This window comes from Curtobacterium sp. 458 (assembly GCF_030406605.1).
Taxonomy (GTDB): Bacteria; Actinomycetota; Actinomycetes; order Actinomycetales; family Microbacteriaceae; genus Curtobacterium.
Genome location: NZ_CP129104.1, coordinates 2,773,529 through 2,888,162, shown reverse-complemented (window position 1 = coordinate 2,888,162; position 114,634 = coordinate 2,773,529). Strand labels below are relative to the sequence as shown.

Genomic DNA, 114,634 nt, shown 5'->3' with positions numbered 1-114,634 from the left:
TCCGGACCGGCGACCCGACGAGCGCCCGGGCGTCGTCGCGGTGGGCGATCGGACTGGCGACGGACGACTGGGCGGCGCGCCTCGAGACGACCTCGGAGCTCAGCGCGTCCGAGGACACGTTCCGCGTCGAGAACACCGTGCGGGCGTGGGCGCGGGACGGCGCGGCGGGCACGCCGGAGGTGCTCGTCGCGGAGCACACGTTCGTCGACGACGTGCCGCGGACGTCCGCGTGAGCGCGGCGTCGGGTGCTCCGGCGGCGGGCGGTTCCCGGACCCGTGCCCGGCAGCGCCCCGAGGTCCGCCGGGCGATGATCGTCGCGGCCGCCCGCGAGGTCATCGTCCGCCGCGGGGTCGGCGCCACCGGCCTCCGCGACATCGCTGCCGAGGCGGGGGTGTCGGTCGGGACGGTCACCTACCACTTCGACAGCGTCGCCGAGATCCTCAACGAGGTCGTGGTGCTCGAGACCGAGCGCTTCTACGGCGCGATCGTCGAGGCCGTCGACGCCGAACCCGACCCGGTGCGGGCCGTCCGGATGCTCGTCGAACCGCTGTTCGCCGAGCGGCAGGAGGTCCGTGAGCACTGGCGGGTCTGGTCGGACTACTGGACCGCCGTCGTCCGCCGGCCGGAGGTCGCGGCCGAGTACGCCGAACGCATCCGCGTCTGGGAGGCCTGCCTCGTGCGGGTCCTGCGCCGCGGCGTCGAGACCGGCGTGTTCGCGGCGTCGGCGCACCCCGAGACCGTCGCCCTCCAGCTCGCGGCGTACAGCGACGGCGTCGCGACGCAGATCCAGCAGGGCGTGCCGGGCCTGACCAACTCCGTCGCGCTCGAGTGGATGTGGTCGTTCCTCGCCCACGAGCTCGGTCCCGCGCTGGTGCGGGTCCCGACGGAACCCTTGTCGTGAGCGCGCACGGGCCCTACGGTGTCCGGATGACCAGGAACCGGCAGGAGCCCGCCCCGCGCGTGCTCGTCGCGGGCTGCGCCGACGACCTGCCGGAGATCCACCGCCAGCTCCTGGAGTTGCCCGACACCGCGTACGGGCAGGTGTTCGTCGAGGTCGCCCTCGCGGACGAGGTCCGCATCCTGCCCGCCCCGCCCCGCGTCGGCGTCACCTGGCTCGTCCGGAGCACCAGGGGGTCACGGATCGCGTCGCTCGTCTTCGCGGATCGCGGTGAGGCCCTCGCCGAGGCCGTCATCGGCTGGGCGGCGGAGTGGTGCGTCGCGGGCAGCGAGCCGTGCACCGTGCTCTGGATCGGGTGCACCGAGAGCCCCTGGGTCGAGCGGGCCCGGTCGGTCGTGCAGCTCGACCTCGACGACGCCGGCCAGCAGGTCGAGATCGGCGGCTGACCACGGCGGACTGTCCGCTGCACGTCGTCGTTCACCTGCCGGTCGTGGCGCGTTCACGAGCCTGTACCGCTGCACAGGCATCCTCTGACGGCACCCGTTCGGGGCACGTCCAGAGGGGATCCACCACATGCAGCACACGACCAAGCGACGCCGCGCGGCGCTCGCGTTCGGCGCCGCCGTCATCGTCGGCGCCGTCGCACTGCCGGGCACGGCCGAGGCCGTCGCCCAGCTCGCGCTGAACCAGCACGGCGGTGCCGCCCGCCACCAGGGCGACCAGACCCGGAACGTCCGCCAGGCGATCCAGAACGCCGGCGCGAAGAACGTCATCCTGCTCATCGGCGACGGGATGGGCGACTCCGAGATCACCGTGGCGCGCAACTACCAGTACGGCGCAGCAGGCCGGCTCCCCGGGCTCGACGCCCTGCCGATGACCGGCTCGTACACCACGTACTCGCTCGTGAAGAGCGGGGAGAACAAGGGCAAGCCCGACTACGTCACCGACTCGGCGGCGTCCGGCAGCGCGTGGGCGACCGGCACGAAGACCTACGACGGCGCCATCTCGGTCGACGTCGACGGGAAGCCCCAGCAGTCGCTCCTCGAACTCGCGAAGGCGAACGGCTACAAGACCGGCGACGTCTCCACCGCCGAGATCCAGGACGCCACCCCCGCCGTGCAGGTCGCGCACGTCGGCTCGCGCTCCTGCTACGGCCCCGACACCGCGGCCTGCGGCACCGACGCCCTGCAGGCCGGCGGCCTCGGCTCGATCAGCGAGCAGTTGCTGAACGCCCGCCCGGACGTCACCCTCGGCGGCGGCTCCGCGAGCTTCGAGCAGACCGCGAAGGCCGGCCAGTGGGAGGGCAAGACCCTGTTCGAGCAGGCCGACGAGCGCGGCTACCAGCTCGTCGACGACGCCGCCGGGCTCGCTGCGGTCCGCAAGGCCGACCAGCGCCAGCCGCTCCTCGGGCTCTTCACGCCGGGCAACTTCCCGACGCGCTACGCCCCGACCACCGCGACCGTCGGTGGAGCGGACGCCGCACCGACCCGCTGCACGCCGAACCCGGCACGTCTCGACACCGGGCTCTCGCTCGCGTCGCTGACGAACAAGTCGATCGGTCTCCTGCAGCAGAAGCACGGGAAGAAGGGCTTCTTCCTCCAGGTCGAGGGCGCCAGCATCGACAAGCAGGACCACGCCGCCGACGCCTGCGGTCAGATCGGCGAGACGATCGACTTCGACGAGGCCGTCCAGGCCGCGCTCGCGTTCGCGAAGAAGGACGGCAACACGCTCGTCATCGCGACCGCCGACCACGCCCACTCGAGCCAGATCGTCGACAACACGCCGCCGGCGGCGCTCTCCACCGCGCTCGTGACGGCCGACGGCACCACGATGAAGGTCTCGTACGGCACCGCGGCGGCCGGCGGCTCGCAGCAGCACACCGGCACGCAGGTCCGCATCGCCGCGTACGGCCCCGGCGCCGCGAACGTCGTCGGACTCTCCGACCAGACCGACACGTTCTTCACGATCCGCGACGGGCTCGGCCTGTCGGAGGACGTCGCCGCGCTCAGCCGTGGCGCACGGGTCGACGTGTCCGACCGGTCGCCGCGTCGTGGTGAGCGCGTCACGGTCACGGGCAGCCGGTTCGCCGGCGACCGCCAGGTCCGGGTGCAGCTCGGCGAGACCGACCTCGGCACGCTCGACCTGGTCGACGGCACCGCGGCGACGACGTGGCGCGCCGAGCGCGGCACCACGACGCTCACCTTCACCGGCGTGCAGACCGGCAAGGTCGCGACCGCGCAGGTGCGCGTGCGCTGACGCGCGTGATGCGGACGGGAGGCCCGTGGCGGGATCGCCACGGGCCTCCCGTCCGTCACGCGGCGCGTCGCACCGTCCTCAGCGGAAGACGACGTCCGGTGCGTCCACCCGTCGGTCCGTGACCGTGGTGGGCGACTCCAGGTGCACCGCACCCGACGGCACGATCCCCGCGCCGCCGAAGCGCTCCATCACGCGCCACTGGGCGACGACGTCCTCGCCGGCGTGTTCCGGCGGCAGGTCCGGCCAGAAGCGGAAGCCGCCGACGGACTCGAGCCGCTCCCGGTCGTAGAGCACGCAGGCACCGACCCAGGCCACCCGGTAGGGCACCCAACCGCCGTGCTCGACGTCGAGGTCCGAGGCGACGTGGGCGAGGTTCGCGGCGTTGTGGAGCGACCAGCGGTCGTGGGCCGGGGTCCCGCGGCGGACCACCTCCGGCTCGACACCGTCCGACCACGGTTTGAAAACCGCGGTCTCGTGCGGGCGCCGGTCGGCGAGGTACGACAACCCCTGCACCGCCGACCCCACGAAACCGCAGTCGAGCGTCCGGAGGGCGTCGAGCATCCGCCGCACCGTGCCCGGTTCGAGCCAGACGTCGTCGTCGAGGAACAGCACGGTCGGCGCCGTGGCGTGGTCGAGCAGGAACTGCCGGTGCTCCGCGAGACCCAGCCGCTCACGGTGGGTGCGGAGCGTGACGGGCCGGCCCTGTGCCTCCAGGACGCGGAGCATGGCGGCGACCGCCGGCCGGGAGGCGGCGTCCCCGTCCGTGGACTGGTCGCTCAGGACGAGTCGCAGGTCAACGTCCACCTGCGCCGCGAGCCCGGCGAGCGTCGTCGCGAGTTCGGCGTACCTGCCGACCGTCGGTACCAGGACGTCGACCGCGGGCGCTGCTCCGTCGACCCGGGGCCGAGCCCAGTCGCCGGACCAGCGTGCGGTCACGAGGATTCGCGGATGCGTCGCACGACCGCGGTCGTGGAGTGCTCCGCGACGTAGTCGACCATGACGACCTCGCCGCCGTACTCCCGCACCACCGCGGTCTCGCGGAGCATCTCGGGGGAGTAGTCTCCGCCCTTCACGTAGACGTCCGGACGGATGCGACGGAGCAGCGGGATGGGCGTGTCGGTCGCGAACACCGTGACGAGGTCGACGCACGCGAGCGCTGCGAGGACTCCGGCGCGGTCCTCCGCCGTGTTGATCGGGCGCTCCGGCCCCTTCAACCGGCGCACGGAGTCGTCGTCGTTCAGCGCCACGACGAGCAGGTCGCCGAGCTCGCTCGCCTGTCGCAGGTACGTGGTGTGCCCGCGGTGGACGACGTCGAAGCAGCCGTTCGTGAACACGATGCGGCGACCGGCTGCGCGGGCTGCGGCGACGGCGTCGGCGAGTTCGTCGTGGTCCACGACGGTCTCCGCCGGGGCGGTCACCGAGTCGACCAGGGCACGCGCCGAGCACACCGAGGTGCCGGCCTCGCGGACGACGACGTCGGCGGCGGCCTGCGCGAAGGACACGGCCTGCCGACGGTCGGCGCCGACGGCGAGGGCCACGGTGGCTCCGGCGCAGAAGGTGTCTCCGGCACCGGACGCCTGTTGCTCGGCAGCCGGCGTCGCCCGGGAGCGGAAGGCCTCGTCGGTGTCGGGGTCGAGCAGCACGGTGCCGTCGCGGTCGAGCGTCACGACGGCGGCTCGGGCACCCGTCGCTGCGAGGAGCGCGTCGCGGGCGTCGACGACCGCGGCCGCACGGGCGGCGCCCTGGCCGAGGTCGACACGGGCTCCGTCCGCGCCCGCGCGCGCCAGGAGTGCGGTGGTCTCGCCGGCGTTCGGCGTCACCAGGTCCGGGTGCAGTCCCGCCCAGCGGGTCAGGTCGTGCGCGTCCACGACGACGGCGTCCGGACGGTCGCGGTCGAGCACCGGCACGACGGTCTCCGGGTCGACGCCGAGGCCGTAGTCGCAGACCACCGCGGCGTCGGCGCAGCGGACGGCACGGGCGACGGCCTCGCCGAAGCGTGCCCGGGCGGCGTCGTCCGGCGGTGCGGCGATGTCGTCGACACGGACCACGACGCGGTCCCCGCCGACGACCCGGTCCTTGGTGGTGGTGCGGGCGCCGGGGACCTCCACGAGGAAGGTCGTGTCGACGCCGGCCGCGGCCAACCGGTCGCGCAGGGTCCGGCCGGACTCGTCGTCGCCCACGTACCCGACCATCCGGACCCGGGCGCCGAGCGCGCGGGCGTTCACGGCGGTGTTGGCCGCGCCGCCGGGCACGGCGATGCTCTCGGTCACGCGGACGATCGGGGCCGGGGCCTCGCGCGAGACCCGCTCGGCCTCGCCGACGGTCCAGCGGTCGAGGATGCCGTCGCCGATGACGACGACGAGCGGCTCGCGGTCGTCGATGCGACCCACGAGTTCGCGGACGAGCCGCACGTCGGCGGTCACCGGACACCACCCGCGGGCTCGAGGTGGACGACGGTCGTTGTGGTGAGCTCGTCGAGGAGGTGCGGCCCGTACCCGAACCCGGAGCCGGACGCACCACGGGGTTCGGCGCTGCCTCCGGGCGCGCCGCCGAAGACGGCGTTCACCTTGACGGTGCCGACCGGCAGCTCCGCCGCGGCGCGGAGCGCATTGCCGGTGTCGTTCGTGAGGACCGTCGCCGCGAGGCCGTAGCGGTCGGCTGCGGCGAGCCGGATGCCCTCGTCGAACGAGTCGACGACGCGGACCGGGGCGACCGGGCCGAAGGTCTCCTCGGTCATCACGGTCAGCTCGTCGGTCACCTCGGTGAGCACGGTGGCCGGGTACGCCGACCCCGGTCCGTCCGGGACGACCCCGCCCGTGCGGAGGACGGCCCCGCGGTCGACGGCGTCACGGACCTGCGCGTGCACGGCGTCCCGCATCCGACCGTCGACCAGCGGGCCGTACTCGGCGGAGGGTGCGGCCGTCCGGCGGTCGGCCTCGGCGACGAGCGCGGCGACGAAGGCGTCGGCGACGGCACGGTGGACGTACACCCGTTCGACGCTCGTGCAGATCTGGCCGGTGTTCGCGAAGGCTCCGAGCGCCACCTGCGCCGCGGCCCACGCGGGGTCGACGTCGGCGTCGACGACGACGGCGTCGTTCCCGCCGTTCTCCCGCACGACGTGGGCGCGGGTGCGGGTGGCGACCTCGGACAGCCGGTCACCGGTCGCGGTCGAGCCGACGTGCGCGTACACGTCGATGCCGTCCTGTTCGAGCAACAGTTCCCCCGTGGCCGCGTCACCGTCGACCCCGACGAGGACGCCGTCGGGCAGGACCTCGGCGAGGAGGGCGTTCAGGCGGGCGATCGTGGCCGGGCTGCGCTCGGAGCCCTTGTGCACCACGGTGTTGCCGGTGACGATCGCCGCGCCGAGGATCCCGCACGCCACCGCGACCGGGTCGTTCCAGGGCGTCAGGGCGAGCACGACGCCGCGGGGGTGCGGCACGGTCCAGTCGGCGGCGCCGTGCTGACCACGGAGCGACTCGCCGCGGTGGACGGGCCCGAGCTCCGCGTACTGCACGAGCGTGCCGATCCCCGCCTCGACCCCGCCGAGCGCGTCCCCGGGGACCTTCCCGGTCTCGCGCGTGTTCAGTGCAGCGAGCTCGTCCGCGTACCCGCGGAGGTGCTCGGCCGCGGCCCGGAGCAGCGCCCCGCGTTCCGCAGGAGCCGTCCGACGCCAGGCCGGGGCGGCCGCACGGGCTCGTGCGACGGCGTGCCGCACGTCCGCGGCGGTGGCACGCGGCGTGGTCGAGGCGACGGAGCCGTCCACCGGGTCGGTCACGACGAGGTCGGACGAGCCGGAGTCGGTGGCGGCGGTGCGAGGGGCGGCGAGGGTCATGCGGGTCCTTCCGTGCGGGACTCGCACGTTCCTCGGACGGCCCTGGACACGGTCACGGATCCGCGCTTCTCGTCCATCCCCCGACGGACGGTCGGCCCCGGGTCGGTAGACCTGGACCGGTGCAACTGATCGGCAACGGTGGTCCCCGGTTCGACGACGTCCACGAGATCGCGGTGCTGCGGGGCGGGGGACTCGGTGACCTGCTGTTCGCCGTACCCGCGATCGACGCCCTCGCCGCCGCGTACCCGGACGCCCGCATCACCTTGCTCGGCACCCCCGTCGCCCCCGCGGTGCTCGCCGGACGCACCGCCTCCGTGCACGCCTTCGAGGAACTGCCGATCGCGACGGGCGTCCGGGACTCCGGTGCCGGCGCGCCCAGCCGGGAGGACTTCGACGCCCGGACGCGCGGACGCTTCGACCTCGCCGTGCAGCTCCACGGCGGTGGTCGGAACTCGAACCCGTTCCTGCTCGCGCTCGGCGCTCGGCGCACCGTCGGCACCGCCACCGAGGACGCCGAGGTCCCGGAGCGCTGGGTCCGGTACGTCTACTACCAGCACGAGGTGGTCCGCGCGCTGGAGGTCGTCTCGCTCGCCGGGGCCGCTCCGGTGACGCTCGACCCGCGCGTCCTCGTGACGGAGCCGGAGCGGGCCGCGGTCCGCGAGCGGCTGGGGGTCGCGGACCGGCTCGTCGCCCTGCACCCGGGAGCGACGGACCCGCGGCGGCGCTGGAGCCCGGAGCGCTTCGCTGCGGTCGCCCGGGAACGGCTGGCGGCCGGGGACGACGTCGTCCTGGTCGGTGACGCCTCGGACCGGGCGGCGGCGGACGCGATCCGCGCCGAGCTCGGGGACCCCGCACGCCTGCACGACCTCGTGGGCACGCTGCCCCTGACCGAGCTGCCCGTGGTGCTCGCCGCTGCCGACGTCATGGTCGGCGACGACTCCGGGCCGCGACACCTGGCGGTCGCGGTCGGCACGCCCACGGTCGGCGTGTTCTGGTTCGGCAACGTAGTCAACGCGGGTCCGTTCGACCGTGGCCGCCACCGCGTCCACATGTCCTTCGTGACCCGGTGCCCGGTGTGCGGGATCGACGTCACGCAGGTCGGGTGGACGGCCGAACGTTGCGAGCACGACCCGTCGTTCGTCGACGAGGTCACGCCCGACGTCGTCCTGACGGACGTCGCCGACCTGCTCGCGACGGTCGCGCCGCGACGCTGACGGTCGCGCTGGGTCGCGACGCGACCACGTGACCGACTGGCGCGCCCCGCTCAGCGGCGACGCGAAGCGTTGCGCGGGGCGCGCCGACCGAGCCTGCGAGGGAGGACGGTGCCAGCTGGCACCGCGCCTCCCGTCCGTCGCGAGGTCGCGACCACGACGCCTGGTGACGCCTACGGCCAGCTCGGCTCGGTCGCCGGCATGATCGACAGCTCGCGGATCTCGCAGCCCGCGGGCTGCGCGAGGGCGAAGACGATCGCGTTCGCGACGTACTCCGGCTCGATGAGCTGCGCGTCCGGACCCGGCTTGTACTGCTCCGTGCGGTCGGCGAAGAAGTTCGTGCGCATGCCGGCGGGGATCACGTTGGTGACGCCGATCCGACCGCCGGTCTCCGCGGCGAGTGCCTGCGAGAACCCGCGGACGCCGAACTTCGACGCCGAGTAGGCGGTGCCGTCGCCGACGCCGCGCAGGGCGAGCGACGAGGAGATCGTGACGACCCGGCCGTGCGTGGCCTCGAGGGCGGGCAGCGCGGCACGGACGACCGCAGCGGTGCCGAGGAGGTTCACGGCGACGATGCGCTCCCAGTCGCCGGACGAGATGCCGCCGATCGGGGCCGGCTTGTCGATCCCGGCGGCGGTGACGACCGCGTCGAGACCGCCGTGGCGCTCCGCGGCGTCCCGGACCGCCTGCTCGGTCGCGGCGGTGTCCGTGACGTCGACCGCGACGGCGTCGACGCCCTCGGGTACGGCGTCGACGGCGAGGTCGAGCACGACGGGGGTGCCGCCGGCCTCGGTGACGGCGGCGACGACCGCTGCGCCGAGCCCGGAGGCGCCGCCGGTGACGAGGACGCGACCGATGGGGGTGGTGGGGACGGGCATGGACTTCCTTTCGTGGGGGTGGGGCACGGTCCCGGTCCCGCGTGCTGCGGGCAGGGCGTGCCGCTCAGCCGACGTGCGCGAGCGCCGCGGCGAGACGGGTGGTGGAGCGGCCGGGGTGGAAGGGCACGGTGACGACGCGTCCGCCCCACTCGGCGAGGGTGGCCGCCTCGGGGAGGTCCGCGGCGTCGTAGTCGCCGCCCTTCGCCCAGACGTCCGGACGGAACCGCCGGAGCGCCTCGTCCGGCGTGTGCTCGTCGAAGACCACGACGGCGTCGACGCAGTCCAGCGCGAGCAGGAGCTCCACGCGGTCGTCCTGCGTCATGATCGGCCGCTCGGGACCCTTGAGCGCCCGGACGGAGTCGTCCGAGTTGAGGCACACGACCAGGCAGTCACCGAGCGCCCGGGCCGCCGACAGGGTCCGGGCGTGCCCGGCGTGCAGCAGGTCGAAGCAGCCGCCGGTGGCGACGACGGTGCCGCCCTCGGCGCGGACCCGGTGGACCAGGCGCATCGCGTCGCGGTCGACGCCCGGCACGGCCACGGGCTCGGCACCGTGGTCGGCGAACAGCGCGGTCACGCCACCCGCCGCGAGGTAGGCGGAGGCGTCCGCGACCCCGGCGGCCACGGCGTCGGCGACGTCGGTTCCGTCGGCGAGCGCGACCGCGACCCCGGCGGCGAGTCGGTCGCCCGCGCCGCACGGGTCGCCGACCGTGGCGGAGGGGGCCGGGACGAAGCGGCTGCCCGACGGGGAGGCGACGAGCGCGCCGCGGTCGCCCATCGTGACGGCCACGGCGTGCGTGCCCCAGCGCTCGCGGAGGGCTGCGGCGGCGTCGGTCGCGAACGGGACGCCGTCGCCGCCGATGCCGCTGGCGGCCCGGGCCTCCGCGGTGTTCGGGGTCGCGATCGTGGTCCCCGGGACCGGCTCGGCGCCCTTCGGGTGCGGGTCCCAGACGACGGGCGTGTGCGCGGCCACGGCGGACAGTGCCTCGCGGAGAGCGGGCGCGGCGGCGACGCCCCGGCCGTAGTCGGCGACGACGATCGCGTCGGCCCCGGCGAGGGCGGCGGTCATCTCGGCGGTGACGTCCGGGACGGGCGGGGTCGCGCAGCCCTCGTCGATGCGGACGAGTGCGTGGTCGACGACGCGGACGCGGGTCTTCACCGGCGTCGGTGCACCGGACGGCCCGGCGACGACGCGCACACCGGGGAGGAGCGCACGGACCTCCTCGCCGCGGCCGTCGTCCGAGAGCACGGTGACGAGGGTCACGTCGTGGCCGTCCTTCGCGAGCATGGTCGCGACGAGTCCGGCGCCGCCGGCGCGGCGGTCGTCGGTGCGGACGTCGACGACGGGCACCGGGGCGTCGGGGCTCAGGCGTTCGCTCGTGCCGGAGACGTCGACGTCGAGCAGGGTGTCCCCGACGACGACGATCCTCCGCGCGGCGCCGGTCACCGGCGGGCTCCGCGGCGCAGGGCCGGCTCCATCGCGCGGCACAGGGCGTGCACGAGGACGAGCTGCGCCTCCTGCACGTTCGCGGAGGGGCCGTCGATGCAGATCGCGTCGTCGACGATCGACGCGAGGGGGTTCGGCCGGGGCCCGGTCATGGCGATCGCGAGCGCGCCGACGGCCCGTGCGGCCTCGGCGGCGCGGAGCAGGTTCGGGCTCTTGCCGCTCGTGCTGAGCAGCACGACCACGTCCCCGGCGCGGGCGTGGGCCCGGACCTGGCGGGCGAACACCTCGTCGTACCCGTAGTCGTTGCCGATCGCGGTGACGGCGGAGGTCTCGGCGTGCAGCGAGATCGCCGAGTACGCCGGACGGTCGCCGTCGAACCGGCCGGTCAGCTCGGACGTGAGGTGCTGCGCCTCGGCCGCCGATCCGCCGTTGCCCGCGGCGAGGAGCCGCCGGCCCGCGACGAGTCGCGTCGCGATGTCGTCGGCCCAGGCCGCGATGTGGTCGCCGTGGTCGACGAGCGAGGCGATGACGGGGACGGACGCGGCGACGTGGTCGCGGACGAGCCGGACGCTGTCCACGCCGGTCCCGGTCGCGGGCTGGGTCGGGGAGATGGTCATCGTGCGGTCCTCTCGGTGGTCGCGGTGCGACGGGGGGCGCGACGTGCGCCGGAGCGGGTGTCCGCGACCGCGCCGCCGCCGGCGATGAGCCGGTCGTAGACGCGCTCGCTCTCGGCGGCGACCTTCTGCCACGTGTACCGGGCGACCGCGCGTTCGCGGCCGGCGGCGCCGAACGCCTCACGGCGCTCGGGGTCCTCGAGGAGCGTGCCGATCGCGGTCGCGACGGCGTCCTCGTCGCGCGGCGGGACGTGCAGGCCGGTGGCGTCCTCCACGACGGTGTCGATGAGGCCGCCGACGCTCGACGCGACGACCGGTCGGCCGCACGCCATCGCCTCGAGGGGCACGATCCCGAACGGCTCGTACCAGGGGGCGCACACCACGACGTCGGCGCTCCGGTACACGGCGGGCATGTCGTGCTGGCCGAGCTGCCCGCGGAAGTGCACGTGGTCCCGGATGCCGAGCGACCGGGCGAGTGCGTCGAGGCGCTGGTACTCCGGGTCGTCGGGCAGGTCGGCTCCCGCGACACCGGCACCGCCGACGACGACGAGTTCGACGTCGCGGCCCTCGTGCACGAGCTCGGCGACGGCCGCGATGGTCGTGCCGACGCCCTTGCGCTGCACGAGTCGGGACGCGGTGAGCACCCGCTGCGTCCGGCCCCGAGCCTCGACGGGTCCGTCCGGCCGGAAGGTCTCGACGTCGACACCGCACGGCACGACGGAGATGCGGTGCAGCGGGACACCGAGGGCCTTGAGCTCGAACGCCTCGTCCGAGCAGGTCGCGACGACCTGGTCGACGCTCCTCCCGACGGCGGGCTCGACCCACTCGCGCTCGACCGGGCTCGTGTCCGCGGCTCCCTGGTGACGGCGCTTGACGACCCCGAGCGCGTGGAACGTCTGCGCGACGGGGATGCGCACCCCGCCGGTGCGGGCCTGCACCTGCGCGACGGCCTCGAGTGCGGCGTGCCCGGACATCCAGAAGTGCGCGTGCACGACGTCGGGCCGGTCGACGAACCACTCGGCGGCCAGGACCGAGGCGAACGTGCCCATGTACGGGAACAGCTCGTCCTTCGGCACCGCGCGGGCGGGTCCGGCGTCGACGTGGACGACCTCGACGCCGGGACGCAGGAGCACCCGCACGGGCAGGTCGGACGCGTCGCGTCGGGTGTAGACGGTCACCTGGTGGCCGCGGTCGGCGAGCGCGCCGGACAACTCGGCGACGTGCACGTTCTGGCCGCCGGCGTCGACGCCGCCGAGGGTCGCGAGCGGACTCGCGTGCTCGGAGACCATCGCGATCTTCATCGGGCACTCCCTTCGAGCACGACCTCGGTCGTGCCGTTCCGCCGCGCGGTGCGCGCGGTCCGGTGGTCGGTGACGACCCGGTCGAGCAGGTCGTCCCAGTCGGCGGTGAACCGCGCGAGCGCGTGGCGCTCCAGCGCGGCCTCCCGGGCGACGGCACCGCGTCGGCGCGCCTCGTCCGGGTCCTCCAGCAGCAGCCGGGAGGCACGGACCAGCTCGTCGACGTCCGTCGCGATCGCGCCGGCGTCGGCGGGCACGGTCCGTGGTGCGTCCGTCGTCGCGAGGACGAGGACGGGCATCGCCATGTGCATCGCCTCGATGAGCGACAGCCCGAGGGACGTCCACCGGTTCGGGTGCACGTACGCACGACGCTCCGCGAGCGCGCGGTGCATCGGGTCGGCGGGCACGTCGCCCAGCGCGACGACGCGGTCGCCGAAGCCGAGTTCGCCGATCCGCTCGGTGCCGATGCCCCAGAGGTCGACGGGCGCCACCGAGGCGAAGCGGGGGAGCAGGTCGGTGCCGACGACCCGGCCGCGGCGGACCGGCTCGTTGATGACGACACCGAAGCGTCCGAGGGACCCGGTGTACAGCGGCCCGGGGTCGACGACGCCGTGCTCGACCACGGTGGTCGGTGTCGTGCCGCAGTCCCACATGAGGGCGTTCCAGTGCGTGACGTGGGCGATGACGAGGTCGTCGCGGTCCCGCAGCGGGTGGCGGCTGTTCGGGACGTCGACGCGTGGTGCGTTGTGCTCGACGAACACGGTCGGTACCGAGCGGCCCCCCAGCAGCCGCTCGGCCGCCTCGAGCTCCTCCGTGCGCTGCAGCACGACCACGTCGACGTCGGCGTCGGCGACGTCCTCCGGCGCGATCTCGACGACCGAGTCCGGCCAGTCCCGGCCCCCGCGTCCGAGGCCGTCGGCGTCGCGCGCCGCGGTCGTCGGGACGAGGTACTGGTGCTGGCCGCGGACGAAGGCGTCCATCCAGCCGCCGTGGACGTGCCACACGAGGATGCGCATGCAGGCCTTCCGGGTCGAGGAGCAGGAGGAGAAGGAGAAGCAGTGGCGCACGCTACGCAGCGCTCGCCCGGCTACGGCGCAGGAAGGTGCTCGGTGATCCGCGAAGCGCGGTCCTGCAGTCGGCGGTGCGCATCCAGCACATCCTGGACGGACACACGGGCCAGGCAGGGGTGGCCCGGGACCGGGCACGCACGGGCACGGCTGAGTCGGCACGGTGCGCTCTGGTCGCCGAGCACCTCGACGAGCGGCGCGTACGGCGCCCACTTCACCGCCGGGACGACGGGGGAGAACAGGCTGACGATCGGCACGCCCACGGCGGCCGCGAGGTGCGCCGGACCGGTGTTGCCGACGACGACCACCTCCGCTCCCGCGAGGACTGCGGCGAGCTCCGCCGGGGTCGTCGAGCCGCCGAGGTCGATCCCGGTGGACCCGGCGACCTCGGCCGTCAGTGCCCGCTCACCAGGCGATCCCGTGACCACCACGGGGACCCCGGCGGCGGCGTAGGCGGCGACGAGCGCTCGGTGCTGCTCGGCCGGCCACGCCCGGGCCGGGACGCTCGCACCGGGGTGGACGACCACGTACCTGCCCAGACCGGCCACGGCCGCGGGTGGGGCGGCGTCGAGGCGCACCGCGAGCCTCCCGGCATCGTCGTCGGGGAGCGCGAAGCCCGCGGCCTGCGCGATGCGCAGCGCACGCTCGGGCTCGGGGAGGTCCTCGGGCAGGTCCTCGCCCGGTCGGAGGCGCACGTCGAGGAGCGACCCGGGGTGGTCGACCGACGCGCCGCTCACCCGCGGGACGCCGGCGAGCCGGAGCAGCAGCGCGAGCGGCAGCGGGGACTGGTGGAAGGACGTCAGGACGACGGCCTCGTCCGGGCGCTCCTCGGCGACCAGTGCGCGGAACTCGTCGACGACGGCGTCGTCGATGGGTCGGGCGGTCTCGGTCACCCACGGTGCCGCCCACGTCCGGAGGCTGTCGACGCCGGGGAGCAACCGGCCCGCGGGGGCACCCTGCGGGCCGCAGAGGAGCGTGACGTGTGAGGCGCCGGCGGCGACCGCACGCACTGCCGGACCGGCGACGAGGACGTCGCCGAAGGAGTCGAGCCGCGCGACGAGGACGCGCGGGCCGCGGGTCCCGCTCACGCGACCGGCGTCGGACGCTGTGCGAGGACGAGCGTCACCGCGTCGTCGAGGGTCGCGGCGACGGTGTCCGCCGCGTCGACCTCGGCCGGCCGGGTCCGCGCGGTGGGGACGAGGATGCCCTGCGCCCCTGCCGACCGGGCCGCCTCGACGTCGGCGCCGATGTCTCCGATCACGACGAGTTCGGTGGCGGGCACCCCGAGCACCTCGGCGGCGCGCAGGACCATGCCGGGCCGGGGCTTCCGGCAGTCGCAGCCGTCGTCGGCGTCGTGCGGGCAGACGCACCACACGTCGAACGGTCCGATCAGCTCGTCCACCCGCGCGTTCGTCGCGTCGACCTGCGCACGGGAGGCCATGCCCTTCGCGATCACGGACTGGTTCGTGACGACCCCGGTCCGCAGGCCCGCGGCGCGGACGCGCTCGACCGCCCGGTGCGCCCCCGGCACCGGGACGACCAGGTGCGGGTCGGCGTTGTAGGGCACGTCGATGACGAGGGTGTCGTCACGATCGAAGAGGACGCCGCCGACGGGGCGGTCCGGTGCGAGGGCCATGCACCGAGCAGTACCGGTCCGGCACCCCGCGTCGGCCCAGGAAGAGCCGTTCCGCGCGGTGCTGACCGCGCCCGCAGGGACGCCCGCCTAGCGTCCGCGACCGTGACCGCCCTGCCGACCATGCCCCCGTCCGACGGCCGACCGGAGCTCCTCGTGCTCCGCGCCATCAAGCTCGGGGACCTGCTCGTCGCCGTGCCTGCTCTGACGGCGCTGCGTCGTGCGTTCCCCGGCCACCGCATCACCCTCGCGACGACGGCCTGGCTCGCCCCCGTCGTCGAGCTCGTCCCGGCGGTCGACGTGCACCTCGCCCAGCACGGGCTCGACCACCCGATCGCCGCCCCGACCGGCTCCGTCGACGTCGCGGTGAACCTGCACGGGGTGGGACCCGAGTCGAACGACCTGCTCGAGGCCCTCCGACCCGGCCGGGTCGTCGGCCACCGGGACCCGGACCGCGGACACGACGGTCCGGAGTGGCCCGAGGGCCTGAACGAACGCGAGCGGTGGGCACGCCTGCTCACCTGGCACGGCATCCCCGCCGACCCGGACGAGGTCGCGATCGACCGGCCGGTGACGCCGTCCGTCGCGCCCGGCGCCGCGGTCGTGCACGTCGGGGCCTTCCACGGCGCACGGCACTGGCCGACCAACCGCTTCGCCGAGGTGGTGCGCGGGCTCAGGGCGCGCGGACACGACGTGGTCCTGACGGGAGGCGCGGACGACGTCGACCGCGCCCGTGCGGTCGCGGACGCGGCCGGCCTGCCGCCGGGGGCGGTCCTCGCGGGAGTCCTCGACCTGCAGCCGTTCGCGGCGGTCGTGGCCGACGCCGCGGTGGTCGTGACCGTCGACACCGGCGCGGCGCACCTGGCCTCCGCCTACGGGGTGCCGTCGGTCGTCCTGTTCGGCCCGGCCCCGCCCGAGGCGTGGGGTCCGCCGGCGTCCGGTCCGCACGTCGTGCTCACCGACGCAGCGCAGCGACGCGGCGACGTGTTCTCCGAGGAGCCGGACCCGGCGCTGCTCGCGGTGGGGCCGGACGACGTGCTGGCGGCGGTGGACGGACTCGGGGTCGTGCCGGTGCGGTCGGGTCCAGCCGTTCGTCAGTAGGTTCGGGAGCGGCAGCCGGAGGGTCCGGCCGCCGGGAGGGAACGACCGTGTTCGAAGCCGCGAACATCCGGGACTGGATCGGCCTGCCGGTCGTGGACCAGTCCGACGAGAAGATCGGGACGCTCGAGAGCATCTACTACGACACGGCGACGTCCGACCCGGCGTTCGGTGCCGTGACCACGGGGCTCGTCGGCTTCCAGAAGCTCGTGTTCGTCCCGCTCACCGGTGCGCTCGTCGCCCCGAAGCACCTCGTCGTCGCGTTCCCGAAGAAGCTCGTGAAGGACGCGCCGTCGATCGCGACGGACGGTGAGCTCGACGCCGCGGTCGAGCCGGGCCTGTACGAGCACTACGGGCTGACCTACCAGACGGGCAGCAACGGCGAGCGACGACTCGGGCGGCGCTGAGGGGCACACTGCGGGTGACGCCGAGGACGAGCCGCTAGCCTGGGCGCTCCGTCCGCCCGTCCTCGTCCGTCCCGTCCGCCGGAGGTCCCCCTGTCCCGCTCGGTCCGCCCGGTGTCCGCCGCCGTCCTGGCCCTGGTCGCTGCGGTCTGCGTCCTCGTGACGACCGGCGTGGTGCCGGGAGCGCCGGGGCCGTCGGCCGCCGAGGCCGCGCCCTCGTGGCCGCAGCCGCAGCCGTTCCCGGTGTCGTCGGACCCGCCCGAGCGACTCGCCGACGTCCCGCCGGGGAGCGAGTACGTGGCACTGGGGGACTCGTACTCGGCCGGGTACGGGCTCGACGACCCGAGTCACCTGCCGACGAACGCCTGCGGGCAGTCCGCCCGCGACTACCCGCACCGCATCGCGCAGCGCTTCGGGCTGCAGCTCACCGACGTCACGTGCGGCGGCGCGACGAGCGACGACGTCACGTCGGGCTTCCAGTTCAAGGGTGTCCCGCCGCAGATCCGTGCACTGTCCGCGTCGACGCGGCTCGTCACACTGACGATCGGCGGCAACGACGCCGACCTCTTCGGCACGGCCGCGTCGTGCCTGGCGCTCAGCGCGAAGGGGCCGGTGTTCTCCGGACGCGATGCCCCGTCGTGCGAGAGCACCCTCGTCCGGGACGGCGAGGACCAGCTCGGCACGAAGATCGCCTCCCGGGTCGCGCTCGGCGTCGCGGACACGCTCGCCCGCGTGCAGGAGGCTGCGCCGAACGCCGTCATCGTGTTCCTGGGCTACCCGGCGATCTTCCCCGACGCGGAGCACACGCCGGCGAAGGGCTGCTTCCGTGCGGCGGTGGACCTCGGGACGCTCGCGGGCTCGTTCCCGACCGACACGTACCCGTTCACCGACACCGACGTCGTGTACCTGCACGGCGTCCAGGAGCAACTCGACGACGTGTCCGCCGAGGCCGCCCGTGCCGCCGGGGTCCGGTTCGTCGACGTGTTCGCGGACACCCAGGCGCGGTCCGCCTGCGCGACGAAGCGGCCCTACGTCTCCGGGGTGTCGCTCGACGGCGCGAGCAACCTGCAGCGCATCGACCTCGAGCCGGGAGCCCTGCACCCGAACGAGCGCGGCGTCGCCTACCTGACGGACCGGGTCGCGTCGGCCGTGCAGGACCTCGCCGGCTGACCGACGGCCCGGCCCGGGTCACGCGGTCGCTTCGCGCTCCTCGGCGGCGGCGTGCGCGGTCGGTGGGACGACGCACACCGGCGACACCGCCTCGCGGAGCACGTCGTGCAGGACCGAACCCGACAGGGCGTGGACGTGGCCCTGCCCGAGCACGACGAGCGACGCCGTGCGCGAGTGCGCCGCGATCGCGTGACCGGGGTGTCCCTCGACCAGCAGCGGGTGGATCCGCAGGTGCGGGTGCCGCCGCCGCAGCTCGGCCGTCACCCGGTCGAGCAGTTCGGCGTTCCGCGCGCGCCAGCGCATCGGGTCCTCGGCGAAGTCGGTGAGGCCGGTCCGGGTGAGGACGGGCATCTCCCACGCCCGGAGCACGGTCAGCCGCCGGTGCCGCCGCTCCGCTTCGTCGACCGCGATCGACACCGCCCGTTCGTCGAGCGGCTCCTCGACCGCGAGGACGACGTCGCCGTCGATCGGGTGCGGCCCGTCCGGCACGACGACCGTCGGTACCGGGGCGCGCTCCGCCACCCGGGCTGGCCCTGATCCCACCGTCGTCCCGCGGCGGCTCCGCCACGACCCGACCACCAGGAGGTCACCCTCGTCGGACGCCGTCACGAGCGCGTTCACGAACGACCCCGCGTGCCGGTCGACCACGACCTCGACGCCGGGCAGAGCCGTTCGCGCGGCGTCGGCGAGCGCATCGGCGACCCGCTTGCCGTCCGCGCCGACACGGCCCTCCTGCGCCGGGTCGACGCCGATCACCCGGACCCGTTCGATACCGGTCCCCGACCTGCCGGCGACCCACCGCAGCGCCTGCTCGTGGGGCTTCGCCGCGTCCGCTGCCAACGTCACCGTCGACCACCGTTCGTCCATCCCGATCGACCTCCTCGTGCCGGTGTCGGGGCGTCTGTCGGCGCTCCTTGGCCGCGGAGCGTACTCCCGCGTGTGCAGCGCCGGCTGCACGCTCCCTGCGGTTCCTCCGAGGTGCCGCGCCACCGGTCGCGGGCGCACACCGGGCCGGACGGGAGGGACGAGGCGGGCCGGCACCGTGCCTCCCGGGCGGATCGCCGCACACTGCGTGACCGCACCGACACGTGTGCCGCGCGCTGCGTAGCCTCGGGGCGTGCGTACGAGTGCCGGACTCCTCCTCCACCGCGCCGGGCCGACCGGCACGGAGGTCTTCGTCGCGCACATGGGCGGGCCGTTCTGGCAGCGTCGCCCGCGGTCCTGGTCCATCCCGAAGGGCGAGGTCGAGCCGGGCGAGGACCCGCTCGCGACGGCGCGGCGGGAGTTCGCCGAGGAGATCGGGTCCGCCGCTCCCGACGGCGACGTCGTCGACCTCGGGGAGCACCGGCAGTCCGCCAAGGTCGTGCGGGTGTTCGCCCTGCACGCGCCGCACTTCGAGGTCGCCGAGGTCGTGAGCAACACGGTGCGGCTCGAGCTCCCGCGCGGGTCCGGTCGGTTCGTGGAGGTGCCGGAGGTCGACGCCGCGCGCTGGGTGCCCGTCGACGAGGCCCGGGATCTGCTCGTCCTCGGACAGGTGGCGGCCCTCGACGCCCTCGTCCGTGCGGTCCGACCCGCGTAACGGGCACGTTGCGATTCGGACGGAGTCCGCGCTCGCTGGATAGCCTCAGCGAACGTCGAGATCGCGACGTCTGGTGCAGGGACCAGGACAGCACGAGCAGGGGAGCACGATGCGGCGCTTGCGCACCGTCACGGCGGCACTGACCGCCCTCGCACTCGGAGGGGGACTCGCGCTCGTCGGCGCGTCGTCGGCCTCCGCTGACCCGGCCGGGCACTGGGGGACGTTCACCCTCGCCGGCCAGGCCCGGGACTACTCCGGCACCATGACCCTGCCGGGGTTCCCGGCGACCACCTTCGAGTCGAACGCCCGTCAGGCGACCGTGATCAGCGGCAACTCGACCTGGCAGGGGCCGAACACCGGTCCCGGTGCGGCCTACGGCTCGAGCCGTGGGAACACCTACCTGAACCAGCGGCCGCTCGCCGATGCCGCCGGCCAGCCGTCGGTCACGACGTACACCTTCGCGACGCCGACGCCCGGAGCCAGCAGTTGGTCGTTCGTCCTCGGTGACGTCGACGCCGACCGGGTGACGATCGCAGCGACGACCCAGGGCGGGGGAACCGCGACCGCGGCCGACCTCGGCTTCTCCGGCGTGTACAACTCCTGCTCGGCCTCCACCGCCGGTGGCTGGTCCTGCCCGGCCGACCCGGACGGCACCACCGGACGGGACGTCCCGAGCTGGGACGTGGCGTCGCTGACGCTCACCGGCAACGCTGGCTCCGTCGACACCTCGGGCGCCACCGCGTGGTTCACGCCCACCGTCCCGCTCACGAGCCTCACGCTCACGTTCGAGCGTCGCAGCGGCTTCCCCGTCTACCAGACGTGGTTCGCGAACCGCACCGCGGCGATCACCGGCACCGCCACGCTCGACGGCTCGCCGATCCCCGGTGCGACCGTGACGGTGACCGCGCCGCGCGGCACGGTCTACACGACGACGACCGCAGCCGACGGCACGTACTCGTTCCCGGAGCTGCCGGTCATCAACGACTACGAGGTGGCGATCACGCCGCCTCCGGGTGCCGACGGAGCAGCCACCGTGACAGGGGTCTCGCTGAACGGGGTCCCCGGGGGCGAGGACCGGGTCGTGCCCTTCGCGTTCACGTCGCCCGCGGGCACGACGTCGATCATCGGCCAGGTCGTCGACACGAACGGCGACCCCGCGGCCGACGTCCCGGTGGTGATCACCGACCCCACCGCGAACACGACGACCACGACCGTCACCAACGACGAGGGCTACTACACCGCTTCCGGCCTGACGCCGAACACGGCGGTCACCGTCGCTGTGGACGGCGCCGACCCGGTGCAGGTCACGACGCGCGGGGCAGCTCCGGCGGCACCGACCCGGCCCCGGCCGATCGAGACCGACGCGGTGAGCACGGTCAGCGGTGTGGTCCGGCTCGACGGCACTCCCCAGGCGGGCGTCACGGTCGACCTCCTCGACGGTGCCGGCACGGTGGTCGCCACGACGGTCACCGATGCCGACGGCGGGTACTCGTTCACGACCGTGGACGGCACGTACACGGTGCGCTCGGCGCTCCCGGCACCGGGTGCGACGGGCACGACGACGAGCACCGCGGTGACACTGGTGGGCGGTGGCCCGGCCCAGACCCGCGACTTCGCGTTCGTCACGCCGCCTGCTCCGGAGGCCGTCGTCACCACCGCCAACGGCCGCGTGGTCGACACGAACGACGAGCCCGTCGCCGGCCGCACCGTCACGGCCACGCCGGTCGAGCCCGACTCCGGTGCACCGGTGACCGCGACCACGGGCACCGACGGCCGGTACACCCTCCAGGGGCTGAACCCCGCGACCGACTACACGGTCACGGTCTCCGGGAGCACCGCCACGGTGGACTTCACCTCCGCCCCCGACGCGGGCGCCGTGGTGACCGTCGACGACCTCGTCGTCGCTGCCGCCGCGACCCCGAGCCCCACCCCGACGGCGACGCCCACCGCGAGTGCCGCCCCGACGACCGCACCGGTCGCCGCGACGGGCTCCGGTCCGACGTCGGGCGCCCTCGCCTACACGGGTGCGGACCTCGGCCCCGGGCTGGTCGCCGCCGGCGTGCTCGTGCTCCTCGGTGCGGGCCTGTTGACGTACCGCTCCGTGCGGCACCGTCGCCGGACGCACCTGCACGACTGACACCTGTCGCGCAACGAGGTGGGACCGCTCGGTCCCACCCCGTTCGTCGTCCCGGGAACAAACCCCGGACCGACGCCGTTGGAGCGCTCCGAGGAAGTTCTCAGCGGTAGCCCTCGCGCACCTCGAGTGCATCGTGCAACACTGGAGGAGCGCACTCGCCGTGGAGTCGTACCCACAACACCATCCACAGCTCGAGCGCGCAGCTCCTCGTCGTCCCGGACGTCGTTCGCCGTGCGCTCGGACATCCCCAGCGAGGAGGTCAGCCCCGTGTCCACCACCACCACCCGAACCTCGGCCGTGCCGGCACACACGCGGCCGATCACCGTCACGACGGGCTCGATCGTCGGCATCGCCGTGCTCGGGCTCGCGACGTTCTTCGCCATCACCACCGAACTCATGCCGGTCGGTCTGCTCGGCACCATGAGCCGTGACCTCGGCGTCTCCGAGTCCACGATGGGTGTGGTCGTCACCGTCTACGCCGCAGCCGTGGCCCTGCTCGCGCTGCCGCTGACGTCCTTCACCGCCCGGCTGCCCCGGAAGACCGTGCTCGTCGCGACGCTCGTTGGCTACGCGGTGTCGAACCTCATGGTGGCGCTCGCGCCGTCCTTCGCCGTGGTGTGCGCCGGCCGGGTCGTCGGCGGCGTCGCCCACGCGCTGTTCTTCTCGGTGGCGTCGGCGTACGCCACCCGCATCGTGCCGCCGCGCCTCGCGGGCCGCGCGATCGCGTTCGTGTACTCGGGCAGCTCGCTCGGCTTCGTGCTGGGCGTGCCGATCGCCACGTGGGTCGCGCAGACCATCGGCTGGCGTCCGGCCGTCGGTTCGGTCGCCGTGGCGTCGGCCGTGCTCGCCGGTGTCGCGCTGGCGTTCCTCCCGGCCGTCCGCGGTGCGTCGTCGCCGCACATCGGCTCGCCGCGTGCCTGGGCGCGCACCGGTCTGCTCTCGGTCGTCGTCGCGGACCTGCTGCTGTTCGCAGGGCACTACGTCGTCTACACGTACATCGGCCCGTACGCGATCGACGCCGGGCTCGACGCGCACCTCGTCTCCGGTGCCCTGCTCGTCCTCGGGGCCACCGGGGTCGTCGGGCTCTGGGTCGCCGGGCTCTTCGTCGACCGTGCGCCCCGCCAGACCCTCATCGTCGCGGTCGCCGTGATGGCCGCCGCGTTCGCCGTGCTGCCGTTCGTGCACGGGTCGCTCGTCGGCACCATGGCGGTCGCCGGTGTCTGGATGGCGGCGAACGGCACGACCGGCACCCTGTTCATGGCGGCCGCGATCCGGACCGGGGGTGTGTCGCCCGACATCGCCGGCGCCCTCGTCAACGGCGCGTCGAACATCGGCATCGCCGGGGGAGCGGCGCTCGGTGGCCAGGCCCTCGGCGTGGTCGGACTGCAGTGGATGCCGTTCGCCGGCGGTGCGGTCCTGCTCGCCTCGCTCGGGGTCGTCGTCGCGGCACGCAAGGGCTTCCCGGTGCACTCGCACGCGCAGGAGCACCTGTCGACCTCCTCGATCGAGGCCATCACGTCGTCCCTCGCCGTCGTCACGACGTCGGTCCCGACGATCAGCCGGGCGATCCAGACCCTCACGGGGTCGGTCGCCGTCGTCACCGGCGCGGTCCGCACCCACCGCTCCGGCGAGCCGACCGCGTAGCGCGAGCGGCGCTCAGCGGGCGGTGCTCAGTACGAGTCGGTGACCGTGCCCTGCACCCCGCCACCGCGCAGCCAGAGGGTCAGCGTCCCGCTCCTGGACTGCGCGGACAGGGACACCGAGCCGTGCAGCGCGTCCTCCCGCGGGTAGCAGGCCGTCGACGACTCGATCCGGTCCGCCGTCGCGACGAGGCAGATGGTCGAACGGTCGGTTCCGACCCCCGCCCAGACGTTCCACGGTGTCTCCAGGTCGCCGCCGTCGAGGGCCCGGTTCGTGAAGATCAGCCGGGTGCTGTGCAGGCTCACCGGCGCGTCGACGGGACCCGGGAGCTGGTCCGCGTAGGTCTGCGGCACGTCGAGCAACTGCTCCAGCGTCACGGTGCCCGCCGTCGGCGTGATGCTCGGCGCCGCGGGCATCGACGGCCGCGCCGTCCCGACGACCGTTCCGGCCGCGAACGCCACCCCGACGGCGGCGGCCGCGCCGAGCGCGATCCACACGCGGGGGCGGCGGGTCCACAGCAGGTCGTGGACGCGTCGGCGCCACCCTGCCTGGAGGCTCGCCCCGCCTCCGTCATCCGTCGTCGCCGCCGCCTCGGGGTCGGCCGACGCCACGGTCGCCGGCACTCCGGTCACTCCCGAGGCGGTCGCTCCCGAGGCGGTCGCTCCAGAGGCGGTCGCTCCAGGGGCGGTCGCTCCGAGGGTGGTCGATCCTGGGTCAGCGTCGGGCGCTGCAGGAGCCGCCGGCGCGGGGCCGGCGTCGTCATGTCGGTCGTCGGCGAGCACGTCGCCGACCGGGGCGGCAGGTGCAGTCGGGACGCCGCCGGCGCCGTGCCCCGCAGGCGCTCCCGCCTCGGCGAGGCGCCCGCCCCCGCGCTCCGCGGGCGTTTCGGCGGACGACGGCCGCCGTGGCCGCCGGCCCGCGGCGAGGTCCTGGAGCGCGATGCGTGCGCGGGCGGCCTCCACGAGTGTCGAGTCGGCACCCCATGCCACGGCTTCGAGTCGCGCTCGCTCCTTCGCCAGGTCGTCGTCGGCCATGCGTACTCCCGTTCCGGGTCCTGCTGCCCGCCCCATGGTCGCACTCGGACGGCGACCGTGTTCACCCAGTGCGCGAGGAGTACCCAGGAGCGATGACCAGCTCCGCGAACGACCAGCCCCGCCCGGCCGACGACGAGACCCTCGAGCCGCTCAGCCACGACACCCAGTCCGGCGAGGCCGACTACGTCGCGACGAGCCCGGGCGGGACCGGCACCGAACGCCACGTGCCGACCGCCGACGAGGAACAGGGCCGCGGCACCGAGTACGACCCCGTCGACCAGGGCCCGCAGCAGGAGGGCCAGGGCGGCTAGCCGGCGGCGCGCTCCAGCGCCCGTCGGAGCACCGCGCGCTCTCCGAGTGCCCACGCGGCACTCGTGACGACGTACAGCGCCGCGGCGAGGGGCGCGACCGCGGCGAACACCACCGTGACGAACGGCGCCACCCGCCCGACGGACGCCGCGACGGCGGCACCGGGGACGCTGGGGTCCGTGGGCTCCACGGGGTTCCACCGGCGGTTCGCGCGCCGGGTCGCCTCCACCACGAGCGCGAGGACGGCGAGCAGGGCGAGCACGACCCAGGCGTGTGCCCAGAGCGGTGAGGCGAGCGTGACCACGAGCGAGTGCGCCAGCGGCACGCCGACGAACGTCGCCTCGAGCAGCGTGTTCGCCACGCCCCCGATCGTCGCGTGTGTGAACAGGGTGTACAGGAGCGACACCACCGGGGCCTGCGCGAGCACCGGCAGGCACCCGGCGAGCGGCGACACCCGTTCGGCGGTGTAGAGCTCCTGGACGGCGCGCTGGAGTCGCTCGCGGTCCCGTCCGTACCGGCGACGGAGTCCGGCGAGCTGCGGCGCGAGGCGGCGTCGATCCCGCTCGGCTCGCACCTGGAGGACGGACAACGGCACGAGCAGCACGCGGACGGCGAGGGTGAGGGCGACCACCGCGAGCGCCGCGGCGAACGACCCGGCGAAGGGTTGGAAGCAGCCCGTGAGGGCGGCGAGCAGGTCGGCGCCGGCGTGCAGGAGCGTGCCGACGACGGGCAGGGTGGAGAGGTCCATGGGGGTCCGATCGGTCGAGGTGGCGGGGTCGCGGAGCGGTCCGACCACCGACGCGGTCAGACCGGTGCGACGACGCCGGGTGCCCTCGGTCGCGCGTGACCGTCCGCGTCCGGGTGCGACGACGCGATGTCCGTCCTGAGCACGGCCCACGCGGCGTGGTCGACCACAGTGCTGGGCGGGAGCGTGGCGAGCACGCCGGCGACGACCGCGGTGAGGACCACGACTGCGACGACCGCGGCACTGCCGAGTGCCGTGACGACGACCGCGGGGAGCAGGTCGCCCGCCCCCGTCGCCACCGGTGCCCCCGCGCCGAGCACGGCGACGAGGCGCAGCAGGAACTCGACGACGACCATGGTGCGTTCAGCGTAGCGTCCGCGCGCCGCCCCGGTCCGGCGTCCGGGGAGCGGCATGATCGCGGCATGACCGCTGCATCGCCGAGCACCCCCGCGACGGTCGCACTGGACCGCGCGGGCGTGCCGTACACGCCGCACGTGTACGAGCACCACGAGACCGCCACGAACTTCGGGGAAGAGGCGGCCGCCGCCCTCGGGCTCCGGGAGGAGCAGGTGTTCAAGACCCTGGTGGTGTCGGTGGACGGCGCCCTCGCCGTGGCCATCGTGCCGGTCGCGAACCGCCTCGACCTCAAGGCGATCGCCGCGGCCGTCGGCGGCAAGAAGGCCACGCTGGCCGACCCGGCACTCGCCGAGAAGCGCACCGGCTACGTGGTCGGCGGCATCAGCCCCGTCGGGCAGAAGACCGCACTCCGGACCGTGCTCGACGAGTCGGCGCTGGCGTACGACAGCATCTTCGTGTCCGGTGGACGCCGGGGCTTCGACATCGAGCTCACCCCCGCCGACCTCGTGCGGGTCACGGACGCGATCGCGAAGCCCATCGCCCGGACCTGAGTCGGCAGCGACCCGAATCGGCACCGACCTGGGTCGACATCGACTTGAGCCGAGTCGCCGCAAGTTCCTCCCCGGACCGGGAATGGCCCGCCCGCCGCTGCGTTGCATTGAGTCGAAGGCACTCAAGTCCAACCAGGAGGCACCCTTGCCAGAGACGTTCGGTCCCGCCGGCAGCGACTCGTTTGACGAGTTCCTCGCGCGGCTCATCGCGGCGCAGCAGGCCGGTCAGCAGCGGCCGGTCCCGTTCGGACGCCCCGTCGACATCACGCGACTGCTCAGCCGTCGCACCCACCAGCTGCTCCAGCGCACCGCCGAGTACGCGACCGAGCAGGGCCAGCACGAGATCGACGCACTGCACCTGCTGCACGTCCTCGTCCGGACCGATCCGTTCACTGCGGTCGTCCGCCGGGCCGGCGCCGACCCGGAGCGCCTCGCCGACGAGGTCGAGCAGCGGCTGCCCGCACCGTCCGACGACGACGCACTGACCGAGGGTCGCCCGGCACTGACCGGCACCGCTCAGCGCATCCTGCTCGAGGCGACCCAGGCCGCCAAGGGCTTCGGCAGCACCTACACGGATCCGGAGCACGTCTTCTTCGCGCTCGTCATGGACCAGGACACCGTGACCGGACAGCTCCTCGCGAGCGCCGGCGTCACCCCGCAGGTGATGCAGGAGTACGCGGCGGAGGCGTCGGCTGCGGCACGGGCGGGACGCACGGTGCCCGGCACGACGACGGACAGCGGAAGCACCGAGCAGAGCTCCACGCCGACCCTCGACCAGTACGGCACCGACCTCACGGCCCGTGCCCGTGACGGACGCATCGACCCGGTCATCGGTCGGGCGGACGAGATCGAGCAGACGGTCGAGATCCTGCTCCGCCGCACGAAGAACAACCCCGTCCTGATCGGCGAACCCGGCGTCGGCAAGACCGCGATCGTCGAGGGGCTCGCGCAGCGCATCGTGGACGGTGACGTCCCGGCGCTCCTGCAGGGCAAGCGCGTCGTCGCGATCGACCTGCCCGGCATGCTCGCCGGTGCCCGGTACCGCGGCGACTTCGAGGAGCGCCTCACGAAGGTCGTGGACGAGATCGCCGAGCACGCGGACGAGCTCATCGTCTTCGTCGACGAGCTGCACACGCTCGTGGGCGCCGGCGGTGGCGGCGAGGGCGGTTCGATGGACGCCGGCAACATCCTCAAGCCGCGCCTCGCGCGCGGCGACCTGCACATGGTCGGCGCGACGACCCTGAACGAGTACCGCCGCATCGAGAAGGACGCCGCGCTCGAGCGTCGCTTCCAGCCGGTGACCGTGGGGGAGCCGAGCGTCGAGGACGCCGTCGCGATCCTCACGGGCCTCGCGCCCCGCTACGAGGAGCACCACGACGTGACCTACACGCCCGAGGCGCTCCGCGCGGCCGTCGAGCTCTCGCACCGCTACGTGACGGACCGCCACCTGCCCGACAAGGCCATCGACCTCGTCGACCAGGCCGGTGCCCGCCGTCGGCTCGCGCTGTCCGGCGACGTGGACGTGGAGACGCTGCGCGTCGAGATCGCCGCGCTCAGCGCGTCCAAGGACGCTGCCGTGGCGGAGGAGCACTACGAGGAGGCGTCGCGCCTGCGCGACCAGATCGACGGCCTGGAGGCCCGGATCTCCGCCGCCTCGGAGGCGGGCGCGAGCCGCGCTCCCCACCGGCACGGCCGCGACGCCGCTGACGCGTCGCCGCGGGACCGGCGGCCTGGGCCCACCAGTCCGGAATCGGGTGACCGGCAGATCACGGAGGCCGACATCGCGAGCGTGGTCTCCCGCGCCACCGGCATCCCGGCGACACGCCTGAGCCAGGGCGACCGCTCCCGCCTGGCCGTCCTCGAGGACGAGCTGCACGAGCGCGTCGTCGGTCAGGACGACGCCGTGCAGGCGATCGCCCGCGCAGTGCGGCGCAGTCGGACCGGCATGGGCGACCCCCGCCGACCGGTGGGCAGCTTCCTGTTCCTCGGACCGACCGGCGTCGGCAAGACCGAACTCGCGAAGGCGCTCGCGTCCTCGTTGTTCGGCGACGAGTCGGCCATGCTCCGCTTCGACATGAGCGAGTTCGGCGAGCGGCACACGGTCTCGCGGTTGGTCGGTGCCCCTCCCGGGTACGTCGGCTACGACGAGGCCGGGCAGCTCACCGAGCGCGTCCGTCGGAACCCGTACTCGGTGATCCTGCTCGACGAGGTCGAGAAGGCCCACCCGGACGTCTTCAACCTGCTGCTGCAGGTGCTCGACGACGGCCGACTGACCGACGGCCAGGGTCGCACGGTCGACTTCCGGAACACGGTCGTGATCATGACGTCGAACATCGGGTCCGAGTTCCTCGCGTCGCGCTCCGGCGCCCTCGGGTTCTCGGCGGTCGGGGCCGCGGAGGGCTTCGCGGAGGACGACCTGCGTGCCCGGGTGATGGGCAAGCTCCGTGAAGCGATGCGGCCGGAGTTCATCAACCGTATCGACGAGATCGTGCTGTTCCGGAAGCTGACGTCGTCACAGATCTCGTCGATCGTGGCGCTCCTGCTGGAGGACACCGCGCTCCGGCTGCTCGGCCAGGGCATGACCCTGTCGGTCTCCGACGAGGCCGTCGCCTGGCTCGCCGAGCACGGCTACGAGCCCGAGTACGGCGCCCGCCCGCTCCGTCGGCTGATCCAGCGCGAGGTCGACGACCGGATCGCGACCCTCGTGGTGGCCGAGACGGTCCGGAGCGGGGACACGGTCCGCGTGGACGTGGCGGACGGTGTGCTCACCGTGACCGCGGCCCAGCCCGCCGCGGTCTGATCCCGCTCTCCCGGTCGCCTGAACGGCCCGGTGTCTGCACGACACCGGGCCGTTCTGTCGTTGTCGGCGAACAATTCCGGAGCATTTTGATGGAAATGCTTGCGCGGACATTCCCGGTGTGGATAGTGTTCACGAGCACCGTTCAGCACGAGACCGAGAGGGGGCGAGACCATGATGATCATCACCATCACGACGCACCGCGCGAAGCCGTTCACCGGCACCGTGCCGTTCACCGGCACCGCGCCGTTCCGTGGCATCACCGGACTCTTCGGCACCCCTGTCCGGGTCCGCTGACCGGAAGCGTCCGCCTCTCCGCACGCCCGCGCTGACAGCGCTGCCGAGCCTCCCGCTCGCGGTCGCTGCCCGTGACGCCCGTCACCCGTACCGCTGTGAGCGGTCCGGGTGGGGCGGCCCGGGGGACGCGTCGGTCGACGACGGTGGTCGACCGGACGCTCTCGCCATCGCCACGCATTCCTGAATGCATTCCGACGCATTCTTCCGACATCGCGCCCGGCGCCGATGCGGTGGTTCGTCGCGCATTCATCCGTCATTTTGTCCGGCCCGCACACCGGGTCGTTCCGTCGCGCCCGGAAGACGTCCGGGCGACCATCCAGTAGGGGATCCACCACCATGTCCACGAAGACCTCCACCCGTCCTCCCGATACCCGTGCGGTGCGCCGTCGGGTCTCGCTGCCCGACCGCATCGCCCTCCGGGTCGGCCTCTGGCTGATCCTGTGGAGTCGGCGCACCACGCCCGTCCGGGTGTCGGTCGACTTCGAGACCCGCCAGCGGATCGAGCGTGAGCAGCGCGACAGCCAGCTGCGGTTGCTGCTGCAGAGCGGTGCCATGCAGCTCTGGCGCTGAGCGACGTGCTGACCTTCCAGCGCCCCGGCCTCCCGGGCGGGGCGCTGGGAGGTCCGGCCGACCGCCGCCACTGCCGTACCGTTGTGCGGTGACCGAAACCGCAGCTGCCCTCGTCGACCGACTCACCGCGATCGTGCCGGACTTCCCGAAGCCGGGGATCCTGTTCCGCGACGTCACACCCGTGTTCTCGGACCCGGTGGCGTTCGGCCGGGTGTGCGAGGCCCTCGCGGCACCGTTCGCCGTGGGCGAGGGCTTCCAGGCCGTCGCCGGCATCGAGGCCCGTGGCTTCGCCCTCGCCGGGGGCATCGCCGCGCAGCACCAGGTCGGCGTCCTGACCGTCCGCAAGGCCGGGAAGCTCCCGGGCGAGGTGCTCAGCGAGCAGTACGCACTCGAGTACGGCGAGGCCGAGCTCGAGCTGCGCCCCGGTCAGCTGCCGCAGGGCACCCGCGTGCTCGTCGTCGACGACGTCCTCGCGACCGGCGGCACCGCGGCCGCGACGATCACGCTCCTGGAGCGCGCCGGCTACGAGGCCATCGGCTTCGCCGCGCTGCTGGAGCTCGACGGCCTCGCGGGCCGCGAGCGCGTCGAGGCTCGTGTCGCGGTGACCACGCTCGGCACCGTCCCGGCCTGACGGAACCGCACCGCGCCTCCAGGCCGTTCCTGCACACCCGCACGCGCCCCGGGCACGCCCCACAGGCGGGCCGCGCCGCGGTCGCGGCGCACTAGTCTTGACGCACCCCTGAACCAATCGAGGAGCACCACGATCGTGACCGAGTCAGTCGCAGCGCCCGCCGACGGCGCCGAGCCCGCAGACCTTCCCCAGGCACCCGAGCCCCGCACCGCGACGACGACCACGACCGGCACAGAGCTGTTCGACGGAGTCCGCGGCGTGGTCGCGATCCGTGTCGCCGGGGTGCTGAAGGACCTCGACGCCGAGGTGCACGAGGGTGACCTCGTCGAGCCCGTCACCCTCGACGAGCAGGACGGCCTCGACATCCTCCGCCACTCCGCCGCGCACGTGCTCGCGCAGGCCGTGCAGCAGATCAACCCCGACGCGAAGCTCGGCATCGGACCGCCCGTCACGGACGGCTACTACTACGACTTCGACGTCGCCGACCCCTTCACGCCGGAGGACCTCAAGGCGATCGAGAAGGGCATGGACCGGATCATCCGGCAGGCCCAGCGCTTCCGTCGCGTCGTCGTGACCGACGAGGAAGCCCGTGAGCGCATGGCGGGGGAGCCCTACAAGCAGGAGCTCATCGGCCTCAAGGGCGCCGCGGACACCGGTGACTCGGGCGAGAGCGTCGAGGTCGGTGCCGGCGAGCTCACGGTGTACGAGAACGTCGACCCGAAGACCGGCGAGGTCGTGTGGCAGGACCTCTGCCGCGGTCCGCACGTGCCGCACACCCGGTGGATCGGCAACGCGTCCAAGCTCATGCGCGTCGCGGCGGCGTACTGGCGCGGCTCGGAGAAGAACCCGCAGCTGCAGCGTGTGTACGGCACCGCGTGGCCCGACAAGGACCAGCTGAAGGCGTACCTGGTCCGGCTCGAGGAAGCCGCCAAGCGCGACCACCGCAAGCTCGGTGCCGAGCTCGACCTCTTCTCGTTCCCGGACGAGATCGGTTCCGGCCTCGCGATCTTCCACCCGAAGGGCGGCATCATCCGCCGCGAGATGGAGGACTACTCGCGTCGCCGGCACGAGCAGGAGGGCTACTCGTTCGTCTACACGCCGCACATCACCAAGGGCGACCTGTTCGAGCAGTCGGGTCACCTCGGCTGGTACAAGGACGGCATGTTCCCGGCCATGCACATGGACGAGGCACGCGACGAGGACGGCAACGTCACCCGTCAGGGCGCGGACTACTACCTCAAGCCGATGAACTGCCCGATGCACATCCTCGCGTACCGCTCGCAGGCCCGCTCCTACCGCGACCTGCCGCTCCGGATGTTCGAGTTCGGCACCGTGTACCGCAACGAGAAGTCCGGCGTGATCCACGGCCTCACCCGCGTCCGGGGCATGACCCAGGACGACGCCCACATCTTCACCACGCAGGAGAAGATGAAGGAGGAGCTCACCACGACCCTCGAGTTCGTGCTCTCGCTCCTGCGCGACTACGGCCTCGACGACTTCTACCTCGAACTCTCCACGAAGGACCCGGAGAAGTACGTCGGTGAGGACGAGGTGTGGGAGGTCGCGACGAACACCCTGCGCGAGGTCGCCGAGGAGTCCGGGCTCGAGCTCGTCCCCGACCCCGCCGGCGCGGCGTTCTACGGCCCGAAGATCTCCGTGCAGGCGCGGGACGCCATCGGCCGCACCTGGCAGATGTCGACCGTCCAGCTCGACTTCAACCTGCCGGAACGGTTCGAGCTCGAGTACACCGCGCCCGACGGATCCCGCCAGCGCCCGGTGATGATCCACCGTGCCCTCTTCGGTTCGATCGAGCGGTTCTTCGGCGTCCTCACCGAGCACTACGCCGGCGCGTTCCCGGCGTGGCTGTCCCCGGTGCAGGTCGTCGGGATCCCGGTCGCGGCGGAGTACGGCGACTACCTCGACGAGGTCATCTCGAAGCTCCGCTCGCACGGCGTCCGCGCCGAGGTCGACCACTCCGACGACCGCATGCAGAAGAAGATCCGCACGCACACCAAGGCGAAGGTGCCGTTCCAGCTGATCGCGGGCGGCGACGACCGCGACGCCGGAGCCGTGTCGTTCCGCTTCCGCGATGGTCGGCAGGACAACGCCGTGCCGGTCGACGAGGCGGTCGACCGCATCCTGACCGCGATCCGCGACCGCGCGCAGGTCTGATGGACCAGGAGCGGCCGGGAGGCACCGAGCACGTCCCCGGGACCGGTCACGTCGCCGACGTGGCCGGGTCCGGGGCCCCCGGCACGGGTTCCGGAGACGACCCGCTGGTGATCCGCGACGCCGCGACCGGCGCCGCGGTGCGGGATGCCTTCCAGCGCCTCTGGAACCCGCACCGGATGGCGTACATCGATGCCGGGCGCGAGGGTCGGGGCCGCGGCCACGAGGACGACTGCCCGTTCTGCGAGGCACCCCGCAAGTCCGACGAGGACGCCCTCATCGTCGCCCGCGGGGAGCACGCCTACGTGCTGCTCAACCTGTTCCCGTACAACAACGGCCACCTGCTCGTGTGCCCCTACCGGCACGTGCCGCTGTACGACGAGGCCACAGCGGACGAGCTCCGCGAGATGGGGGAGCTGACGCAGACGGCCATGCGTGTCCTGCGTGCGGTCTCGCACTGCGACGGCTTCAACATCGGCATGAACCAGGGCGAGGTCGCGGGGGCCGGTGTGGCCGGGCACCTCCACCAGCACATCGTCCCGCGGTGGCAGTCCGACTCGAACTTCTTCCCGATCATCGCGCGCACGAAGTCGATGTCGCAGCTGCTCGGCGAGACCCGCCGACTCGTCGCGGAAGGGTGGTCCGCGGAGCACTAGACTGTCGGCATCATGAGCGACAGCAGCAGCACCCCGAGCACCCCCGGCACCTCGATCACCGGCTCCGACCGCGTCAAGCGCGGCCTCGCGGAGATGCTCAAGGGCGGCGTCATCATGGACGTCGTCGACGCCGAGCAGGCCCGCATCGCCGAGGAAGCCGGCGCCACCGCCGTCATGGCGCTCGAGCGCGTCCCCGCCGACATCCGGGCACAGGGCGGCGTCGCCCGCATGTCCGACCCGTCCATGATCGAGGAGATCATCGCCGCGGTGTCGATCCCCGTCATGGCGAAGGCCCGCATCGGACACTTCGTCGAGGCGCAGGTGCTGCAGGAGCTCGGCGTCGACTACATCGACGAGTCCGAGGTGCTCTCGCCCGCCGACTACGTCAACCACATCGACAAGTGGAACTTCACCACGCCCTTCGTCTGCGGCGCGACCAACCTCGGTGAGGCCCTCCGTCGCATCACCGAGGGCGCGGCCATGATCCGCTCCAAGGGCGAGGCCGGCACCGGCGACGTGTCCGAGGCCACCAAGCACATCCGCACGATCAACAAGGAGATCGCTGCCCTCCGTCACCTCAAGGAGGACGAGCTCTACGTCGCCGCGAAGGAGCTCCAGGCGCCGTTCGACGTCGTCAAGGAGGTCGCGCAGACCGGCAAGCTCCCCGTGGTGCTCTTCACCGCGGGTGGCGTGGCCACCCCGGCCGACGCCGCGATGATGATGCAGCTCGGCGCGGACGGCGTCTTCGTCGGCTCCGGCATCTTCAAATCGGGCGACCCGGCCAAGCGCGCGGCCGCGATCGTCAAGGCCACGACCTTCCACGACGACCCGAAGGTCATCGCCGAGGTCTCCCGCGGGCTCGGTGAGGCCATGGTGGGCATCAACGTCGCCGACGTCCCCGCGCCGCACCGCCTGGCCGAGCGTGGCTGGTAGTCCGACCGCGCACCCGCGCATCGGCGTCCTCGCGCTCCAGGGCGACTTCCGCGAGCACATCGCGTCGCTGACCGAACTCGGCGCCGACGTCGTGCCGCTCCGCCGTCCGGAGGAGATCGCGTCGCTCGACGGCGTGGTCGTCCCCGGCGGCGAGTCGAGCGTCATGGACAAGCTCTCGCGTGCGTTCGGTGTCGCGGAGCCGCTGGCCGACGCCATCCGCGGTGGTCTCCCCACGTACGGGACCTGCGCGGGCATGATCATGCTCTCGTCGCGCATCGCCGCGGGCATCCCGGGGCAGCAGACCCTCGACGTGCTCGACACGACCGTGCGGCGGAACGCCTTCGGGAGCCAGAACGACTCGTTCGAGATCGACATCCCGATGCCGGAGCTCGGTGAGGCCCCGGTGCACGCCGTGTTCATCCGCGCACCCGTGGTCGAGGAGCACGGCCCGGGGGTCGAGGTCCTCGGGGCGCTCCCGGACGGCCAGGTCGTCGCCGTGCAGCAGGGCAACGTGATCGCCAGCGCGTTCCACCCCGAGGTCGCGGGGGAGGACCGGTTCCACCGGCGCTTCCTCGACCTCGTCCACAGTGTTTGATGCAACCAGTGCCTGACCCGACCAGTGCCTGACCCGACCACCCTGGTGGTTCCCTCGACCGGCCACGCGCTGTCCACAGGACCAGCGCGCCGGACCGACACCGTGCCTCCCGGCTCGGTAGACTGATCAGGATCTTCCGCAAGACGCAAGGAGCACCGTGTCCGGGCATTCCAAGTGGGCAACGACCAAGCACAAGAAGGCGGTCATCGACCAGCGCCGTGCCAAGTCGTTCGCCAAGCTCATCAAGAACATCGAGGTCGCCGCGAAGATGGGCGGCGCCGACCTGTCGGGGAACCCGACCCTGGTCGACGCCGTGCAGAAGGCGAAGAAGACCTCGGTGCCGAACGACAACATCGACCGCGCCATCAAGCGCGGTGCCGGTCTCACCGGTGAGTCGATCGAGTACACGACGATCATGTACGAGGGTTACGGCCCGAACGGCGTCGCGATGCTGATCGAGTGCCTCACGGACAACAAGAACCGTGCCGCGGCCGAGGTCCGGACGGCGATGTCGCGCAACGGTGGCACCATGGCCGACCCGGGCAGCGTCGCGTACAACTTCTCCCGCAAGGGCGTCATCTCGGTCACGAAGACCGACGGCCTCGACGAGGACACCGTGATGGGTGCCGTGCTCGACGCCGGTGTCGAGGACGTCATCGACCAGGGCGGCGGCTTCGAGGTCATCACCGAGGCGACCGACCTCGTCGCGGCCCGCACGGCCCTGCAGGACGCCGGCATCGACTACGACTCGGCCGACGCCGAGTTCGTCCCGGGGCTCAAGGTCCCGGTCGACGCCGAGACCGCCCGCAAGGTGTTCCGGCTGATCGACGCGCTCGAGGACTCGGACGACGTGCAGAACGTCTACTCGAACTTCGACATCCCCGCGGACGTCCAGGCCGAGCTCGACGAGGACGAGGGCGAGTAGCCGTGCTCCGGGTGCTCGGGGTCGACCCCGGGCTCACCCGGTGCGGCGTCGGCGTGGTCGAGGTCGCACCGAACCGGCGCGCCCGGCTCGTGCACGTGACCGTCGTCCGGACACCGGCGGACATGGCCCTCGAGCAGCGCCTCCTCCGGATCGCGGACGGCATCGCCGCCGAGATCGACGAGCACCGTCCACAAGCGGTCGCCGTCGAGCGGGTCTTCGCGCAGGCGAACGTCCGCACCGTGATGGGCACCGCGCAGGCGGCGGGCCTGGCACTGCACGCGGCGGCGGCACGCGGCCTGCCGGTCGGGCTGCACACCCCGTCCGAGGTCAAGGCGGCGATCACCGGGTACGGCAACGCCGACAAGCGACAGGTGCAGACGATGGTCGCCGCCGTGCTCGGCCTCGCCGAGGCGCCGAAGCCCGCGGACGCCGCGGACGCCCTCGCCCTCGCGGTGTGCCACGCCTGGAGGCTCGGATCGCCAGACCAGGCCGGGTCCGGTCCGTCGTCGCTCACCCCGGCGCAGCGTGCCTGGCGGGACGCGCAGCAGGGCACCGGCGCCGACTCGCCCCTGGCCCGAGCGGCGGCCGCCGCGGCGCGTGGCGGCTCGCGCGGCGTCGCGCGTGGTGCGGGGGCAACGTCGGTGGGCGGCCCTAGGCTCGGAGCATGATCGCGAGTCTCCGGGGCACCTGCATCGACGTCGCCGGATCGAGCGTGGTGATCGAGGTCGGGGGAGTCGGCTACGCCGTCACCGTCACGCCCGCGCACGCCCTGACGATGCGCCACGGGGCCGAGGTCTTCGTGCGCACCGCGATGATCGTGCGTGAGGACGAACACCTCCTGTTCGGTTTCGAGACGACCGACGCACTCCGCGTGTTCGACCTCCTCCGCAGCGTGTCCGGTGTGGGGCCGAAGTCCGCTCTCGGGGTGCTCGCCCACCTGGACCCGGGGCAGATCGCCACCGCCGTCGCGAACGAGGACGACGCTGCGTTCCGCAAGGTGTCCGGCATCGGGCCGAAGACCGCGAAGCTCATCACCGTCGCCCTGGCCGGCAAGCTCGCCGCGTTCGAGCAGCCCACCGCGGCGGCGGCAGGTTCGACGCCCGGTGCGCACCCCGCGTCGGAGGACGTCGTCGTCGCCCTCGTCGGCCTCGGTTGGCGTGAGGACGCGGCGCGCGCTGCGGTCGACGCCGTCGTCACCGAGGACCCGGCCGCCGCGACGTTCGGCACCCAGGCGCTCCTCCGCGCCGCCCTCGGGGCCCTCCGACCGGCCGGAGCGGGCCGATGAGCGGCATCACGGCCGCCGGGGCGGAGTCGCAGGAGGAACTCGCCTTCGAAGGCGCCCTCCGCCCCCGTTCCCTCGACGAGTTCGTGGGACAGCGCAAGGTCCGCGGTCAGCTCGACCTGCTGCTCAAGGCGGCGGCGATGCAGGAGCGCACACCCGACCACATCCTGATGGCGGGGCCGCCCGGACTCGGCAAGACCACCCTCGCGATGATCGTCGCGCACGAGTCCGGCCGGCCACTGCGGATGTCGAGCGGTCCGGCGATCCAGCACGCCGGCGACCTCGCAGCCGTGCTCTCGTCACTGGTGCCGGGTGAAGTCCTGTTCATCGACGAGATCCACCGCATGGCACGGTCGGCGGAAGAGATGCTCTACCTCGCGATGGAGGACTTCCGGATCGACGTCATGGTCGGCAAGGGAGCCGGCGCGACGAGCATCCCGCTCGACCTCGCACCGTTCACGCTGGTCGGCGCGACGACCCGGGCCGGCCTGTTGCCGAACCCGCTGCGGGACCGGTTCGGCTTCACCGCACACCTCGAGTTCTACGAGAAGGACGAGCTGGAGCAGGTGCTCATCCGTGCGGCGCACCTGCTCGAGCTCGACATCGACCGCTCCGCCCTCCGCGAGATCGCCGGACGCTCCCGTGGCACCCCGCGCATCGCGAACCGGTTGCTCCGACGCGTCCGCGACTTCACGCTGGTCCACCGTCCCCGCGACGGCATGGCCGCGGTGCAGGGCGCCCTCGAGCTGTACGACGTCGACGAACTCGGCCTTGACCGACTCGACCGGGCCGTGGTCGAGACGATGCTGACCCGGTTCGACGGCGGGCCCGTGGGGTTGAACACGCTCGCGGTGTCCGTCGGCGAAGAATCCGAGACGATCGAGTCGGTCGTCGAGCCGTTCCTCGTCCGGCTCGGTCTCGTCACCCGCACCCCCCGCGGTCGGATCGCGACGCCGCAGGCATGGCGGCACTTCGGCATGACGCCGGGGCAGTCGAGCGCCGGTCCCGCACTCTTCGGCGACGACGACTGAACCCCCACCGACCGAGCAGTCCCCGAGCGCACACGTCGCCCAGCGAGGAGTGCCCTAGACTGCTACGGCCCGAAACCGAGCAACCAGAGAAGGCATCGCATCATGGGTCAAGAAGTCATCCTCATCGTCATCGTCGTGGCGTTCGCGGCCTTCATGTTCTACAACAGCCGGAAGCGCAAGAAGCAGCAGGCGGAGCTCGCCACCAAGATGGTCCCGGGCGCGCAGGTCATGTTGTCCTTCGGCCTCTACGGCAAGCTCCTCTCGGTCGATGACGAGAAGGTCACCGCCGAGGTCGAGGTCGCCCCGGGCACGATCGTGACCGTGCACCGCCAGACGCTCTCCCGCGTCGTGGACGCGACCGCCGACGACGTCGACACCGCCGTCACGCCGGAGGACGAGCCGAAGCACGTCACCGAGCTCAACGGCCAGCCGGTCGTCGACGACCAGGCCCCGGCCTACGGTGAGCGCACCGACGAGCCGAACCGCAAGAACGACAACTGATGTTCTTGGCTGTCGGGTCGTGAGGCCCGGCAGCATCACTCCTGCCGTCGGCTCGCGTCGTCGGTCCTGACAGAAAGACGAGACGACCGGTGGCACGATCGACACCCGTCAAGAAGGCGCTCCGCTCGCTCACCTGGTTGGTGATCCTGATGGCGGTCCTCGCAGGACTCAACACCGCCGCATCGATCCTCGCCAGCACGACGAAGGACGACACCGACAAGTGGTTCGCGGGCGCCAGCTGGGTCCCGGAGCTCGCGCTCGACCTGCAGGGCGGCACGCAGCTGACCCTCGCGGCGCAGAACACCGAGGGTGGCTCGGTCACGAGCCAGCAGCTCAACCAGGCCGTGAACATCATCCGCCAGCGCATCAACGCGACGGGTGTGTCGGAGTCGCAGATCAACACGCAGGGGACGAACAACATCGTCGTCTCGATCCCCGGCAAGCCCGATCAGGCGACCATCGACCGGATCGAAGCAGCGGCGAAGCTGACCTTCCGTCCGGTGCTGTACACCGAGGCCGCCACGAACACCGCCGTCGGTGGCAGCGACGGCGCCTCGGCCTCGCCGACGCCCTACACGCCGCCGGCATCGCTGCAGGCCACGCCGAGCACGAAGCCGACGAACGGCAGCGATCTCTCGCAGGTCACGCCGGCGCTCCAGGCGCTCTACACGAACTACAACTGCAAGGCACCGGACGACGTCACCGCCGCACCGGACGACGAACCGCTCGTGACGTGCGACCAGGACGGCGCCGCGAAGTACATCCTCGGTCCGGTCGAGGTCTCGGGCTCCGGCATCAGCAACGCCACCTCGGGTCTCGCCACCGACTCGCAGGGTGCGTCCACCGGCCAGTGGGCCGTCAACCTGACGTTCTCGGGCAAGAGCTCGGACGACTTCCGCGACGTCACCAGCCGGCTCGTGAAGCTGCAGGCGCCGCAGAACCAGTTCGCGATCGTCCTCGACGGCACGGTCATCACCGCTCCGGCGTCGAACGCGGCCATCACCAACGGCAAGGCGCAGATCACCGGCAACTTCACGGCCGACTCCGCGAAGACCCTCGCGGACCAGCTCAAGTACGGCGCGCTGCCGATCAACTTCCAGGTCCAGTCGAACGAGAACATCTCGGCGACGCTCGGGACCGCACAGCTCGTCGGCGGTCTCGTCGCCGGCCTGATCGGCCTCATCCTGGTGATCATCTACTCGGTCATCCAGTACCGGGCGCTCGCGTTCGTGACGGTCCTGTCGCTCGGGGTCGCAGCAGCCCTGACCTACCTCGTCATCGCGATCATGTCCTGGCGCGTCGACTACCGCCTGTCGTTGGCGGGTGTGGCAGGTCTGATCGTGGCGATCGGCATCACCGCGGACTCGTTCATCGTGTACTTCGAACGCATCCGCGACGAGCTGCGGGACGGCCGCGGTCTCGAGGGTGCCGTCGAGTCCGGATGGCGTCGAGCCCTGCGCACGATCCTCGCGTCGGACTCGATCAACTTCCTCGCCGCCGTGGTCCTGTACATCCTCGCCGTCAGTGACGTGAAGGGCTTCGCGTTCACGCTGCTCCTCACGACCCTGATCGACGTCGTCGTCGTGGTGCTGTTCACGCACCCGATGATGCAGCTCATCGCACGCAGCCGGTTCTTCGGCGAGGGCCACAAGTTCAGCGGGCTCGATCCGAGCGCCCTGGGGGCCGTCTACCGGGGCCGCGCGCAGTTCCGGGCACCGGTCGTGGACGGCAAGCGTCAGCAGCGGAGCGCCGGTGAGGCGCAGCGCCGCCAGACGATCGCCGAGCGGAAGGCCCGCGAAGCCGCGGGCGACAACGGCACGACGCCGGACGGGAAGGACGACTGATGGCCAGCTTCAGCCAGTTCGGCAGCGACCTCTACACGGGCAAGCGCTCCTACGACATCGTCGGACGCCGTCGCACGTGGTACCTCATCGCGATCGTGATGATCGTGCTCTCCCTCGGCATCCCGTGGCTCCGCGGCGGGTACCAGCTCGGGATCGAGTTCACGGGCGGGTCGGAGTTCACCATCTCCGACGTCAAGACCACGAACCAGGCGATCGCGACCGACACCGTCGAGTCGATCGTCCCCGAGGGTGTGCCGCGCGTGTCGCAGCTCGGGCAGCACGGCATCCGCGTGCAGACCGGTCAGCTGACCGACCGGCAGACGACCGAGGTGCAGGACGCCCTCGCGAAGGCGTACGACGTCCCGGACAGTCAGGTCGCGGCGACGTTCATCGGTGCGACCTGGGGTGCGGACGTCCTCGCGCAGGCCATCCGCGGCCTCGTGATCTTCCTCGCCCTCGCGGCCGTGGTCATGGCGCTGTACTTCCGCACGTGGAAGATGTCGGTGGCCGCCATGACGGCGCTGCTGCACGACCTCCTCATCACGGCGGGCGTGTACGGCATCGTGGGCCTCGAGGTCACCCCGGCGGCCGTGATCGGCTTCCTGACGATCCTCGGGTACTCGCTGTACGACACCGTCGTGGTCTTCGACAAGGTGCGTGAGAACACCAGCCAGGAGAGCGTCCGAACGTTCAAGCAGTCGGTGAACCTCGCCGTGAACCAGACCCTCGTGCGCTCGATCAACACCTCCGTGGTCGCCCTGCTGCCGGTCGCGGCGATCCTCTTCATCGGGTCGTACGTCCTGGGCGCCGGGACGCTGCGCGACATCTCGCTCGCGCTGTTCATCGGCATCATCGTCGGCACGTACTCGACCATCTTCATCGCGTCACCGATGTACGCGCACCTCCGGGAGAACGAGCCGAAGATCAAGCAGGCCGACGCCAAGAAGGAACAGGCCGCGGCGAAGCGGCAGCAGCAGGTCGACGCGACGGCGAACGTCTGATGGCCGTGGACATCACCGACATCGACGTCGCGGAGGCCCGGCGCCGGCTCGCCGAGGGCGCGAAGCTGTTCGACGTCCGCGAGCAGGGGGAGTGGGACGAGGTCCACGCTCCCGAGGCGACGCTCGTCCCGATGTCCGAGCTGGTGTCGCGGTGGCAGGAGATCGACGGCGGCGACACCCCCGCGATGGTCATCTGCCACTCCGGCGGTCGCTCGGCGCGCGTGGTCGCTGCCCTCGAACAATCGGGGGTCTCCGCCGTGAACGTGCTCGGCGGGATGACCGCGTGGGAGCAGTCGGGTGCCGCAGTCGTCCGCGGTGCCCAGAGCGAACCGCGTCACGAGCACTGACCGGACGCGCGTAGTCTTGTCGGATCGAGCGCGGAGGAACTCCGCACCGGACGAGGTCTCGGGAGGCGCATCATGACCGACACGCGCGAATCGTCGCCGTCGGACGCCGCGAGCCGCCCGGCCTCGCCCGCCCGTCCGACGAGTCCGATCGGCCCGAACACCACGGGCAACCTCGGCTCGCTCCGCTCCCTGCTCCCGCGCCTGTTCTCCCGTGCGCAGCCAGCCGGAGCGGTCGACACGCTCATCCGCACGGTGCGTTCGCACCACCCGAAGGCCGACGTCACCCTCATCGAACGGGCGTACTCGGTCGCCGAGCAGGCGCACGACGGGCAGAAGCGCAAGTCCGGCGAGCCCTACATCACCCACCCGGTCGCGGTCGCGCAGATCCTCGCCGACCTCGGCATCGGCACGATCACGATCGCCGCGGCGCTCCTGCACGACACCGTCGAGGACACGGACTACCAGCTCGACCAGCTCCGCGCCGACTTCGGTGACGAGATCGCGATGCTGGTCGACGGCGTCACGAAGCTCGACAAGGTCAAGTACGGCGACAGCGCACAGGCCGAAACCGTCCGCAAGATGGTCATCGCGATGTCGAAGGACATCCGAGTGCTCGTCATCAAGCTCGCGGACCGCCTGCACAACGCCCGCACGTGGGGCTTCGTGGAGTCCGCCTCCGCGACGCGCAAGGCCAAGGAGACGCTCGAGATCTACGCGCCCCTGGCGCACCGGCTCGGCATCCAGATGATCAAGCTGGAGCTCGAGGACCTCTCGTTCGCGGTGCTGCACCCGAAGCTCTACGTCGAGATCGACAGCCTCGTGAAGGAACGGCAGCCGAAGCGCGAGCAGTTCGTGCAGAACGTCATCGGCACGCTGAAGAAGGACCTCAAGGCCGCGAAGATCCGCGGTGACGTGATGGGCCGACCGAAGCAGTACTACTCGATCTACCAGAAGATGATCGTGCGGGGGCGCGAGTTCGACGAGATCTACGACCTCGTCGGGATCCGCGTGCTCGTCCCGACCGTGCGGGACTGCTACGCGATGCTCGGCTCCGTGCACGCTCGGTGGACGCCGCTGCCCGGCCGGTTCAAGGACTACATCGCGACGCCGAAGTTCAACCTGTACCAGTCGCTGCACACCACCGTCCTCGGGCCGCAGGGCCGCGCGGTCGAGATCCAGATCCGCACCCACGAGATGCACCAGCGCGCCGAGTTCGGTGTCGCTGCCCACTGGAAGTACAAGCAGCGCGTCACCGGCCGCGACGTCGACTCGTCGAGCCAGAACGACCAGGACATGGCGTGGCTCGCCCACATCACCGACTGGCAGGCGGAGACGAGCGATCCCGGCGAGTTCCTCGACTCGCTGCGCTACGAGATCGGCGCGAAGGAGACCTACGTCTTCACGCCGCAGGGCAAGGTCATCGGCCTGCCGTCGGGCGCCACCCCGGTCGACTTCGCGTACGCCGTGCACACCGAGATCGGCCACCGCACGATGGGGGCGAAGGTCAACGGGCGGCTCGTCCCGCTCGAGAGCACCCTGTCGAGCGGCGACGTCGTCGAGATCTTCACGTCGAAGAACCCCGACTCCGGCCCGAGCCAGGACTGGCTGACCTTCGTCCGGAGCCCACGCGCCCGGAACAAGATCAAGCAGTGGTTCACCAAGGAGCGTCGCGAAGAGGCCATCGAGCAGGGCCGTGACGCCATCGCCCGTGCGATGCGGAAGCAGAACCTGCCGCTGCAGCGCATCCTCAGCCAGGACACCATCGCCGAGGTCGCGTCCTCGATGCGCTACGAGGACGTCTCTGCCCTCTACGCGGCGATCGGGGAGGGGCACGTCTCGACGCAGTCCGTCATCGAGAAGGTGCTGGGCAGCGTCCAGACCGAGACCGAGACGGACGAGCCGGAGCTGGCGTTCCCGCGGCAGATCACGAGCCGCCAGCTGCGCAACAGCGACTCGGGCGTCCTCGTCCGTGGTGCGCCGGACATCCTCGTGAAGCTCGCGAAGTGCTGCACCCCGGTGCCCGGCGACCAGATCGTCGGGTTCATCACCCGCGGCCAGGGTGTCTCCGTGCACCAGGCGTCGTGCTCGAACGTGAAGTCCCTCATGAACGAGCCGGACCGCATGATCGAGGTCGAGTGGGCACCGTCGTCGAAGTCGGTGTTCCTCGTGCAGATCCAGATCGAGGCGCTGGACCGCTCGGGCCTCCTGAGCGACGTCACGCGTGTGCTGACCGACCACCACGTGAACATCCTGTCGGCGACGGTCTCGACCTCGTCCGACCGACTGGCGCTGAGCCGGTTCGTGTTCGAGATGGGCGACACCACCCACCTGGACCGGGTCCTCAACGCGGTGCGGCGCATCGACGCCGTGTACGACGTGTACCGCGTCAGCGCCGGCTGACGCTCGCCGTCCACAGGGAGGCGCGCCGCGTCGCAGCGAGGCGAGCCCCGGCCGAGCCCGGTCAGGACGGCTCGGAGCCGAACAGCGCGGTGAGACGCCGCTCGGCCTGGCGGACCATCGGCACGACACCGAGCGCACCGAGGGCTCGCCGCAGCTCGTCCGTGCCGACGACGCCGGCCCCGACGAGACCCTGCACGGCGTCCTCGTCGGCAGGGTGCATGCGGCCGGCGGTCGGCCCGGGTGCCCGGAGCAGATCGATCGCGGTCCGCGGTGGTGTCGTCACCCGGAGCCCCGCGAGGGCCCGGACGTCCTCGTGCGGCAGCGCGACCTCGCGCACCCGGACGGTCGCGGGATCGACCCGGAGCCGCACGTGCGAGGGCACGACGCACTCGTGGGGGAGCGGTGGACGCGACAGCCCGCCCCACACCCAGGCCGCGGTGCGGTGGGCGGCGACGAGGCGGACGTCCGGCAGGGCCCACGCAGCCGCTGCGGCACGCAACGCCGGGTCCTGCGGTTCGGCCGGTGATGCCCAGCACGGACCGACGGGCACGAGCTCCCCGGCGAGCACCGCGGCCCGGAGTTCGGCCTCCGGCCAGTCGTCGGTCGTCAGCAGGCGCGAGCGGGGCACCCCGACATCCTGCCGGACCGACCTGCCCGACCGGGCCGGGCTGTGGACAGGGCCACGGAGCGACCGGAGGGGCGGGGCGAGGACGACCCGTGCCTCCCGGCCGACACGCGTCAGCGCACCGCGGGGACGCATGCCGCAGCGCGCCGCAGCGCACCGCGGCACGGCGCACCGCGGCACGGCGCACCGCGGCACGGCGCGCGTCAGCGACGGTCGGTCAGCGCAGCACGTCCGCCCGGTGCACGAGCGCAGCGGCGCCGATGAGCGGCCCGTCCTGCGAGAGCCCGGTGGGGACGATCCGCACCTTCGTCACGAACGGGAACTCGACGCGCTCCGCCACGGCCTGCCGCGCGAACTCGAAGAGATCAGGGGTGACGTGGGAGAAGCCGCCGCCGATCGCCACGACCTCGAGGTCGACCAGGCTCGTCGCCGCGGCGATCGCCTGTCCGAGCGCGCGACCGCTACGCCGCACCGCTGCGACGGCGATCTCGTCGCCGGCCGCGTACGCGGCGGCGAGGTCCTCGCCCGTCGTGCCGGCGAAGCCCTGACGCTGCGCCCAGGCGACGGTCTTCGGACCGGACGCGACGGCCTCCAGGCAGCCCGTGCCGCCGCACGCGCACGGGTCGTCGAACCCGCCGCACTCGACGTGTCCGATGTGGCCCGCGTTGCCGGTCGGGCCACTGACCGTGCGGCCGTGCAGGATGAGCCCGCCGCCGACGCCCGTGGAGACGATCATGCCCATCACGTGGTCGGACCCCTGCGCTGCGCCGACCCAGTGCTCGGCCAGGGTGATCGCGAGGCCGTCCATGCGGAGTGTCACGGGGACCCCGGCGGGCACGTGCTGCGCGACGCGGTCCCGCAGCGGGTAGCCGCGCCAGACGGGCATGTTCAGCGGGGACACGAGGCCGTGGACCTCGTCGACGGGGCCGGCCGAACCGATGCCGACGCCGACGAGGACCGCGTCCGCGGGCAGGGTCGCGAGCGTGGCGGTGACGACCTCGTCGACCGCGGCCTGCAGCTCGTCGGACGTCCGGCCGGGGCCGGTCGGGCTGCGGTGCCGCGTGGCCGGCAGGACGACGCCCTGGTCGGTGACCAGGGCGGCCTCGACCTTGGTGCCGCCGAGGTCGACGGCGAGGGCGAGGGCCTGCCCCGGGAGGTGGGCCTGGGTGGTGCTGTCGGTCATGATCGCTCCGGTGCGACGGCCTGGAGGCTCGGTGCACGTCCGGTCCGCCGGCTGGCGTCCCGCAGGTGCTCGGCCCCGGCGGGGGGGGGTGGGGTCAGTAGGACGAGGCGTCGTCGCCGAGCGACGACGCGGCGCCGGTCTCGCTACGGTGCGCGAGTTCGTCGAGGATGCGCGCCGAGGCGCTCGTGCCGATGCGGTCAGCGCCCGCGTCGACCATCTCGAGCAGGGTGTCGAGGCCACGGACGCCGCCGGAGGCCTTCACGCCGGTGTCGGCACCGACGGTGTCGCGCATGAGGCGGATGTGCTCGGCGGTCGCGCCACCGCCGGCGAACCCGGTCGAGGTCTTCACGAACGCGGCACCGGCGCGCTGTGCGGCGCGCGATGCGGCGACGATCTCGTCGTCGGTGAGGAACGCGGTCTCGAGGATGACCTTCACCACGGTGTCGCCGGCGGCGTCGACGACGGCACGGACGTCCTGCTCGACGCGGTCCCAGTCGCCGGACCTCGCCGCGCCGATGTTCTGCACCATGTCGAGCTCGAACGCGCCGTCGGCGAGGGCCTGCAGCGACTCGGCGACCTTGGCGGCGGTGGAGGTGGTGCCGTGCGGGAAGCCGATCACGGTGCCGACGCCGACCCCGGTGCCGGTCAGGCGCTCGACGGCGTGCGCGACGTCGCTCGGCCGGACGCACACGCTGAACACGCGGTACGCGGCGGCCTCGTCGAGCTGGGCGTCGACGTCGGAGCGGGTGAGCTCGGGCTTCAGGATCGCGTGGTCGATGAGGGCCCGGACCGCGTCCGCGTCGAGGTGGCCGGGGGTGGGGATGGCTGCGTTGTCCACCCGGCAAGCCTACCCGGAGGCGACGCGCGTACCGTGCCCTGCATGCACGTCCTCGTCACCGGCGCCACCGGGTACATCGGCGGTCGCCTCGTCCCCAGACTCCTCGAAGCCGGTCACACCGTGCGGGTCTTCGTGCGGACGCCCCGGAAGCTGCAGGACGTCCCCTGGCACGACGACGTCGAGATCGTGGAGGGTGACCTCGCGGACGCCCGTGCCGTCCGGTCCGCCGTCGAGGGCATCGAGGCGGTCTACTACCTCGCACACGCGATGGGAGCGGACGGCGACTTCGAGCGCGCCGAGACGCAGGCGGCCGGCACGATGGCGCACGAGGCCCGGGTGGCCGGGGTCCGGCGCTTCGTCTACCTCGGCGGCCTGCACCCCGACGGTGAGCTGTCGAAGCACCTCCGGAGCCGGAAGGAGGTCGGCGACGTCCTGCTCCGTTCGGGCGTCCCGACGATCGCCTACCAGGCGGGCGTCGTGATCGGTTCGGGGAGCACGTCGTTCGAGATGATCCGCCACGTGACCGACGTGCTGCCGTGGATGCCCGCGCCGAAGTGGGTCCGGAACCACATCCAGCCGATCGCGATCCGCGACGTCCTCTACTACCTCGTCAAGGCGCTCGAGATCCCCGCCGACGTCAACCGCACGTTCGACATCGGCGGCCCGGACGTGCTCCGCTACGGCCAGATGCTCAACGGGTACGCGGTGGAGGCCAAGCTGCCACAGCGCGCGATCGCCTCGCTGCCGGTGCTCACCCCCGGGCTCGCCGCGCACTGGTTCAACATCGTGACGCCGATCCCGCGGAAGCTCGCGCGTCCGATCATCGAGTCGCTGCAGTTCGAGTGCGTGCAACGCGAGCACGACATCGACGAGTACGTCCCGCACCCCTCCGGCGGACTGACCCCCTACCGGCGGGCGGTCCGGCTGGCCCTGACCCGCATGCGCACCGGCGAGGTCGAGACGAGCTGGCGGAACGCGACACTCGCCGCGACCCCGGCCGACCCACTGCCGAGCGACCCGGACTGGGCCGGGCACACCGTGTACGTCGACGACCGGGAGCGGCACACCGACGCGTCGGCCGCCGACGTCTGGCGCGTGGTCGAGTCGATCGGCGGGGAGAACGGCTGGTACTCGTTCCCGCTCGCCTGGGTCGCCCGGGGGTGGATGGACAAGATCGCCGGCGGGGTCGGACTGAGCCGCGGTCGACGTGACCCGCAGCGGCTCGAGCAGGGCGACGCGCTGGACTGGTGGCGCGTCGAACGCCTCGACCGCGGGCGCTACCTCCGCCTCCGCGCCGAGTTCAAGTCGCCCGGCCGGGCCTGGTTGGAGATGACCGTGACGCCGTCGCCCTCCGGCGGCAGCGACTACCGACAACGTGCGATCTACTTCCCCCAGGGACTGTCCGGACGCCTGTACTGGTACTCGATCCTGCCGTTCCACGGGGTGATCTTCCCCGGCATGGTCGAGCGGATCACCGCCGCAGCCGAGCGGGAGTCGCACAACACCGACTCGACCTCCCGCAACCGCACCCACCAGAATGGCAGTGCTGACACGTCGCACGAGGAGGCAGCATGACCGAGGACCGACCCACCGTCCTGTTCCTGGGGGACAGCATCACCGAGGCAGGGGACTGGGAGAACCGGCTGCCGTCGGAGCGCACGCTGAACCTCGGCGTCGGCGGCGACACCACCGACGGGGTGCTCGCGCGGCTCGACGAAGTGGTGGCCGCCGAGCCCGAGGTCATCGTCCTGCTCATCGGCACGAACGACTTCGGCAACCACCGCGCGAGCGTCGAGCACGTCGTCCGGAACGTCGAGACGATCCTCGTCACCCTGCGCCGCGAGCTGCCCGGTGTCCGGCTGCTCCTCGTGTCGGTGCTGCCCCGGCAGGCCGAGTACCGCGCCAAGATCGAGGAGGCCAACCGGCACCTCCGCCAGTTCGTCGCGACCTGCCACGCGCAGTACCTGGACGCCTGGCCCGCGCTGGCCGACGGCGACCACCTCGCCGACCGCTACTCCGACGACGGCCTGCACCTCAACGACGAGGGCTACCGGGCGTACCTCGACGAGCTCGAACCGGCGCTCGAGCGCGTCCGGGACCTCCCGCCGATGTCCCGTCCGTTCCGGGCGATCGACCTCGACGGCGCGTCCGCCTGATGGCCTCGCGGAGGGGGCGACCCGCGATCGGGTCGTCCCAGCAGGGCGTGCCCGCGAGGCCGACGCCGCGAGCACCGCAGCGCGCCGCTGAGGGAGGTCGCCAGCTGCCGCCCTACACCCGTCCCGCACTCGCGCCGTCGTTGCTCGCCGCCGTCGTGCTGCTCGCGTGCGTCGCGATCATCGACGCCTCGGCGTTCGTGTTCGCCCGGTGGGGCGCCACGGTCCTCGCCCTGATCATCCTCGTGTTCGCCGTGCGCGGGCGCTCCTGGTGGGCAGCGGCCCTCATGGCCGCGGTCGCGGTGTGCTGGAACCCGCTGGTCGTCGTGACGATCCCCGGGCAGGTGTGGGCCGCGCTCCAGATCGTCGCCGCGGCGCTCTTCGTCGTGGTCGGGCTCGCAGTGAAGGTGCCCCGCGAGACGGACGCGGCCGGGAGCTGACCCGACCGCGCCGCGCGTGCCGTGCGCGACGTGGCGGGCGTGCGTCGTGCCTCCCGGCCGGTCTCGACGCCAGCCGGTGTCGGGGGTGACGCGCGAACCCCGTGCCCGCGTGGACGGTAGGATCAGTCAGTCGGGTGCAGGACCCGACCGATCGACCCGAAGGGCATGGATGAGCGACGAGACCGAGCCGGTGACCGAGAGTCCACTGCTGACCCCTCGCCCGTCGTCCGGCGGTCTCGACCGGCCCGACGTCGTCGTGCGGAAGGGTCGTCTGACGCTCGTCAACGGCCACCTGACGCCCCAGCAGTCCATGATCGAGGACCTGCTGTTCCTCGACGACGCCCTCACCGCCGGTGACGTCGACCACCTGCTCATCCGCGGCAACGACCAGCGGCCGGTGATCGCCGTCGACGAACGCGACCGGCAGCGTGCCGAGAGCGCGGTCATGGCGGCCGCCGCGAACGAGCCGTTCTACGCGAAGCCGCCGAAGCGCCCCGCCGTGCTCGTCATCGACGACGGCCTCGGGGCACCGGACGAACCCGTCCTGCGCCTGTTCCGCCCGCGGGTCGAGCCGATCGGGCGGCTGCGCTACGGCGCCGAGACGAGCGTGCAGCTCGAGTTCTGGCGCGTCACCGACACCGAGGTCCTCGCCCCCGTCGAGAACGCCCTGATGCGTCGCAGCCTGCCGGTCGAGGAGTTCGTGCTCGTCGACATCGACCGGTACGGCCGCACGTGGCGCACCGTCGAGCACATGTTCGACGACCACGTGTCGGACATCCGCTTCCCGATCGACATCGTGTTCTCGTGGGTCGACGGGAACGCGGTCGAGTACCAGCGCGCACGGCAGGCCGCACAGGCGAACGCGGTCCTGGGGGAGGGCGACGACGCTCCCGCCCGGTTCCGGCAGATCGACGAGCTGAAGTACGCGCTCCGATCGGTGCACACGTTCGCGCCGTGGATCCGGCAGATCTACATCGCGACGGACTCGCCGGCGCCGAAGTGGCTCGCCGACCACCCGAAGGTCCGGATCGTCCGCAGCGAGGAGTTCTTCGCCGACCCGTCGGTGCTGCCCACGCACAACTCCCAGGCCGTCGAGTCGCAGCTGCACCACATCCCCGGCATCAGCGAGCACTTCATCTACTCGAACGACGACATGTTCTTCGGGCGCCTCGCGGACCCGTCGGTGTTCTTCAGCCCGGGCTCCGTGACGAAGTTCATCGTCGCGGACACCCGCATCGGCCTCGGCTCCAACAACCCTGCTCGGAGCGGGTTCGAGAACTCCGCCCGGGTCAACCGACGCCTGCTGCAGCAACGGTTCGGCGCGGTGACGACCCGGCACCTCGAGCACGCGCCGACCCCTCTCCGGTCGTCGATCATGACCGAGATGGAGCACGAGTTCGCGGACGAGTTCCGGGCCACTGCGGCGTCGCGGTTCCGTGCGGCGGACAACATCTCCGTGACGAACTCGTTGTACCACTACTACGCGCTGCTCACGGGGCGGGCGATCATCCAGGAGAACGCGTCGGTGCGCTACGTCGACACGACGATGCAGTCCGGGTTGAAGATGCTGGACGACCTGCTCAAGAAGCGGAACGTCGACTTCTTCTGCCTCAACGACGGGAGCTTCCCGGAGGTCAGCGACGAGGAGCGGACCGAGCGCGTCACGGACTTCCTCGAGAAGTACTTCCCGTTCCCGGCGCCGTGGGAGCGCGCCGGCGCTTAGGACGCGCCAGCGTCCTGCCGGTGCGCTCCGGGGGAGCCTGCGAGCCCGGCGCCGAAAACCAGCCACGCGCTCCGGGCGAGCCTGCGAGCCCGGCGCCCAGAGCCGGCCACGTGCGCTCCGGGCGTCGCGCTCCCGGGCGTCGCGCTCCGGGCCTGCCTCACGAAACGCGCCCGTTCCGACGCCACACGTGTCGATCGACATGCGGAACGTCGGGACGTGCGCGTTTCGTGTCTCTACGGGTGGACGGGGGAAATCTCTACGGGTGGACGGGGGAGAGCGGCACCGAGTCGAGCGTGAAGACGGGGATGCTCGACGTCACCGGTGCCGGCTCGACCGCAGGAGCGATGCGGACACCCGCGGCGGCGAGTCGGGCCTCCGTCTCGACCGCGGACACCGGCTCGCCGACGGTCGAGTAGTGCCCGATCGGCACGACCGAGTGCACGACGTTCCGGCCGTACACGTGGACGAGGTTGAACGACTGTGCGCCGTCGCGACCCCGGGTGCCGGCCTGGTACTCCATGAGGTCCTGCGTGTAGCAGGTCGCGCTCGCCACCGAGACGGGGATCCCCGCGAAGACCGCACTGGTGGAGTAGTGCAGGTGCCCGGCGATGATGCCGATCACGTCACTGCCCTCGACGACCTCGGCGAGTGACGCCTGGTCGCGGAGTTCCACGAGCACGGCGAGGTCTTGGACGCTCGGGACGGGCGGGTGGTGCATGGCGAGGACGGTGCCGTGCGGTGCGGCCTCGGAGAGGACCTCGGCGAGCCAGTCGAGCTGCTCGGGGGAGACCTCGCCGTGGTGGTGTCCGGGCACGCTCGTGTCGAGGGTGATGACGCGCAGACCGTTGACGTCGTAGACGAAGTCGACGGGACGGTCGGTCGGCTGGATGCCGAAGAGTTCCTGGCGGAAGGCGCCGCGCTCGTCGTGGTTGCCCATCGCCCAGATGAGCTGCGCGCCGATGCGGGCGGCGGCGGGCTCGAGGAGTTCGCGCACGCGGGCGTAGGCACCGGGCTCGCCCTTGTCCGCGACGTCGCCGGTCACGACGATCGCCTCGGGCTGAGCACCCGAGGCTTCGATGTCGGCGATGATCTCGGCCAGCCGTGCGGCGGGGTCGACATCCCCGTAGAGCGGGCCGTCGCCGCCGACGAGGTGTGTGTCACTGAGGTGGAGGAGGAAGTGGTTCGGCCTGGGGTGTTCGGCCGTCCGGCTGTCCATCGGTTTCTCGTTCCGTTGACGGGTGCGTGGTGCAACACGCTGCCACACCATTCTGAACCGTCGGTGAACCCGAGACGGTGTTTTCGAATCCAGAGGAACGAACGAGCCCCCCGACCACGAAGTGGACGAGGGGCTCGTTCGTTCTTGCCGAGGAGTGTTCTTGCTCCTGCTAGTGGTTCCCGGCACCGACGGCAGCAGCGGGGTGCTCGCCCTCGGTCAGCTCCGGGCCATGGTGCGCGGCGTGCGCAGCCTCGAGCTCGGCCTTCGACACCGGGGCGATGCGGTCCTCGAAGAAGAACCGCGACACGCTCGCGCGGGCCTTCTGCAGCCCCGTGATGCGACCCCGGGCGTCCGGGCGGACCATGAGCGGCTTGTACTCGTTGAACTGCAGCAGGCGCCAGCGCTCGTACTCGTCGAGGGGCTCGTGCACCTCGATGTACTCGCCGTGGGGGAGACGGACGATGCGTCCGGACTCGTACCCGTGGAGGACGATCTCGCGGTCCTTCTTCTGGAGGGCGAGGCACACGCGCTTCGTGATCCAGAAGGCGACGAACGGGCCGAGGACCGTCATGGCCTGGATCACGTGGATCACGTGGTCGATCGACACCAGGAAGTGGGTCGCGATGATGTCCGACGACGCAGCGGCCCAGAGGCTCGCGTAGAGCGTGATGCCGGCCGCACCGAGACCCGTGCGGGTCGGGGCGTTGCGCGGACGGTCGAGGATGTGGTGCTCGCGCTTGTCGCCCGTGACCCACGCCTCGACGAACGGGTAGATGAACATCGCCACGATGAGCGCCATGAGCACGGCGATCGGCACGAGGATGTTGAACGACACCGTGTAGCCGAACCAGACGACCTCCCAGTGCGGCGGAACCAGACGGAGCGCACCGTCGGCGAAGCCGATGTACCAGTCGGGCTGGGTACCGGCGGACACCGGGGACGGGTCGTACGGGCCGTAGTTCCAGATCGGGTTGATCGTGAACAGCGACGCGATGAGGGCGAGGATGCCCGCGACGATGAAGAAGAACCCACCGGCCTTCGCGGCGAACGCCGGGAGGATCGGGACGCCCACGACGTTGTCGTTGGTCTTGCCCGGGCCGGCGAACTGCGTGTGCTTGTTGATGACGACGAGCACGAGGTGGACACCGAGCACCGCGACGAGGATCGCGGGGAGCAGCAGGATGTGCAGCGTGTACAGACGACCAACGATGTCGGTGCCGGGGAACTCGCCACCGAACAGCAGGTAGGCGATCCAGACGCCGATCACCGGGACGCCCTCGATCATGCCGACGATGATGCGGAGACCGTTGCCGGAGAGCAGGTCGTCGGGGAGCGAGTAGCCGGTGAAGCCCTCGGCCATGGCGAGCACCCAGAGGACGAAGCCGAAGACCCAGTTGAGCTCACGCGGCTTGCGGAACGCGCCGGTGAAGAAGACGCGGGCCATGTGCAGCATCACCGAGGCGATGAACAGCAGGGCAGCCCAGTGGTGGATCTGTCGGACGAACAGACCACCGCGGATGTCGAACGAGATGTTCAGCGTCGACTGCAGCGCGGTCGACATCTCGACGCCCTTCAGCGGGACGTACGCGCCGTGGTACACGACCTCGGCCATCGATGCCTGGAAGAAGAACGTCAGGAACGTCCCCGAGAGCAGGATGACGACGAAGCTGTACAGCGCGACCTCGCCGAGCATGAAGCTCCAGTGGTCGGGGAAGATCTTGCGACCGACCTCCTTCACCAGGCCCGAGATGCTCGTGCGCTCGTCGATGTAGTTGGCAGCGGCCCCGATGATGCGGGAACCGCGCTCCGGCGCCGGCTTGGTGGCCGACGTCGTCGCGGGACGGGTGGTTGTGCTCATCAGCGCTCACGCTCCCAGAAGGACGGTCCGACGGGCTCGTGGAAGTCGCTCTGCGCCACCAGGTAGCCGTCGTCGTCGATCGCGATCGGAAGTTGGGGGAGGGGACGTGCAGCCGGTCCGAAGATGACCTCGCAGTTGTTCGCGACGTCGAAGGTCGACTGGTGGCACGGGCAGAGCAGGTGGTGCGTCTGCTGTTCGTACAGGGCGACCGGGCATCCGACGTGGGTGCAGATCTTCGAGTACGCGACGATGCCGTCGTAGCCCCAGTTCTCCTGGCCCTTGGCGGGGTTGAGGTCGTTGGGGTCGAGGCGCATGAGGAGGACGGCGGCCTTGGCCTTCTCCTCCAGCATGTCCTCCTTGTCGAGCATGCCGTCCGGGATGACGTGGAACACCGAACCGATGGTCACGTCGGACGCCTTGATCGGGAGACCCGTGGGGTCCTTCGTCAGGCGCGTGCCCTTCGCCCACATGGTGTGGCGGAGGAGTTCGTTGGGGTCGGCCGCGGGCGCGAGGTCACGCACGAGGACGATGCCCGGGAGCGGGAACGCGGCCAGCGCGCCGATCATCGAGTTGCGGATCAGCTTGCGACGGCTGAACCCGGACTCCTTGTCGGCGAGCTGGAAGGCCTCGACCGCCTTGGCACGGGTCGCGTCGGTACCGCGGGTGCTGTGGCGCATCTCGGTGATCTCGCGGTCGACCACGAGGGACTTCGACCAGTACACGGCACCGAGGCCGAGTGCGAGGAGCGCGAGGGTGATCGACAGACCGAGCCAGAGGTTGGCCAGCCGGACCGTGCTGAAGTCGTCTTCCTTGATCGGGAAGGCGACGTACGCCGCGATCGCGAGGACACTGCCCACGATCGAGAGGTAGAAGAACGTCGCGACCTGGCGCTCGGCCAGCCGCTGCTTCTTCGGGTCGACGTCGGTGCGACGCGCGCGGTGCGGCGGCTCGCCCGGGTTCTCGAACGGGTCCGCGGGCACGACCGCGGTGCCGGCCGAGGCGGTGGTGCCGTGTGTCGTGCCGTGCTTCTCGACAGCCGAGGACGAGTTCAGTGCCTCGTCGTCGTGCTCTGCCATGGTGTTCCCTTCAGTGTCGTTCGACACGGACGATCAGTTGGACTTCGCGGTCAGCCAGACCGTCATCGCGACGACGGCGCCGAGTCCGAAGATCCAGATGAACAGACCCTCTGCCACCGGCCCGATGGAGCCGAGCGCGAAACCGCCGGGCGACTTGTTGTCCTGCACGTACTTGAGGTACGAGATGACGTCGGCCTTCTGCTGCGGGGTCAGGTTCAGGTCGTTGAAGACCGGCATGTTCTGCGGGCCGGTGAGCATGGCCTCGTAGATGTGCTTGCCGGAGACGTCCTGGAGGTTCGGGGCGTACTTGCCCTCGGTCAGCGCACCGCCGGCACCGGCCACGTTGTGGCACATGGCGCAGTTGATGCGGAAGAGCTCGGCACCCTCGGCGGCGTCGCCCTTGCCGTCCGTGAGGTCGCTCGACGGGACGGCGGGGCCGGGGGCGAGGGACGCGACGTACTGCGCGAGCGCATCGACCTGCTCGTCGGTGAACTGCGCCGGCTTCTCCTCGGCCTGCGGGCCGGAGGCGGCCATCGGCATGCGGCCGGTGCCGACCTGGAAGTCGACGGAGGCAGCACCGACACCGATGAGGGACGGACCCTCGCCGGTGCCCTGGGCGTTCAGACCGTGGCAGGTGGCACAGTTCGAGGCGAAGAGCTTCTCGCCCTCGTTGACCTTCGACTGAGTGGACGCGGCCGAGACGGTGCTCGTGCTGTCGTCAGCGTTCGCCGTGGAGCTGAACAGCGCGTACGCACCGCCGGTCGTCATCAGGCCGACGACGATGAGCGAGACGGTCGCCAGGGGAGACCGGCGGCCCTTCTTGGATTTGGTTCTGTTGAACATGCTGTGGGGGCTATCCAGTTCCTACTTGAGAAGGTAGATGACGGCGAAGAGGCCGATCCAGACGACGTCGACGAAGTGCCAGTAGTACGACACGACGATCGCGGTGGTCGCTTCCTTGTGACCGAAGTTCTTGGCGGCGAACCCGCGACCGAGGGTCAGCAGGAACGCGATGAGGCCACCCGTGACGTGGAGGCCGTGGAAGCCGGTCGTCATGTAGAAGGCCGAGCCGTAGGCGCTGGAGGAGAGCGTGACGCCCTCGTGCCAGAGGTTGGCGTACTCGAAGATCTGACCGCAGACGAAGATCGCGCCCATGCAGTAGGTGACGAAGAACCACTCGGTCATGCCCCAGTGGCGCGGGTTCCAGCTCGTGCGGTGCACCTGGAAACGCTCGGCGGCGAAGACCGCGAACTGGCAGGCGAAGCTCGACAGCACCAGGATGATCGTGTTCACCGACGCGAACGGCACCTCGAGCTTGGCGGTCTCGGTGGCCCAGAGCTCGGGCGAGGTGCTGCGGAGCGTGAAGTAGATCGCGAACAGGCCGGCGAAGAACATGACCTCGCTGCCCAGCCACACGATCGTCCCCACGGCCACGGCGTTCGGCCTGTTGAGGACCGGTGCGGTGGCAGATCTGGAGAGAGGGGTGCTAGTCACAGACTCCATTATGGCCGAAACCACCGACAGTGTTTTCGCAGCCAACTGGTGGGTCGCTCGAATTCACTACGATCGGACCATGCACGACCAACTCACGTGGCCCTCGGTGATCAGCGCGCTCATGGCGCGCCAGGACCTCTCGATCAGGCAGTCCACATGGGCCATGGAGGAGATCGTGCAGGGACGTGCGACGTCCGCCCAGATCGCGGCGTTCGCCGTGGCACTCCGTGCCAAGGGCGAGACCGTGGACGAGGTGGTCGGCTTCCGTGACGCGATCCTCGACGCCGCTGTCCCGCTGGACGTCGACCCGATGGCGCTCGACATCGTCGGGACCGGCGGGGACGTCGTCGGGACGGTCAACGTCTCCACGATGGCCGCGATCGTGATCGCCGCGGCCGGCGTGCCCGTGGTCAAGCACGGCAACCGCGCGAGCTCCTCGAAGTCGGGGTCGAGCGACGTGCTCGCCGCGCTCGGACTCGACCTCACGATGGACGCCGCGCGTGTTGCGGACACCTTCCAGCGTGTCGGGCTCACCTTCGCCTTCGCGAGCGCCTTCCACCCCGGGTTCGCGCACGCCGGTCCGGTCCGCCGTGAGATCGGCGTGCCGACCGTCTTCAACTTCCTCGGGCCGCTCGTCAACCCGGCACGCTGCGAGGCCAACGCGGTGGGCGTGGCGCAGCTCGAACTCGTCCCGATCATCACGGGCGTGTTCCAGACCCGCGGCGCGACGGCGCTCGTGTTCCGCGGCGACGACGGACTCGACGAGCTCACCACAACCGGGCACAGCCACATCTGGGAGGTCACCGGCGGCCGGATCATCGAGCACGACCTCGACCCGCGCGACCTCGGCATCGCCCGCGCCCGGACCGAGGACCTGCTCGGCGGCGACCCGGAGCACAACGCGGCGGTGGTGCACCGTGTCCTCGCAGGGGAGACCGGACCCGTCCGCGACATCGTGCTGCTCAACGCGGCGGCGGGACTCGTGTCCTTCCGGCTCGCGGAGGACCCGGCGCAGGCCGACCGTGCGATCCTCCAGCGCTTCCGCGAGCAACTCGCCGTCGCGGCCGAGGCGATCGACTCGGGCGCCGCGGCCCGCAAGCTCGCCGACTGGGTCGGCGCCGCACCCGCCGCCTGACGGCGACGAACCACGCCGACGCTCGCTCGGCGGAACCAGGTTCCGGCAGGTCGACACCAGGTTCCGGACACAGCACCGTGGAATCACGTGGTGCTGTGTCCGGAACCTGGTTCTCCCGACCGCCGCGACCCGCGATGCCGGGCCGGACACCCGGGGGAGCGCTCCGCGCCCACCGCAACGGCCTGGAGGCGCGGTGCCGGTCCGTCGGACCCGCACCGCGCCTCCAGGCGGTCACGTCAGCAGCGGACTACTGGACGTCCTCGTCGACCCAGTCGAAGGTCTTCGTGACGGCCTTCTTCCAGAGGCGGAGCTGGCGGTCGCGCTCGGCGTCGTCGAGCTGCGGCTCCCAGCGCTGGTCCTCCTGCCAGTTGGCGCGGAGCTCGTCGAGGTTCGCCCAGAAGCCGACGGCGAGACCGGCGGCGTAGGCCGCGCCGAGCGCCGTGGTCTCCGCGACGACCGGTCGGACGACCGGAACGTTGAGGATGTCGGCCTGGAACTGCATGAGCTCGTTGTTCGCGGTCATGCCGCCGTCGACCTTGAGCTCGGTGAGGTCCACACCGGAGTCGGCGTTCACCGCGTCGAGGACCTCGCGGGTCTGCAGCGCCGTCGCCTCGAGTGCGGCACGGGCGATGTGGCCCTTGTTGACGTAGCGCGTGAGGCCGACGATGGCGCCGCGGGCGTCCGGACGCCAGTACGGCGCGAAGAGGCCGGAGAACGCCGGGACGAAGTAGACGCCGCCGTTGTCCTCGACGGTCTTGGCGAGGGCCTCGACCTCCGGGGCGCTGCCGATGAGTCCGAGGTTGTCGCGGAGCCACTGGATGAGCGATCCGGTGACGGCGATCGAACCCTCGAGGGCGTAGTGGGTCTCCTGGTCGCCGAGCTTGTAGCCGACGGTGGTGAGGAGGCCGTTCTCGGACCGGACGATCTCGGTACCGGTGTTGAAGATGAGGAAGTTGCCGGTGCCGTAGGTGTTCTTCGACTCGCCCTGGTCGAACGCCGCCTGGCCGAAGGTCGCGGCCTGCTGGTCGCCGAGGATGCCGGCGATCGGGACCTCGCGGAGGAGGTTCGACGACTCGACGTGGCCGTAGACCTCGGACGAGCTGACGATCTCGGGGAGCATCGACTTCGGCACGCCGAAGTCGGCGAGGATGTCGTCGCGCCACTCGAGCGTCTCGAGGTCCATGAACAGGGTGCGCGACGCGTTCGTGACGTCCGTCTTGTGGACGCCGCCGTCGACGCCACCGGTGAGGTTCCAGAGGACCCAGGTGTCGGTCGTGCCGAAGAGGAGGTCGCCCGCCTCGGCCTTCTCGCGGGCACCCTCGACGTTCTCGAGGATCCACGCGATCTTCGTGCCGGAGAAGTAGGTCGCGAGGGGGAGCCCGACGATCGACTTGTACCGGTCGGTGTCGCCGTCGGCGAGCTTGTCGACGATCGACTGCGTGCGGGTGTCCTGCCACACGATCGCGTTGTAGACGGCCTTGCCGGTGGTCTTGTCCCACACGACCGCGGTCTCGCGCTGGTTCGTGATGCCGACCGCGGCGACGTCGTGCCGCGTGATGTCGGCGCGGGAGAGCGCCTGGCCGATGACCTCGCGGGTGTTGTCCCAGATCTCGGCCGGGTCGTGCTCGACCCATCCGGCGCGCGGGAAGATCTGCTCGTGCTCCTTCTGTCCGACGGACACGATGGAACCGGAGTGGTCGAACACGATCGCTCGGGTCGAGGTGGTGCCCTGGTCGATGGCGACGATGTAGTCGGCCATTGGTGCTCCTTACGGGTGTCGGTGTCACGGTCGGCTGCGGTGCCGACCGGGCTTCGGGCGCCGGACCGGCTGCTGTGCCGGTCGGGCGGGGTGCCCGGCCGGCTGCTGCGCCGGTCGGACGGGGTGCCCGGGTCAGCAGTGCGCTGGCGGGCGAGGGCCGTCGGCGGCTGGGCCGGCAGGCGGGGTGCCGCGGTCGACGACGGTGTCGGCGTCGACCGCGGCCGAGGGGTCTAGGAGACGATCGGGAGCAGGAACGTCGATGCGCCGGCAGCGAGAGCGCCACCGATGAGCGGGCCGACGACCGGCACCCACGCGTAGGACCAGTCGGACGAGCCCTTGCCCTTGATCGGGAGGAAGGCGTGCGCGATGCGCGGGCCGAGGTCACGGGCCGGGTTGATGGCGTAGCCGGTCGGGCCACCGAGCGAGACACCGATCGCGATCACCAGGAAGGCGACGGGGACCGCGCCGAGCTCCTTGGGGGTGCCACCGTTGGTGAACGCGAGGACGACGAACACGAGGACGAACGTGCCGATGATCTCGGTGACGACGTTCCAGGCGTAGCTGCGGATCGCCGGGCCGGTCGAGAAGACGCCGAGCTTGGCGGCCGGGTCCGGCTCCTCGTCGAAGTGCTGCTTGTAGGCGAGCCAGACGATGACCGCACCGATGATGGCGCCGATGAGCTGCGCGAGCCAGTAGAGGAACATCTCGCCGACGGTGATCTTGCCGAGCAGGGCGAGACCGAGGCTCACCGCGGGGTTGAGCTGGCCGCCCGAGCTGTACGACACGGTGACGCCGGCGAAGACCGCGAAGCCCCAACCGATCGTGACCATGAGGAAGCCCGCGCCGAAGCCCTTGGACTTCGTGAGGGACACGGCGGCGACGACACCGCCACCGAGGATGATGAGCATCGCCGTGCCGACGAGCTCGGAGAGGAAATTGACGCCGATGCCGTCCATCGGTGACCTCCAGTGCGTGAGGGTTGGGGGTCCGGTGGTGCGGGTCCGGCACTCCCCGTTGAGTGATTGGGGCGAGCATACTGACGCGGATCGCGGCTCCGCGACGGAATCGCGAGCGATCCGCGAGAAAGTGCACGAACGTGCATCGGCGGTGCGAGATCGCGCGTTCGGAGCGGCTTTCCCGCCGCGATCCTGGTGCACGAACGTGCACGGAGCGCGAACGGGCGGCCGCTGTAGGGTGAACCCGTCACCGTCCAGGTGCGCCCGTCACCGTCGACGAAGGAGTTCCGCGCATGAAGAAGCTCATCAACGACCCGCACGCCGTGGTCGACGAGACCGTCCGCGGGTTCGCCCGTGCGCACGCCGGGCACGTGGTCCTGGTCGAGGACCCGATCCACCTGCACCGAGCCGATGCTCCGGTGTCGGGCAAGGTCGGGATCGTCAGCGGCGGCGGCAGCGGTCACGAACCGCTGCACGCCGGCTTCGTCGGCTACGGCATGCTCGATGCCGCCGTCCCGGGGCCCGTGTTCACGAGCCCGACACCGGACCCGATCGTCGCGGCGACGAAGGCCGTCGACGGGGGAGCGGGCGTGCTCCACATCGTGAAGAACTACACCGGGGACGTCCTCAACTTCGAGACCGCAGCCGAACTCGCGGCGATGGACGACGTCCGCGTCGAGTCGGTCGTGGTCGACGACGACGTCGCGGTCCAGGACTCGCTGTACACCGCCGGCCGTCGGGGCGTCGCGGGCACGGTGGTCGTCGAGAAGTGCGCGGGCGCCGCGGCCGAGCGCGGGGACGACCTCGACGCCGTCGCCGCGGTGGCCCGGCACGTGAACGAGGTCACCCGGTCGATGGGCCTCGCGCTCTCGTCCGGCACGGTGCCGCACGCCGGCGAGCCCTCCTTCACCCTGGCCGACGACGAGGTCGAACTCGGCATCGGCATCCACGGCGAGCCCGGGCGGGAGCGGATCGCGATGGCCCCGGCCGACGAGCTCGTCGACCGTGTCCTCGAACCGATCCTCACCGACCTCGAGGCTCCTTCGGGGTCGAAGCTGCTCCTCCTCGTGAACGGCATGGGCGGCACGCCGCAGTCGGAGCTCTACATCGCCTACCGACGCGCCGAGGAGGTCCTCTCCGACCGCGGCTACGAGGTCACGCGTAGTTTGGTCGGCAACTACGTCACGTCCCTCGAGATGCAGGGCTTCTCGTTGACCGTCACCGTGCTCGACGACGAACTCACCGCGCTCTGGGACGCCCCGGTGGAGACCCCGGCCCTGCGCTGGGGTCGCTGACCCACCGGACCACGATCCCGGCCCGGACCACGGGCCGGCCGCAGAAGGGACACCGCATTGGCGCTCGACACCGCATGGGCCATCGACTGGGTGCGTCGCTCGGCAGCGACGATCGACGACCACCGCGCCGAGCTCGTGACGCTCGACCGCGAGATCGGCGACGGGGACCACGGCGAGAACCTCGACCGCGGGTTCCGCGCCGTCGTCGAGGCGATCGACGCCGGGTCGTTCGACACCCCGGGTTCGGTCTTCAAGACGGTCGCGACCAAGCTCATCTCCACCGTCGGCGGGGCCGCCGGTCCCCTGTTCGGCACGGCGTACCTCAAGGCCGCGCAGGCCGCCGGTGACGTGGAGGTGCTCGACGCGTCGGCGCTCGTGGCCGTGCTGACCGCGGCGCGTGACGGTGTCGTCTCGCGGGGCAAGGCCGAGGTGGGCGACAAGACGATGGTGGACGCGTGGACGCCGGCAGTGGACGCCGCCGCATCGGCCGCCGAGGCCGGAGCGGCCCCGGAGCAGGTGCTCGCCGCCGCTGCGGACGCCGCCGCGACCGGTGCCGAGTCGACGGACGCCCTCGTCGCCCGCAAGGGACGCGCGAGCTACCTCGGTGAGCGCGCCGTGGGTCACCGCGACCCCGGCGCGCAGTCGACGGTCTACCTCCTGCGCGCCGCGGTGGACGCCGCGTGACCGTCGGCATCCTCGTCGTCTCGCACAGCGCGGCCGTGGCCTCCGGGACCGTCGAGCTGGCCCGGCAGATGGCGGCGGACGTCCGGCTCGTGGCCGCAGGCGGCACCGACGACGGCGGCATCGGCACCTCGTTCGAGGCCATCACCGCGGGGCTCGAGGAGCTCCGGGACACCGACGGGGTCGTCGTGCTGTGCGACCTCGGCTCGGCCTACCTGACGACCGACACGGCGCTCGACTTCCTCGACGACGACGACCGAGCACGGGTCCACGTCTCGCAGGCGCCGCTCGTCGAGGGCACGGTCGCAGCGGCCGTCGCCGCGCAGACCGGCGGCGACGTCGCGGCGGTCCTCGCCGCAGCCGCCAGCGCCGCCGGACCGAGCACGGCGGAGCTGCCTGGAGGCACGACACCCGACAGCGCGTCGGCCCCCGTCGACGGGTCGGTCGGCTCCAGCCCCGAGGACGCCGCCGTCGCGTCGGCCTCGGTCGAGCTCCGCAACGAGAGCGGACTCCACGCCCGCCCGGCGGCGGAGTTCGTGAAGACCGCCGCGCGGTTCGACGCACGGGTGCGTGTGAACGGCGTCGACGCGAAGAGCCTCCTCGCGATCATGGCGCTCGCGCTGCCGAAGGGCGCGACGATCGGCATCGAGGCCTCGGGGGACGACGCGCAGGACGCCGTCGACGCACTGGTCGGGCTCGTGCAGTCCGGCTTCGGGGAGTGACGGGTCTCAGGGAGCGTCGGCCGGCCCCGCGCTGATCGACAGCGTCGCGGCGAGGTCGACGTCCTCGGGGCCACCCGTCCCACCGGCCGCACGGAGGAGGGCCGCTCCGAACGCCGCGCTCCAGAACGTCCTGACGTCGCGGTGGAGCGAGCGGCTGGCCCACCCGCGGTCGGCGGCGACCCGTGCGAGGTAGCGCTCGGACTGTCGGAAGAGCAGACCGAGCAGGTGCGCGCTGCGCTCCCGCCCGCCGACCCCGAGTGCGGCCACGACGAGGGGGAGCGACGGCATCGCCAGCGTCGTGCGCGCCAGGAGGGTCCGGAACGCACCGGGGGAGCCGACCCGCCGTCCCGCTGCCTGCATCCGGCTCGTGTCGCGGAGGAAGAGCGTGAACGCGGCGTCGAGGACGAGGCGGTCCTTCGAGCCGAAGTGGTGCGTGATCTGGTTGGGGTAGACGCCCGCTGCCCGGGCGATGCCGCTCACCGTCACGTCGGTCGACCCTCCCGCGGTGAGGAGCCCCGCCGTCGCAGCGATGATCCGTGCACGGGTCGCCGACCCCCGCGCGGTCGTGCCGTCACCCTCGGTTGCCATGCCGGAATTGTACGTGGTACAACTCAACTTGTTCAACGTACAAGCAGGAGGTTCCGCGTGGACATCGTCATCACCGGGTACGGCAGCGTCACCCCGTTCGGCCACGGCGTCGACGTGCTCTGGGACGCGCTCGTCGCTGGTCGCTCCGGGGTGCACGTCCTCGGACGCAGCGGCGACCTGTGGGACCGGGTGCCGATCCGGGTCGGGGCGGACGCCGCACTCGACGCCGACACCGCCCTCGGTCGCGTGCGAGCCGCCCGCCTCGACCGCAGCCAGCAGCTCGCACTCGTCGCAGCGCACGAGGCGTGGGCGGACGCCGGAGCGCCCGGCGTCGAAGGCGACCGGCTCGCGGTGGTCGTCGGGACGGGCATCGGGGGAGTGGAGACACTCCTCGACGCCCACGACGTGCTCGGGGACGCCGGCGCCCGACGGGTGTCGCCGCGCGCGGTCCCGATGCTCATGGCGAACGGAGCTGCCGCGCAGATCAGCATCGAACTCGGCGCGCGAGCCGGCGCGTACACGACGGTGTCCGCGTGCGCCTCCGGGGCCGAGGCGCTCGTCACCGCGGCGCGGCTCATCGCCACCGGAGAAGCCGACGTCGTCGTGGCCGGCGGTACCGAAGCTGCGGTCACCCCGGTGACGATGGCGTCGTTCGCGCAGTCGCAGGCCCTCGCGAAGCCGGGCGAGGACGACCCGGCGACGCTCTCCCGCCCGTTCGACGCGGACCGTCGCGGCTTCGTGCTCGGCGAGGGAGCGGGCATCGTCGTGCTCGAACGTGCCGACCACGCCCGGGCACGAGCCGCGCACGTACGGGGACGCCTGGCCGGATGGGCGATCACCTCGGACGCGCACCACATCACGGCGCCGCTCGCCGACGGCAGCGAGCAGGAGCGTGCCATGCGTTCGGCGATCCGGATGGCCGGTGTCGCGCCGCGTGACATCGACCACGTCAACGCCCACGCGACGAGCACGCCGGTCGGGGATGTGGGGGAGGCCGCTGCCATCGCCCGGGCGGTCGGCACGGGCGCGGCGGTGTCGGCCCCGAAGAGTGCGATCGGGCACCTCTTCGGCGCTGCTGGAGCCGTCGAGTCGATCCTCGCCCTCCGCGCCGTCGAGACCGGGGTCGTCCCGCCGACCCTGAACCTCGACCGGCTCGACCCAGCGATCGACCTCGACGTGGTGTCGGGCGCGGCGCGGCGCACTCCGGTGCGCGCGGCGCTCAACAACTCGTTCGGGTTCGGCGGTCAGAACGCGTCACTTGTGTTCACGGCTGCGTGACCGCCCGCGCGACCGACGAGGCGGCGGTGATCCGTGCCTCCAGGCCGGGTGGGGAGCCGGCGTGCCGGCGACCGCTGGTACCCGCTCAGGCCGCCGCGCCGCCGGCCGGGGTGTCGTCGTCCCGCGCGGCCGGGCGAGCGGGACATCGCCGGACGACGGCGGCGACCACCGCAGCTGCTGCCGCCAGGAGCGCGACCGCACCGATCACCCAGACGGCGACCGGCGAGTGGCCGGCGTGGGTCGTCGCACTGGCGGGTCCGGCCGTGGCCGTCGCGATCGGTCCGGCAGTCGCGGACGTGGACGGTGCGGGCGACCCGGTCGGGGCGGCGCTCGGGGTCGTCCCGGCGACGCCCGAGGCAGTGAACCCGTACTCGCCCGTGATCGGGTGACCATCGGGTGACAGGTACCGCCAGACGACCCGGTAGGGCCCGTCGGCCAGCGTCACGGCCTTCGACATCGCGGTGCCGGCCACCTCGACGGAGCCCGAGGACACGTCTCGGTCCGATCCGTCGCGGACCTCGATCCGCAGACCGGCGTCGAGGCCGGCAAGCGGCGCCTCGGAGAAGGTCAGGGTGACGCGGTCGAGCGGAACGCTCACCGTGGAGTCGGCCGCGGGGTCGCTCGAGACAAGGGCGGAGTGCGCCGACGCCGGGGCCGTTCCTGCGGTGAAGGACGCCGCCAGGAGCAGCACGAGTGCGAAGGCCGACCATGAACGCATGCACAGGAGCCTACGGGCCTGCACCGACGGCCGCTGACGGGTCAGCCCGCGGCGTCGCCCGTCTGCCAGGATGAGCGGGTGCGAGCTGTGCAGTACTCCGACTTCCGTTCCGTGCCGACCGTCGTCGAACTCCCGGAGCCCGTGCTGCCGCCGCACGGTGTCCTCGTCCGGGTTCGGGCCACCGGGGTCTGTCGGAGCGACTGGCACGCCTGGACCGGCCACGACGACTCGGTGTCGTTGCCGCACGTCCCCGGCCACGAGTTCGCCGGCGAGGTCGCGGCGGTCGGCGCCGACGTCCGTCGTACAGCCGTGGGGGACCGCGTCACCGCGCCGTTCGTCTTCGCGTGCGGCGAGTGCGAGCAGTGCCGCGCCGGGGCCACGCAGGTGTGCACGGCGCAGCAGCAGCCCGGGTTCGACCTGCCGGGGTCGTACGCGGAACTCGTCATGGTGCCGCACGCCGACCTCAACGTCGTGACGCTGCCGGACGCGGTCGGGTTCGCCGAAGCCGCGAGCCTGGGGTGCCGGTTCGGTACCGCCTACCACGCCCTGCACGCCCGAGGGCGGGTGACGGCAGGGGAGTGGGTGTCGGTGTTCGGCTGCGGAGGCGTCGGTCTCTCCACGGTGCAGGTGGCGGTGGCCGCCGGTGCACGGGTCGTGGCGTCCGACATATCAGCGCAGGCGCTCGGGCGTGCTGCGGAGCTCGGCGCCGAGACCGTCCTCATGGACGACGATGCGGTCGACCGGATCCGCGAGCTGACCGGTGGCGGTGCGCACGTCTCCGTCGACGCGTTCGGGAGCCGTGCGACGTCGGTCGCCGCCGTCGGGACCCTGCGCCCTCGGGGCCGGCACGTCCAGGTCGGGCTGCTGCTCGGGGACGAGGCGACCCCGGCGATCCCGATGGGCCGGGTGATCGGCGACGAGCTCGAGCTGCTCGGGAGCCACGGCATCGCCGTGTCGGAGTACGCGGCGATGCTCGAGGACGTCGTTGCCGGCCGGCTGCGTCCTGCGGACTCGATCGGACGCACGATCGCGTTCGAGGAACTGCCCGAGGCGATCCTGGCGATGGACCGTCCGGCCGCGGGACCGGGGATGGTCGTGGCCACGTGGTGACGGCGGCGCCGCCACCTGAGTTGACATAATATGCATTATCGGCGCATAGAGCTGGGGTCCGGAACTGCGTGACGGCGGCTTGCCGCAGAGTTCTCGCACTCGCCGATCCCGCCGCCTCGAGGTGCCTAGGCTCCTGGCGTGGGTACGACGATGTGGTTCCGGTCAGCTCGTGATGCACTCGAGTGGGATGCGCTCGTCTCGGCGCACCCCGGAGCGACCGGCTTCCACGACTGGGCCTGGCTCACGCTGCAGGCCGAGTGCTTCGACTGGCGCTTCGACCCGCTGGTGGTGACGTCCGACGGCGTACCGGTCGGCGTGTTCCCGGTCCTGCTGCACCGCGGTGTGCTCGCGCGAGCCGTGTTGCCGCCGTTCCCGTTCGTCGGCCCACTGGTGCCCGACCACGTGTTGGTGGCCGTCATGCGGGCCTTCCGGCGGTGGCAGCTCCGGCACGGCGTCCTCGTGGCGCGGTACGACCTCGGGCCGGGCGCGGCGACCGATCCCGGCGCCGCGGTCGCCCGCGCCGGGGTCACCGGGCTGCCGGACCGGACGTTCGTGGTGGACCTCGTCGGCTCCTCGCCCGAGCGACTCGTGCACGCCATGAAGAACGGCGCTCGTCAGTCGCTCCGGCGGGCCGAGCGCAAGGGCGTCGTGATCCGGCCGTCGGAGCCCGGTGAGGTGACCGAGTTCCTCCCCCGCGTCCTCAGCGAGTCGTACTCGAGTCGCGGGGTCCCGTCGCCGTACCCGGAGGACATCGGCGCCCGGGTCGAGCGCTACGCCGCCGCCCGCGACGACGTGTACACCGCCACCGCACTCGTCGACGGGACGATCGCTGGCGTGATCGTGGTCTTCACCGGGCACCCCGTCGTGACGGGTTGGGCCGGCGGGACCCTGCGGGCGTTCCGCGCGGTCAACCCGAGCACCGCGCTCTACCACGACGTGCTGCAGCACGCGCTCCACACCGGGCACACCGCGGTCGACCTCGTCGGGGAGGTCGACGAGGGGATCAGCCGCTTCAAGATGTCCCTCGGTGCGGTCGAGCGGCCGTTCACGACGGTCGTGTCGTCTCCCCTGCCACCGAGCGTCCGGACGGGAGCACTCGCTCTCCGTCGGCGCGTCACGGTCCACGGCTGATCAGCACCCACATCAGGCGCGGTCGTGCAGCGTGACCTGGTAGCCGTCCAGGTCGGCGAAGGTGAACGTCCGACCGAAGGGGCCGTCGAACGGCGCCGTCACGATGCGGTGCCCGTCCGCGACGAGTGCGTCGTGGATGTCCTGCACGCCGTCGGCGTGGAACCAGGCGGCAATGCCGATGCCGGGCTGCGGAACGGCATCCAGATCCGTACCCGGGACGACGTCGCGCAGTGCGAACGCGATCGGGGTCGTCGTGAAGACCACCGCGTGCGGCGGACCCGCCGGCGACCGGACGAGTCCGAGGTACTGCTCGTAGAACGCCTGCGCAGCGTCGAGGTCGCGGACCTGGAAGGAGATGAAGTCGGGGCCCGTCACGGCCATGGTGGTGTCCTCTGCTCGGTGTGTCAGTTTCCTGACACTGACCCTATGTCAGACTACTGACATGAGTCAAGACTCCCCCGGCATCGACCTCGAGACATCGCTCGGGTACCTCCTCAAGGAGGCGTCGAGTGCGTTGCGGACCGCGATGGAGGACGTGCTCCGGCCCCTGGGCATGAACGTGACCCACTACTCGTGTCTCGAACTGCTCGCGCAGCGGCCGGGCATGTCGAACTCGGATCTCGCTCGTGGGGCGTTCGTCACCCGGCAGACCATGAACGTGCTGCTCCAGGCGCTCGAGCGCGACGGTGCCGTCGCGCGGACGCCGGACGCTGCTGCCGGGCGGGTGGTGCCGGTCACGCTCACCGCGGCGGGACGAGCCGACCTCGCCCGTGCCACGGCGGCCGTCCGCGGTGTCGAGGACCGGATGCTCACGGGCATGGACGATTCCGAACGCGCGGCGGCGCGGCGGGCGCTGCGGTCGATGGTCACCGCGCTGCGGACGGGCTGAGGGGTCCAGCCGAGCGCGCTGCGGTCACTCCCCCGTCGGTGCGCTGTCGTCCGCGGCGCCCTCGGTGGTGTCGTCACCCTCGGTCGGGACGTCTTCGGCGTCGATCTCGAGCGCGGCGTCCTCGCGGCCAGACTCCTCGAGGAACTGCTCGTCGGTGTCGGGCTGCTCGGGGGTCGCGGCTGCGGTGGTCTCTTCAGCGGGGTCAGGCTGGCTGTACGTCATGCGCTGGACCGTACGCGCGCGTCGCTGAGTGCGACGGCCGACTGCGCAACCGTCTTGTAGCGGTCCGAGCGGAGCGGCTCCCCGTCGGCCGCGCCACCCGTCAGGTGCCCACGAAGTCCGCCAGGTGCTGCGCCGTCAGCGTCGAGCGACCGGACACGAGCTCCTCTGGCGTGCCCTCGAACACCACGCGCCCGCCGTCGTGTCCCGCACCGGGGCCGAGGTCGATGATCCAGTCGGCGTGTGCCATGACGGCCTGGTGGTGTTCGATGACGACCACCGTGTGCCCTGCGTCCACCATCCGGTCGAGGAGGCCGAGCAGCCCCGCGACGTCGGCGAGGTGCAGCCCCGTGGTCGGCTCGTCGAGCACGATCACGTTGCCGGGTTCCCCGAGGTGCACGGCGAGCTTGAGCCGCTGGCGTTCCCCGCCCGACAGGGTCGTGAGCGGCTGCCCGATCGTGAGGTAGCCGAGTCCGACGTCGACGAGTCGCCCGAGGACTGCGTGCGCCGCCGGGATGCGTGCGTCGCCCTCCGCGAAGAACCCCTCGGCCTCGGACACCGACATCGCCAGCACCTCGCTGATGTCCTTGCCGCCGAGGTGGTACGCCAGCACCGACTGGTCGAAGCGCTTGCCGCCGCACTCGGCGCACGTGCTCGAGACGCCGGCCATCATGCCGAGGTCCGTGTAGACGACCCCGGCACCGTTGCACGCCGGACAGGCGCCCTCCGAGTTGGCGCTGAACAGCGCGGGTTTCACGCCGTTCGCCTTCGCGAATGCCTTCCGGATCGGCTCGAGGAGTCCCGTGTACGTCGCGGGGTTGCTCCGTCGGGAACCACGGATGGCGGCCTGGTCGATGGTGACGACGCCGTCCCGGTGCGACAGGGCGCCGTGGATCAGCGAGCTCTTGCCGGATCCCGCGACGCCCGTCACGACGGTCAGGACGCCGGTGGGGACGTCGACGTCGACGTCCTGCAGGTTGTGCACCGACGCGCCCCGGATCTCGAGGGCGCCGGTGGGTGTCCGGACGTCGGTGCGGAGCGCCTGCCGGTCGCCGAGGTGCCGACCGGTCACCGTGTCGCTCGCACGCAGTTCGTCCGGATGACCTCGGGCTTGTGTTCGACGACCAGCACCGTGTTGCCCTTGTCGCGGAGGCGCAGGAGGAGTTCGTTCATCCGCTCGACGTCGTGCGGGTGCAGCCCCGTGCTCGGCTCGTCGAACACGTAGGTGACGTCGCTCAGCGCCGAACCGAGGTGCTTCACCATCTTCACCCGCTGCCCCTCTCCCCCGGAGAGCGTGCCGGTCGGACGGTCGAGCGACAGGTAGCCGAGCCCGATCTCGACGAACGAGTCGACGGCGTCCCGGAGTCCGTCGAGCAACGGGCCGACACTCGGCGCATCGAGCGCTCGGAGCCAGGCCGCGAGGTCGCTGATCTGCATGGCGCAGACGTCGGCGATGTTCTTCCCGTCGATCCGGGAGGACCGGGCGGTGTCGTTGAGTCGGGTCCCGTCACACGCGGGACAGGTCGTGAACGTCACCGCTCGGTCGACGAAGGCGCGGATGTGCGGCTGCATCGCCTCACGGTCCTTCTGCAGGAAGGAGCGGCGGACTCGCGGCACCAGCCCATCGTACGTCATGTTGATGCCGGCGATCTTCCGCTTCGTCGGCTCGCGGTACAGGAAGTCCTGCCGTTCCTGCTCGGTGAAGTCGCGGATGGGCTTGGTCTTGTCGACGTACCCGGACTCGGCGAACATGCGGACGTTCCACCCGTCGGTGCCGTAGCCGGGGATCGTGATCGCGCCGTCCGCGAGGGACTTCGTGTCGTCGAAGAGCTGCGCGAGGTCGATGTCGGTCACCAGTCCGCGGCCCTCGCAGTCGGCGCACATGCCACCGAGCCGGTTGTAGGTGACGCGCTCGGCCTTGACGTTCGTGCCCTTCTGGACGGTGATCGCTCCCCCGGCCGACACCGTGGCGAGGTTGAAGGAGAACGCGTTCGGGCCGCCGACGTGGGGTCGGCCGAGGCGACTGTAGAGCACCCGCAGCATCGCGTTCGCGTCCGTGACCGTCCCGACGGTTGAGCGCGGGTCCGCCCCGATGCGCTCCTGGTCGACGACGATCGCGGTCGTCAGCCCGTCGAGCACGTCGACGTCGGGGCGACCGAGCGACGGCATGAAGCCCTGCACGAACGCGCTGTACGTCTCGTTGATCATCCGCTGCGACTCGGCCGCGACCGTGCCGAAGACGAGCGAGCTCTTGCCCGATCCGGACACACCGGTGAACACCGTAAGACGGCGCTTCGGCAGGTCGACGTCGACGTCCTGCAGGTTGTGCTCGCGCGCCCCGCGGACGCGGATGCGGTCGTGCTGGTCGGCAGCGTGTCCGCAACCGGTATGCATGTACATCACCGTACCGCGCAGAGAGTCGGGACCGACACCCCTGTGGACGAGACGGTCGTGGCGGACGCGAGTCGCGCCTCCAGGCCGCTGCGGAGCAGGTCAGCCGCGCGACCGCGCTGCTCGACGGACCAGATCGGGGAGCTCCGCCGGTTCGAACGGCTCCTCGGTCGCCGCGAGCTCGTCGACGGTCCACCAGCGCGACGCCGTGATGTCGACGCGTTCGTCGTCGGTCCAGCCACTGTCGTCGAGTCGGAAGCCGTCCGTGTGCACGACGTAGAACTCGGCGTGGCCGCGATCGTGGTCGGCCTCGTCCCAGGTCACGTCGAAGTCCTGCGACCACACGCTCTCGCCGGGGTCGGCGATAACGATGCCGGTCTCCTCGCGGAGCTCGCGGACGGCCGCGTCACGGTGTGACTCCCCCGGGTCCACGCCACCGCCCGGCGTGATCCAGCGGTGGAAGCCGTCGGAGGACGGGGCACGGGTGTCCATCAGGAACACCCGGCCGTCCGGGTCCAACAGGAGGATGCGGGAGGTGCGGCGCAGGCCGGGCTTCGCGGTCACCCGGTCGACGCTACGCGCCGAAGCCGCTGACGTCGCCGACGAGCTTGGTGTGGTCGGCCGGGATCGGCTCGATCGCTGCGAGCGCGATCTCCGCGGCGAACTCGGACACGCTGTAGAGCTTGCCGACCTCTTGCCGGCGCCCCTCGATCGCACCCGGGTTGAGGCGGTTGAGGAGGGTCGCCGTGATGGTGCCCTCGATCATGTCACCGGAGACGACGACGAACTCGATGCCGGCGGCCTCGAGCTGCGGGATGAGCTCGCGGAGTGCGAGCTCGCCGGCACGCTTGCTCTTGGCGACGGGGACGTACTCTTCCATCGTCTCCGCGGTCTCGACGAAGTGGGCCTGGTGACTGGTGACGAACACGACGCGGGAGCCGGCCGGCATGTGCGGGACCGCAGTGCGGAGCATGTCGACCTGTGCGTCGCGGTTCAGGCGGAGCGCGTAGTCCTCGCCGAGTCCGGACTCCATGCCGCCGGACGCGTTGAGCACGAGGAGGTCGATGCCGCCCCACGCCGCGACGACCTGGTCTACCATCGCCTCGACCGAGTCGTGGTCCGTCAGGTCCGCGCCGACGGCGAGCGCTGCGCCGCCGTCGGCGACGATCTTCTCCGCGATCTGCTCGGCACGCTTCGCCTTGTTCCGGTAGTTCACGACGACCTTCGCGCCGGCTTCCGCCAGGTACCCGACGGTGTCGGCGCCGATGCCGCGCGACGAACCCGTCACGAGGGCGCGCTTGTCGGCGAGGGATCCGGGGGCGAGGGGGTTGCTCACAGTCGTGCTCCAGGTGGGGTCGGAGGTCTCGTTGCCGCAACGAGCCTACCGTCCGGGGCGCGGCTGTCGGTCGCAGTTGATATGTTGAACGGAGTTTGACCGGCCGTCGCGACGCAGCGAACGCCGTGCGCGACCGAGGGAGGGAGATCGCGTGTCCGGACCTGACTGGATCCAGACCATCGTGTGGATCGGCCTCGTGCTGATCCTGGGGGTGGTCGAGATCTTCACGCTCGACTTCATCTTCATCATGCTCGCGGCGGGAGCCGCCGGGGGGTTGATCGCAGCCCTGCTCGGTGCGCCGTGGTGGCTGTCCGCGCTCGTCGCGGCCGCCCTCGCCCTCCTCCTGCTGCTCCTGGTGCGCCCGCGCCTCCTGCACGCGCTCAACCGGGGTGCCGACCCGCACCGCACCGGCATCGACGGACTCGTCGGCCTGTCCGGCACCGTCGCGGTCGCCTTCACCTCGTCCTCTCCCGGGCAGGTCCGGCTCGCCAACGGTGAGACCTGGAGCGCCCGGCTCGCGGGCATGCCCACCGACCGTCTGCCCGCCCTGGGCACCCCCGTCGTCGTCGAGTCCATCGAGGGCTCCACCGCCGTCGTCCGCATCGATCAGAAAGACGCCTCATGACCTCCCTCTCAACGGGGACGATCCTGCTCCTCCTGCTCATCCTCGTCGTCGTCATCTTCGTGATCGTCGTGCTCGCCCGAGCGATCCGGATCGTGCCGCAGGCGACCGCCGGCATCGTGGAACGGCTCGGCAAGTACCACAAGACGCTCAGCCCGGGTCTGAACCTGCTCGTGCCGTTCATCGACCGACTGCGTCCCCTGATCGACATGCGCGAGCAGGTCGTCTCGTTCCCGCCGCAGCCGGTGATCACCGAGGACAACCTGGTCGTCTCGATCGACACCGTCGTGTACTTCCAGGTCACCGACGCACGGGCGGCGACCTACGAGATCGCCAACTACCTCGGCGCGGTCGAGCAGCTCACCACCACCACGCTCCGCAACGTCGTGGGTGGCCTGAACCTCGAGGAGGCCCTGACCAGCCGCGACAACATCAACGGTCAGCTCCGTGTCGTGCTCGACGAGGCCACGGGCAAGTGGGGTATCCGCGTCGGTCGTGTCGAGCTCAAGGCGATCGAGCCGCCGGTGTCGATCCAGGACGCCATGGAGCAGCAGCTGCGTGCTGAGCGGAACCGTCGCGCGGCGATCCTGCAGGCCGAGGGGACCAAGCAGTCGCAGATCCTCGAGGCCGAAGGACAGCGTCAGGCCGCGATCCTCCAGGCAGAGGGTGACGCGAAGGCGCAGGTCCTCCGGGCCGAGGGTGAGGCACAGGCGATCGCGACCGTGTTCGACGCGATCCACACCGGAGACCCCGACGAGAAGCTCCTCTCCTACCAGTACCTGCAGACGCTGCCGAAGCTGGCCGAGGGCACGGCGAACAAGCTCTGGATGATCCCGAGCGAGTTCACCAAGGCGCTGTCCGGCATCGCCGAGGGCTTCACGGCCGGCCGGAGTGGAGGTGCGCCGGGTTCCGGGGGTGCAGCCGGCGGCGACTTCCTCGAGCGGATCTCCAAGCTGGCGAACGAGAGCCTCGCCAACACGGCTGCTGCGAACGCCGCGGCGTCGTCAACGCCCCGCCCGGACGCCACCGCGGCCGACATCGTGCCGGAGTCCGACCTCGACCAGCGTCTGGCCGAGTCCGACAAGAGCGTCGATGCGCGGCTGGCAGCAGCCGACGAGGCCACGAGCGACGAACTCGGCGACACCAAGTAGAACGCGCACGCAACTAGATGCGCACGAAGAAGCCCGCCCCGGTCATCCGGGGCGGGCTTCTTCGTTTCTGAGGGTGGTTCAGGCGCCGCGGCGTGCGCGGAGGAACTGCAACCGTTCCTGCAGGAGCTCCTCGAGCTCTTCACGCGAGCGACGCTCGAGCAGCATGTCCCAGTGGGTCCGGGGTGCCTTGACGTCCTCTTCTGCGACCTCGACGGGAACGCCGTCGTCGCCGAGGAGTCGACCCTCGCGTCCAGATCGGGGGTCCGACCAGGTCGACGGGACCTCGGCATCGGCCGAGAAGATCACGTCGAACGTCTCGCCGGAGTCGGACTGGTAGACCGCGCGCTTACGGTCCGAGAGCTCAACGCCCTCTTCGCTCTGGAGACTCTGACTCCCGAGCCGCATGCCGCGAAGACTTCGATCAGCCATCGGTGTGCTCCTTCCGCTCGTCCTGCCCTCCACAACACTGTCCCACGGGGGTTCGTTCCCCGACCGGCGCATTCACAGTGCGTTCCCAGTGGGCGGCCGCGGGGACTCGGGACCGCGTGATCTGGCGTCCGGCGGCGGACACGGCGGCCACGGCGGCCACGGCGGCCACGGCGGCCGACACGACGGGGACGGGAGGGCGCGGAGCGGGGTGGGCTGCCGCTGTCGTGCGACCGGGCCGGTGTCGTACGACAGCGGCGATGTCCTTGCTCGCGGTCCGCTCGAGCCAGCGGGCGCAAGGAGCGACCGGGCCGGTGTCGTACGACAACGGCGGCGTCGTACGACGTCGGGCTATCGCGCCGCGTCGACGTGCCCCGTACGGTGTCGGCGCAGCGTGCCATGCGCACCGAACGCGACGAACCACGCGTCGATCACGAGGTGCATCGTCGGGACGCGCGCGCTTCGTGGACCCCCGCCCGCACCGAGCCGAGGTCAGCGGCGCCGACGAGACCAGGGGGCGCAGGCGAGCAGGACGAGCAGGCCGCCGAGCGACAGCAGGAGTGTCAGGGAACCAGAGATCAGTGTCGCCGGCGTCGTGGAGGTCCCGAGCGGCACGTCCGTCACCATCGAGGTCGCGGTGTACGCCGGCACGCGGTCGATCGTGCGTCCGCTCGGGTCGATCACCTGGGACGCCCCGACGGTGGAGATGTTCACGAGGGAGCGCCCCGTCTCGATGGCTCGCATCCGAGCGATCTCGAGCTGCTGGAGGTTCTCGTCGGTGCCGTCGAAGTCGGCGTTGTTCGTCTGCGCCAGGATCACCTGCGCTCCCCCACGCGCCATGTCGGTCGTCAGGCCGTCGTCGACGATGTCGAAGCAGATCGAGATGCCCGCCTTGATCCCGGCGACGGACAGCACGTTCGGTTTCGTCCCGGGGGTGTAGTCGCGCTGCAACAGGCCGATGAGCGACGGCGCGAGCTTCGAGAAGAACCAGCGGTCGGGCACGTACTCGCCGAACGGCACGGGACGCTTCTTGTCGTAGGACGACTGCCACCCCTGGGATGTCCAGACGAACGACGTGTTGTGGAGCACCCCGGACCGTGTCTGGGTGATCGCGCCAGCGACGATCGGTGCACCGACCGACCGGACGACCGAGTCGAGCGCCGACGCCACGACGGGCTGCTGGCGCGGGTCGTACTCGGCGGACGCCTCGGGCCACACCACGAGGTCGACGCCCTTCGCCTCGATGTCGGTGGCGGCGACCTGCGCGGCGAGGACCTCACCCGGCTGCGCCCCGTCGAAGTACCCCGCGGGCCCGTTCCCCTGGACCGACTCGATGCTGATCGTGCCGTCCACGGCCGTCGGCCAGGCGGGTACGGCGAGCACCGCGGCCACGAGGAGGCCGGCGGTCGCGACCCGCGCCGGCAGTCGGAGGACCGCGCCGGGCCGGGTCGGCCGGACGAGCGCCAGGGACACGACGACGGCCACGCAGTACACGACGACGAACGTCAGCCCGAGGACCCCGACGTAGGCGGCCAGGTGGGTGAAGGGCCCCTGCGACTGCGAGAGCCCGATGCGGCCCCACGCGAAGCCGCCGTACGGCCAGCTGCCCGAGAACCACTCTCGTCCCGTCCAGAGTGCGGCGACGACGGCCGGGAGGCCCCACACCCGCCCGGCGGTCGACGGCAGCACCCGGGCGAGCCAGCGGTACGCGAGCGCGATGGCGACACTGCCGAGGGCGAGGTACGCGGCCTCGAGGAGCGCGAGCGCGAACCACGGGACGGGGCCGAGGTAGCGGCCCGCCCACGAGATCGCGGGGATCCAGAACGCGGCCCCGGCGAGGTAGCCGAGCCACGCTGCGCGGCCGGCCCGCTGTCCCATGACGGCGACGAGGAGGCACGCCACGGCCGGGTAGGCGAGGAACCACCACCCCGGGGACGGGAAGGACAGGGCCAGCAGGATGCCGCCGATGACCGCGAGCGGCAGGGCGGCGCCGAGCGGGAGCGCTCGGAAGGGGTTCACTGCCTCCACCTGGTCGAGGCCGACCCCGCGGACACCGACCGCGCCGGAGGAACCGCGCGACCGGCCGAGCGACCGACCGCGCGCGGACCCTCGCGACCGCTCGTGCGCGCCGGACGGCAGCGCCGTCGCGAAGTCGGCGTCGTGCGGACGCAGGTCGGACTCGGGAGCGTGCACCGGGCCTCCCGTCAGACCGTCGCGTAGGCGACGATGCCGCGGCGCACCGCGTCGGTCGCGCGCCGCGCGGTCTGCGCGAGGTCGTCTTCGCCAGCGTTCCGGACCTGGTCGAGGAGGTCGATCACCTGCTTGCACCACCGGACGAAGTCACCGGCGGGCATGTCGAGCGTCCGGAGGACGTCGTCGAGCGCCGAGCCCGACGCCCACCGGAACATGCCAACCGCCATCGCCGGGGTGGGCGGCTGCGAACCGGCGAGCCGGGCGTCGCGCTCGATGTCGTCGAGCCGGGCCCAGATCGTCAGGGTCTCGTCGAGGGCCGGACGGAACGCACCGCGCGGCAGGGCGTGCTCGGTGCCGGGCGCGTCCTCGCGGCGGGGCTGGTACACGATCGTCGCGGCCATGGCGGCGAGCTGAGCCGGGGTGAGTTCCTTCCAGACGCCGGCCTCGAGGCACTCCGCGACGAGGAGGTCGCGGTCGCCGTAGATGCGCTGGAGGCGTCGGCCGCCGGCCGCGACGGTGGCCTCGCCGGAGCCGTCACCCGAGTCGACGAGGTAGCCGAGCTGCAGGAGCACGTCGGTCACCCGGTCGAAGGTCGTCGCGACGGCGCCGGTGCGGGAACGGATCTGCTGCACGAGCTTGTCGTTGGCGCGCTTGAGCTTGTACCAGCGCTCTGCCCACCGTGCGTGCGCCTCACGGTCGGGGCAGGCGTGGCAGGGGTGCCGCTGCATCCGCCGCCGGACGTCGGTGATCGCGGCCTGGCGCTCCTTGCGGGCACCGTGCGAGGCTTCGCGGCCACCCGGGACGTTGGTCCGTTCGAGGTCGGAGAGCTCACGCCGGAGCGCCGCGTACTCGGTGAAGTCGCCGAGGTGGCAGGTCATCGCCTGCTGGTACCCCTCGAGCGACTCCTGCTGCGACCGGACCTTCCGCGCGAGGTCGACGACGGAGCGGTCCGCCTGGAACTGCGCGAACGACGTCTCGAGGACCTCGCGCGTGCGGCGGCGGCCGAACTGCTCGATGAGGTTGACGGCCATGTTGTACGTCGGCTTGAACGACGAGTTGAGCGGGTACGTGCGTCGGCTCGCCAGGGATGCCACGGCCTGCGGGTCGAGGCCGTCGGTCCACTGGATGACCGAGTGGCCTTCGACGTCGATGCCCCGGCGGCCGGCGCGACCGGTGAGCTGCGTGTACTCCCCCGGCGTGATCGGCACACGGGCTTCGCCGTTGAACTTCTCGAGCTTCTCGAGCACGACCGTCCGTGCCGGCATGTTCACCCCGAGCGCGAGCGTCTCGGTCGCGAACACGACCTTGAGGAGCTTGCGCTGGAAGAGGTCCTCGACGACCTCCTTGAACGCGGGCAGCAGACCGGCGTGGTGCGCGGCCACCCCGCGCTCGAGGCCCTCGAGCCACTCCCAGTACCCGAGGACGGCGAGGTCCTCGTCGAGGAGCGTCCGGCAGTGGTACTCGGCCGACTCACGGATCTCGCGACGCTCGTCCGCGGTGGTGAGCGACAGGCCCGACCGCAGGACGTTCCGCACGCCCTGGTCGCAGCCCGCCCGGCTGAACACGAAGAAGATCGCCGGCAGGAGCATCCGGTCGTCGAGCATCCGCGCGATCTGCTCGCGGTACAGCTTCTCGGTGCGCGGGCCGCGGCGGTCGTGGTACCCGCCCCGACCGCGTCCGCCGCGGTGTCCGCCGCCGTGCCGCTCGCTCCGGGAGGCTCCCCCGACCAGGCGGAGCAGCTCCGGGTTCACGCGGTTCGTCGCCGCGGCACCGCTCGAGTCGAAGAGGTCGACCATCTTCGAGCCGACGAGCACGTGCTGTTCGAGCGGGACCGGGCGGTCCTCGGAAACGATGACGTCGGTGTCGCCACGGACGGTCTGCAGCCAGTCGCCGAACTCCTCGGCGTTCGACACGGTGGCGCTGAGCGAGACGAGCCGGACCTCGGTCGGGAGGTGCAGGATCACCTCTTCCCACACGGCACCACGGAACCGGTCGGCGAGGTAGTGGACCTCGTCGAGGACGACCCACGCGAGGTCGTCGAGCAGGTCGGAGTCCGCGTAGATCATGTTGCGGAGGACCTCGGTCGTCATCACGACCACGCGCGCCCGCGGGTTCACGTTGGTGTCGCCGGTGAGGAGCCCCACCTCGGTCTCGCCGTAGGCCTGGACCAGTTCGGCGTACTTCTGGTTGCTCAGGGCCTTCATCGGCGTCGTGTAGAACACCTTCGCTGTGGGCTGCCGCATCGCCAGCCAGATCGCGAACTCGGCGACGATCGTCTTGCCCGCGCCGGTCGGTGCCGCGACGAGGACGCTCCGGCCCTGGTCGATGGCGTCGCACGCCGCGAACTGGAACGGGTCGAGGTCGAAGCGGAGGTCGGACCGGAACAGCTCGAGGTTGCGCGAGCGGTTCCGGACCTTCGCTGCCGCGTAGCGTTCGGCGGGGCTGAGGTCCGTGTCGGTCACAGGCCGTACTCTTCGTCGAGCTTGGCCTGCCGCTTCGCTGCACGGCGGTCGTGCAACCACGTGACGGCGCACGCGGCGATGTAGAGCACGGTCATCGGGATCGCGAGCAGGAACATCGAGATGACGTCGGCCGAGGGCGTCACCATCGCGCAGAACACGAGGATGCAGAGGATCGCGATGCGCCAGGACTTGATGATCGCGGACGCGGAGAGCACCCCGACGAAGTTCAGCAGCACGAGGAACACCGGCAGGACGAAGGCGATCCCGACCGCCACGATGAGCTTGATGACGAAGTTGTAGTAGGCCTTCGCGTCGACGATCGAGGTGTCCTGGGTGGACACGAAGCTGCCGAGGATCTGGACCACGTGCGGCAGGATGTACCACCCGAACCAGCACCCCGCGAAGAACAGCGGGATCGCGGTGCCGAGGAAGCCGAACACGTACTGCTTCTCGCGCCGCACGAGGGCCGGCACGATGAACGCCCAGACCTGGTACAGCCAGACGGGGCTCGAGATGACGATGCCGATCGTGATCGCGATCTGCAGCTTGAGGTCGAACGCCCCGGTGATCATCGGGAAGTTCAGCTCGGCCGTGTGCCCCCCGATCTCCGCGAGCTTCGAGACGGGCTGCCGCAGGGCGTCGAGCACGAACGGGGTGAGGAACCACCCACCGATCGCGCACACCACCACCGCGATGACCGCGCGGAAGAGACGGTTGCGCAGCTCGATGAGGTGCTGCCCGAGCGACATGCGGCCTTCGGCGTCCTTCTTCGGGCGCCCGGGCCGCTTCGCTCGCCCGCTTGCGGTCGTCGAAGCCATGCGCCGATCCTACGGGACCGGTCCGACACCGCGCTGCGGCTGCGTGCGTTCGCACAGGCGGCCGGGAGGCACGGTGCGGGCCGGCACCGCGCCTCCCGGCCCGTGGGCGCGATACCCGCGACGCGGCGTGCGTCGGCCGACGCGGACCGACCGCGACGCGATCAGGCCTCGGCGAGGGCCGCGGCCGCGAAGTCCCGGATCGCCGTGCGCGCCGCCGGCGGGTCGAGCACCACGGCGCGACCGGGCAGCCCGGCGACGAGCCGCACGACGCCGTCGAACCCGTTCGACGCGGCGAGCCGGATGCGGACGCGACCGTCGTCGTCGGGCGCGTCGGCCGTGTCGGCGAGGAAGTCCGCGACGAGCGGCAGCGACGACGAGTCGAGCTCCACGGTGACGATGACGTCCTCGCGGGCTTGCTGGAACAGCGTGTCCGGGATCACCACGTCGGCTGCGCTCGTGGTCGCCGCGCGTTCCTCGACGCGGACGCCGGACATCCGGTCGAGGCGGAAGGTGCGCAGCGCACCCCGGTCGAGGTCCCAGGCGCGCAGGTACCAGTCGGTGTCGATCGACTCGACGCGCAACGGGTCGACACTGCGTGTCCCGCCGCGGCTCCGCGGCCCGGCGTAGTCGAAGGCGAGCCCGCGCCCGTCGGCCATCGCCTGCCGGATCGTCGCGAGCGTCGCGTCGTGGAGGTCCTGTCCGACGGCGACGTTCGACGCGGCACCGCCCGCACCGCGCGAGAGCTTCGCCATGAGGGCACGGATGGCGTCACGGTCCGCGGCCTCGGGCAGCGCCGACAGGTACTGCAGGCCCGCGATCAGCGCCGAGGCCTCGCGGGCGGAGAGCCGGGGCGCGTCGTCGATCGCGACGAGGTTCGTCAGGACGATCATGTCGTTCTGCTCGAAGTCGTCCCAGGCGATGTCGAACAGGTCGCCGTGCTGGTACTGCATCGTCTCGCCGGGGACGCCGGACACCGCGATGAGCTCGACGGCCCGGCGTATGCGGGACTCGGGCACGCCGAAGTGGCGCGCGGCCTCGGCCACCGAGACCCGCTCGCGGTCGATGAGGTACGGCACGAGGGCGAGCAGGAACGCGAGCTTGTCCTGTGCCTGCAGGGGCTGCTGCTCAACCACGGGCGTCTCCTTCGTGGTCGGCGACGAGGCCGCGGAGCCGGGCCGTCACCCGGTCGCGGAGGTCGTCGGGTTCGAGCACGCGGACCTCGGGGCCGAACGCCGCGAGTTCCTCGGCGAGGATCTGCGGATCGACGTGGTGGAGCACGAGGGTGCCGTCGGGCTCGGCGGCCGTGTCGCGTCGACGGGAGAGCCGCCGCTCGGCATCCGAGCCGGGCACGACGTGGATGCGCGCGGTCCGGGTCGCCCAGATGCGGTCGAGTTCGGCGAGGGCGCGCTCCCCCGCTCCCGCGGGCGCCGGGTGCCGGCCGACCTCGTACTGGGTCACCGGGCCGACGATCCGCGACAGCAGGTAGTTCTTCGTGGCGCCCGTCGAGAACTCGTGCGCAGCGAGCATCCACCGGCCGGCGTGCTGGACGAGCGCGAGCGGCGCGAGCTCGCGTCGACGGGCCTCGTGCTGCCCGGGCGTGATGTAGTCGAAGCGCACGGCGGCCGCGCGGTCGAGGGCGGAGCGCAGCGGTTCGAACGCGGCGTCGCGGGCTCGGAGCCGCGGGGCGTAGGCGTCGACCCCGAGCACACCCGAGGCGACGTCGTCCTCGGCGCCGGCGGACCGCACCTTGAGCAGGGCGCGTCGCGAGTCGGCGGAGAGCGCTCCCTCACGCCAGGCCATCGCCGCGAGGGACAGCAGCGCGGACTCGTCCGGTGTGAAGCGGACGTCGAGGGGCAGGTCGTACTCGCCCTTCGGGATGCGGTAGCGCAGCGTCTGGTTGTTGCCCGCGGCGCCGGGCGTCTCGATGGTCTCGAGCGGGATCCCGAGGTCGCGCACGTCGTCCTTGTCACGCTCGAACTGGCGCTCCAGGGAAGCGTTGTCGCCACCGGGCGTCCAGCGCTGCCGGTACCCCTGCACGTTGGCCAGGATCTCGGCCTTCGTCAGCCCCGACTCCGTCGAGAGCAGCGCGAGCACGAGGCTGAAGAGCCGCTCCTCGGCAGGCACACGGGGGGTACGAGAGGCTGGCACAGGCCGATCCTACGGCAGCGCGGGTGCACCGGAGTGCACCCGCGCGGCGGTCGGTGGACGGTGCCGAGGCGTCAGCGCGGCATCACTCCGAGCACGTCGATCACGTAGGCGTCCGTCGCGCCCTGGTTGTGCACGATCGCCAGCACCTGGTCGCCGACGCGGTGTCCGAGGATCGCCTCGCGGACGCCGTCGACGATCTGGCCCTTGGCGAGCGGCACGGTCGCGGCACCGGAGCCGTCGGTCCAGTTCGAGCCCGTGACGGACGGGTCGGCGCTCCAGGTCACGGCCGTGTACTTGATGACCGCGGTGTCCTTCGCAGTGAGCTCCGTCCCGTCGCCCTTGCGGAGCAGGTGCGTCTCGTCGGACTTGGGCGCGTCCCACGACGGGATCGTGATCCCGGGGGCGCCGGACGGGGCGAGCACCACGGCGGGCATGCGGTCGCCGGCGAGCTGCGGTGTGCCGGTGGCACGGGCGTCGAAGGCCCGCTTGACGTCGATCACGGCGATGACGGCGTCCTCGGTCTTGCTGCTCGACGAGGACCCGGCGGTGCCGGACGTGGAGCTCAGCGCGCTCTTCGGGAGGGCGACGGCGAGCCGGTCACCGACGTGGGCGCACTCGACGGCCTCGCCGAGCGCGCCGTAGTTCGACGCACCCGCGGTGATCGGCGCGGTCTGGCCGGAGTAGCCGCTCGTCTGGGCGACCTGCCCGGTCGCACCGTCGACGAGGGTGTACTCGATGAGCACGGGGGTGCCGTCCTCGACCTCGCGCCCGGTGCCTTGCTTCACGACCGAGACCTGCGTGCCCTTGGTGGTGAGCCCCGAGGGGACGGAGACCTTCGGCTCCTTGCCGAACGTGCCCGTGGCGGTGACGGCCTCGGACGCGGCACCGGGGCGGGCGCAGCTCGACGGGGTCGTCCCGGCTCCGCTCGCGGAGCAGGCCGTCAGCGTGGCGGCGAGTCCGATGGTGACCAGGAGCGCGGGGATGGTTCGATGCAGGACGGGCACGGTCGGTACTCTACCGGTCGTCCCCATGCGCCCCGGACGCGTCGGGCACAGCCGCGTCGGGCACAGCCGCGTCGGGCGCAGCCGCGTCGGGCACGGACCCCGCCTCAGCCGACCCCGCCTCGGCAGCGGCCACCCGGCGTGCCTGCGCCGCCGCCTGCCGTGCGACCTTCCGGAGCTTCTTGTCGCTCGCGCTCCGCTCCCCCACGGCACCGGGCGTCCAGGCCTCGACGTCCTCGTCGGAGAACTCGGCCTTGCCGGCACGGCGCTTGAGGTTCGGCAGCACCACGCCGTCGGCGAGCCGCCGGGCGGTCACGAGGAACCCGGTGTGCCCGACCATCCGGTGGTCCGGACGGACGGCGAGACCCTCGACGTGCCAGGTCCGGACGAGGGTCTCGCTCGGCATCGGGTCGGTGAAGCGGCCGGTGTCGCGGAGGGCCTCGGCGGTGCGGGACAGCTGGGTGACCGTCGCGACGTAGCAGACGATGAGGCCGCCCGGCACGAGGGCGTCCGCCGCGGCGTCGACGCACTCCCAGGGGGCGAGCATGTCGAGCACGACGCGGTCGACGCTCTGCGGCTCGGTGGCCCCCGGCAGCTCCTCGACGAGGTCGCCGACGGTCACGGACCAGTTGTCCGGGACGGCGCCGAGGAACGTACCGACGTTGCCGCGGGCGATGGCCGCGAACTCCTCGCGACGCTCGAACGACTGCAGCTGGCCGGTCGGCCCGATCGCCCGGAGCAGGAAGAGCGAGAGCGCACCGGAGCCGACCCCGGCCTCGACGACGCGGGCGCCGGGGAAGACGTCGGCGAACGCGACGATCTGCGCCGCGTCCTTCGGGTAGACGATCGCGGCGCCGCGCGGCATCGACATCACGTAGTCGTTGAGCAGCGGCCGGAGCGCGAGGTACTCGTCGCCGGTCGTCGCTCGGATCACGGAGCCGTCGGGCTGCCCGATGACGTCGTCGTGCCGCAGCACGCCGCGGTGCGTGTGGTACTCGCCGCCGGTCTCGAGCGACAGCGTCGTCAGCTTGCCCTTCGGACCGGTCAGCTGCACGCGGTCACCGGACCGGAAGGGTCCGCGGGGCGGCGTGTGCGGCGCACCTCCCGCGGTGTGCGGCAGCGACGCGGTGGCGTCGTCCTGACTGGAGGCGCGGGTCACCGCCGCCTCGTCGCCGACGTGCTCGAGGTCGCTCACCGGGCACCGCCCTCGGTCACCGCAGCCTCGGCGGACACGCGATCCGTGCCTCTCCCCACCGGCACGGCCTGCCCGCCGCTGGCGCGTCGGTCAGGAACCGGCGGCGTGGGCCCAGGCTGTTCGTCGGACACGGCCGCGCGGGCAGCGAGGGCCGGACTGGTCAACTCGACCAGTCGGTCGACGTCCACGCCGGCGAGCGTGGTGAGGTGGACGTCGCCACCAGCGATGTCGGTGAGCGGCACGATGTGCTCGACCGCGATCGTCACGGCACCGGACGCGACGGCGGAGGCGACGCCCGTCGCCGAATCCTCGATCGCGACGCACGCGGTCGGCTCGACGCCCAGCTGCGCGGCGGCGGCGAGGTAGGCGTCCGGGAACGGCTTCGGCCGCTCGACGTCGTCACCGGCGACGACGACCCGGAAGCCGCGGTCGCCGAGGGCCTCGGCGGCGACGAGTGCCATCGACCGGCGGGACATCGTGACGAGGGCGGTCGGGATGCCGCGGTCGTGCAGCTCCTCGACGAGCTCGCGCGCGCCCGGCCGCCACGGCAGGTCGTCGTGCCGGAGGCGGTCGGAGACGTACTCGGTCATCCAGAGGACGATCTCCTCGACCTCCATGTCGACCCCGCGGTCGCGGAGGATCTCGCCGGAGCGCTCGAGCCCGGAGCCGACGAGCGACAGGCCGTCCTCGTGCGTCCAGGTGGCGCCGTAGCGCTCGGTCAACTCGACCTGGGACTGCTGCCAGATCGGTTCGGTGTCGATGATCGTGCCGTCCATGTCCCACAGCACGGCTGCGGGCAGGACTCGGTCGGGGCGCTGGGCGGTCACGGGCGACGAGTCTACCGGTCGGCCGGGCGCCGCCCCGGCGTGCGGTCGTGGTCGTCTCCGTCCCGCCCGCGCGTCGCGCACGCGTTGCGCTGGCGTCGCGCGCACGTTCCGCTGGAGGCGGACTGCCGCCCGTCGCACCCTGCCGCGGGCCTACAGTGGGTGCCTGGTCAACGTCCCACGCGCGCGGTCCGCACGAGCGGCCCACGCCCCTTCCAGGAGGTCCGCTCCGTGCCACAGCACTCCCCCTTCAGCGAGGGCCGACTGCTCGTCGTCGCCTTCGAGGGCTGGAACGACGCCGGCGAGGCGGCCAGCGGGCTCGCCCGACGGATCGTCGACGCGCTCGAGCTCGACGAACTCCGCGAGATCGACGGGGAACGGTACGTCGACTACCAGTTCAATCGCCCCACCGTGGGCACCAGCGACGACGGCGACCGCGGCATCCAGTGGCCCCGCATCGTCCTGCACGGCCCGGGCTCCGACGGCCCCCCGGTGATCGGTGCGACGGGCTCCGAGTCCGACCGCGAGGTGTTCGTGCTCGTCGGCCCGGAGCCCTCCCGGACGTGGCGCGGCTTCTGCGCCGAGGTGATCGACCTCATCGACGTGTACTCGATCGACGCGGTGGTGTTCGTCGGGGCGATGCTCGCCGACGTCCCGCACACCCGACCGATCTCGGTGTTCGTGTCGAGCGAGAACGCCGGGGTCCGCGCGGCCTTCGACGTCGACAAGTCCTCCTACGAGGGGCCGACCGGCATCCTCGGGGTCCTCGCCGACGCCGTGGACAAGGCCGGTCTGACGACGCTGTCCCTCTGGGCCTCCGTCCCGCACTACGTGCACAACTCCCCCTCGCCCAAGGCCACGCTCTCGCTGCTCGACAAGATCGAGGAGCTCACGGACGTCACGGTCCCCCGGGGCTCGCTCCTGGACGACGCGACCGAGTGGGAGGAGGGCATCGACGCCCTCGCCGCGGACGACGAGGACATGGCGACGTACATCGGGCAGCTCGAGCAGGCGCGCGACACGGTCGACTCGCCCGAGGCCTCCGGGGACGCGATCGCCCAGGAGTTCGAGCAGTACCTGCGGCGCCGGGAGCGCAAGGACGGCAAGGACGGCGGGACCGCTGGCGGCGAGGGCTTCCGCCCGCCGCAGCCGCCGCAGTAGCGGTCGCGCGCGGGCCCGCGTTCGGCGCGCCGTGGTGACGGTCACGACTCCCCGCTCACGAGCGCCTGAGGATCACGAACGGTCGCTCTGCTGGCCGGAGACCGACCGTCCGTGACCGCCCGCCGAGCGGCCGGCGGCGTGTCCTGACCGTTGGATGCGAGAACGGTCGGGCGCTCGGCCCGCCGTGGTGACGGTCACGACTCCCCGCTCACGAGCGCCCGACGGTCACGAACGGTCGCTCTGCTGACCGGAGACCGACCGTTCGTGACCGCCCGCCGAGCGGCCGGCGGCGTGTCCTGACCGTTGGTCGCGAGAACGATCGGCCCCGGAGCAGCGAGGTGACGTGTCGTGCGACCAGCGTGGGCACCTGTCGGACGGGAGGCACGGTGCGGGCCCGCCACGGGCCTCCCGGTCGGCGTGCGCGCGCGTCGTGCGGCCGGAACGGGCTGGTCGCAGGACGTGTCGGCTCCGGCGGCGCGCGACGGCACGTCGCGCGACCAACACGGCCGGGCGGCCGCCGCGGCGCCCGCGCGGCCGGCGGCCCCGGGTCAGCCCAGGCGGATGCCGAGCAGCGCGTCGACGAGGTCGACGAGCTCCGGCGTCGCCGCCGTGCCGCCCGCGAGCGCGGTGTCGACCGCCGCGACCGCACCAGGCGTGTCGAGGTCGTCCGCGACGCGCGCGCGGATGCGCGCGATCACGTCCGCGGCGTCGTCGGCGTGCGACGGTGCACCCGCTGCCCAGGCGTCCCACGACGCCAACCGCGTCGTGGCGGACTCGAGCTCCGCGGGGAACCACTCCCAGTCGTCCGAGTACTTGTGCGACAGGAGCGCGAGCCGGACCGCGCGGGGGTCGGCCCCGTCGTCGAGGAGCCCCCGGACGGTGACGAGGTTGCCGAGCGACTTCGAGATCTTCTCGCCCTGGTAGGCGATCATCCCCGTGTGCACGTACGCGTTCGCGAGCGGCTGGTGCGCCAGCGCCGCTGCGTGCCCCGCGCTCATCTCGTGGTGCGGGAAGACGAGGTCGCTGCCGCCGCCCTGGACGCTGATCGGCAGGCCGAGCTTGTCGCCGGCGATGACGCTGCACTCGATGTGCCACCCGGGACGCCCCGGCCCGAGGACGGTGTCCCAGCTCGGTTCGCCGTCGCGTGCTGCTCGCCAGAGCAGCGGGTCGAGGGGGTCGCGCTTGCCGGGTCGGTCGGGGTCGCCCCCGCGTTCGGCGGAGAGGGCGAGCATCGTCTCGTGGTCGAGACGGCTCTCGTCGCCCAGCGCCCAGGCCTCGGTCGGGCGGTTCACGTCGAAGTAGACGTCGTCGCCCTCGGAGTCGTCGGTCGGCACGTCGTACGCGTACCCGGTCTCCTGCAGGAACGCGACGGCCTCGGCGACGCGGTCGACCTCGTCGGTGACGGCCACGTAGTCGTCGGGCGGGAGGATCCGAAGCGCCTCCATGTCGCGACGGAACAGGTCGATCTGCGACGCGGCGAGCTCCTGCCAGTCGACGCCGTCCCGTGCGGCACGCTCGAGCAGCGGGTCGTCCACGTCGGTCGTGTTCTGCGCGTACTCGGTGTCGAGTCCCGCGTCACGCCAAGAGCGCAGCAGGGAGTCGAAGGCCAGGTACGTCGCCGCGTGCCCGAGGTGGGTCGCGTCGTAGGGCGTGATGCCGCACACGTACAGCGCGGCGCGCTCGTCGCCGCGGGTCGGGTCGACCGGCTTGCCCGTGGCCGTGTCGTGCACGACGGGGCGGGGCCCCGAACCCGGGACGGACGGGACGGACGGGGCCTCCCAGGCCCTCACGGCTGGATCACACCAAGCGACAGCAACACGAGGAGAACGATACCGAGTGCGATCCGGTAGACCACGAAGGGCAGGAAGCTGCGCTTGCTGATGTAGTTCATGAACGCGGCGATCACGACGAAGCCGACGACGAACGCCACGACCGTCGCGACGAGCGTGTCGACGAGTCCGAACGGTGCGCCGGTGTCGCCGAGGCTCGTCGCCGCCTCGTACAGCCCGGAGAGGAACACCGCCGGGACGGCCAGCAGGAACGCGAACCGCGCGGCTGCCGGCCGGGTGTACCCGAGCGCGAGGCCCATCGACACGGTCGCGCCGGACCGGGAGACGCCGGGGACGAGCGCGAGCATCTGCGCCAGCCCGATGAGGATCCCGCCGCCGAACGTCATGTGCTCGATCCGCCGGACCTTCTTGCCGACGACGTCGAGGACGCCGAGCACGACGCCGAACACGATGAGGACGATCGCGACGATCCAGAGCGATCGGAACGTCGTCTCGATCGTGTCCTTGAGCAGGAGCCCGGCGACACCGATCGGGATCGTGCCGAGGATGACCAGCCAGCCGAGCCGCGCGTCGGGGTCGTTCCGCGGGACCGTCCGGCCGGACAGCGACCGGAACCACCGCCCGACGATCCGGGTGATGTCCTTCCAGAAGTAGATGAGCACCGCGGTCTCGGTGCCGAGTTGCGTCACGGCCGTGAACGCCGCACCCGGGTCCTGCGCGTCGGGCAGGAACAGTCCGACGATGCGCAGGTGCGCGCTCGACGACACGGGGAGGAACTCGGTGAGCCCCTGGACGAAGCCGAGGAAGATCGCCTCGAGGATGTGCATGGCACCGGCCTTCCGGAGGGAGGTCTGTCTGGACACCGCCACGAGGGTGGCGCCCAGGCACCACCACCACGACGGCGACCCGGCAATGTATCAGTAGGACGCGAAGAGGTCCCCGAGGACGCGCCGCCCGAACGCCAGCGCATCGAGCGGGACGCGCTCGTCGACGCCGTGGAACATCGCCGGGAAGTCCACGCCGGCCGGCAGCTGCAACGGTACGAAGCCGTAGCCCGCGATCCCCAGGGTGGACAGCGCCTTGTTGTCCGTCCCGCCGGAGAGCAGGTACGGCAGCACCGGAGCACCGGGGTCGTGCCGACCGAGGACGTCCCGCACGGCGTCGACCAGCGGACCGCCGAAGTCCTGCTCGAGCCCGATGTCGCGGAACGACATCACCACCTCGACGTCGTCGCCCGCCAGCTCGCGGACCCGCTCGAGCACGGACTCCTCGTCGCCGGGCAAGCACCGGATGTCGATGAGCGCCTCGGCCGCGTCCGGGATCACGTTGTGCTTGTACCCGGCCTGCAGCACCGTCGGGTTCGTCGTGGTGTGCAGCGCGGCGTGGATGAACCGCGACGCCGAGCCCGTGGCGAGGGCGACCTCGTCCGGACCGGTCACCGCCGGGTCCACCCCGAGGAACCGGGCGACCTCCGCCACCATCGCGTCCGTCGTCGCCGAGAGCCGGACCGGCCACTCCTCGCTCCCGATCCGCGCGACCGCCGCCGCGAGCTTCGTCACCGCGTTGTCGCGGATCACGTGCGAGCCGTGCGCAGCCGTGCCCCGGGAGACGAGCTTGATCCACATCAGGGCCTTCTCGCCGGTCTGCAGCAGGTAGGCGCGGCGGTCACCGAGCGTGATCGAGTACCCGCCGACCTCGCTGATCGCGGCGTCGGCGCCCGCGAAGACCTCCGGGTGCTGCTCGACCACGTGGTGGGAGCCCAGCACGCCGCCGGCTTCTTCGTCGGCGAAGTACGCGATCACGAGGTCACGCTCCGGAGCGCCCTGTGCGGCGATGACGTCCGACAACGACGTCAGCATCATCGCGTCCATGTTCTTCATGTCGACCGCGCCACGGCCCCACAGCATGCCGTCCTTGATCTCGCCCCCGAACGGGTCCACCGACCAGTTCGCCGGATCGGCCGGCACGACGTCGAGGTGTCCGTGCACGACGAGCGCCGACTTCTGCGGGTCGCGCCCCCGGACCCGGGCCACGACGCTCACCCGGTCGGGCTCCGACTCGAACAGCTGCGGCTCGAGCCCGAGGTCGCGGAGCTTGGCCTCGACGTAGTGCGCCGCCTCGGTCTCGCCGCGGGACTTCCCCTCGCCCCAGTTCGTGGTGTCGATCCGGATGAGGTCACGGGCGATCGACGCGGTCTCCTCGAGCTCGATGCCGGCCGTCGTGTTCCCGTGGACGTCTGTCATGCCCACCACGCTACCGGCCGGTCCCGACACCGCCGATCCGCGTGACTCCCCGGGACGCGCCCGGGATGCGCGGCCGTGTTCATCGGGCGTTCAGACCCGTGCTAGTGTCTTCTCTCGGCAGGAACGCCGGGGAAAACGCCCCGGATGACCGGCCAGCACAACCGAACAACACCTGTCCGGGTGGCGGAATTGGTAGACGCGCTAGCTTGAGGTGCTAGTGCCCGTATTAGGGCGTGGGGGTTCAAGTCCCCCCTCGGACACAAGAAAACGAATGCCCCCTGGCCGGTCGGCCCGGGGGCATTCCTCGTTCGTGCTTCCCGGCGAGCGTCGCCATCGCTCCGCTCAGGGCGCCGCCGCCGCTTCTCCGCCTCCTCGCTGCGCTCGTGGCGTCCCAGTGGTCGCCTCCGGTAGGTCGGGTTGCTCGAGGCGGACCCCGTGGCGAGAAACGCGCGCGGTTCGACGTTGCACGCGTCGAACGACGCGCGCGAGGTCGCAACGCGCGCGGTTCAGGGAGCCGGCGCTGCGCTCGCGCGAGACGCGCCGGACGGGAGGCGCGGGGCGGGGCCGCATCGTGCCTCCCGTCCGGTGGGCGGTCACCGCGAACGACGCGAGCGGGCGACCCGACGCACCACCAGCACGATGCCGCCGACGGCGGCCAGCCAGCCCCAGTTGGCGACCAGCGGATCGAGCGCCCCGTGCCGCCAGTCCCGTCGCGACGAGCCGAGGCGCGACGCGACAGGGTGTCCGACGAGCTCCGCACGCACCCCCGTCTCGTGCACGACCCGGTCCGGTCGACCCCGGAGCGCATCCGTCACCCGGTGGGCGGCCACGTCGATCCGGTCGCCGAGCACGAGCAGCAACCAGTGCGCCAGGCGCCCCTCGCTGAACCGCGCGTAGGCGACTCGCCGGACCGCTCCGGCGAGGCCGCGGAGGGGCTGCGCGGTCCCGAACACCGGCGTGACGTGCGCGTGCTCGATCGAGCGTTCGCGTCCCTCGGCGCCGGGCTGCTGCGTGGGGACGTCCCAGTGCACGCCCGTCGCGGACCCGGCTGCACGCGAGAGCTTGGGCACCGACGGGCGGTCGGCGGGGTCGAGGTCGCTCCCCCACCCGGGGATCCGTGCACGGAGCTCGTCGGCGGTCGGGACGCGACGGGGCGGGTCCGCGATGTACGGGGTGTGATCGGTCATGGCGTGCTCCTTCACGGGACGATGACGGGCTTGATGATCCCGTCGAGCTTCGAGGAGAAGAGGTGGTACCCCTCGGCGATGTGCTCGAGCGGGATCCGGTGCGTGATGATGTCGCTCGGCTTGAGGTGCCCGGTCTGGATGTGCTCCAGCAGCCTCGGCCACTGCCGCTTCACCGGCGCCTGGTTCGCGTGGATGGTGACGCCCTTGTTCATCGCGTCGCCGAACTTCACGGCACTGGGGATCGGGCCGTACGCACCGATCGCGGAGACCGTGCCGCCCTTCCGGACGCCGTCGATCGCCCAGTTCAGCGCTGTCAGGGACCCGCCCTGCAGCTTGAGCTTCGAGGCCGTGACCTGCTGGGTGAAGTTGCCGTCGGCCTCGGCCCCGACGGCGTCGATCACGCTGTCGGCGCCCAGGAAGTCGGTCTGCTTCTTCATCTCCAGTACGACGTCGTCGACCTCGGCGAAGTTGATCGTCTCGGCGTACGCGAACGTCCGCGCCTTCTCGAGCCGGTACTCGAACTGATCGACGACGATCACCCGCCCCGCGCCCATCAGCCACGCCGACCGTGCCGCGAACAGCCCGACCGGGCCGGCGCCGAGCACCACGACCGTGTCGCCCTCGCGGATCGAGGCCAGCTGCGCACCGAAGTACCCCGTCCCGAGGGCGTCGGTCATCATGAGGGCGTCCTCGTCGTCGAGCCACGGTGGGATGACCTCGGGTCCGACGTCCGCGAACGGCACCCGCACCCGCTCCGCCTGGCCGCCGTCGTAGCCGCCCGTGGTGTGCGAGTAGCCGAAGATGCCACCCACCGCGGTCGCGTTCGGGTTCACGTTGTGGCAGTTCGTGAAGAGTCCGCGGGCGCAGAACCAGCACGACCCGCAGGAGATGTGGAACGGCACCATCACCCGGTCACCGACGTTGAGGTGCGCCACCGAGGGGCCGACCTGCTCGACGACCCCGATGAACTCGTGCCCGAACGTGTGGCCGACCCGGGTGTCGGGCATCATCCCGTGGTACAGGTGCAGGTCGGAACCGCAGATCGCGGCGCGTTCGACCCGGACGACGGCGTCGTTCTCGTGCTCGATCCGGGGATCGGGCTTGTCCTCGACGCGGACCCGGTACGGCCCGCGGTACGTCATGGCGCGCATGGACGCTCCTCTCGCTCAGAGCATCCACGCTCACCGCTCGGGCGTCCACGCCGTCCCAGGTCCGCGCACCCTGTCCACGCGCGTGGCGCCCGCGTTCGCCCGGGTTCGCGGAACGCGCGCGTTTCGACACCGCACCCGTCGATCGACGTGTGCAAGGTCGGGACGCGCGCGTTTCGTGGGCGACACAACCACGAACGGACGGGAGGCGCAGTGCCAGCCGGCACCGCGCCTCCCGTCCGTCAGGTGGTCGCGCTCTAGCTCTTCGACGCCTCGACGAAGGTGCGACGCGGGTCCGTCTCCTTGATGAGGGAGGTCGCGTCGCGACCGGAGACCGCGCCCGTGATCCAGCCGATCACGATGCGCGCCTTCCGGTTCAGCGTCGGCATCGCGTACACGTGGTACGACCGGTGCGCGAGCCAGGCGAGCAGGTTCGTCATCTTGACGCCCTTGATGTTCGCCGCGCCCTTCCCGACGCCGTACGACGCCACGGTCCCGATCGACGGGTGGCGGTACTCCTCGAGGGGCTTGCCGGTGATCGTCGCGACGACGTTGTCGGCAGCGACGACGGCCTGACGGACGGCGTTCTGGGCGTTCGGCGGGTAGTACGCCGGCTGCTTCTCGGCCGTCAGGTCGGGGACCTGTGCGACGTCGCCGAGGCCCCAGACACCAGGGACGACCTCGTGGGTGTCCTCGGCCTCGACCTGGAGCTTCGCGTTCGCGGCGAGGTGCCCCTTCGGTCCGCGCGGCAGGTCGGTCGCGTCGAGGAGCGGGTTCGGCTTGACGCCGGCCGTCCACACGAGCAGACCGGCGGCGAACTCGTCGCCGTCCGAGAGCTTGATGACGCCGCCCTCGGCGCTCGGCATCGTGGTCTTCAGCCGGACGTCGATGCCGCGGGCACGGAGCGACTCGAGGGTCCACTTCGACAGCTCCGGGCCGACCTCGGGCGCCACGCGGTCGAGGGCGTCGATGAGCACCCAGCGGGGGTGCTCGCCGGCCAGCGACGGGTAGGTCTTGATCGCGGCCTGCGACACGTCGAACAGCTCGCCGATGGCCTCGACGCCGGTGTAACCACCGCCGACGAAGATGCTCGTGAGCAGGCGGCGACGCTCGTCCTCGTCACGGGTCGCTGCGGCCTTCGCGATGTTGTCGAGGAGCTTCGCACGGACGTACGCCGCCTCCTCCACGGTCTTGAAGCCGACGCCGTACTCCTCGAGACCCGGGGTCGGGAACGTCCGCGTCACCGAGCCGAGCGCGACGACGAGCTGGTCGTAGCCGAGGGTGCGGTCGTCGCCGCCGGCCGTCGAGATCGACACGGTCTTGTCCTTCGACGAGATCCCGGTGACCTTGCCCTGGATGACGCGCGTCCGCTTGAGCGCGCGACGGAGCTCGAAGGTGACGTCCTTCGGCGCGATGTGACCGCCGGCGACCTCCGGCAGGAACGGCAGGTACGTGTAGTAGGTGTTCTGGTCGACGAGCGTGATGCGCATCGGGACCGTCGCGGCGTGCTTCTGCAGCTGCTTGACGGTCGTGTAGCCGGCGGAGCCGCCACCGAGGACCAGGACGTGCGGGATCGAATCTGCCATGAGTCCGGTCTACCGGAGTTTCCCTGGTGGCGTCACCAAGCCGCGCCGTCCGCCCGCGGGGTCGTCGCTCGGCGGATCGGTACGGTCGGGGCATGACCGCCTCGATCACCGTCCGGCCCGCCGTGCTCGAGGACGCGGAGCGCATCGCGTTCGTGCACGCCACGTCATGGCGGGAGACGTACGGGCGCTTCGTCGAGGACCCCGACCACAGTCCGTGGTTCGCGGTCGAACCCCGCATCGCGATGTGGCGCACGAACCTGACCGAGCACACGTACGACACGGTCGTCGCCCTCGACGGCGACGACCTGGTCGGTTTCGCCGGGACGCACGCGACTCCCCCGTCGGACGGCGAGCAGCCGGTGCGGCCGGAGGAGCTCACGATGCTCTACGTCCTCGCCCGCGCACACGGGTCCGGAGCCGGCCAAGCGTTGCTGGACGCGGCGCTGGGGCACCGTTCGGCGTCGCTGTGGGTGGCCGAGGACAACCCGCGGGCGCAGGCGTTCTACCGCCGCAACGGGTTCACCGCGGACGGCGCGACGTCGTCGTTCGGACCGATCGAGCGGTCGGTCCGGATGGTCCGCTGACGGTCACTGCTCGTCGGACGAGCGGCCGGGCTCGACCGGGGCTTCGCGGCGTCGGTGCTGCAGCAGGTCTGCTGACCGGACGAGGCGGAGGGCGGTGACGAGGACGACACCCCCGATCACGTTGAACAGCAGGGTGTACCCGAACCATCCGAGCCACTGTCCGTAGGTGATCGACGCACCGGCCTGGATCGCCCCGAAGACGAGCAGGGAGTCGAGGATCGAGTGGAAGAGCTGGAGCCCGGACAGCAGGAACCCGCCGATCACGGCGGCGACGATCTTCGCCGGGTCCGAGTCGGTGCCCTGTTGCATGCGCGTCACCAACGTGATCGTGCTGCCTCCGAGGACGGCGAGCACCGCGACCTGCAGCCCGAACGGTGCGTCGACGTAGTGCCGCGCGGACTCCTCGAGCTCGTCGTGCCACTGCGGGAACGCCTGCACGACGAGCCACATGAAGACCCACCCGCCCGCGAGGTTGGCCACGAGCGTGCCCGCCCAGAGCCGGAGCAGCTGGCCGACCGTGCCTTCACGCGCCACGAGGGCGACGATCGGCATCAGGAAGTTCTCCGTGAAGAGTTCACTGTGCGCCAGGTAGAGCGCGACGAGCCCGACGCCGAACGCCAGCCCTGCCAGGAGGTGGTCGCCGGTCGCGTGCAGGACGGCGAGGTACGCCATCACGCCGAGGCCGATCTCCAGTCCGCCGGCGAACCCGGTGGCCAGCACGACCCGCGTTGTCCGCTGGAGCCGTTCGGCGCCCTCCTCGACCACGGCCTCGAAGGACTCGTGGATCTCGTCCTCGACAGGAGCGTCACTCTTGCCGACTTCGCGGCGCCGATCGTCGGTCATCATCCGGACGCTAGCCCCCTGTCGGTGTCAAGCCGCCTCGGACCGCACTCGCTCGACGACGGGCCAGATGTGTGCCCGGCGTTCCTCCGGTGCGACCTCCTCGAGGCGCTCTGCGAGACGGCGGGCCGCGGCCAGGACGATCGGCTCTTCGCTCCCGTGGGTGAACACGTCGAAGACGCCGTCGACGAGGGTCTCGGCGACGGCCAGTGCGGCGTGACACGGACGGTGCCGTCGTCGTCGGTGTAGGCCGTGATCGCGGTCCGGCTCCCCCAGAGCGGGACGAGCGCCGTCGCCGACAATTCGAGCGCATTCACCGCCGTGCAGGGGTCGTTCGTTCCCGATGCGAGCCCACGGACGCCGATCTCGACGAGCTGCTGCAGCGCGAAGTCGATGTCCTGGTGCGGGGTGCGGGCCGCACCGAACACCACGGAGGACTTCAGGAGGCCGGCAAACCGCGAGTCGTCCGTGTCATCGCGGACCGGGCCGGAGCCGGTGATCCGGAGTACCGGGTCCCCCGCGATCACGGAGGTTCCCGGTATCGCGACGACGTCGATCCGGACGTCGTTGTTCGCCGCCCACGCGACCAGCTGCTCCCACTGCACGGACTGTACGGAGCCGCCTGACCTGGCCCGTCCGAGGACGTCGTCACTGTCGTCGTTCGGGCAGGTCGAGCGTTCGGTCCGGACGGTCCGCTGAGGCGAGGTGCCGAGCGGCGCACCCGACGGATCGCCGCGCCGCACAGCTCGTCGCGCTGCTCAGCCGTGACGGTGGTCGCTGCGACGGTCGCGGAGCCGCCACCACGCGGTCTCGGCGAGTTCGGGACCCATGAAGACCCCGTGCTGCGTCCGCCGGGACTCCGTCAGGGAGAAGCGACGCAGCCGGTAGCCCCCACCGAAGCGGTCGATGATGGCCTCGGGCGAGGACTCCGCGTCGCGCTTGACGAGCCACGTCCGGTCGTCGACGGGCTCGATCACCGGTCGCTCACCGTCGTCCGCCGATCCGGGAGCGCAACACGTCGATGCGCTTCTGGATCTGCTCGACACTCGCCTGCGCCACGGCCGGGCCGCCGCTGATCCGCCGCAGTTCGGCGTGGATCGCGCCGTGCGGCTCGTTGGAGTGGCGCGACCAGATCGACACGAGTCGTGCGAGCTCGGTGCGCTGCTCCTTGAGGGTCAGGTACATCGGGCGGTTCTCGTCCGGCTTCGGCTTCGGCGAGCCGTCCTTGACGGTGCGGCTCTTGGAACGCTTCGCCTGCGACGCCTGCCGTGCCCGGAGGAGGTCGCGCACCTGGTCCGGTTCGAGCAGCCCGGGGATGCCGATGAAGTCGAGCTCCTCGAGGGAACCGACCTCGCCTCCGGAGCCGAACTCGCCGCCGTCGTAGAGCACCCGGTCGAAGGAGGCCTGCGAGTCGAGGGCCTCGAACGGCTGCACCTCGAGCAGGCTCTCCGAGGCGCGGTCCTCGCGGTTGGCCTCCGCGACCATCGCGTCCTCGGGGTTGTACATCCCGTCGTCGGCGTCCTTCGGGCGGTCGAGGGCGTGGTCGCGTTCGAGCTCGAGGGAGGCCGCGAGGGCCATCAGTCCGGGGACGCTCGGCAGGAACACCGAGGCGGTCTCGCCGCGGCGTCGGGCGCGCACGAAGCGGCCGATCACCTGCGCGAAGAAGAGCGGCGTGCTCGCACTCGTGGCGTACACGCCGACGCAGAGCCGGGGCACGTCCACGCCCTCGGAGACCATGCGGACGGCGACCATCCAGCGCGAATCGCCCTCGGCGAAGGCGCCGATGCGTTCGGACGCCGCGGCCTCGTCGGAGAGCACGACGGTCGGCCGCTCCCCTGTGATCTGCGTGAGCATCCGCGCGTACGCCCGCGCCGTGGTGGTGTCGGTCGCGATCACCAGACCGCCGGCGTCCGGGACACCGCGCCGTACCTCGGTCAGGCGCTTGTCAGCGGCGGTGAGCACCGCGGGCATCCACTCGCCCTCGGGTGAGAGCGCGGTCCGCCACGCCTGCGCGGTGATGTCCTTCGTCACCTGCTCGCCGAGCGACGCCGACATCTCGTCGCCCATGCGGGTCTTCCAGCGCATCTGTCCGGCGTACGCCATGAAGAGGACGGGGCGGACGACGCCGTCCTTGAGCGCCCGCCCGTAGCCGTAGTTGTAGTCGGAGATCGACGTCCGGATGCCCTGCTCGTCGGGGGCGTACTGCACGAACGGGATCGGTGCGGTGTCGGACCGGAACGGCGTGCCCGAGAGCGAGAGTCGACGCGTGGCCTTGGTGAAGGCCTCCCGGATGCCGTCGCCCCAGGTGAGGGCGTCCCCGCCGTGGTGGACCTCGTCGAGGATCACGAGCGTCTTGCCGCCTGCGGTGATGCGCTGGTGGACCTCGGGGTTCATGCCGACCTGGGCGTAGGTGATCGCCACGCCCTGGTAGTGCCGGCCGAACATCCCGTCGCCGTTCTTGAACATCGGGTCGATGCGGATGCCGACGCGGTCGGCGGAGTCCGCCCACTGCCGCTTGAGGTGCTCGGTGGGGGCGACCACGACGATCCGGTCGACCGTGCCGCGGGCGAGCAGCTCGGTGGCGAGCCGGAGTGCGAACGTCGTCTTGCCGGCACCGGGGGTCGCCGCGGCGAGGAAGTCGCGTGGCTCGGTTTCGAAGTACTTCGTGAGCGCCTCGACCTGCCAGGCACGGAGCTTGGACGCCGTGCCCCACGCTGCGCGGTCCGGGAACGCGGGCGACAGGTGTTCGGCTGCGGCGTTGCCGGCGGCTTCCGCCTGCGCGGCTGCCTCGTCGTGCGGGCGGGCCGGAGCACCCTCGGGCGGGGTGGCCGATGCGGCGTCGAGGTCGCTCGCGACGTGCGCGTCCGGCGTTGCCGACGCGTCGCCCCACAGCGTGGCGGGCTGCTGCTGGTTGTCGTACTCCGCTGCGCTCACTGCACGTGATTCTACCGTCACGCAGGGTCCTGCCGAGCGTGCGGGGCGCGCTGCTCGGGCGCGTTCCGCACCAGCGAGGCCGGTCGCAGCACGCCCGCTCCGAACCGTGCGGCGACCGCGTCGACCGTCGTCTCGGTCTCCCGCCACGGCGCGTCGTCGTCCCAGAGGGCGTTGCTCGCGGCCGCCGGCACGAGGTTCTCACCGCGGACGCCGATGAGCCGGATCCGGTTGCCCGGTCGGTGCAGGACGTCGTACAGCTCGACGGCTTCGCGGTGGATGCGTTTCGCGACGTCGGTCGGTTCGGCCAGGGTGCGGGACCGGGTGAGCGTGGTGAAGTCGGTGTAGCGGACCTTGAGCGCGACCGTCCGTGCCTGGACGTCGGCGCGGCGGAGTCGCACGGCCACCTTGTCGGCCAGTCGGAGGAGCTCGCGGGCGACGTCGTCACGCTCCGTGAGGTCGCGGCCGAACGTGACCTCGTGCCCGATCGACTTCTCACCGACGCCGGACTCGACCGTCCGAGGGTCACGCCCCCAGGAGAGGTCGTGGAGCCGCTGACCGCCGGTGGGCCCGAGCGCGGCGACGAGCGACGGCAGCGGGGCCGTCGCGAGGTCGCCCACGGTCCGGATGCCCCGACGTTCGAGGGTCTCCTGCGTCTTGCCGCCCACGCCCCAGAGCGCGGACACCGGCTGCGGGTGGAGGAACGCGACGGTCTCGGCAGCGGGGACGACGAGCAGGCCGTCCGGCTTGGCGCGGCTCGATGCGAGCTTCGCCACGAACTTGGTCGACGCGGCGCCCACCGAGCAGTGCAGCCCGGTCTGCTCGAACACCGCACGGCGGATGGCCGCGCCGATCTGCCAGGGCGTGCCGTAGAGCCGGAGCGCCCCGGCGACGTCGAGGAACGCCTCGTCGATGCCGAGTCGCTCGACGCGCGGGGTGAAGCGGTCGAACACGCTCATCACGGCGGCGGATTGCTCGCGGTACTTCTCGAAGTGCGGCTCGACGATCACGGCGTTCGGGCACCGGCGCTTGGCGACGGCCATCGGCATCGCGGAGTTCACGCCGTAGCGACGGGCCTCGTACGTGGCGGCGGTCACGACGGAGCGGTCCGAGTCGTGCCCGACGATGACCGGGAGACCGACGAGGTCCGGACGGTCGAGCAGCTCGACGGACGCGAAGAAGGCGTCCATGTCGACGTGCAGCACGGTGGCGGTGACGTCGTCGACGGGTACGTCGGAGACGAGCCGGTTGCGTCCGTCCTGCTTGCTCACAGGGCGATGATGCCACCCGCCACCGACATCGACGTCCCATCAGGACGCACCGCCGCAGTGGACCCCTCAGCGCGCCGGACCGAGCAGCGCCGCCGCGATCGTCCGGGCCGCCGAGTCGCGCGACGACGGGTGGTACTGCCCGGCGCGGACGTCGCGCGCGAGTCGTGCGAGCTCGCTCCCCGCACGGTAGGCGGAACCACCGACCACGCGCATCGCCTCGTCCACGACGTGCTGCGCCGTGTCCGTCGTGCGCGCCTTCGTCCCGACGAGCAGCGGGAACCACCGGGGTCCGTGGTCGACGAGTTCGTCGACGTCACGAGCGAGCGCGTCGACCTGCAGGGCGACCGCGTCGACCGCTCCCTGCGCGTCGGCCAGGGCGCGGCGGACGTCAGGGTCGTCCGACCGGGGCGTGCCGTCGAGGGCGGTCCGGTCACGGACGGCCGCGACCGCCAGCTCGACCGCGCGCTCGGCGATCCCCACGTACACCGACGCCACGAGCAGTTCGAAGGCGGCGAACACCCCGAACACCAGGGGGTCCTGGTTCGGTCCGACCGGCAGGACCCGCACGATCCGCTCCGCCGGCACGTGCACACCCTCGAGGAGGGTCGTGCGGCTCTGCGTCGCCCGCATGCCGAGCGTGTCCCAGTCGTCCCGGTGCGTCACACCGCCGTCCGCACGGACCGTGAAGCCGTGCACGAGCACCGGCTCCGCGCCGGAGGTGTCCTTCCCGAAGACGCTCAGGACGTCCCACGCCGGCGCGAGCGAGGTGGAGACCTTCGTCCCCGTGAACCGGTAGCCGCCGTCGCCGTCCGGCTCCGCCGCCGTCAGCGAGTCGAAGAGCACGGCGTCGTTGCCCGGCTCGCTCACCCCGAACGCGAGCAGGTGGTCGTCCGCCGCGTGGTCGGTGACGACCTGGAGGAACGACCCGCCCCGTGCGCGCACGCTGCGGGCCGCCTGCACCCACACCTGGTGCATGCCCAGCCCGAGCGCCGTCGCCGGCGCAGCCGTCGCGAGGGTCCGCTGGACCGCGGCCGTGGCGCGCAGCCCGAGGTCCTGGCCGCCCTGCTCGACGGGGACGCCGAGCCGCAGGTACCCGGCCGCGCGCAGCTCGTCGAGGTCCTCGGCGCAGAAGGCGTTCGCGGCGTCGTACCCGGGGGCCCGGGCAGCGATGCGCGCGAGGAGGTCCGCGGGGATCGGGTTGGCCGTGCTCATGCCACGAGACTAGGGTCCGATGCGTGTCAGAACGTCATCCCTGGTCCAGGTACGTCGCGATCGGTGACTCGTTCACCGAGGGGATCGGTGACCCGGACCCCACCGTGCCCGGAGGCAACCGGGGCTGGGCGGACCGGGTCGCCGAGGTCCTCGCGCACCAGGCGGACGCGAACGGTGCCGGCGACTTCGCCTACGCCAACCTCGCGATCCGCGGTCGCCTGCTCCAGCAGATCATCGACGAGCAGGTCGAGCCCGCGCTCGCGCTCCGACCCGACCTCGTCACGGTGTCGGCCGGCGGCAACGACATCATCCGCCCCGGCACGGACCCGGACGACCTCGCGGCGAAGGTCGACGGCATGGTCGAGCGGCTCCGCAGCGACGGCGCGACAGTGGTGCTCTTCACCGGGCCGGACGTCGGGATGACGCCGGTGCTCGGCATGGTCCGAGGCAAGACGGCGATCTACAACGAGAACCTGCACGCGATCGCCCTGAAGCACGGCGCACTCGTCGCCGACATGTGGGCGCTCCGGGTGCTCCGCGACCCGAGGATGTGGGCACCGGACCGGCTGCACCACTCCCCGACCGGTCACGCCACCGTCGCCGCCGCCGTCCTCGACACGCTCGGCGTCGACCACGGGCTCGCGCCGTTCGCCCCGGAGCCGCTCGAGTCTCGCCCCTGGCGCGAAGCCCGCGTCGAGGACCTCGGGTGGGCGAAGGAGTACCTCGTCCCCTGGGTGGTCCGGCGCATCAAGCACACGTCCTCGGGCGACGGCGTCTCCCCCAAGCGCCCCGAGCTCCAGGACGTCGTGGAGCACCGCTCCGACACGCCGTAGCCTCGGTCGGTCGGTCGACCGCGCGTCAGGCTGCGGGCCGCCGGAGCGTCGTCGGACCGTCGTGCAGCGGCTGCGTCACCCAGTCGAACGTCGCGTCGCCCGAGTCCGTCGCGATCCGGACGTGCGCCGCGTGCGGGGTCTCGACGAACCGCACGGTGACGAGCACCGCTGCGCCGTCGTCGACCAGCGCGGCGCTGCCGGCGAGCGGCCCCTCGACCGCCCACGCGCCCTCGCCGACCGGGACGGACAGGTGCCCGCCCTCGACGTCGAGCTCGAGGCGCCACGCGGCACCGTCGCGGTGCAGCGGACCGTGGGCAGCGGCGTCCGGGAGCCGCTCACCCGCGACCGGGGGCAGAGCGAGCGAGGCGATCCGTGCCTCCAGGCCGGTGTCCGCGCCCGCGTCCACCGACGCCCCGTCGACGGCGGGCAGCAGGTGCTTCCAGGCCGCGTCGAGGACCGCCTGCATGTCGAGGCTCTGCCCGGTCAGCGCGAGCACGACGTCCTGCTCCGGCAGGACGACGCAGAACTGCCCGTAGGCGCCGTCGCCGCGGAACCCGTGCCGTGCCATCCAGAACTGGAAGCCGTACCCCTGGCTCCAGTCGGGGTTCTCCTCCTGCGGGTTCTCGACCTGGACGCGCATTGCGGCGTCGACCCAGTCCTCGTCGAGGATGCGCTGCCCGTCCCACACGCCGCGCTGGAGGTAGAGCTGACCGAGCTTCGCGACGGCCTCGACCGGTGCGTAGCAGCCGCTGAAGCCGAGCTCGTTGCCCTGCTCGTCCCGCTTCCAGGCGAAGTCGGTGATGCCGAGGGGGTCCAGGAGCCGCGGCCGCAACCAGTCCACGAGCGAGCCACCCGAGACGCGGCGGACGATCTCCGCGAGCGTGTAGGTGCACGGCTGGTTGTACGCGAAGACCGAGCCGGGCTCCTCGTCGGGCGGCAGCAGCAGGAAGCCCCGAACGATGTCCGTCGGGTCGATGGCCCGCGCACGCTCGAGCGTCTCCTCGCGGTGGCCGCTCGCCATCGCCAGGACGTGCCGCACCAGGATCCGACGGCTGCGCTCGTCCGTGACCTCGGCGTCGAGCTCCGGGAAGTACGACAGCACGGTCGCGTCGAGGTCGATCAGGCCCGCGCGGACGGCGATGCCGACCCCGGCGGCGGTGAAGCTCTTGCTCAGCGAGTACAGCAGGTGCACGGAGTCGGCGCGGTACGGGTCCCAGGTGCCCTCTGCGGCGACCTGGCCGTGCCGGAGCAGCAGGAACGAGTGCGGCTCGACGTCGGGCGTCGACTCGAGGGCGTCGAGGAACGCGGAGACCCCGCGTGCGTCGATGCCGAGGGCGGACGGGGAGCTGCGCGGGAACGTCGTCGTCACGAGGTCGACGCTAGCCTCATCGGGTGCGTCCCGTCTTCCCCGCCCTCGTTGTCGTCGCGCTGGCCGGCCTGCTCGCCGGGTGCAGCGGGCCGCCACCGATCGACGAGGCGGCGCTGCACCGGTGGGAGGTGCGCGAGCGGGCGTCGGACGAGGACACGCTGCTCTTCGCCCGCGTCGACGCCGGTGGTGACGCGCCGACGAGCATCGCGAAGCCACAGGTGTCGACCACCTTCCCGTCGCCCACCCGCATCCGATCCGTGGAGCTCGCGTGCTTCGGCGACGCTCGCATCGAGGGTGCGCTCACGATCCGCGCCGGCTCCACCACGCGATCGGTCGGCCTCCCGTCGCCGGTCGCGTGCGCGGACGGCCGGTACCGGTTCCGCCTCTCGACGTCGGAGCGGTCGGGCGTCGAGATGATCGGCTTCGCCGGGTTCCACAGCACCCGGGAGACCGCGTGGATGCTCCACGTCCGGACCGACCTGGGCTCCTGACGGCCCGATCACCTGACCGGCCCGATTTCCTGACCAGCCCGGACTCCTGCCCGGCCCGGACTCCTGACGGCTCAGGTGCCCTGGAACGGGTTCGTCCAGCGCCACCAGACGCCGGGGTCGGTGATCGATCGGTCGAGCTCGAGCGGCACGGTCACCGCGGCGTGGTCCGAGATCGTGAACCGCACCCGACCCACCCGCTCCCCGCGGTCGCCGACCGTCACCGGGTCGAGGTGCGTCTTCGCCGTGACCGTGCTCTTCCCCCACACCAAGACCTCGGACGCCTTCGCCGCGACCGCGTCCGCCCCGTCCTGCCACGGCGTGCTGTAGGTACCGAAGGTCTGTCCCTCGTGCGTGAGCGTCACGAGCTGGAAGTTGTCGGCCACGGACCGCAGCAGCCGCTGCACGTCGTCGTCCAGGGAGTCATGGTCGACGCCGCCGAGCATCGCCCCGACGACCGTGACCTGCCGGCCGCCCCGCTCGTAGGTCGCCGCGAACAGGAGGCACGCACCGGCCTCGTCGAGGGTGCCGGTCTTGATGCCCTCGACCCCGTCCAGACCCAGCAGCTTGTTCGAGTTCTCGATCTCGCCGGCGCCCGGCACGGTGACCTGCTTCGTGCCGACGATCTCCTTGACCACCGGGTTCGCGAGGGCGAGCTGCCCGAGGTCGACCAGGTCCGTCGCCGTCGAACGGTTCCGCGGGTCGAGGCCCGTCGGTTCGTGGATCACCGTGTCGTCGAGGCCGTGCTCGTCGAGCCACGTGCCCGCAGCCTTCTCGTAGGCGTCCATGGACCCGAACGCCCACAGCGCGAGCGACCCCGCGTAGTTGTTCGCCGACTTCATGAGCATGACCTGGAACGTCTGGTACTCGGACAGCCGGAGGCCGTCGGGCATCGGTGCGACCTCGCCGTTCTTCGCGAGGTACGTCGCGTACAGCCCCTGCATCTGCTTCGTGAAGCGGATCGTCGGTCCGCGCTCCCCCGGCTCCAGGGGCTTCTCCTCGAGCACGACCAGCGCGGTCACCACCTTCGTGATGCTCGCGATCGACCGTTGCTCGCGGTCGCCGCTCGTGCGCAGGCTCTCCGGGAAGTCCGTCGCCTCGACCGCGGTGGCGCCGTAGCCCGGGAAGGTGAGGTCGGGCACGGTGGACGTCGGCGCCGAGTAGGTCGTCGTCGCTGCGCTCGCCGGGGCGAACGGCACGACGGCCGCGGCCACGAGGTACCCGACGGCGAGGACGAGCACCGCGACCACGCTGATCGTCACGGGCCGCCGGACGGCGGAGCGGGGGCGGCGGACGACTCGTGGCACAGCCAAGGAGCCTAGCCGGGAGGCGCGGGCGGGCCCTGCGAGGACGCACCGGCTGTGGAGAACGCGAGTCGTGCCTCCAGGCAGGGTCGCGCGCCCCGCGCAGGTCGCCGCCGGGTCAGCGCGCCCGCTGCGCGTGCGCGACGGCCCACAGGCCGACGGCGCTCGCCGCGGCCACGTTGAGCGAGTCGACGCCGTGCGACATCGGGATCCGCACCGTCGTGTCCGCGGCCGCGATCGCCCGGTCGGTGAGCCCCTGGCCCTCCGTGCCCATCACGAGGGCGACCCGCTCCGGGACGTCGGCGACGAACCGGTCGAGGTCGACCGAGCGGTCCGTGAGCGCCATCGCGGCCAGGTGGAAGCCCTGGTCGCGGAGTTCCTCCCCGGCGGCGGGCCACTCGCCGATGCGCGTCCACGGCACCTGCAGCACGGTGCCCATGCTGACCCGGACGCTGCGGCGGTACAGCGGGTCGGCGCAGCGCGGGCTGACGAGCACGGCGTCCGCGCCGAGGCCAGCGACGCTCCGGAACACCGCGCCGACGTTCGTGTGGTCGACGATGTCCTCGAGGACGACGACGAGCTCCGCGCCACGGACGACCTCCGCGACCGTCGGCAGCTCGGGCCGGTGCATCGCGGCGATGGCACCACGGTGCATCCGGAACCCGGTGAGTTCCTCGAGCAGTGCGTCCGGACCCACGAAGACCGGACCGTCGTGCTCCGCGACGAGGGGCAGGACGTCGTCGAGCCACTTCTCCTGCACGAGCACACTCCGCGGGACGTGTCCGGCCCGGATCGCACGCTCGATCACGGTGTTGGACTCGGCGATGTAGAGCCCGCCCTCCGGCTCGGTCACACGTCGGAGTGCCACGTCGGTGAGTCGTGCGAAGTCGTCGAGGCGAGGGTCGTCGAGCGAGTCGATGCGGACGGGCTGCACGGGGTTCCGTTCTGGGAGGGAAGGACGCGGGACGGTCGGCTGTTGAGGGTACCGTGGAGACGATGCCCCCGAGCGACGAGCACAGCACCGCGGCCGACCTCGACCGCGCCGTCGAGCTGCTCGCCGGCAAGCGCATCGCGGTCCTCTCCGGCGCCGGACTCAGCACCGACTCGGGGATCCCCGACTACCGGGGCGAGGGCCGCGTCGTGCGGAAGCCGATGACGTTCCAGGAGTTCCGGTCCGACCCGGCGAAGCGGCAGCGCTACTGGGCCGGCTCGCACCTCGGCTGGCGGACCTTCGCGGCGGCTGCGCCGAACGACGGGCACCGCGCGCTCGCCGAACTCGAACGAGCGGGGATCGTCACCGGGGTCATCACCCAGAACGTCGACGGGCTGCACCTCCGGTCCGGCTCGCGGCGGGTGGTCGAGATCCACGGCTCGATGGACCGTGCCGTCTGCCTGACGTGCGGCCAGGTGTTCTCGCGCTCGGACCTCGCGGCCACGCTCGACCGGGCGAACCCGTGGATCGACGAGCCCGGGTCCGTGCAGCTCCAGCCCGACGGCGACGTCGAGATCACCGACGTCGAACGCTTCGTCGTGCCCGACTGCTCGGTGTGCGGTGGGGTGCTCAAGCCCGACGTGGTGTTCTTCGGCGAGTTCGTCCCCGCCGAGAAGTTCCGCGAGTCCGTGTCGATCGTCGCCGACGCGGACGCGCTGCTCGTCGTCGGGTCCTCCCTGACGGTGAACTCCGGCGTGCGTCTCGTCGACCACGCCGTCCGGCGGAAGCACCCGGTGGTGATCGTGAACCGCGGCACGACGCGGAGCGACCGCCGTGCTGCGGTGAAGCTCGACGCCGGCACCACCGAGACCCTCGTCGAGCTCGCCTCGCGCCTCGGCACGGTGGCCTCGGGCGCCGGTTCGCGGAGCCTGGGATGATCGTCGGGTGACGACCCACCTCTCCCTCGTCCGCCACGGCGAGACCGACTGGAACCGGCAGCGCCGCATCCAGGGATCGACCGACATCCCGCTCAACGACGTCGGGCGCGACCAGGCAGCCGGCGCCGCCGAACTCCTCGCGCGCAGGGCCTTCGACGCCGTCGTGGCGTCGCCGCTGTCCCGCGCGCGGGAGACCGGCTCGATCATCGCCGCCCGGCTCGGTCTCGCCGCACCCGACACCTACTCCGGGTTGGCGGAGCGGTCCTACGGCGCGGCCGAGGGGCTGACGGACGTCGAGATCCGCGCGCGGTGGCCGCACGACGACGTCCCCGGGCGTGAGTCGCGGTCGGCGCTCCTCGCCCGTGTGACCGAGCAGCTCGGTGAGATCGCGATCCGGTACGACGGCGCGTCCGTCGTCGTCGCCACGCACGGTGCGGTCATCCGGAGCGTGGTGAACGCCGCCGCACCGGGGACCGCCGACCGGCACAGCACGCCGATCCGGAACGGCTCGATCCACTCGTTCCGGTGGGACCCGGAGCGCTTCCACGCCGAGCTCGTGCGGTTCGACGACCCGATCGACGACGCGTCGGACGGTCCGGGCGGCTACGCCTTCGAGTACCAGAACCCCCTCGAGCGCCGTAGCTGACGGTCGCGCGGGTCGCGCGGCTCGCGGGCCGAGCGAGCAGGCCGGGGCGAGCGGACCGGGGCTCGCGGGCTGGGCGAGCGGGCAGCCCGAGTCTCGTGCACAGCGACACCTCTCGCGATCGCGAACACGAGCAGCGGCGCCCCGCACGAGACTCGGCGGCGCCCCGCACGAGACTCGGCGGCGCCCCGCACGAGACTCGGTGCCGCGCCGCGTGAGACTCATCACCTCGAGCCCCGCTGACCCGCTCCCCGCCACCGGACTATGCTCCGGGACACTCCGGGCCGAGCCGAGCGCTCGAACCGCCGACCCGGTCGGGAGGTCCTGAGAGGGGGACCGCATGAGCACCGAACGACCCGGGTGGCCCGCCGAGCCCGACGACGACCTCGACCGCGCGTTCGGCCCCGACACGGCCTCGGTGCCGACCCGGACCACCCCCCAGCGCGTGCGGCGGGGCGCCCTGGTCGCCGGCGGTGTCGTCCTCGCTGCCGGGGTCCTCGCGGCCGCGCTCGTGAGCATCATCGGCAGCGTGCAGAACGGCGTCGGCGGGGTCTTCCCCCAGCCAGCCGCAGCGCTCACCCGGTTCGAGACCGCTGCCGGCGCCGTCGACGGGGTGGTCAAGGTCAACGGTATCCGCACCACGAAGACTGGATTCGCCAGCTACGACGTCATCTCGGTCGCCACCGCCGAGGACGGCCTGGACGAGACCGCGCAGGCGGCACTCGTCTCCGCGCTCAGCGAGGCCGCGGCGAGGACGGACGGGAACGGCGTCCGGGTGTTCGCGGTCGTCGCGATCGACACGATGCGCGTCGGGATCTCGGCCGACGCCGAGGTCAGCGCGCGCCGCCTCGACCTGGCCAGGCAGGTCGACGCCATCGGCGGGGTGCGTGCGGTGCGGTGCGCCTGGGTCGCGTCGACGCCCTCCGACGACGCGAAGGCCCAGCAGGTCACCGTGCAGACCACGGGGCGTGGAGCAGCCCTCGGTGCCGTGCTCGCGAAGGCGCGGCAGGCGACGCAGGGGGTCTTCCCAGGAGCCGCGGTGACGAGCGAGCTCCCGCCCGCCTGACCGGCCGAGGTGTCGCCGGCCGGCCGACGGGCGCGACCCCATCAGCGAGCCGCCCGGTCCGCCACAGCCCGCTCGACCGCAGCGACGACGTGCTCGGCGGAGTCGGCCCACCGGAACCGTGCCGCCTGCTCCACGGACTGATCAGAGGCGTCGTCCCACCGGTCTTCGAGCCGACGCACCGCCGCCGCGACCGCCGACGGCGAGGACGGGTCGAAGTACTCCGCCGCGCTGCCGCCGATCTCCCGGAAGATCGGGATGTCGCTCACCGCGACCGGGGTCCCGACGCCCATCGCCTCGACGAGCGGGATGCCGAAGCCCTCGTCGTACGACGCCGTCACGAGGGCGGTCGCGGTGCGCAGCACGTCCAGGTAGGTCTCGTCGGACGCGCCGTCGTGGAACACGAGCGATCCGCCGGGTGCGATCCGGGTCAGACGGGCACGATCGGCGTCCGAGACCCGCGACATGCAGTGCAGGCGCCATCCGGCGCCGAGCAGCGGCAGCGCGGCCGCCAGCGTCTCCACGTTCTTGTACGGCATGAACGACCCCATGTACACGAGGTCCCGGCGCCGCTCCCCGTCCGGAGGACGACGCTCGGCCGGGTCTGCCGCGTTGTACGCCACGGTCACAGGTCGCTTCGTCAGCCGGTGCTCACGGATGAGGCCGGCGGTCGTCTCGGAGACGGTCACCACGCCGTCGGCGCCGTTCAGCAGGAACCGCTGCGGAGCCCAGGACAGGTGGAAGGCTCGCCACCCCAGCCGGATCAGCCACGAGAACTCCCGTGGGGGCGTCCGGTCCCGGTAGTAGATGAGGTCGTGCAGGGTGAGCACGAGGGCGTAGTCGCGCCCACGGGACCCCATCGTCTGCATCGGCGAGAACACCGCGTCGAGGCCGAGCGCGTTGACCCGCCGCGAGACGAACGGCTCGCCGGCGTCGGTCGGGGCGGGCAGGAGTTCATGCGGCAGGCCGTCGGGCAGCGACTCGAGCTGACGGACGTCGTGCACCAGGAGGACGTAGTCGTGCCGGTCGGGCAGGTGTGCGACGACCCCGGCGGTGAACCGTGAGATGCCGTCGTGCCGCCCGATGCGGACGTAGCGGCAGTCGATGCCGATGCGGAGGCGGCTCACGACGCGCGCTCCCCACGTCGGTCCGGACGGGAGGCCCGGGTCGGCTCGGCCCCGTCCGTCGCCGCCGCCGCGTCGATCGCGCCGCCGCCCCGTCGTCCGCGGCGCTGCTGCGGACGACGCCGGCCGCCGTCGCGCCCCGCGCCCGTGGAGTCGTCCATCCGTCGGAGCACGGCGGAGGCAGCCGCTCCGGGGGTCTCGTAGTGCACGAGGTGCCCGACACCGGGGACGATGACGAGCTCGGCGTCCGCCAGCCGCCCGGCCAGCGCCTGCTGCTCGGGGACGGCCGTGATGTCGTCGTGCTCGGCCGCGATCATCAGCACCGGGACGTCGATGCGGTCGGCGTACTCGGAGACGTCGTGGGTCACCGAGGTGCGGAACGCCTCGAGCACACTCGTGCGGTCGGAGAACGCCGAGAAGTAGCGGTCGTGCTGGTCGTGCACCCAGCGCCGGAGGTCGCGGTCGTGCGACTTGAGCATGGCGATGCTCATCACGCGGACGATCGCGGGGTTGCGGAGCAGCGCGAGACCGACCGGCTTCGGGAGCACGGCGCCGGCCTTGTAGTAGCCGATCGCGACGCCCGTCGCGATCGCCCGCGGTCCCTGCAACGCCGGCGCGGCGATCGGGTTCACGAGCACGAGCAGTCGGGTGCGCAAGCCCGCCGCGACGGTGGCGGCGACCACGATCGAGCCGAACGAGTGCCCGAGGACGACCGTCTGCTCGTCCATGCCGAGCGCCGCGTGGAACCCGGTCAGCCATGCGACGTAGGAGTCGATGTCGGACGAGGGCAGCGGGTCCGACACGCCGAACCCCGGCAGGTCCGGCACGACCACGCGGACGCCCTGCAGGTGCGCGGCGATGGTCTCGAGACCGTGGTGGTCGCCCCGGAACCCGTGCACCGCGAGCACGGTGCGGGTGGCGTCCTCGGGGCCGTAGACCCAGTAGTGCGTCGTCCGCCCGTCGATCCGCACCGCGCGGTGCGCGACCGGGGTCGCGGCCATGAGGGACTGGTACGGGGAGAGCAGGGGCGGGCGCATCCCGGCCAGTCTAGGGAAGGCGACCCGCGCGCCCACCGCACCGCCGACCGGATGTGGAGAACTCGCAGACGGGACGCGTCCGCGACGGCGAGCCGTGCCTCCCGTCCGGTCTTCCTGCGGACAGCGCCAGCCGCGCGGCCTAGCGTGTCCAGGGTGACGTTCACGGCCCCGATCCAGCTCCCAGGCCTGACCCTGGACCCGCAGTGGTACAAGCGCTCCGTCTTCTACGAGTGCATGATCCGCTCGTTCGTCGATTCCAACGGTGACGGCATCGGTGACATCCAGGGCGTGATCGGCAAGCTCGACTACCTGCAGTGGCTCGGCATCGATGCCATCTGGCTGCCGCCGTTCTTCCAGTCGCCGATGCGCGACGGCGGGTACGACATCGCCGACTACAAGGCGATCCTGCCCGAGTTCGGCACCCTCGACGACTTCCGCGAGCTCGTCACGAAGTCGCACGAGCGCAACATGCGCATCGTCATCGACATGGTGATCAACCACACGAGCGACCAGCACGAGTGGTTCCAGCAGTCCCGCGAGGACCCGGACGGCCCGTACGGCGACTTCTACGTCTGGCGCGACACCGACGAGGAGTACGAGAACATCCGGATCATCTTCGTCGACACGGAGGAGTCGAACTGGACGTTCGACCCCGTGCGGCGACAGTTCTTCTTCCACCGGTTCTTCTCGCACCAGCCCGACCTCAACTTCGAGAACCCTGCGGTCGTCGAGGCCGTGTACGACGTCGTGCGGCACTGGCTGGACATGGGCGTCGACGGGCTACGGCTCGACGCGATCCCGTACCTCTTCGAGTCCGAGGACGGCAACGGCGAGGGCGAGCCGGAGACCCACGAGTTCATCAAGAAGCTCCGCGCGATGGTCGACGACGAGTACCCCGGCAGGGTCCTCCTCGCCGAGGCGAACCAGTGGCCGCGCGAGACCGCCGCGTTCTTCGGCACCGACGAGGAGCCCGAGTGCCACATGGCGTTCGACTTCCCCGTGATGCCGCGCATCTTCTACTCGCTCCGAGCGCAGCACGCCTCGGAGCTCAAGGCGATCCTCTCCGAGACGCTCGACGTCCCCGAGTCGGCCGCGTGGGGTGTGTTCCTCCGGAACCACGACGAGCTCACCCTCGAGATGGTCAGCGAGGAGTACCGCCAGGCGATGTACGGCTGGTACGGCTACGACCCGCGGATGCGCTCCAACATCGGCATCCGGCGCCGTCTCGCCCCCCTGCTCGACAACTCCCGCGCCGAGCTCGAACTCATCCACGCGCTGCTGTTCTCTCTGCCGGGGTCGCCGTTCCTGTACTACGGCGACGAGATCGGCATGGGCGACAACATCTGGCTGCCGGACCGTGACTCGTCGCGCACCCCGATGCAGTGGACGCCCGACCGCAACGCCGGGTTCTCCACGGCGGACCCGGGCAAGCTGTACCTGCCCGTCGTCCAGTCGCTCGTCTACAACTACCAGCAGGTCAACGTCGAGGCGCAGCTCGCGCAGTCCCGCTCGCTCCTGCACTGGGTCCGGAACGTCATCCACGTCCGCAAGGCGCACCCGGTGTTCGGCCTCGGGACGCTCGACGTCAAGGACACGTCGAACGACTCCGTGCTCGCGTTCGTGCGCTCGTGGGAGGGGTCGGGGCAGCAGTTCGGACCCTCGGCGGAGGACGTCCTCTGCGTCTTCTCGTTCGCCACGAACCCGACGTCCGTGACGATCTCGGTGCCGGAGTACGCCGGGCGGCCGCTGTACGACCTCTTCGGTGGCAGCGTGTTCCCGTCGTTCGACGAGCACGGGTCCGTCACGCTGACGCTCGGGACGCAGTCGTTCTACTGGCTGCACGTGGGCGCGGCACCGGCGGTCGCCCCCGCAGCGGCCGCGCCCGCATCCGCCACGACGACGGCGTAGCGGCCTGGAGGCACGGCGCGGCCCCGCCAGGCGGGTCACGTCGTCCGTGTCGGCGCGTCGCGCGGGCCAGCTCGGTGCGGCCCGTGTCGGTGCCGTCCGTGTCGGTGCCGTCCGTGTCGGTGCCGTCCGTGTCGGTGCCGTCCGTGTCGGTGCCGTCCGTGTCGGTGCGTCCCGTTAGCCTGGCCGCGTGACGTACTCCGCGACAGCAGCCGCACCGACCCCCACGGTGCAGGACCTCTCCGGCCGCCCGTGGTGGCACGCACTCGGCGTCTTCGACCTCGAGACCACCGGCGTCGACGTCGAGACCGCCCGGATCGTCACCGCCCACGTCGGCCTCATCGACATGACCGGTCGCTCCATCGTCGAGGGCGCCTGGGTCGCCGACCCGGGCATAGCCATCCCCGAGGGCGCTGCAGCCGTGCACGGGTACACCACCGAGCGTGCCCAGGCGGAGGGCCGTCCCGCCGGTGAGGTCGTGGCCGAGGTCATCGCCGCGGTCGAGGCCGTGTTCGCCCGCGGCATCCCGCTCGTCATCTACAACGCCCCGTACGACCTCACCGTCCTCGACCGAGAGGCCCGGCGCCACGGTCTCGCCTCCCCCGTCATCGGCAACGTCGTCGACCCGCTCGTCATCGACAAGGCGCTCGACACCTACCGCAAGGGCAAGCGCACGCTCGAGGCCGCGTCCGAGCTGTACGGCGTGACGCTGTCCGACGCACACGACGCCGGTGCGGATGCGATCGCCGCGGGACGGGTGGCGCAGGCCATCGCGGCGAAGTACCCGGACGACCTCGGGGTCTCCGCCGAGGAACTCCACCGCAAGCAGGTCGGCTGGTGCGCCGACCAGGCCGCGTCCTTCCAGGAGTACATGCGCACGAAGCGCGACCCGGCGTTCACGGCCGACGGGCGCTGGCCGCACCGCAACGGCTCGTAGCGCGACGCGCTCCCCCGCGCGCCGGCCGCCGTCCGCGCCACGGCGCCTCCCCCCCGCGCTCGGGCCGTCTCCCGCGCCCGCCCGCGCCCTCCCGTGCATGCCGCACGCCACCGAGCGCCTGCCGCCGCCCAACCAAAGACAACCCACACCGCGCATCGACGTGGTTCCGATGGACTCTGGTTGTGCGCCGCCGATCGGCGCTGCCGTACGTCGCGGACAGCGGTACCGCGCGCGGCGCCGCCCGCGCGCGACGCGAGCCGGCCGCGCCCAGCGCGCCGGCCGCCGCCGCACAACCAAAGTCGGCCCGCACCGCGGATCGA

Annotated in this window: 109 protein-coding genes, 1 tRNA gene and 1 pseudogene (1 of these 111 only partly in view); 54 read left to right on the top strand and 57 right to left on the bottom strand. The window is 72.0% G+C overall.

The window, feature by feature from the left end; translation table 11 throughout:
• The 4 genes from QPJ90_RS14005 to phoA form a co-directional block, all read left to right on the top strand.
• Positions 1–233, top strand: the final stretch of a protein-coding gene (locus QPJ90_RS14005) for a CocE/NonD family hydrolase (RefSeq protein WP_290131786.1). It extends 1,831 nt beyond the left edge of the window; only the last 233 of its 2,064 coding nucleotides appear in the window; its start codon lies beyond the left edge, outside the window; the stop codon is at positions 231–233.
• Positions 230–901: a TetR/AcrR family transcriptional regulator gene (locus QPJ90_RS14000; protein ID WP_290131785.1), complete on the top strand. Its 672-nt coding sequence runs from the start codon at positions 230–232 to the stop codon at positions 899–901. The genes QPJ90_RS14005 and QPJ90_RS14000 overlap by 4 nt, the downstream gene beginning before the upstream one ends.
• 26 nt (positions 902–927) lie before the next feature.
• The gene (locus tag QPJ90_RS13995; RefSeq protein ID WP_290131784.1) at positions 928–1,344 is read left to right on the top strand and encodes an SIP domain-containing protein; all 417 of its coding nucleotides are present in this window, start codon (positions 928–930) and stop codon (positions 1,342–1,344) included.
• Positions 1,345–1,471: 127 nt separating this feature from the next.
• The gene (gene phoA / locus QPJ90_RS13990; protein WP_290131783.1) at positions 1,472–3,154 is read left to right on the top strand and encodes an alkaline phosphatase; all 1,683 of its coding nucleotides are present in this window, start codon (positions 1,472–1,474) and stop codon (positions 3,152–3,154) included.
• Between the two features lie 78 nt (positions 3,155–3,232).
• Here the strand turns inward: phoA and QPJ90_RS13985 are convergent, their stop codons facing one another.
• Genes QPJ90_RS13985 through QPJ90_RS13975 form a run of 3 tightly spaced genes read right to left on the bottom strand, consistent with a single transcriptional unit; the run spans position 3,233 to position 6,986 of the window.
• On the bottom strand, positions 3,233–4,090 hold the full coding sequence (locus QPJ90_RS13985) for a glycosyltransferase (protein WP_290131782.1): 858 nt from the start codon (positions 4,088–4,090) through the stop codon (positions 3,233–3,235).
• Positions 4,087–5,577 carry a D-glycero-beta-D-manno-heptose 1-phosphate adenylyltransferase gene (gene rfaE2, locus QPJ90_RS13980; protein ID WP_290131781.1) on the bottom strand — a complete coding sequence of 497 codons (1,491 nt, stop codon included), beginning with the start codon at positions 5,575–5,577 and terminating at the stop codon, positions 4,087–4,089. The genes QPJ90_RS13985 and rfaE2 overlap by 4 nt, the downstream gene beginning before the upstream one ends.
• Entirely contained in the window at positions 5,574–6,986 is a 1,413-nt protein-coding gene (locus tag QPJ90_RS13975; protein ID WP_290131780.1) for an aldehyde dehydrogenase family protein, read from the bottom strand. The genes rfaE2 and QPJ90_RS13975 overlap by 4 nt, the downstream gene beginning before the upstream one ends.
• Before the next feature lie 119 nt (positions 6,987–7,105).
• On the opposite strand from QPJ90_RS13975, the gene QPJ90_RS13970 reads away from it, so the two are divergent.
• On the top strand, positions 7,106–8,200 hold the full coding sequence (locus QPJ90_RS13970) for a glycosyltransferase family 9 protein (RefSeq protein ID WP_290131779.1): 1,095 nt from the start codon (positions 7,106–7,108) through the stop codon (positions 8,198–8,200).
• A gap of 170 nt (positions 8,201–8,370) precedes the next feature.
• Here the strand turns inward: QPJ90_RS13970 and QPJ90_RS13965 are convergent, their stop codons facing one another.
• From QPJ90_RS13965 to QPJ90_RS13935, 7 genes are all read right to left on the bottom strand, one after another.
• Positions 8,371–9,075, bottom strand: a complete 705-nt coding sequence (locus tag QPJ90_RS13965; protein WP_290131778.1) for an SDR family oxidoreductase — start codon at positions 9,073–9,075, stop codon at positions 8,371–8,373.
• 64 nt (positions 9,076–9,139) lie between these two features.
• Positions 9,140–10,519, bottom strand: coding sequence for a PfkB family carbohydrate kinase (locus QPJ90_RS13960; protein ID WP_290131777.1), 1,380 nt, complete (start codon positions 10,517–10,519; stop codon positions 9,140–9,142).
• Positions 10,516–11,136 carry an SIS domain-containing protein gene (locus tag QPJ90_RS13955; protein ID WP_290131776.1) on the bottom strand — a complete coding sequence of 207 codons (621 nt, stop codon included), beginning with the start codon at positions 11,134–11,136 and terminating at the stop codon, positions 10,516–10,518. Before QPJ90_RS13955 ends, QPJ90_RS13960 begins: the two co-directional genes overlap by 4 nt.
• On the bottom strand, positions 11,133–12,434 hold the full coding sequence (locus QPJ90_RS13950) for a glycosyltransferase (protein ID WP_290131775.1): 1,302 nt from the start codon (positions 12,432–12,434) through the stop codon (positions 11,133–11,135). Before QPJ90_RS13950 ends, QPJ90_RS13955 begins: the two co-directional genes overlap by 4 nt.
• On the bottom strand, positions 12,431–13,447 hold the full coding sequence (locus QPJ90_RS13945) for a glycosyltransferase (RefSeq protein ID WP_290131774.1): 1,017 nt from the start codon (positions 13,445–13,447) through the stop codon (positions 12,431–12,433). Before QPJ90_RS13945 ends, QPJ90_RS13950 begins: the two co-directional genes overlap by 4 nt.
• Positions 13,448–13,518: 71 nt before the next feature.
• A complete protein-coding gene (locus QPJ90_RS13940) occupies positions 13,519–14,586 on the bottom strand; it encodes a glycosyltransferase family 9 protein (RefSeq protein ID WP_290131773.1) in 1,068 nt (355 codons plus the stop codon).
• Positions 14,583–15,134 (bottom strand): HAD-IIIA family hydrolase, encoded by a 552-nt coding sequence (locus QPJ90_RS13935; RefSeq protein ID WP_290131772.1) that lies wholly within the window; start codon positions 15,132–15,134, stop codon positions 14,583–14,585. Before QPJ90_RS13935 ends, QPJ90_RS13940 begins: the two co-directional genes overlap by 4 nt.
• A gap of 102 nt (positions 15,135–15,236) precedes the next feature.
• Here QPJ90_RS13935 and QPJ90_RS13930 point away from each other — a divergent pair, with 102 nt between their 5' ends.
• The 3 genes from QPJ90_RS13930 to QPJ90_RS13920 all read left to right on the top strand — a co-directional run bounded on the left by QPJ90_RS13930 (position 15,237) and on the right by QPJ90_RS13920 (position 17,803).
• The gene (locus QPJ90_RS13930; protein ID WP_290131771.1) at positions 15,237–16,232 is read left to right on the top strand and encodes a glycosyltransferase family 9 protein; all 996 of its coding nucleotides are present in this window, start codon (positions 15,237–15,239) and stop codon (positions 16,230–16,232) included.
• Positions 16,233–16,279: 47 nt separating this feature from the next.
• Complete coding sequence (locus QPJ90_RS13925; RefSeq protein ID WP_290131770.1) at positions 16,280–16,636, top strand: PRC-barrel domain-containing protein; 357 nt, start codon at positions 16,280–16,282, stop codon at positions 16,634–16,636.
• A 111-nt stretch (positions 16,637–16,747) separates the two neighbouring features.
• Positions 16,748–17,803 (top strand): SGNH/GDSL hydrolase family protein, encoded by a 1,056-nt coding sequence (locus QPJ90_RS13920; protein ID WP_290131769.1) that lies wholly within the window; start codon positions 16,748–16,750, stop codon positions 17,801–17,803.
• 18 nt (positions 17,804–17,821) lie between these two features.
• On the opposite strand, the gene QPJ90_RS13915 is transcribed toward QPJ90_RS13920, so the two are convergent.
• Positions 17,822–18,670: a universal stress protein gene (locus QPJ90_RS13915; RefSeq protein WP_290131768.1), complete on the bottom strand. Its 849-nt coding sequence runs from the start codon at positions 18,668–18,670 to the stop codon at positions 17,822–17,824.
• A 250-nt stretch (positions 18,671–18,920) separates the two neighbouring features.
• Here QPJ90_RS13915 and QPJ90_RS13910 point away from each other — a divergent pair, with 250 nt between their 5' ends.
• The 3 genes from QPJ90_RS13910 to QPJ90_RS13900 all read left to right on the top strand — a co-directional run bounded on the left by QPJ90_RS13910 (position 18,921) and on the right by QPJ90_RS13900 (position 23,163).
• Positions 18,921–19,382 carry an NUDIX domain-containing protein gene (locus QPJ90_RS13910; protein WP_290131767.1) on the top strand — a complete coding sequence of 154 codons (462 nt, stop codon included), beginning with the start codon at positions 18,921–18,923 and terminating at the stop codon, positions 19,380–19,382.
• Positions 19,383–19,500: 118 nt separating this feature from the next.
• Positions 19,501–21,519: a carboxypeptidase regulatory-like domain-containing protein gene (locus tag QPJ90_RS13905; protein ID WP_290131766.1), complete on the top strand. Its 2,019-nt coding sequence runs from the start codon at positions 19,501–19,503 to the stop codon at positions 21,517–21,519.
• Positions 21,520–21,786: 267 nt separating this feature from the next.
• Complete coding sequence (locus QPJ90_RS13900; protein ID WP_290131765.1) at positions 21,787–23,163, top strand: MFS transporter; 1,377 nt, start codon at positions 21,787–21,789, stop codon at positions 23,161–23,163.
• A gap of 26 nt (positions 23,164–23,189) precedes the next feature.
• Here the strand turns inward: QPJ90_RS13900 and QPJ90_RS13895 are convergent, their stop codons facing one another.
• Entirely contained in the window at positions 23,190–24,194 is a 1,005-nt protein-coding gene (locus QPJ90_RS13895) for a hypothetical protein (protein ID WP_290131764.1), read from the bottom strand.
• Between the two features lie 92 nt (positions 24,195–24,286).
• Between QPJ90_RS13895 and QPJ90_RS13890 the strand changes: the two genes are divergently transcribed.
• On the top strand, positions 24,287–24,505 hold the full coding sequence (locus QPJ90_RS13890; protein ID WP_290131763.1) for a hypothetical protein: 219 nt from the start codon (positions 24,287–24,289) through the stop codon (positions 24,503–24,505).
• Here QPJ90_RS13890 and yidC read toward each other — a convergent pair.
• On the bottom strand, positions 24,502–25,251 hold the full coding sequence (yidC, locus tag QPJ90_RS13885) for a membrane protein insertase YidC (protein ID WP_290131762.1): 750 nt from the start codon (positions 25,249–25,251) through the stop codon (positions 24,502–24,504). The two genes, QPJ90_RS13890 and yidC, sit on opposite strands and share 4 nt — an antisense overlap.
• Positions 25,252–25,307: 56 nt before the next feature.
• Positions 25,308–25,604, bottom strand: a complete 297-nt coding sequence (locus QPJ90_RS13880) for a DUF6412 domain-containing protein (protein ID WP_290131761.1) — start codon at positions 25,602–25,604, stop codon at positions 25,308–25,310.
• Between the two features lie 66 nt (positions 25,605–25,670).
• Between QPJ90_RS13880 and ybaK the strand changes: the two genes are divergently transcribed.
• The 18 genes from ybaK to QPJ90_RS13790 all read left to right on the top strand — a co-directional run bounded on the left by ybaK (position 25,671) and on the right by QPJ90_RS13790 (position 44,135).
• Positions 25,671–26,156: a Cys-tRNA(Pro) deacylase gene (gene ybaK / locus QPJ90_RS13875; RefSeq protein ID WP_290131760.1), complete on the top strand. Its 486-nt coding sequence runs from the start codon at positions 25,671–25,673 to the stop codon at positions 26,154–26,156.
• Between the two features lie 145 nt (positions 26,157–26,301).
• A complete protein-coding gene (locus QPJ90_RS13870) occupies positions 26,302–28,956 on the top strand; it encodes an ATP-dependent Clp protease ATP-binding subunit (protein ID WP_290131759.1) in 2,655 nt (884 codons plus the stop codon).
• 171 nt (positions 28,957–29,127) lie between these two features.
• Positions 29,128–29,250, top strand: a complete 123-nt coding sequence (locus QPJ90_RS13865) for a hypothetical protein (protein WP_290131758.1) — start codon at positions 29,128–29,130, stop codon at positions 29,248–29,250.
• A 336-nt stretch (positions 29,251–29,586) separates the two neighbouring features.
• Positions 29,587–29,820, top strand: a complete 234-nt coding sequence (locus QPJ90_RS13860) for a hypothetical protein (RefSeq protein ID WP_290131757.1) — start codon at positions 29,587–29,589, stop codon at positions 29,818–29,820.
• 88 nt (positions 29,821–29,908) lie between these two features.
• A complete protein-coding gene (locus QPJ90_RS13855) occupies positions 29,909–30,451 on the top strand; it encodes an adenine phosphoribosyltransferase (RefSeq protein ID WP_290131756.1) in 543 nt (180 codons plus the stop codon).
• Positions 30,452–30,688: 237 nt separating this feature from the next.
• Positions 30,689–32,623 carry a threonine--tRNA ligase gene (gene thrS, locus QPJ90_RS13850; protein WP_290134244.1) on the top strand — a complete coding sequence of 645 codons (1,935 nt, stop codon included), beginning with the start codon at positions 30,689–30,691 and terminating at the stop codon, positions 32,621–32,623.
• Positions 32,623–33,276, top strand: coding sequence for an HIT domain-containing protein (locus tag QPJ90_RS13845; RefSeq protein ID WP_290131755.1), 654 nt, complete (start codon positions 32,623–32,625; stop codon positions 33,274–33,276). Before thrS ends, QPJ90_RS13845 begins: the two co-directional genes overlap by 1 nt.
• Positions 33,277–33,288: 12 nt before the next feature.
• On the top strand, positions 33,289–34,209 hold the full coding sequence (gene pdxS / locus QPJ90_RS13840; protein WP_175350594.1) for a pyridoxal 5'-phosphate synthase lyase subunit PdxS: 921 nt from the start codon (positions 33,289–33,291) through the stop codon (positions 34,207–34,209).
• Entirely contained in the window at positions 34,199–34,804 is a 606-nt protein-coding gene (pdxT, locus tag QPJ90_RS13835) for a pyridoxal 5'-phosphate synthase glutaminase subunit PdxT (protein WP_290131754.1), read from the top strand. Before pdxS ends, pdxT begins: the two co-directional genes overlap by 11 nt.
• Before the next feature lie 157 nt (positions 34,805–34,961).
• On the top strand, positions 34,962–35,729 hold the full coding sequence (locus QPJ90_RS13830; protein WP_290131753.1) for a YebC/PmpR family DNA-binding transcriptional regulator: 768 nt from the start codon (positions 34,962–34,964) through the stop codon (positions 35,727–35,729).
• Between the two features lie 2 nt (positions 35,730–35,731).
• Positions 35,732–36,397: a crossover junction endodeoxyribonuclease RuvC gene (gene ruvC, locus QPJ90_RS13825; protein WP_290131752.1), complete on the top strand. Its 666-nt coding sequence runs from the start codon at positions 35,732–35,734 to the stop codon at positions 36,395–36,397.
• The gene (ruvA, locus tag QPJ90_RS13820; protein ID WP_290131751.1) at positions 36,394–37,014 is read left to right on the top strand and encodes a Holliday junction branch migration protein RuvA; all 621 of its coding nucleotides are present in this window, start codon (positions 36,394–36,396) and stop codon (positions 37,012–37,014) included. Before ruvC ends, ruvA begins: the two co-directional genes overlap by 4 nt.
• The gene (gene ruvB, locus QPJ90_RS13815; RefSeq protein ID WP_290131750.1) at positions 37,011–38,042 is read left to right on the top strand and encodes a Holliday junction branch migration DNA helicase RuvB; all 1,032 of its coding nucleotides are present in this window, start codon (positions 37,011–37,013) and stop codon (positions 38,040–38,042) included. Before ruvA ends, ruvB begins: the two co-directional genes overlap by 4 nt.
• A gap of 102 nt (positions 38,043–38,144) precedes the next feature.
• The gene (locus QPJ90_RS13810) at positions 38,145–38,543 is read left to right on the top strand and encodes a preprotein translocase subunit YajC (protein WP_290131749.1); all 399 of its coding nucleotides are present in this window, start codon (positions 38,145–38,147) and stop codon (positions 38,541–38,543) included.
• 89 nt (positions 38,544–38,632) lie between these two features.
• Entirely contained in the window at positions 38,633–40,387 is a 1,755-nt protein-coding gene (gene secD, locus QPJ90_RS13805) for a protein translocase subunit SecD (protein WP_290131748.1), read from the top strand.
• Positions 40,387–41,388, top strand: a complete 1,002-nt coding sequence (gene secF / locus QPJ90_RS13800; RefSeq protein WP_290131747.1) for a protein translocase subunit SecF — start codon at positions 40,387–40,389, stop codon at positions 41,386–41,388. Before secD ends, secF begins: the two co-directional genes overlap by 1 nt.
• Positions 41,388–41,735, top strand: coding sequence for a rhodanese-like domain-containing protein (locus QPJ90_RS13795; protein WP_290131746.1), 348 nt, complete (start codon positions 41,388–41,390; stop codon positions 41,733–41,735). Before secF ends, QPJ90_RS13795 begins: the two co-directional genes overlap by 1 nt.
• Positions 41,736–41,807: 72 nt before the next feature.
• Positions 41,808–44,135 carry a bifunctional (p)ppGpp synthetase/guanosine-3',5'-bis(diphosphate) 3'-pyrophosphohydrolase gene (locus QPJ90_RS13790; RefSeq protein WP_290131745.1) on the top strand — a complete coding sequence of 776 codons (2,328 nt, stop codon included), beginning with the start codon at positions 41,808–41,810 and terminating at the stop codon, positions 44,133–44,135.
• Positions 44,136–44,196: 61 nt separating this feature from the next.
• On the opposite strand, the gene QPJ90_RS13785 is transcribed toward QPJ90_RS13790, so the two are convergent.
• The 3 genes from QPJ90_RS13785 to deoC form a co-directional block, all read right to left on the bottom strand.
• Complete coding sequence (locus QPJ90_RS13785; protein ID WP_290131744.1) at positions 44,197–44,763, bottom strand: type IV toxin-antitoxin system AbiEi family antitoxin; 567 nt, start codon at positions 44,761–44,763, stop codon at positions 44,197–44,199.
• A gap of 214 nt (positions 44,764–44,977) precedes the next feature.
• Positions 44,978–45,943 (bottom strand): ROK family protein, encoded by a 966-nt coding sequence (locus QPJ90_RS13780; protein ID WP_290131743.1) that lies wholly within the window; start codon positions 45,941–45,943, stop codon positions 44,978–44,980.
• 94 nt (positions 45,944–46,037) lie between these two features.
• The gene (gene deoC / locus QPJ90_RS13775) at positions 46,038–46,781 is read right to left on the bottom strand and encodes a deoxyribose-phosphate aldolase (RefSeq protein WP_290131742.1); all 744 of its coding nucleotides are present in this window, start codon (positions 46,779–46,781) and stop codon (positions 46,038–46,040) included.
• 42 nt (positions 46,782–46,823) lie between these two features.
• On the opposite strand from deoC, the gene QPJ90_RS13770 reads away from it, so the two are divergent.
• From QPJ90_RS13770 to QPJ90_RS13755, 4 genes are all read left to right on the top strand, one after another.
• Positions 46,824–48,356 (top strand): SDR family oxidoreductase, encoded by a 1,533-nt coding sequence (locus QPJ90_RS13770; RefSeq protein WP_290131741.1) that lies wholly within the window; start codon positions 46,824–46,826, stop codon positions 48,354–48,356.
• Positions 48,353–48,937, top strand: coding sequence for a GDSL-type esterase/lipase family protein (locus tag QPJ90_RS13765; RefSeq protein WP_290131740.1), 585 nt, complete (start codon positions 48,353–48,355; stop codon positions 48,935–48,937). The genes QPJ90_RS13770 and QPJ90_RS13765 overlap by 4 nt, the downstream gene beginning before the upstream one ends.
• A 47-nt stretch (positions 48,938–48,984) precedes the next feature.
• Positions 48,985–49,374, top strand: a complete 390-nt coding sequence (locus tag QPJ90_RS13760) for a DUF6804 family protein (protein WP_290131739.1) — start codon at positions 48,985–48,987, stop codon at positions 49,372–49,374.
• A 169-nt stretch (positions 49,375–49,543) separates the two neighbouring features.
• Complete coding sequence (locus QPJ90_RS13755) at positions 49,544–51,097, top strand: stealth conserved region 3 domain-containing protein (protein ID WP_290131738.1); 1,554 nt, start codon at positions 49,544–49,546, stop codon at positions 51,095–51,097.
• 256 nt (positions 51,098–51,353) lie between these two features.
• On the opposite strand, the gene QPJ90_RS13750 is transcribed toward QPJ90_RS13755, so the two are convergent.
• The 5 genes from QPJ90_RS13750 to QPJ90_RS13730 all read right to left on the bottom strand — a co-directional run bounded on the left by QPJ90_RS13750 (position 51,354) and on the right by QPJ90_RS13730 (position 56,750).
• Positions 51,354–52,313: a phosphodiesterase gene (locus QPJ90_RS13750; RefSeq protein ID WP_290131737.1), complete on the bottom strand. Its 960-nt coding sequence runs from the start codon at positions 52,311–52,313 to the stop codon at positions 51,354–51,356.
• A 169-nt stretch (positions 52,314–52,482) separates the two neighbouring features.
• Positions 52,483–54,171 (bottom strand): ubiquinol-cytochrome c reductase cytochrome b subunit, encoded by a 1,689-nt coding sequence (locus QPJ90_RS13745; RefSeq protein ID WP_290131736.1) that lies wholly within the window; start codon positions 54,169–54,171, stop codon positions 52,483–52,485.
• A complete protein-coding gene (locus QPJ90_RS13740) occupies positions 54,171–55,247 on the bottom strand; it encodes a Rieske 2Fe-2S domain-containing protein (protein WP_290131735.1) in 1,077 nt (358 codons plus the stop codon). The genes QPJ90_RS13745 and QPJ90_RS13740 overlap by 1 nt, the downstream gene beginning before the upstream one ends.
• Before the next feature lie 33 nt (positions 55,248–55,280).
• Positions 55,281–56,090, bottom strand: a complete 810-nt coding sequence (locus QPJ90_RS13735) for a cytochrome c (RefSeq protein WP_290131734.1) — start codon at positions 56,088–56,090, stop codon at positions 55,281–55,283.
• A gap of 21 nt (positions 56,091–56,111) precedes the next feature.
• On the bottom strand, positions 56,112–56,750 hold the full coding sequence (locus QPJ90_RS13730) for a heme-copper oxidase subunit III (protein WP_058724425.1): 639 nt from the start codon (positions 56,748–56,750) through the stop codon (positions 56,112–56,114).
• 70 nt (positions 56,751–56,820) lie between these two features.
• On the opposite strand from QPJ90_RS13730, the gene trpD reads away from it, so the two are divergent.
• Positions 56,821–57,876 (top strand): anthranilate phosphoribosyltransferase, encoded by a 1,056-nt coding sequence (gene trpD / locus QPJ90_RS13725; protein WP_290131733.1) that lies wholly within the window; start codon positions 56,821–56,823, stop codon positions 57,874–57,876.
• 247 nt (positions 57,877–58,123) lie between these two features.
• On the opposite strand, the gene glpK is transcribed toward trpD, so the two are convergent.
• Positions 58,124–59,635: a glycerol kinase GlpK gene (gene glpK, locus QPJ90_RS13720; RefSeq protein ID WP_290131732.1), complete on the bottom strand. Its 1,512-nt coding sequence runs from the start codon at positions 59,633–59,635 to the stop codon at positions 58,124–58,126.
• Between the two features lie 230 nt (positions 59,636–59,865).
• Positions 59,866–60,591, bottom strand: a complete 726-nt coding sequence (locus tag QPJ90_RS13715) for an MIP/aquaporin family protein (RefSeq protein WP_290131731.1) — start codon at positions 60,589–60,591, stop codon at positions 59,866–59,868.
• Between the two features lie 293 nt (positions 60,592–60,884).
• Between QPJ90_RS13715 and dhaK the strand changes: the two genes are divergently transcribed.
• Genes dhaK through dhaM form a run of 3 tightly spaced genes read left to right on the top strand, consistent with a single transcriptional unit; the run spans position 60,885 to position 63,289 of the window.
• Positions 60,885–61,886: a dihydroxyacetone kinase subunit DhaK gene (gene dhaK, locus QPJ90_RS13710; RefSeq protein ID WP_290131730.1), complete on the top strand. Its 1,002-nt coding sequence runs from the start codon at positions 60,885–60,887 to the stop codon at positions 61,884–61,886.
• A gap of 57 nt (positions 61,887–61,943) precedes the next feature.
• Positions 61,944–62,570, top strand: a complete 627-nt coding sequence (gene dhaL / locus QPJ90_RS13705) for a dihydroxyacetone kinase subunit DhaL (protein WP_290131729.1) — start codon at positions 61,944–61,946, stop codon at positions 62,568–62,570.
• Positions 62,567–63,289, top strand: coding sequence for a dihydroxyacetone kinase phosphoryl donor subunit DhaM (dhaM, locus tag QPJ90_RS13700; RefSeq protein ID WP_290131728.1), 723 nt, complete (start codon positions 62,567–62,569; stop codon positions 63,287–63,289). The genes dhaL and dhaM overlap by 4 nt, the downstream gene beginning before the upstream one ends.
• A 6-nt stretch (positions 63,290–63,295) precedes the next feature.
• Here dhaM and QPJ90_RS13695 read toward each other — a convergent pair whose 3' ends face one another.
• Complete coding sequence (locus QPJ90_RS13695) at positions 63,296–63,877, bottom strand: TetR/AcrR family transcriptional regulator C-terminal domain-containing protein (RefSeq protein ID WP_290131727.1); 582 nt, start codon at positions 63,875–63,877, stop codon at positions 63,296–63,298.
• A 57-nt stretch (positions 63,878–63,934) separates the two neighbouring features.
• Between QPJ90_RS13695 and QPJ90_RS13690 the strand changes: the two genes are divergently transcribed.
• A complete protein-coding gene (locus tag QPJ90_RS13690) occupies positions 63,935–65,155 on the top strand; it encodes a beta-ketoacyl-[acyl-carrier-protein] synthase family protein (protein WP_290131726.1) in 1,221 nt (406 codons plus the stop codon).
• A gap of 85 nt (positions 65,156–65,240) precedes the next feature.
• On the opposite strand, the gene QPJ90_RS13685 is transcribed toward QPJ90_RS13690, so the two are convergent.
• Positions 65,241–65,873 carry a copper resistance CopC family protein gene (locus QPJ90_RS13685; protein ID WP_290131725.1) on the bottom strand — a complete coding sequence of 211 codons (633 nt, stop codon included), beginning with the start codon at positions 65,871–65,873 and terminating at the stop codon, positions 65,241–65,243.
• A gap of 78 nt (positions 65,874–65,951) precedes the next feature.
• On the opposite strand from QPJ90_RS13685, the gene QPJ90_RS13680 reads away from it, so the two are divergent.
• Both QPJ90_RS13680 and QPJ90_RS13675 read left to right on the top strand, forming a co-directional pair.
• Entirely contained in the window at positions 65,952–66,983 is a 1,032-nt protein-coding gene (locus tag QPJ90_RS13680; RefSeq protein WP_290131724.1) for an alcohol dehydrogenase catalytic domain-containing protein, read from the top strand.
• A 138-nt stretch (positions 66,984–67,121) separates the two neighbouring features.
• A complete protein-coding gene (locus QPJ90_RS13675; RefSeq protein WP_290131723.1) occupies positions 67,122–68,114 on the top strand; it encodes a GNAT family N-acetyltransferase in 993 nt (330 codons plus the stop codon).
• 12 nt (positions 68,115–68,126) lie between these two features.
• Here QPJ90_RS13675 and QPJ90_RS13670 read toward each other — a convergent pair whose 3' ends face one another.
• Complete coding sequence (locus QPJ90_RS13670; RefSeq protein WP_290131722.1) at positions 68,127–68,495, bottom strand: VOC family protein; 369 nt, start codon at positions 68,493–68,495, stop codon at positions 68,127–68,129.
• 61 nt (positions 68,496–68,556) lie between these two features.
• Here QPJ90_RS13670 and QPJ90_RS13665 point away from each other — a divergent pair, with 61 nt between their 5' ends.
• Positions 68,557–69,003 carry a MarR family transcriptional regulator gene (locus tag QPJ90_RS13665; protein ID WP_290131721.1) on the top strand — a complete coding sequence of 149 codons (447 nt, stop codon included), beginning with the start codon at positions 68,557–68,559 and terminating at the stop codon, positions 69,001–69,003.
• A gap of 24 nt (positions 69,004–69,027) precedes the next feature.
• Here the strand turns inward: QPJ90_RS13665 and QPJ90_RS13660 are convergent, their stop codons facing one another.
• The 4 genes and pseudogenes from QPJ90_RS13660 to QPJ90_RS13645 all read right to left on the bottom strand — a co-directional run bounded on the left by QPJ90_RS13660 (position 69,028) and on the right by QPJ90_RS13645 (position 72,949).
• Entirely contained in the window at positions 69,028–69,225 is a 198-nt protein-coding gene (locus QPJ90_RS13660) for a hypothetical protein (RefSeq protein ID WP_290131720.1), read from the bottom strand.
• A gap of 100 nt (positions 69,226–69,325) precedes the next feature.
• Positions 69,326–71,622 (bottom strand): annotated as a pseudogene (locus QPJ90_RS13655) (excinuclease ABC subunit UvrA).
• A 93-nt stretch (positions 71,623–71,715) separates the two neighbouring features.
• A complete protein-coding gene (locus QPJ90_RS13650) occupies positions 71,716–72,177 on the bottom strand; it encodes an NUDIX domain-containing protein (protein ID WP_290131719.1) in 462 nt (153 codons plus the stop codon).
• A 10-nt stretch (positions 72,178–72,187) separates the two neighbouring features.
• Positions 72,188–72,949, bottom strand: a complete 762-nt coding sequence (locus QPJ90_RS13645; RefSeq protein WP_290131718.1) for an SDR family oxidoreductase — start codon at positions 72,947–72,949, stop codon at positions 72,188–72,190.
• A gap of 151 nt (positions 72,950–73,100) precedes the next feature.
• Between QPJ90_RS13645 and QPJ90_RS13640 the strand changes: the two genes are divergently transcribed.
• Positions 73,101–73,574: an NfeD family protein gene (locus QPJ90_RS13640; protein ID WP_290131717.1), complete on the top strand. Its 474-nt coding sequence runs from the start codon at positions 73,101–73,103 to the stop codon at positions 73,572–73,574.
• Complete coding sequence (locus QPJ90_RS13635; RefSeq protein ID WP_290131716.1) at positions 73,571–74,722, top strand: SPFH domain-containing protein; 1,152 nt, start codon at positions 73,571–73,573, stop codon at positions 74,720–74,722. Before QPJ90_RS13640 ends, QPJ90_RS13635 begins: the two co-directional genes overlap by 4 nt.
• A gap of 78 nt (positions 74,723–74,800) precedes the next feature.
• Here the strand turns inward: QPJ90_RS13635 and QPJ90_RS13630 are convergent, their stop codons facing one another.
• The 9 genes from QPJ90_RS13630 to QPJ90_RS13590 form a co-directional block, all read right to left on the bottom strand.
• Complete coding sequence (locus QPJ90_RS13630) at positions 74,801–75,151, bottom strand: RNA polymerase-binding protein RbpA (RefSeq protein WP_290131715.1); 351 nt, start codon at positions 75,149–75,151, stop codon at positions 74,801–74,803.
• A gap of 489 nt (positions 75,152–75,640) precedes the next feature.
• The gene (gene lnt / locus QPJ90_RS13625; RefSeq protein ID WP_290131714.1) at positions 75,641–77,341 is read right to left on the bottom strand and encodes an apolipoprotein N-acyltransferase; all 1,701 of its coding nucleotides are present in this window, start codon (positions 77,339–77,341) and stop codon (positions 75,641–75,643) included.
• A gap of 11 nt (positions 77,342–77,352) precedes the next feature.
• A complete protein-coding gene (locus QPJ90_RS13620; RefSeq protein ID WP_290131713.1) occupies positions 77,353–79,803 on the bottom strand; it encodes a DEAD/DEAH box helicase in 2,451 nt (816 codons plus the stop codon).
• The gene (tatC, locus tag QPJ90_RS13615; RefSeq protein WP_290134243.1) at positions 79,800–80,552 is read right to left on the bottom strand and encodes a twin-arginine translocase subunit TatC; all 753 of its coding nucleotides are present in this window, start codon (positions 80,550–80,552) and stop codon (positions 79,800–79,802) included. Before tatC ends, QPJ90_RS13620 begins: the two co-directional genes overlap by 4 nt.
• Positions 80,553–80,782: 230 nt before the next feature.
• A complete protein-coding gene (locus tag QPJ90_RS13610) occupies positions 80,783–81,754 on the bottom strand; it encodes a WYL domain-containing protein (protein WP_290131712.1) in 972 nt (323 codons plus the stop codon).
• Positions 81,747–82,769, bottom strand: coding sequence for a WYL domain-containing protein (locus tag QPJ90_RS13605; RefSeq protein ID WP_290131711.1), 1,023 nt, complete (start codon positions 82,767–82,769; stop codon positions 81,747–81,749). Before QPJ90_RS13605 ends, QPJ90_RS13610 begins: the two co-directional genes overlap by 8 nt.
• Positions 82,770–82,840: 71 nt before the next feature.
• Complete coding sequence (locus QPJ90_RS13600; RefSeq protein ID WP_290131710.1) at positions 82,841–83,773, bottom strand: hypothetical protein; 933 nt, start codon at positions 83,771–83,773, stop codon at positions 82,841–82,843.
• A 10-nt stretch (positions 83,774–83,783) separates the two neighbouring features.
• A complete protein-coding gene (locus tag QPJ90_RS13595; protein WP_290134242.1) occupies positions 83,784–84,890 on the bottom strand; it encodes a tRNA (adenine-N1)-methyltransferase in 1,107 nt (368 codons plus the stop codon).
• Between the two features lie 71 nt (positions 84,891–84,961).
• A complete protein-coding gene (locus tag QPJ90_RS13590) occupies positions 84,962–85,792 on the bottom strand; it encodes an HAD family phosphatase (RefSeq protein WP_290131709.1) in 831 nt (276 codons plus the stop codon).
• Positions 85,793–86,020: 228 nt separating this feature from the next.
• On the opposite strand from QPJ90_RS13590, the gene QPJ90_RS13585 reads away from it, so the two are divergent.
• Positions 86,021–86,950: a PAC2 family protein gene (locus tag QPJ90_RS13585; protein WP_290131708.1), complete on the top strand. Its 930-nt coding sequence runs from the start codon at positions 86,021–86,023 to the stop codon at positions 86,948–86,950.
• 548 nt (positions 86,951–87,498) lie between these two features.
• On the opposite strand, the gene mshC is transcribed toward QPJ90_RS13585, so the two are convergent.
• From mshC to QPJ90_RS13570, 3 genes are all read right to left on the bottom strand, one after another.
• Positions 87,499–88,740 carry a cysteine--1-D-myo-inosityl 2-amino-2-deoxy-alpha-D-glucopyranoside ligase gene (gene mshC, locus QPJ90_RS13580; protein WP_290131707.1) on the bottom strand — a complete coding sequence of 414 codons (1,242 nt, stop codon included), beginning with the start codon at positions 88,738–88,740 and terminating at the stop codon, positions 87,499–87,501.
• Complete coding sequence (locus tag QPJ90_RS13575; RefSeq protein ID WP_290134241.1) at positions 88,737–89,567, bottom strand: undecaprenyl-diphosphate phosphatase; 831 nt, start codon at positions 89,565–89,567, stop codon at positions 88,737–88,739. Before QPJ90_RS13575 ends, mshC begins: the two co-directional genes overlap by 4 nt.
• 90 nt (positions 89,568–89,657) lie before the next feature.
• Positions 89,658–90,983, bottom strand: coding sequence for a M20/M25/M40 family metallo-hydrolase (locus tag QPJ90_RS13570; RefSeq protein WP_290131706.1), 1,326 nt, complete (start codon positions 90,981–90,983; stop codon positions 89,658–89,660).
• A gap of 174 nt (positions 90,984–91,157) precedes the next feature.
• On the opposite strand from QPJ90_RS13570, the gene QPJ90_RS13565 reads away from it, so the two are divergent.
• Positions 91,158–91,243: transfer RNA gene (locus tag QPJ90_RS13565), tRNA-Leu, on the top strand.
• Positions 91,244–91,576: 333 nt separating this feature from the next.
• On the opposite strand, the gene QPJ90_RS13560 is transcribed toward QPJ90_RS13565, so the two are convergent.
• The 3 genes from QPJ90_RS13560 to QPJ90_RS13550 form a co-directional block, all read right to left on the bottom strand.
• On the bottom strand, positions 91,577–92,170 hold the full coding sequence (locus tag QPJ90_RS13560) for a hypothetical protein (RefSeq protein WP_290131705.1): 594 nt from the start codon (positions 92,168–92,170) through the stop codon (positions 91,577–91,579).
• A gap of 11 nt (positions 92,171–92,181) precedes the next feature.
• On the bottom strand, positions 92,182–93,321 hold the full coding sequence (locus QPJ90_RS13555) for a zinc-dependent alcohol dehydrogenase (RefSeq protein ID WP_290131704.1): 1,140 nt from the start codon (positions 93,319–93,321) through the stop codon (positions 92,182–92,184).
• Between the two features lie 254 nt (positions 93,322–93,575).
• Positions 93,576–94,904: an FAD-dependent oxidoreductase gene (locus tag QPJ90_RS13550; RefSeq protein WP_290131703.1), complete on the bottom strand. Its 1,329-nt coding sequence runs from the start codon at positions 94,902–94,904 to the stop codon at positions 93,576–93,578.
• 92 nt (positions 94,905–94,996) lie between these two features.
• Between QPJ90_RS13550 and QPJ90_RS13545 the strand changes: the two genes are divergently transcribed.
• A complete protein-coding gene (locus QPJ90_RS13545) occupies positions 94,997–95,488 on the top strand; it encodes a GNAT family N-acetyltransferase (protein WP_290131702.1) in 492 nt (163 codons plus the stop codon).
• A gap of 3 nt (positions 95,489–95,491) precedes the next feature.
• Here the strand turns inward: QPJ90_RS13545 and QPJ90_RS13540 are convergent, their stop codons facing one another.
• From QPJ90_RS13540 to QPJ90_RS13515, 6 genes are all read right to left on the bottom strand, one after another.
• Positions 95,492–96,331: a formate/nitrite transporter family protein gene (locus QPJ90_RS13540; protein WP_290131701.1), complete on the bottom strand. Its 840-nt coding sequence runs from the start codon at positions 96,329–96,331 to the stop codon at positions 95,492–95,494.
• On the bottom strand, positions 96,331–97,071 hold the full coding sequence (locus QPJ90_RS13535) for a DUF2254 family protein (RefSeq protein WP_290131700.1): 741 nt from the start codon (positions 97,069–97,071) through the stop codon (positions 96,331–96,333). The genes QPJ90_RS13540 and QPJ90_RS13535 overlap by 1 nt, the downstream gene beginning before the upstream one ends.
• A gap of 15 nt (positions 97,072–97,086) precedes the next feature.
• Entirely contained in the window at positions 97,087–97,305 is a 219-nt protein-coding gene (locus QPJ90_RS13530; RefSeq protein WP_290131699.1) for a hypothetical protein, read from the bottom strand.
• Positions 97,306–97,312: 7 nt separating this feature from the next.
• Positions 97,313–99,070 carry a DEAD/DEAH box helicase gene (locus QPJ90_RS13525; RefSeq protein ID WP_290134240.1) on the bottom strand — a complete coding sequence of 586 codons (1,758 nt, stop codon included), beginning with the start codon at positions 99,068–99,070 and terminating at the stop codon, positions 97,313–97,315.
• 209 nt (positions 99,071–99,279) lie between these two features.
• Positions 99,280–100,530 carry a DNA polymerase IV gene (gene dinB / locus QPJ90_RS13520; protein WP_290131698.1) on the bottom strand — a complete coding sequence of 417 codons (1,251 nt, stop codon included), beginning with the start codon at positions 100,528–100,530 and terminating at the stop codon, positions 99,280–99,282.
• A 66-nt stretch (positions 100,531–100,596) separates the two neighbouring features.
• Complete coding sequence (locus tag QPJ90_RS13515; RefSeq protein WP_290131697.1) at positions 100,597–101,742, bottom strand: acyl-CoA dehydrogenase family protein; 1,146 nt, start codon at positions 101,740–101,742, stop codon at positions 100,597–100,599.
• A gap of 23 nt (positions 101,743–101,765) precedes the next feature.
• On the opposite strand from QPJ90_RS13515, the gene QPJ90_RS13510 reads away from it, so the two are divergent.
• Positions 101,766–102,575 carry an SGNH/GDSL hydrolase family protein gene (locus QPJ90_RS13510; RefSeq protein ID WP_290131696.1) on the top strand — a complete coding sequence of 270 codons (810 nt, stop codon included), beginning with the start codon at positions 101,766–101,768 and terminating at the stop codon, positions 102,573–102,575.
• 25 nt (positions 102,576–102,600) lie between these two features.
• Here QPJ90_RS13510 and QPJ90_RS13505 read toward each other — a convergent pair whose 3' ends face one another.
• On the bottom strand, positions 102,601–103,944 hold the full coding sequence (locus tag QPJ90_RS13505; RefSeq protein ID WP_290131695.1) for a serine hydrolase domain-containing protein: 1,344 nt from the start codon (positions 103,942–103,944) through the stop codon (positions 102,601–102,603).
• Positions 103,945–103,967: 23 nt separating this feature from the next.
• On the opposite strand from QPJ90_RS13505, the gene QPJ90_RS13500 reads away from it, so the two are divergent.
• Complete coding sequence (locus QPJ90_RS13500; protein WP_290131694.1) at positions 103,968–104,435, top strand: hypothetical protein; 468 nt, start codon at positions 103,968–103,970, stop codon at positions 104,433–104,435.
• Between the two features lie 71 nt (positions 104,436–104,506).
• Here the strand turns inward: QPJ90_RS13500 and QPJ90_RS13495 are convergent, their stop codons facing one another.
• Both QPJ90_RS13495 and QPJ90_RS13490 read right to left on the bottom strand, forming a co-directional pair.
• On the bottom strand, positions 104,507–105,739 hold the full coding sequence (locus tag QPJ90_RS13495; RefSeq protein ID WP_290131693.1) for a D-alanyl-D-alanine carboxypeptidase: 1,233 nt from the start codon (positions 105,737–105,739) through the stop codon (positions 104,507–104,509).
• Between the two features lie 115 nt (positions 105,740–105,854).
• A complete protein-coding gene (locus QPJ90_RS13490) occupies positions 105,855–106,670 on the bottom strand; it encodes an RNA methyltransferase (protein ID WP_290131692.1) in 816 nt (271 codons plus the stop codon).
• A 62-nt stretch (positions 106,671–106,732) separates the two neighbouring features.
• On the opposite strand from QPJ90_RS13490, the gene QPJ90_RS13485 reads away from it, so the two are divergent.
• From QPJ90_RS13485 to QPJ90_RS13475, 3 genes are all read left to right on the top strand, one after another.
• On the top strand, positions 106,733–107,605 hold the full coding sequence (locus QPJ90_RS13485; protein WP_290131691.1) for a Sir2 family NAD-dependent protein deacetylase: 873 nt from the start codon (positions 106,733–106,735) through the stop codon (positions 107,603–107,605).
• A 7-nt stretch (positions 107,606–107,612) separates the two neighbouring features.
• Complete coding sequence (locus QPJ90_RS13480) at positions 107,613–108,251, top strand: histidine phosphatase family protein (RefSeq protein WP_290131690.1); 639 nt, start codon at positions 107,613–107,615, stop codon at positions 108,249–108,251.
• Positions 108,252–108,588: 337 nt separating this feature from the next.
• Entirely contained in the window at positions 108,589–109,314 is a 726-nt protein-coding gene (locus QPJ90_RS13475; protein ID WP_290131689.1) for a hypothetical protein, read from the top strand.
• Positions 109,315–109,355: 41 nt separating this feature from the next.
• On the opposite strand, the gene QPJ90_RS13470 is transcribed toward QPJ90_RS13475, so the two are convergent.
• Both QPJ90_RS13470 and QPJ90_RS13465 read right to left on the bottom strand, forming a co-directional pair.
• Positions 109,356–110,438, bottom strand: coding sequence for a glycosyltransferase family 1 protein (locus tag QPJ90_RS13470; RefSeq protein WP_290131688.1), 1,083 nt, complete (start codon positions 110,436–110,438; stop codon positions 109,356–109,358).
• Positions 110,435–111,472: an alpha/beta hydrolase gene (locus QPJ90_RS13465; RefSeq protein ID WP_290131687.1), complete on the bottom strand. Its 1,038-nt coding sequence runs from the start codon at positions 111,470–111,472 to the stop codon at positions 110,435–110,437. The genes QPJ90_RS13470 and QPJ90_RS13465 overlap by 4 nt, the downstream gene beginning before the upstream one ends.
• A gap of 153 nt (positions 111,473–111,625) precedes the next feature.
• Between QPJ90_RS13465 and treS the strand changes: the two genes are divergently transcribed.
• Positions 111,626–113,380, top strand: a complete 1,755-nt coding sequence (gene treS, locus QPJ90_RS13460) for a maltose alpha-D-glucosyltransferase (protein ID WP_290131686.1) — start codon at positions 111,626–111,628, stop codon at positions 113,378–113,380.
• A gap of 226 nt (positions 113,381–113,606) precedes the next feature.
• A complete protein-coding gene (locus QPJ90_RS13455) occupies positions 113,607–114,314 on the top strand; it encodes an exonuclease domain-containing protein (RefSeq protein WP_290134239.1) in 708 nt (235 codons plus the stop codon).
• The last annotated feature ends 320 nt before the right edge of the window (positions 114,315–114,634 follow it).

Bases quoted from the DNA above. Each gene is read 5' to 3' on its own strand.
- QPJ90_RS13735 (WP_290131734.1), bottom strand. From the start codon at position 56,090: ATGTTCAACAGAACCAAATCCAAGAAGGGCCGCCGGTCTCCCCTGGCG.
- ruvA (WP_290131751.1), top strand. From the start codon at position 36,394: ATGATCGCGAGTCTCCGGGGCACCTGCATCGACGTCGCCGGATCGAGC.
- QPJ90_RS13955 (WP_290131776.1), bottom strand. From the start codon at position 11,136: ATGACCATCTCCCCGACCCAGCCCGCGACCGGGACCGGCGTGGACAGC.
- QPJ90_RS13730 (WP_058724425.1), bottom strand. From the start codon at position 56,750: ATGGAGTCTGTGACTAGCACCCCTCTCTCCAGATCTGCCACCGCACCG.
- secF (WP_290131747.1), top strand. From the start codon at position 40,387: ATGGCCAGCTTCAGCCAGTTCGGCAGCGACCTCTACACGGGCAAGCGC.
- QPJ90_RS13545 (WP_290131702.1), top strand. From the start codon at position 94,997: ATGACCGCCTCGATCACCGTCCGGCCCGCCGTGCTCGAGGACGCGGAG.
- QPJ90_RS13750 (WP_290131737.1), bottom strand. From the start codon at position 52,313: ATGGACAGCCGGACGGCCGAACACCCCAGGCCGAACCACTTCCTCCTC.
- yidC (WP_290131762.1), bottom strand. From the start codon at position 25,251: ATGGACCTCTCCACCCTGCCCGTCGTCGGCACGCTCCTGCACGCCGGC.
- QPJ90_RS13670 (WP_290131722.1), bottom strand. From the start codon at position 68,495: ATGGCCGTGACGGGCCCCGACTTCATCTCCTTCCAGGTCCGCGACCTC.
- QPJ90_RS13810 (WP_290131749.1), top strand. From the start codon at position 38,145: ATGGGTCAAGAAGTCATCCTCATCGTCATCGTCGTGGCGTTCGCGGCC.
- ruvB (WP_290131750.1), top strand. From the start codon at position 37,011: ATGAGCGGCATCACGGCCGCCGGGGCGGAGTCGCAGGAGGAACTCGCC.
- QPJ90_RS13880 (WP_290131761.1), bottom strand. From the start codon at position 25,604: ATGGTCGTCGTCGAGTTCCTGCTGCGCCTCGTCGCCGTGCTCGGCGCG.
- QPJ90_RS13635 (WP_290131716.1), top strand. From the start codon at position 73,571: ATGACCTCCCTCTCAACGGGGACGATCCTGCTCCTCCTGCTCATCCTC.
- QPJ90_RS13570 (WP_290131706.1), bottom strand. From the start codon at position 90,983: ATGACAGACGTCCACGGGAACACGACGGCCGGCATCGAGCTCGAGGAG.
- QPJ90_RS13915 (WP_290131768.1), bottom strand. From the start codon at position 18,670: ATGGACGAACGGTGGTCGACGGTGACGTTGGCAGCGGACGCGGCGAAG.
- QPJ90_RS13895 (WP_290131764.1), bottom strand. From the start codon at position 24,194: ATGGCCGACGACGACCTGGCGAAGGAGCGAGCGCGACTCGAAGCCGTG.
- QPJ90_RS13945 (WP_290131774.1), bottom strand. From the start codon at position 13,447: ATGCGCATCCTCGTGTGGCACGTCCACGGCGGCTGGATGGACGCCTTC.
- trpD (WP_290131733.1), top strand. From the start codon at position 56,821: ATGCACGACCAACTCACGTGGCCCTCGGTGATCAGCGCGCTCATGGCG.
- QPJ90_RS13965 (WP_290131778.1), bottom strand. From the start codon at position 9,075: ATGCCCGTCCCCACCACCCCCATCGGTCGCGTCCTCGTCACCGGCGGC.
- QPJ90_RS13780 (WP_290131743.1), bottom strand. From the start codon at position 45,943: ATGACCGACAGCACCACCCAGGCCCACCTCCCGGGGCAGGCCCTCGCC.
- phoA (WP_290131783.1), top strand. From the start codon at position 1,472: ATGCAGCACACGACCAAGCGACGCCGCGCGGCGCTCGCGTTCGGCGCC.
- QPJ90_RS13465 (WP_290131687.1), bottom strand. From the start codon at position 111,472: ATGCGCCCGCCCCTGCTCTCCCCGTACCAGTCCCTCATGGCCGCGACC.
- QPJ90_RS13555 (WP_290131704.1), bottom strand. From the start codon at position 93,321: ATGCGCGCCATGACGTACCGCGGGCCGTACCGGGTCCGCGTCGAGGAC.
- QPJ90_RS13770 (WP_290131741.1), top strand. From the start codon at position 46,824: ATGCACGTCCTCGTCACCGGCGCCACCGGGTACATCGGCGGTCGCCTC.
- QPJ90_RS13515 (WP_290131697.1), bottom strand. From the start codon at position 101,742: ATGAGCACGGCCAACCCGATCCCCGCGGACCTCCTCGCGCGCATCGCT.
- glpK (WP_290131732.1), bottom strand. From the start codon at position 59,635: ATGGCCGACTACATCGTCGCCATCGACCAGGGCACCACCTCGACCCGA.
- QPJ90_RS13550 (WP_290131703.1), bottom strand. From the start codon at position 94,904: ATGGCAGATTCGATCCCGCACGTCCTGGTCCTCGGTGGCGGCTCCGCC.
- pdxS (WP_175350594.1), top strand. From the start codon at position 33,289: ATGAGCGACAGCAGCAGCACCCCGAGCACCCCCGGCACCTCGATCACC.
- QPJ90_RS13665 (WP_290131721.1), top strand. From the start codon at position 68,557: ATGAGTCAAGACTCCCCCGGCATCGACCTCGAGACATCGCTCGGGTAC.
- tatC (WP_290134243.1), bottom strand. From the start codon at position 80,552: ATGTCGCTCGGGCAGCACCTCATCGAGCTGCGCAACCGTCTCTTCCGC.
- QPJ90_RS13755 (WP_290131738.1), top strand. From the start codon at position 49,544: ATGAGCGACGAGACCGAGCCGGTGACCGAGAGTCCACTGCTGACCCCT.
- QPJ90_RS13485 (WP_290131691.1), top strand. From the start codon at position 106,733: ATGCCCCCGAGCGACGAGCACAGCACCGCGGCCGACCTCGACCGCGCC.
- QPJ90_RS13975 (WP_290131780.1), bottom strand. From the start codon at position 6,986: ATGACCCTCGCCGCCCCTCGCACCGCCGCCACCGACTCCGGCTCGTCC.
- QPJ90_RS13575 (WP_290134241.1), bottom strand. From the start codon at position 89,567: ATGCACATCCTCGAGGCGATCTTCCTCGGCTTCGTCCAGGGGCTCACC.
- QPJ90_RS13860 (WP_290131757.1), top strand. From the start codon at position 29,587: ATGTCCACGAAGACCTCCACCCGTCCTCCCGATACCCGTGCGGTGCGC.
- QPJ90_RS13745 (WP_290131736.1), bottom strand. From the start codon at position 54,171: ATGAGCACAACCACCCGTCCCGCGACGACGTCGGCCACCAAGCCGGCG.
- QPJ90_RS13715 (WP_290131731.1), bottom strand. From the start codon at position 60,591: ATGGACGGCATCGGCGTCAATTTCCTCTCCGAGCTCGTCGGCACGGCG.
- QPJ90_RS13795 (WP_290131746.1), top strand. From the start codon at position 41,388: ATGGCCGTGGACATCACCGACATCGACGTCGCGGAGGCCCGGCGCCGG.
- QPJ90_RS13560 (WP_290131705.1), bottom strand. From the start codon at position 92,170: ATGACCGATCACACCCCGTACATCGCGGACCCGCCCCGTCGCGTCCCG.
- QPJ90_RS13935 (WP_290131772.1), bottom strand. From the start codon at position 15,134: ATGGCCCTCGCACCGGACCGCCCCGTCGGCGGCGTCCTCTTCGATCGT.
- ybaK (WP_290131760.1), top strand. From the start codon at position 25,671: ATGACCGCTGCATCGCCGAGCACCCCCGCGACGGTCGCACTGGACCGC.
- QPJ90_RS13995 (WP_290131784.1), top strand. From the start codon at position 928: ATGACCAGGAACCGGCAGGAGCCCGCCCCGCGCGTGCTCGTCGCGGGC.
- QPJ90_RS13695 (WP_290131727.1), bottom strand. From the start codon at position 63,877: ATGGCAACCGAGGGTGACGGCACGACCGCGCGGGGGTCGGCGACCCGT.
- QPJ90_RS13845 (WP_290131755.1), top strand. From the start codon at position 32,623: ATGGACCAGGAGCGGCCGGGAGGCACCGAGCACGTCCCCGGGACCGGT.
- QPJ90_RS13660 (WP_290131720.1), bottom strand. From the start codon at position 69,225: ATGACGTACAGCCAGCCTGACCCCGCTGAAGAGACCACCGCAGCCGCG.
- dhaK (WP_290131730.1), top strand. From the start codon at position 60,885: ATGAAGAAGCTCATCAACGACCCGCACGCCGTGGTCGACGAGACCGTC.
- QPJ90_RS13890 (WP_290131763.1), top strand. From the start codon at position 24,287: ATGACCAGCTCCGCGAACGACCAGCCCCGCCCGGCCGACGACGAGACC.
- QPJ90_RS13475 (WP_290131689.1), top strand. From the start codon at position 108,589: ATGAGCACCGAACGACCCGGGTGGCCCGCCGAGCCCGACGACGACCTC.
- QPJ90_RS13540 (WP_290131701.1), bottom strand. From the start codon at position 96,331: ATGACCGACGATCGGCGCCGCGAAGTCGGCAAGAGTGACGCTCCTGTC.
- QPJ90_RS13685 (WP_290131725.1), bottom strand. From the start codon at position 65,873: ATGCGTTCATGGTCGGCCTTCGCACTCGTGCTGCTCCTGGCGGCGTCC.
- QPJ90_RS13765 (WP_290131740.1), top strand. From the start codon at position 48,353: ATGACCGAGGACCGACCCACCGTCCTGTTCCTGGGGGACAGCATCACC.
- QPJ90_RS13950 (WP_290131775.1), bottom strand. From the start codon at position 12,434: ATGAAGATCGCGATGGTCTCCGAGCACGCGAGTCCGCTCGCGACCCTC.
- QPJ90_RS13790 (WP_290131745.1), top strand. From the start codon at position 41,808: ATGACCGACACGCGCGAATCGTCGCCGTCGGACGCCGCGAGCCGCCCG.
- QPJ90_RS13630 (WP_290131715.1), bottom strand. From the start codon at position 75,151: ATGGCTGATCGAAGTCTTCGCGGCATGCGGCTCGGGAGTCAGAGTCTC.
- QPJ90_RS13740 (WP_290131735.1), bottom strand. From the start codon at position 55,247: ATGGCAGAGCACGACGACGAGGCACTGAACTCGTCCTCGGCTGTCGAG.
- QPJ90_RS13865 (WP_290131758.1), top strand. From the start codon at position 29,128: ATGATGATCATCACCATCACGACGCACCGCGCGAAGCCGTTCACCGGC.